The organism is Streptomyces resistomycificus (assembly GCF_001514265.1).
In the GTDB taxonomy this organism is placed as follows: domain Bacteria; phylum Actinomycetota; class Actinomycetes; order Streptomycetales; family Streptomycetaceae; genus Streptomyces; species Streptomyces resistomycificus.
In genome coordinates this window covers 1-111106 of record NZ_KQ948996.1, presented here as the reverse complement: position 1 = coordinate 111106, position 111106 = coordinate 1, and the positions used below count along the sequence as shown (strand labels likewise).

109 protein-coding genes and 6 pseudogenes (1 of these 115 cut by a window edge) are annotated in these 111106 nt (G+C 70.8%); 57 read left to right on the top strand and 58 right to left on the bottom strand.

Features of this window, described 5'->3' with window-relative positions; all coding sequences use genetic code 11:
* A protein-coding gene (locus AQJ84_RS26570) for an ABC transporter ATP-binding protein (RefSeq protein WP_030040704.1) crosses the window boundary here: on the bottom strand, positions 1-121 show its start. Its footprint begins 752 nt before the window's first position; 121 of the gene's 873 nt are visible here — the first part of the coding sequence; it begins with the start codon at positions 119-121; the stop codon falls past the left edge of the window.
* A 74-nt stretch (positions 122-195) separates the two neighbouring features.
* Between AQJ84_RS26570 and AQJ84_RS26565 the strand changes: the two genes are divergently transcribed.
* On the top strand, positions 196-1014 hold the full coding sequence (locus AQJ84_RS26565; protein WP_030040705.1) for a siderophore-interacting protein: 819 nt from the start codon (positions 196-198) through the stop codon (positions 1012-1014).
* 736 nt (positions 1015-1750) lie between these two features.
* Positions 1751-2395 carry a GAP family protein gene (locus tag AQJ84_RS26560; protein WP_053192667.1) on the top strand — a complete coding sequence of 215 codons (645 nt, stop codon included), beginning with the start codon at positions 1751-1753 and terminating at the stop codon, positions 2393-2395.
* A gap of 73 nt (positions 2396-2468) precedes the next feature.
* Here AQJ84_RS26560 and AQJ84_RS26555 read toward each other — a convergent pair whose 3' ends face one another.
* Complete coding sequence (locus tag AQJ84_RS26555; protein WP_030040708.1) at positions 2469-3833, bottom strand: glutamate decarboxylase; 1365 nt, start codon at positions 3831-3833, stop codon at positions 2469-2471.
* Between the two features lie 145 nt (positions 3834-3978).
* On the opposite strand from AQJ84_RS26555, the gene AQJ84_RS26550 reads away from it, so the two are divergent.
* The 3 genes and pseudogenes from AQJ84_RS26550 to AQJ84_RS44345 form a co-directional block, all read left to right on the top strand.
* Positions 3979-4821 (top strand): hypothetical protein, encoded by an 843-nt coding sequence (locus tag AQJ84_RS26550; RefSeq protein WP_030040709.1) that lies wholly within the window; start codon positions 3979-3981, stop codon positions 4819-4821.
* Between the two features lie 197 nt (positions 4822-5018).
* Positions 5019-6425, top strand: a complete 1407-nt coding sequence (locus AQJ84_RS26545) for a cytochrome P450 (protein WP_051869947.1) — start codon at positions 5019-5021, stop codon at positions 6423-6425.
* Positions 6426-6802: 377 nt separating this feature from the next.
* Positions 6803-7024, top strand: a pseudogene (locus AQJ84_RS44345) (chlorophyllase); the annotation flags it as partial.
* A gap of 662 nt (positions 7025-7686) precedes the next feature.
* On the opposite strand, the gene AQJ84_RS43175 reads toward AQJ84_RS44345, so the two are convergent.
* Positions 7687-7860, bottom strand: a complete 174-nt coding sequence (locus AQJ84_RS43175) for a hypothetical protein (protein ID WP_157875011.1) — start codon at positions 7858-7860, stop codon at positions 7687-7689.
* Positions 7861-8104: 244 nt separating this feature from the next.
* Between AQJ84_RS43175 and AQJ84_RS26535 the strand changes: the two genes are divergently transcribed.
* From AQJ84_RS26535 to AQJ84_RS26530, 3 genes are all read left to right on the top strand, one after another.
* Positions 8105-8584, top strand: a complete 480-nt coding sequence (locus AQJ84_RS26535) for a hypothetical protein (protein ID WP_030040712.1) — start codon at positions 8105-8107, stop codon at positions 8582-8584.
* Positions 8585-8638: 54 nt separating this feature from the next.
* Positions 8639-9572, top strand: a protein-coding gene (locus AQJ84_RS41310; RefSeq protein WP_445585623.1) for an IS5 family transposase whose coding sequence is annotated in 2 segments (ribosomal slippage) — positions 8639-8889 and positions 8888-9572 — 936 coding nt in all. Because the reading frame shifts where the segments join, the coding sequence is not laid out codon by codon here.
* An 86-nt stretch (positions 9573-9658) separates the two neighbouring features.
* Positions 9659-10273, top strand: coding sequence for a hypothetical protein (locus AQJ84_RS26530; protein WP_030040713.1), 615 nt, complete (start codon positions 9659-9661; stop codon positions 10271-10273).
* Between the two features lie 226 nt (positions 10274-10499).
* Here the strand turns inward: AQJ84_RS26530 and AQJ84_RS26525 are convergent.
* A pseudogene (locus AQJ84_RS26525) lies at positions 10500-11872 on the bottom strand (IS1380 family transposase).
* Here AQJ84_RS26525 and AQJ84_RS26520 point away from each other — a divergent pair.
* Positions 11756-12613, top strand: a complete 858-nt coding sequence (locus AQJ84_RS26520; RefSeq protein ID WP_128092278.1) for an SMI1/KNR4 family protein — start codon at positions 11756-11758, stop codon at positions 12611-12613. The pseudogene AQJ84_RS26525 and the gene AQJ84_RS26520 sit on opposite strands and share 117 nt — an antisense overlap.
* Before the next feature lie 178 nt (positions 12614-12791).
* On the opposite strand, the gene AQJ84_RS45255 is transcribed toward AQJ84_RS26520, so the two are convergent.
* Positions 12792-13625 carry a transposase gene (locus AQJ84_RS45255; RefSeq protein ID WP_225877264.1) on the bottom strand — a complete coding sequence of 278 codons (834 nt, stop codon included), beginning with the start codon at positions 13623-13625 and terminating at the stop codon, positions 12792-12794.
* Positions 13626-13791: 166 nt separating this feature from the next.
* Between AQJ84_RS45255 and AQJ84_RS26510 the strand changes: the two genes are divergently transcribed.
* The gene (locus tag AQJ84_RS26510; RefSeq protein ID WP_030040716.1) at positions 13792-14196 is read left to right on the top strand and encodes an mRNA interferase PemK; all 405 of its coding nucleotides are present in this window, start codon (positions 13792-13794) and stop codon (positions 14194-14196) included.
* A 366-nt stretch (positions 14197-14562) separates the two neighbouring features.
* Here AQJ84_RS26510 and AQJ84_RS26505 read toward each other — a convergent pair whose 3' ends face one another.
* A complete protein-coding gene (locus AQJ84_RS26505; RefSeq protein ID WP_225877261.1) occupies positions 14563-16164 on the bottom strand; it encodes an alpha/beta hydrolase in 1602 nt (533 codons plus the stop codon).
* Positions 16165-16250: 86 nt separating this feature from the next.
* Complete coding sequence (locus AQJ84_RS43165; RefSeq protein WP_157875012.1) at positions 16251-16547, bottom strand: hypothetical protein; 297 nt, start codon at positions 16545-16547, stop codon at positions 16251-16253.
* Between the two features lie 407 nt (positions 16548-16954).
* On the opposite strand from AQJ84_RS43165, the gene AQJ84_RS26495 reads away from it, so the two are divergent.
* Positions 16955-18439, top strand: a complete 1485-nt coding sequence (locus AQJ84_RS26495; protein ID WP_030040718.1) for a HEAT repeat domain-containing protein — start codon at positions 16955-16957, stop codon at positions 18437-18439.
* A 178-nt stretch (positions 18440-18617) separates the two neighbouring features.
* On the opposite strand, the gene AQJ84_RS26490 is transcribed toward AQJ84_RS26495, so the two are convergent.
* The 7 genes from AQJ84_RS26490 to AQJ84_RS26460 form a co-directional block, all read right to left on the bottom strand.
* Complete coding sequence (locus tag AQJ84_RS26490) at positions 18618-19046, bottom strand: DUF7144 family membrane protein (protein WP_030040719.1); 429 nt, start codon at positions 19044-19046, stop codon at positions 18618-18620.
* A gap of 33 nt (positions 19047-19079) precedes the next feature.
* Entirely contained in the window at positions 19080-19547 is a 468-nt protein-coding gene (locus tag AQJ84_RS26485; RefSeq protein WP_030040720.1) for an SHOCT domain-containing protein, read from the bottom strand.
* Positions 19548-19703: 156 nt separating this feature from the next.
* On the bottom strand, positions 19704-20357 hold the full coding sequence (locus tag AQJ84_RS26480) for an HdeD family acid-resistance protein (RefSeq protein ID WP_030040721.1): 654 nt from the start codon (positions 20355-20357) through the stop codon (positions 19704-19706).
* 275 nt (positions 20358-20632) lie between these two features.
* Positions 20633-20830 (bottom strand): hypothetical protein, encoded by a 198-nt coding sequence (locus AQJ84_RS26475; protein WP_030040722.1) that lies wholly within the window; start codon positions 20828-20830, stop codon positions 20633-20635.
* Positions 20831-21082: 252 nt separating this feature from the next.
* Positions 21083-22711 (bottom strand): MFS transporter, encoded by a 1629-nt coding sequence (locus AQJ84_RS26470; RefSeq protein ID WP_037802970.1) that lies wholly within the window; start codon positions 22709-22711, stop codon positions 21083-21085.
* Positions 22712-23262: 551 nt separating this feature from the next.
* The gene (locus tag AQJ84_RS26465) at positions 23263-25332 is read right to left on the bottom strand and encodes an NAD(+) synthase (protein ID WP_198536387.1); all 2070 of its coding nucleotides are present in this window, start codon (positions 25330-25332) and stop codon (positions 23263-23265) included.
* Between the two features lie 39 nt (positions 25333-25371).
* A complete protein-coding gene (locus AQJ84_RS26460; RefSeq protein ID WP_030040725.1) occupies positions 25372-25809 on the bottom strand; it encodes an Lrp/AsnC family transcriptional regulator in 438 nt (145 codons plus the stop codon).
* A gap of 98 nt (positions 25810-25907) precedes the next feature.
* Between AQJ84_RS26460 and AQJ84_RS26455 the strand changes: the two genes are divergently transcribed.
* A complete protein-coding gene (locus AQJ84_RS26455; protein ID WP_030040726.1) occupies positions 25908-26825 on the top strand; it encodes an SMP-30/gluconolactonase/LRE family protein in 918 nt (305 codons plus the stop codon).
* A 94-nt stretch (positions 26826-26919) separates the two neighbouring features.
* On the opposite strand, the gene AQJ84_RS26450 is transcribed toward AQJ84_RS26455, so the two are convergent.
* A complete protein-coding gene (locus tag AQJ84_RS26450; RefSeq protein WP_053192671.1) occupies positions 26920-27750 on the bottom strand; it encodes a chitosanase in 831 nt (276 codons plus the stop codon).
* A 115-nt stretch (positions 27751-27865) separates the two neighbouring features.
* Positions 27866-28828: a helix-turn-helix domain-containing protein gene (locus AQJ84_RS26445; protein WP_030040729.1), complete on the bottom strand. Its 963-nt coding sequence runs from the start codon at positions 28826-28828 to the stop codon at positions 27866-27868.
* A gap of 99 nt (positions 28829-28927) precedes the next feature.
* Between AQJ84_RS26445 and AQJ84_RS26440 the strand changes: the two genes are divergently transcribed.
* Positions 28928-29959: a saccharopine dehydrogenase family protein gene (locus AQJ84_RS26440; protein WP_030040730.1), complete on the top strand. Its 1032-nt coding sequence runs from the start codon at positions 28928-28930 to the stop codon at positions 29957-29959.
* Between the two features lie 5 nt (positions 29960-29964).
* On the opposite strand, the gene AQJ84_RS26435 is transcribed toward AQJ84_RS26440, so the two are convergent.
* The 3 genes from AQJ84_RS26435 to AQJ84_RS26425 all read right to left on the bottom strand — a co-directional run bounded on the left by AQJ84_RS26435 (position 29965) and on the right by AQJ84_RS26425 (position 33916).
* Positions 29965-31140, bottom strand: a complete 1176-nt coding sequence (locus tag AQJ84_RS26435; protein ID WP_030040731.1) for an FAD-dependent monooxygenase — start codon at positions 31138-31140, stop codon at positions 29965-29967.
* 76 nt (positions 31141-31216) lie between these two features.
* The gene (locus AQJ84_RS26430; protein ID WP_030040732.1) at positions 31217-31828 is read right to left on the bottom strand and encodes a TetR/AcrR family transcriptional regulator; all 612 of its coding nucleotides are present in this window, start codon (positions 31826-31828) and stop codon (positions 31217-31219) included.
* 33 nt (positions 31829-31861) lie between these two features.
* Positions 31862-33916, bottom strand: a complete 2055-nt coding sequence (locus AQJ84_RS26425) for a galactose-binding domain-containing protein (RefSeq protein ID WP_030040733.1) — start codon at positions 33914-33916, stop codon at positions 31862-31864.
* Positions 33917-34250: 334 nt separating this feature from the next.
* Between AQJ84_RS26425 and AQJ84_RS26420 the strand changes: the two genes are divergently transcribed.
* Both AQJ84_RS26420 and AQJ84_RS26415 read left to right on the top strand, forming a co-directional pair.
* Positions 34251-35255, top strand: coding sequence for a DMT family transporter (locus tag AQJ84_RS26420; RefSeq protein ID WP_051869953.1), 1005 nt, complete (start codon positions 34251-34253; stop codon positions 35253-35255).
* Positions 35256-35271: 16 nt separating this feature from the next.
* The gene (locus AQJ84_RS26415) at positions 35272-35916 is read left to right on the top strand and encodes a hypothetical protein (RefSeq protein ID WP_053192673.1); all 645 of its coding nucleotides are present in this window, start codon (positions 35272-35274) and stop codon (positions 35914-35916) included.
* A gap of 31 nt (positions 35917-35947) precedes the next feature.
* On the opposite strand, the gene AQJ84_RS26410 is transcribed toward AQJ84_RS26415, so the two are convergent.
* The gene (locus AQJ84_RS26410; RefSeq protein WP_037804859.1) at positions 35948-37081 is read right to left on the bottom strand and encodes a sulfite oxidase; all 1134 of its coding nucleotides are present in this window, start codon (positions 37079-37081) and stop codon (positions 35948-35950) included.
* Positions 37082-37514: 433 nt separating this feature from the next.
* Here AQJ84_RS26410 and AQJ84_RS26405 point away from each other — a divergent pair, with 433 nt between their 5' ends.
* Entirely contained in the window at positions 37515-37940 is a 426-nt protein-coding gene (locus AQJ84_RS26405; RefSeq protein ID WP_030045446.1) for an ATP-binding protein, read from the top strand.
* Positions 37941-37965: 25 nt separating this feature from the next.
* Here AQJ84_RS26405 and AQJ84_RS26400 read toward each other — a convergent pair whose 3' ends face one another.
* Both AQJ84_RS26400 and AQJ84_RS26395 read right to left on the bottom strand, forming a co-directional pair.
* Positions 37966-38979 (bottom strand): MASE1 domain-containing protein, encoded by a 1014-nt coding sequence (locus AQJ84_RS26400; protein ID WP_198536388.1) that lies wholly within the window; start codon positions 38977-38979, stop codon positions 37966-37968.
* 49 nt (positions 38980-39028) lie between these two features.
* A complete protein-coding gene (locus AQJ84_RS26395) occupies positions 39029-39859 on the bottom strand; it encodes a PP2C family protein-serine/threonine phosphatase (RefSeq protein ID WP_030045444.1) in 831 nt (276 codons plus the stop codon).
* Positions 39860-40039: 180 nt separating this feature from the next.
* Here AQJ84_RS26395 and AQJ84_RS43560 point away from each other — a divergent pair.
* Positions 40040-40577: pseudogene (locus AQJ84_RS43560) on the top strand (DUF2269 domain-containing protein).
* A 182-nt stretch (positions 40578-40759) separates the two neighbouring features.
* Positions 40760-42154 (top strand): hypothetical protein, encoded by a 1395-nt coding sequence (locus AQJ84_RS26385; RefSeq protein ID WP_030045442.1) that lies wholly within the window; start codon positions 40760-40762, stop codon positions 42152-42154.
* 78 nt (positions 42155-42232) lie between these two features.
* On the opposite strand, the gene AQJ84_RS26380 is transcribed toward AQJ84_RS26385, so the two are convergent.
* Complete coding sequence (locus AQJ84_RS26380; RefSeq protein ID WP_030045441.1) at positions 42233-42793, bottom strand: isochorismatase family protein; 561 nt, start codon at positions 42791-42793, stop codon at positions 42233-42235.
* 216 nt (positions 42794-43009) lie between these two features.
* Between AQJ84_RS26380 and AQJ84_RS26375 the strand changes: the two genes are divergently transcribed.
* The gene (locus AQJ84_RS26375; protein ID WP_374935430.1) at positions 43010-44155 is read left to right on the top strand and encodes an acyltransferase family protein; all 1146 of its coding nucleotides are present in this window, start codon (positions 43010-43012) and stop codon (positions 44153-44155) included.
* 181 nt (positions 44156-44336) lie between these two features.
* Here the strand turns inward: AQJ84_RS26375 and AQJ84_RS26370 are convergent, their stop codons facing one another.
* Complete coding sequence (locus AQJ84_RS26370; protein ID WP_030045439.1) at positions 44337-45161, bottom strand: hypothetical protein; 825 nt, start codon at positions 45159-45161, stop codon at positions 44337-44339.
* A complete protein-coding gene (locus AQJ84_RS26365) occupies positions 45158-46423 on the bottom strand; it encodes a glycosyltransferase family 4 protein (RefSeq protein WP_030045438.1) in 1266 nt (421 codons plus the stop codon). Before AQJ84_RS26365 ends, AQJ84_RS26370 begins: the two co-directional genes overlap by 4 nt.
* A 258-nt stretch (positions 46424-46681) precedes the next feature.
* On the opposite strand from AQJ84_RS26365, the gene AQJ84_RS26360 reads away from it, so the two are divergent.
* The gene (locus AQJ84_RS26360) at positions 46682-47221 is read left to right on the top strand and encodes a GNAT family N-acetyltransferase (protein WP_053192675.1); all 540 of its coding nucleotides are present in this window, start codon (positions 46682-46684) and stop codon (positions 47219-47221) included.
* A gap of 111 nt (positions 47222-47332) precedes the next feature.
* On the opposite strand, the gene AQJ84_RS43160 is transcribed toward AQJ84_RS26360, so the two are convergent.
* A complete protein-coding gene (locus AQJ84_RS43160) occupies positions 47333-47494 on the bottom strand; it encodes a hypothetical protein (RefSeq protein ID WP_157875013.1) in 162 nt (53 codons plus the stop codon).
* Positions 47495-47536: 42 nt separating this feature from the next.
* Between AQJ84_RS43160 and AQJ84_RS26355 the strand changes: the two genes are divergently transcribed.
* Positions 47537-48310, top strand: a complete 774-nt coding sequence (locus AQJ84_RS26355) for a maleylpyruvate isomerase N-terminal domain-containing protein (RefSeq protein WP_053192676.1) — start codon at positions 47537-47539, stop codon at positions 48308-48310.
* 196 nt (positions 48311-48506) lie between these two features.
* On the opposite strand, the pseudogene AQJ84_RS41300 reads toward AQJ84_RS26355, so the two are convergent.
* Positions 48507-48807: pseudogene (locus AQJ84_RS41300) on the bottom strand (transposase); the annotation flags it as partial.
* Positions 48808-49310: 503 nt separating this feature from the next.
* On the opposite strand from AQJ84_RS41300, the gene AQJ84_RS26345 reads away from it, so the two are divergent.
* A complete protein-coding gene (locus tag AQJ84_RS26345) occupies positions 49311-50609 on the top strand; it encodes an SNG1 family protein (protein WP_030045434.1) in 1299 nt (432 codons plus the stop codon).
* A gap of 233 nt (positions 50610-50842) precedes the next feature.
* Positions 50843-51412, top strand: coding sequence for a TetR/AcrR family transcriptional regulator (locus AQJ84_RS26340; RefSeq protein ID WP_053192679.1), 570 nt, complete (start codon positions 50843-50845; stop codon positions 51410-51412).
* Positions 51413-51867: 455 nt separating this feature from the next.
* Here AQJ84_RS26340 and AQJ84_RS45000 read toward each other — a convergent pair.
* Positions 51868-52128, bottom strand: a pseudogene (locus tag AQJ84_RS45000) (helix-turn-helix domain-containing protein); the annotation flags it as partial.
* 206 nt (positions 52129-52334) lie between these two features.
* Between AQJ84_RS45000 and AQJ84_RS26335 the strand changes: the two are divergent.
* The 4 genes from AQJ84_RS26335 (at position 52335) to AQJ84_RS26325 (ending at position 56248) form a co-directional block, all read left to right on the top strand.
* The gene (locus tag AQJ84_RS26335) at positions 52335-53150 is read left to right on the top strand and encodes an oxidoreductase (RefSeq protein ID WP_169807751.1); all 816 of its coding nucleotides are present in this window, start codon (positions 52335-52337) and stop codon (positions 53148-53150) included.
* A gap of 68 nt (positions 53151-53218) precedes the next feature.
* Positions 53219-54925: a CocE/NonD family hydrolase gene (locus AQJ84_RS26330; RefSeq protein WP_053192682.1), complete on the top strand. Its 1707-nt coding sequence runs from the start codon at positions 53219-53221 to the stop codon at positions 54923-54925.
* A 268-nt stretch (positions 54926-55193) separates the two neighbouring features.
* Positions 55194-55346, top strand: a complete 153-nt coding sequence (locus tag AQJ84_RS43155) for a hypothetical protein (protein WP_157875014.1) — start codon at positions 55194-55196, stop codon at positions 55344-55346.
* Positions 55347-55546: 200 nt separating this feature from the next.
* The gene (locus tag AQJ84_RS26325) at positions 55547-56248 is read left to right on the top strand and encodes an SDR family oxidoreductase (RefSeq protein WP_030045430.1); all 702 of its coding nucleotides are present in this window, start codon (positions 55547-55549) and stop codon (positions 56246-56248) included.
* Between the two features lie 324 nt (positions 56249-56572).
* On the opposite strand, the gene AQJ84_RS26320 is transcribed toward AQJ84_RS26325, so the two are convergent.
* Positions 56573-56815, bottom strand: coding sequence for a hypothetical protein (locus AQJ84_RS26320; protein ID WP_198536389.1), 243 nt, complete (start codon positions 56813-56815; stop codon positions 56573-56575).
* A gap of 191 nt (positions 56816-57006) precedes the next feature.
* On the opposite strand from AQJ84_RS26320, the gene AQJ84_RS26315 reads away from it, so the two are divergent.
* A complete protein-coding gene (locus AQJ84_RS26315; protein WP_030045428.1) occupies positions 57007-57411 on the top strand; it encodes a hypothetical protein in 405 nt (134 codons plus the stop codon).
* Positions 57412-57553: 142 nt separating this feature from the next.
* On the opposite strand, the gene AQJ84_RS26310 is transcribed toward AQJ84_RS26315, so the two are convergent.
* The 5 genes from AQJ84_RS26310 to AQJ84_RS26290 all read right to left on the bottom strand — a co-directional run bounded on the left by AQJ84_RS26310 (position 57554) and on the right by AQJ84_RS26290 (position 62362).
* Positions 57554-58999 carry a glyceraldehyde-3-phosphate dehydrogenase gene (locus AQJ84_RS26310; protein WP_053192684.1) on the bottom strand — a complete coding sequence of 482 codons (1446 nt, stop codon included), beginning with the start codon at positions 58997-58999 and terminating at the stop codon, positions 57554-57556.
* A gap of 157 nt (positions 59000-59156) precedes the next feature.
* Entirely contained in the window at positions 59157-59444 is a 288-nt protein-coding gene (locus AQJ84_RS26305) for a cytochrome P450 (protein WP_053192686.1), read from the bottom strand.
* Between the two features lie 65 nt (positions 59445-59509).
* On the bottom strand, positions 59510-61021 hold the full coding sequence (gene pdxR / locus AQJ84_RS26300; RefSeq protein ID WP_053192688.1) for a MocR-like pyridoxine biosynthesis transcription factor PdxR: 1512 nt from the start codon (positions 61019-61021) through the stop codon (positions 59510-59512).
* 4 nt (positions 61022-61025) lie between these two features.
* Positions 61026-61754 (bottom strand): B3/B4 domain-containing protein, encoded by a 729-nt coding sequence (locus AQJ84_RS26295; protein ID WP_030045426.1) that lies wholly within the window; start codon positions 61752-61754, stop codon positions 61026-61028.
* A 2-nt stretch (positions 61755-61756) separates the two neighbouring features.
* Positions 61757-62362 (bottom strand): LysE family translocator, encoded by a 606-nt coding sequence (locus AQJ84_RS26290; protein WP_030045425.1) that lies wholly within the window; start codon positions 62360-62362, stop codon positions 61757-61759.
* Between the two features lie 257 nt (positions 62363-62619).
* On the opposite strand from AQJ84_RS26290, the gene AQJ84_RS26285 reads away from it, so the two are divergent.
* A complete protein-coding gene (locus AQJ84_RS26285; RefSeq protein WP_030045424.1) occupies positions 62620-63090 on the top strand; it encodes a hypothetical protein in 471 nt (156 codons plus the stop codon).
* 108 nt (positions 63091-63198) lie between these two features.
* On the opposite strand, the gene AQJ84_RS26280 is transcribed toward AQJ84_RS26285, so the two are convergent.
* Positions 63199-64062, bottom strand: a complete 864-nt coding sequence (locus tag AQJ84_RS26280; protein ID WP_053192690.1) for an NAD(P)-dependent oxidoreductase — start codon at positions 64060-64062, stop codon at positions 63199-63201.
* Positions 64063-64200: 138 nt separating this feature from the next.
* On the opposite strand from AQJ84_RS26280, the gene AQJ84_RS26275 reads away from it, so the two are divergent.
* Complete coding sequence (locus tag AQJ84_RS26275; protein ID WP_053192692.1) at positions 64201-64695, top strand: lamin tail domain-containing protein; 495 nt, start codon at positions 64201-64203, stop codon at positions 64693-64695.
* Between the two features lie 27 nt (positions 64696-64722).
* Here AQJ84_RS26275 and AQJ84_RS43555 read toward each other — a convergent pair whose 3' ends face one another.
* Positions 64723-64869 carry a hypothetical protein gene (locus AQJ84_RS43555; protein WP_169807750.1) on the bottom strand — a complete coding sequence of 49 codons (147 nt, stop codon included), beginning with the start codon at positions 64867-64869 and terminating at the stop codon, positions 64723-64725.
* A 192-nt stretch (positions 64870-65061) separates the two neighbouring features.
* On the opposite strand from AQJ84_RS43555, the gene AQJ84_RS26270 reads away from it, so the two are divergent.
* The 4 genes from AQJ84_RS26270 to AQJ84_RS26255 all read left to right on the top strand — a co-directional run bounded on the left by AQJ84_RS26270 (position 65062) and on the right by AQJ84_RS26255 (position 67168).
* A complete protein-coding gene (locus AQJ84_RS26270; protein WP_030045420.1) occupies positions 65062-65832 on the top strand; it encodes an FHA domain-containing protein in 771 nt (256 codons plus the stop codon).
* A gap of 104 nt (positions 65833-65936) precedes the next feature.
* On the top strand, positions 65937-66311 hold the full coding sequence (locus AQJ84_RS26265) for a hypothetical protein (protein ID WP_030045419.1): 375 nt from the start codon (positions 65937-65939) through the stop codon (positions 66309-66311).
* A 33-nt stretch (positions 66312-66344) separates the two neighbouring features.
* The gene (locus AQJ84_RS26260; RefSeq protein WP_030045418.1) at positions 66345-66731 is read left to right on the top strand and encodes a hypothetical protein; all 387 of its coding nucleotides are present in this window, start codon (positions 66345-66347) and stop codon (positions 66729-66731) included.
* Between the two features lie 59 nt (positions 66732-66790).
* Entirely contained in the window at positions 66791-67168 is a 378-nt protein-coding gene (locus AQJ84_RS26255; protein WP_030045417.1) for a hypothetical protein, read from the top strand.
* A gap of 68 nt (positions 67169-67236) precedes the next feature.
* On the opposite strand, the gene AQJ84_RS26250 is transcribed toward AQJ84_RS26255, so the two are convergent.
* The 3 genes from AQJ84_RS26250 to AQJ84_RS26240 all read right to left on the bottom strand — a co-directional run bounded on the left by AQJ84_RS26250 (position 67237) and on the right by AQJ84_RS26240 (position 69897).
* Complete coding sequence (locus AQJ84_RS26250; RefSeq protein WP_053192694.1) at positions 67237-68424, bottom strand: serine hydrolase domain-containing protein; 1188 nt, start codon at positions 68422-68424, stop codon at positions 67237-67239.
* Positions 68425-68550: 126 nt separating this feature from the next.
* Complete coding sequence (locus tag AQJ84_RS26245) at positions 68551-68979, bottom strand: hypothetical protein (RefSeq protein WP_053192695.1); 429 nt, start codon at positions 68977-68979, stop codon at positions 68551-68553.
* A gap of 138 nt (positions 68980-69117) precedes the next feature.
* Positions 69118-69897: an alpha/beta fold hydrolase gene (locus AQJ84_RS26240; RefSeq protein WP_030045416.1), complete on the bottom strand. Its 780-nt coding sequence runs from the start codon at positions 69895-69897 to the stop codon at positions 69118-69120.
* Positions 69898-70247: 350 nt separating this feature from the next.
* Here AQJ84_RS26240 and AQJ84_RS26235 point away from each other — a divergent pair, with 350 nt between their 5' ends.
* Genes AQJ84_RS26235 through AQJ84_RS26210 form a run of 6 tightly spaced genes read left to right on the top strand, consistent with a single transcriptional unit; the run spans position 70248 to position 75543 of the window.
* A complete protein-coding gene (locus AQJ84_RS26235) occupies positions 70248-71720 on the top strand; it encodes an ATP-binding protein (protein WP_053192697.1) in 1473 nt (490 codons plus the stop codon).
* Entirely contained in the window at positions 71717-72139 is a 423-nt protein-coding gene (locus tag AQJ84_RS26230; protein WP_030045412.1) for a roadblock/LC7 domain-containing protein, read from the top strand. The genes AQJ84_RS26235 and AQJ84_RS26230 overlap by 4 nt, the downstream gene beginning before the upstream one ends.
* Positions 72136-72510 carry a DUF742 domain-containing protein gene (locus AQJ84_RS26225; RefSeq protein WP_053192699.1) on the top strand — a complete coding sequence of 125 codons (375 nt, stop codon included), beginning with the start codon at positions 72136-72138 and terminating at the stop codon, positions 72508-72510. Before AQJ84_RS26230 ends, AQJ84_RS26225 begins: the two co-directional genes overlap by 4 nt.
* Positions 72482-73090: a GTP-binding protein gene (locus AQJ84_RS26220; protein WP_030045411.1), complete on the top strand. Its 609-nt coding sequence runs from the start codon at positions 72482-72484 to the stop codon at positions 73088-73090. Before AQJ84_RS26225 ends, AQJ84_RS26220 begins: the two co-directional genes overlap by 29 nt.
* Positions 73091-73129: 39 nt before the next feature.
* Positions 73130-74320, top strand: coding sequence for a cytochrome P450 (locus AQJ84_RS26215; RefSeq protein ID WP_225889153.1), 1191 nt, complete (start codon positions 73130-73132; stop codon positions 74318-74320).
* Complete coding sequence (locus AQJ84_RS26210; protein WP_030045409.1) at positions 74317-75543, top strand: cytochrome P450 family protein; 1227 nt, start codon at positions 74317-74319, stop codon at positions 75541-75543. Before AQJ84_RS26215 ends, AQJ84_RS26210 begins: the two co-directional genes overlap by 4 nt.
* 147 nt (positions 75544-75690) lie before the next feature.
* Here AQJ84_RS26210 and AQJ84_RS26205 read toward each other — a convergent pair whose 3' ends face one another.
* Positions 75691-77241, bottom strand: coding sequence for a helix-turn-helix domain-containing protein (locus AQJ84_RS26205; protein ID WP_030045408.1), 1551 nt, complete (start codon positions 77239-77241; stop codon positions 75691-75693).
* Between the two features lie 299 nt (positions 77242-77540).
* On the opposite strand from AQJ84_RS26205, the gene AQJ84_RS26200 reads away from it, so the two are divergent.
* The 5 genes from AQJ84_RS26200 (at position 77541) to AQJ84_RS26180 (ending at position 82944) form a co-directional block, all read left to right on the top strand.
* Entirely contained in the window at positions 77541-78161 is a 621-nt protein-coding gene (locus tag AQJ84_RS26200; RefSeq protein ID WP_053192701.1) for an L-threonylcarbamoyladenylate synthase, read from the top strand.
* 148 nt (positions 78162-78309) lie between these two features.
* Positions 78310-79065, top strand: coding sequence for a dienelactone hydrolase family protein (locus AQJ84_RS26195; protein ID WP_030045407.1), 756 nt, complete (start codon positions 78310-78312; stop codon positions 79063-79065).
* 215 nt (positions 79066-79280) lie between these two features.
* A complete protein-coding gene (locus AQJ84_RS26190; protein ID WP_030045406.1) occupies positions 79281-80153 on the top strand; it encodes an MHYT domain-containing protein in 873 nt (290 codons plus the stop codon).
* A 47-nt stretch (positions 80154-80200) separates the two neighbouring features.
* Positions 80201-81715 (top strand): metallophosphoesterase family protein, encoded by a 1515-nt coding sequence (locus tag AQJ84_RS26185; RefSeq protein ID WP_053192702.1) that lies wholly within the window; start codon positions 80201-80203, stop codon positions 81713-81715.
* A 173-nt stretch (positions 81716-81888) separates the two neighbouring features.
* Entirely contained in the window at positions 81889-82944 is a 1056-nt protein-coding gene (locus tag AQJ84_RS26180) for an LLM class flavin-dependent oxidoreductase (protein ID WP_053192704.1), read from the top strand.
* A 22-nt stretch (positions 82945-82966) separates the two neighbouring features.
* Here the strand turns inward: AQJ84_RS26180 and AQJ84_RS26175 are convergent, their stop codons facing one another.
* Positions 82967-83977, bottom strand: coding sequence for a TauD/TfdA dioxygenase family protein (locus AQJ84_RS26175; protein WP_053192706.1), 1011 nt, complete (start codon positions 83975-83977; stop codon positions 82967-82969).
* Positions 83978-84482: 505 nt separating this feature from the next.
* Here AQJ84_RS26175 and AQJ84_RS26170 point away from each other — a divergent pair.
* On the top strand, positions 84483-85313 hold the full coding sequence (locus AQJ84_RS26170; protein ID WP_030044191.1) for an aldo/keto reductase: 831 nt from the start codon (positions 84483-84485) through the stop codon (positions 85311-85313).
* A 150-nt stretch (positions 85314-85463) separates the two neighbouring features.
* A complete protein-coding gene (locus AQJ84_RS26165; RefSeq protein ID WP_030044190.1) occupies positions 85464-85898 on the top strand; it encodes a cupin domain-containing protein in 435 nt (144 codons plus the stop codon).
* Here the strand turns inward: AQJ84_RS26165 and AQJ84_RS26160 are convergent, their stop codons facing one another.
* The 9 genes from AQJ84_RS26160 to AQJ84_RS26120 form a co-directional block, all read right to left on the bottom strand.
* The gene (locus AQJ84_RS26160) at positions 85899-88244 is read right to left on the bottom strand and encodes a SpoIIE family protein phosphatase (protein WP_053192709.1); all 2346 of its coding nucleotides are present in this window, start codon (positions 88242-88244) and stop codon (positions 85899-85901) included. It abuts the gene before it with no gap.
* A gap of 64 nt (positions 88245-88308) precedes the next feature.
* A complete protein-coding gene (locus AQJ84_RS26155; protein WP_030044187.1) occupies positions 88309-88776 on the bottom strand; it encodes a peroxiredoxin in 468 nt (155 codons plus the stop codon).
* Positions 88773-89153 carry a DoxX family protein gene (locus tag AQJ84_RS26150; RefSeq protein ID WP_053192710.1) on the bottom strand — a complete coding sequence of 127 codons (381 nt, stop codon included), beginning with the start codon at positions 89151-89153 and terminating at the stop codon, positions 88773-88775. Before AQJ84_RS26150 ends, AQJ84_RS26155 begins: the two co-directional genes overlap by 4 nt.
* A 545-nt stretch (positions 89154-89698) precedes the next feature.
* Entirely contained in the window at positions 89699-90220 is a 522-nt protein-coding gene (locus AQJ84_RS26145; RefSeq protein ID WP_030044185.1) for a MarR family winged helix-turn-helix transcriptional regulator, read from the bottom strand.
* Positions 90221-90312: 92 nt separating this feature from the next.
* On the bottom strand, positions 90313-91497 hold the full coding sequence (locus AQJ84_RS26140) for an NAD(P)/FAD-dependent oxidoreductase (RefSeq protein ID WP_053192712.1): 1185 nt from the start codon (positions 91495-91497) through the stop codon (positions 90313-90315).
* Positions 91494-91688: a ferredoxin gene (locus AQJ84_RS26135; protein ID WP_030044183.1), complete on the bottom strand. Its 195-nt coding sequence runs from the start codon at positions 91686-91688 to the stop codon at positions 91494-91496. The genes AQJ84_RS26140 and AQJ84_RS26135 overlap by 4 nt, the downstream gene beginning before the upstream one ends.
* Before the next feature lie 53 nt (positions 91689-91741).
* Positions 91742-92974, bottom strand: coding sequence for a cytochrome P450 (locus tag AQJ84_RS26130; protein ID WP_030044182.1), 1233 nt, complete (start codon positions 92972-92974; stop codon positions 91742-91744).
* A 216-nt stretch (positions 92975-93190) separates the two neighbouring features.
* Positions 93191-93913, bottom strand: a complete 723-nt coding sequence (locus AQJ84_RS26125) for a response regulator transcription factor (protein WP_053192714.1) — start codon at positions 93911-93913, stop codon at positions 93191-93193.
* 31 nt (positions 93914-93944) lie between these two features.
* Positions 93945-94604, bottom strand: a complete 660-nt coding sequence (locus AQJ84_RS26120; RefSeq protein WP_030044180.1) for a TetR/AcrR family transcriptional regulator — start codon at positions 94602-94604, stop codon at positions 93945-93947.
* Positions 94605-94798: 194 nt separating this feature from the next.
* Here AQJ84_RS26120 and AQJ84_RS26115 point away from each other — a divergent pair, with 194 nt between their 5' ends.
* A complete protein-coding gene (locus AQJ84_RS26115; protein WP_030044179.1) occupies positions 94799-96280 on the top strand; it encodes an MFS transporter in 1482 nt (493 codons plus the stop codon).
* A 214-nt stretch (positions 96281-96494) separates the two neighbouring features.
* A pseudogene (locus AQJ84_RS26110) lies at positions 96495-97089 on the top strand (LuxR C-terminal-related transcriptional regulator); the annotation flags it as partial.
* Positions 97090-97092: 3 nt separating this feature from the next.
* Here the strand turns inward: AQJ84_RS26110 and AQJ84_RS26105 are convergent.
* Complete coding sequence (locus AQJ84_RS26105; RefSeq protein WP_030044177.1) at positions 97093-97782, bottom strand: TetR/AcrR family transcriptional regulator; 690 nt, start codon at positions 97780-97782, stop codon at positions 97093-97095.
* A 114-nt stretch (positions 97783-97896) separates the two neighbouring features.
* Between AQJ84_RS26105 and AQJ84_RS26100 the strand changes: the two genes are divergently transcribed.
* The 4 genes from AQJ84_RS26100 (at position 97897) to hemC (ending at position 101768) form a co-directional block, all read left to right on the top strand.
* Complete coding sequence (locus AQJ84_RS26100) at positions 97897-98646, top strand: SDR family oxidoreductase (protein WP_030044176.1); 750 nt, start codon at positions 97897-97899, stop codon at positions 98644-98646.
* A gap of 132 nt (positions 98647-98778) precedes the next feature.
* The gene (locus AQJ84_RS26095) at positions 98779-99759 is read left to right on the top strand and encodes an ATP-dependent DNA ligase (protein WP_030044175.1); all 981 of its coding nucleotides are present in this window, start codon (positions 98779-98781) and stop codon (positions 99757-99759) included.
* 143 nt (positions 99760-99902) lie between these two features.
* A complete protein-coding gene (locus AQJ84_RS26090) occupies positions 99903-100679 on the top strand; it encodes an NPP1 family protein (protein ID WP_053192716.1) in 777 nt (258 codons plus the stop codon).
* A gap of 153 nt (positions 100680-100832) precedes the next feature.
* Positions 100833-101768, top strand: a complete 936-nt coding sequence (gene hemC, locus AQJ84_RS26085) for a hydroxymethylbilane synthase (protein WP_030044173.1) — start codon at positions 100833-100835, stop codon at positions 101766-101768.
* 12 nt (positions 101769-101780) lie between these two features.
* Here hemC and AQJ84_RS26080 read toward each other — a convergent pair whose 3' ends face one another.
* The 4 genes from AQJ84_RS26080 to AQJ84_RS26065 all read right to left on the bottom strand — a co-directional run bounded on the left by AQJ84_RS26080 (position 101781) and on the right by AQJ84_RS26065 (position 104599).
* Positions 101781-102296 (bottom strand): hypothetical protein, encoded by a 516-nt coding sequence (locus tag AQJ84_RS26080; RefSeq protein ID WP_030044172.1) that lies wholly within the window; start codon positions 102294-102296, stop codon positions 101781-101783.
* Between the two features lie 191 nt (positions 102297-102487).
* The gene (locus tag AQJ84_RS26075) at positions 102488-103348 is read right to left on the bottom strand and encodes an ABC transporter permease (RefSeq protein ID WP_030044171.1); all 861 of its coding nucleotides are present in this window, start codon (positions 103346-103348) and stop codon (positions 102488-102490) included.
* On the bottom strand, positions 103308-104147 hold the full coding sequence (locus AQJ84_RS26070; RefSeq protein ID WP_030044170.1) for an ATP-binding cassette domain-containing protein: 840 nt from the start codon (positions 104145-104147) through the stop codon (positions 103308-103310). The genes AQJ84_RS26075 and AQJ84_RS26070 overlap by 41 nt, the downstream gene beginning before the upstream one ends.
* Positions 104144-104599: a MarR family winged helix-turn-helix transcriptional regulator gene (locus tag AQJ84_RS26065; protein WP_030044169.1), complete on the bottom strand. Its 456-nt coding sequence runs from the start codon at positions 104597-104599 to the stop codon at positions 104144-104146. The genes AQJ84_RS26070 and AQJ84_RS26065 overlap by 4 nt, the downstream gene beginning before the upstream one ends.
* A gap of 276 nt (positions 104600-104875) precedes the next feature.
* Here AQJ84_RS26065 and AQJ84_RS26060 point away from each other — a divergent pair, with 276 nt between their 5' ends.
* On the top strand, positions 104876-105691 hold the full coding sequence (locus tag AQJ84_RS26060; RefSeq protein ID WP_030044168.1) for an RNA polymerase sigma factor SigF: 816 nt from the start codon (positions 104876-104878) through the stop codon (positions 105689-105691).
* 27 nt (positions 105692-105718) lie between these two features.
* Here AQJ84_RS26060 and AQJ84_RS26055 read toward each other — a convergent pair whose 3' ends face one another.
* Positions 105719-106051, bottom strand: coding sequence for an ANTAR domain-containing protein (locus AQJ84_RS26055; RefSeq protein WP_030044167.1), 333 nt, complete (start codon positions 106049-106051; stop codon positions 105719-105721).
* Between the two features lie 167 nt (positions 106052-106218).
* Here AQJ84_RS26055 and AQJ84_RS26050 point away from each other — a divergent pair, with 167 nt between their 5' ends.
* Positions 106219-107022, top strand: coding sequence for a VOC family protein (locus tag AQJ84_RS26050; protein WP_030044166.1), 804 nt, complete (start codon positions 106219-106221; stop codon positions 107020-107022).
* Between the two features lie 195 nt (positions 107023-107217).
* Here AQJ84_RS26050 and glgX read toward each other — a convergent pair whose 3' ends face one another.
* Entirely contained in the window at positions 107218-109410 is a 2193-nt protein-coding gene (gene glgX, locus AQJ84_RS26045) for a glycogen debranching protein GlgX (protein WP_030044165.1), read from the bottom strand.
* Entirely contained in the window at positions 109407-109919 is a 513-nt protein-coding gene (locus AQJ84_RS26040; protein ID WP_030044164.1) for a hypothetical protein, read from the bottom strand. Before AQJ84_RS26040 ends, glgX begins: the two co-directional genes overlap by 4 nt.
* A 320-nt stretch (positions 109920-110239) precedes the next feature.
* Here AQJ84_RS26040 and AQJ84_RS26035 point away from each other — a divergent pair, with 320 nt between their 5' ends.
* A complete protein-coding gene (locus AQJ84_RS26035) occupies positions 110240-110539 on the top strand; it encodes a DUF5133 domain-containing protein (protein ID WP_030044163.1) in 300 nt (99 codons plus the stop codon).
* 72 nt (positions 110540-110611) lie between these two features.
* A partial coding sequence (locus AQJ84_RS26030; protein WP_159042798.1) for a maltotransferase domain-containing protein occupies positions 110612-111106 on the top strand: 495 nt, incomplete at its 3' end.

The window sequence follows — 111106 nt, the reverse complement described above, 5'->3', positions numbered from 1 at the left end:
GGAGCGTGATCGCGGCATCGTGCACGACGTCCGTTCCGTCGTACGCCACCGTCACGCCGCGGGCGGTCAGCTCGTGACCGGGCCGGCCGGAGGGCTCGGTTGACTCTTCACCAGAACTCACGACCGGAAGGTTAGCCTAACCTTATCGACGTAACCCCATGGAGGGGCGTACTAAACTTAGGCTAACCTTCCTTCATGGCGAAGATCCACAGGCTGATGCCGCAGCACCCCCGGATGTTCCGCGCCGAGGTCGTGCGCAGCGAGCGCCTCTCCCCCTCCGTCCACCGCGTGACCGTCACGGGCACGGATCTCTCCGAGTTCCCCTGGCAGGGCTACGACCACTGGTTCCGCCTCTTCCTGCAACTTCCCCACCAACAGTGCCTGCGGCTGCCCGAGTTCACCGGCTCGCGGTGGTGGCAGCCCTACCTGGCCATCCCGGAGCGGGAGCGGCCGCACTGCGCGAACTACACCGTGGCGGACTTCCGTCCCGCGGCGGCGGAACTGGACATCGACTTCATCGTGCACCGCGGCCCCACGGGCGAGCTCGAGGGCCAAGCAGCCGTCTGGGCCTGCCACGCCCGCCCCGGCGACGCGCTCGCCATGCTGGACCAGGGGCTCTTGTTCGACTGCCCGCCCGACGCCTCGGAGGTCCTGGTCGTGGCCGACGAGACCGGGCTGCCCGCCGCCACGAACATCCTGCGCTCCCTGCCGCGCGACACCGTGGGCCGGCTCATCCAGGAAGTGCCCACCGCCGCCGACCGGCGCGCCCTCGACGCTCCGGCCGGCGTGCGTGTCACCTGGGTCGTCCGCGACGACAGCTCGTCCGTGCCCGGCACGGGTGCGCTCGGCGAACTTCTCCGGCACACCTCCGTCGACGCGGCCGGTTACGCCTTCGTGGTCGGCGAGTCGACCCTGGCCACCGAGGGACGCAGGCATCTGCACCACGCGGGCCTGCCCAAGAACCGCATCTTCTTCTCCGGCTTCTGGAAGCACGAGGTCCACCAGGCGGCCTGACCGAAGGCTCCGGCCAACCGGGACGTGGACGAGCTCGGGACTGCGCGCTCGGACCGAAGCCCCGGTCAGCCGAGTCGTCGCATGCGCGTCGGACCAGCCGCACGCCGTTCGCCGTACTGCCGTCGGTGCTCGGGCACTTGCCGCTCGGCCGGCCGGCGAAGTGGCGCCGCCCCTCCAGCTCCGCGCCGACGGCCGGACGCCTTCCGGATCGTCAGCCACCGCCGGTTGCCGCCGCCGTACGACCGCGGCCGCGCCTTGTCTGCGGTGGGCACGCCGGTGACGTCGATGGCCTGGCTCGGATCACCGCGGCTAGCGATCCGGACGAGACAACGGCGGGCTCGGTCGACGAGCTGTCTGCGGGACACCGGTGCACCGATCCTCACACCCGGCGCGTCTACCCGAGGCCGACCACCCGCTGCGCGGTGACGCCCCTACCTCAGACCTGCGCGCCGCCCTCCCGCCAGGAAGCAGGAGCAAGCGACCGACCGCATGACGCCGGGTCTCTTCTTCCCCCTGACGGCGTACACCCGGTAGTCGCGGCAATCCGCGCGGGCGAGAGTGGCACTGGCCGCGCGTGTCGTGCCGACAGCCTGCGCGTACCGCCTGCGAGGGAGATGCCGATGCCTGGGACCGCGGAACTGCCGACCGGGCGTCCGGCAGCATCGGCTCACTCCGCCGACCCGTCCGCCCGTCCACCGGTGGCAGACGGCCCTCACACCCAGGAGGAACTGATCCTATGGTTCTCGACCTGGTTGTGATCGGTACGGCCGTCACCCTGGGGCCTTTGCACAACAGCGCCTTCATCCTGCTGCTTTCCTCGCGGCACGGCGTTCGCCAGGGCCTGGCCTTCCTCCTGTCGTGGCTGGCCAACCTGATCGTGGTGATCGCCTGCGTGATTCTGCTGACCGGCGGCCAGCCGCCGGCCCGTCACACCGCGCCCTCAACCGCCGCTATCGACGCGAAACTCGTCATCGGCCTGGCACTGGTGCTCTACAGCGCACACCGGTACCGCCGGCCACCCCGCCCGCACGGCCCGCCACGCTGGACCGCCCGGATCGACGACGCCTCCCCGGCCGCGGCAGCCGGTCTGGCATGGCTGCTTCAGCCCTGGGCGCTGGTCGGCGCCGGCGCGGCGACCGCCGTGGATGCCAACCTCTCCACCCTCGGCGACTGGCTCGCACTGACCGGCTACTGTCTGCTGGCCACACTCACCCTCATCGTCATGGAGATGTACGTGGTCTGGGCGCCCACGTCCGCCCACGCCCGGCTGAACGCCCTGCGGAGCTGGCTGGAGGGGCACCAGGAGCAGCTGGTCGTCACGCTCTCCCTCCTCTTCGGCCTGTGGCTGACGGCCCGGAGCATCGCCGAGCTGGTCGCCTGACCCGGCGCCCCGTTACACGCGCCGCACTGGCCGGTACCCGGCGGGCCCGAAGCCGCTGTTCCGTCGCAGTGCGTCAGTAGCCGGTGCCACGCTTGATCTGATTGCGCTCGATCCCGTGCGCCGCGCCCTTGTCGTCCAACGTGCGGCACGCGTCGGCGATGTCCTGGCTCAGGCGATCGATCTGCTCGCGGCTCAGAGTCTCCTTGACCAGGGCGCGCAGGATCTTCACCCGCTCCGCGTTGGGCGGGAGCGTGTACGCGGGCACCATCCAGCCCCGCTCGGCCGCGAGCTGCCAGGCGATGTCCGACTCGTCGTAAGCGTGCTCGCCGGCGAGACGGAAAGCGACCAGCGGAAGCTGCTCGAGGTCGCTCCCGATCACTTCGAAGCGGCCGCTGTCCCGCAGTTTGCCCGCCAACGCGCGGGCGTTCTCCTGCATCATCTTCATGACGTAGGTGTAGCCCTGGCGACCGAGCCTGACGAAGTTGTAGTACTGGGCGAACACCATCGACGCACCGGTGGAGAAGTTCAGCGTGAACGTCGCGTCCGTCTTGCCCAGGTAGTTCTCGTAGAACACCAGGTCTTCCGCCAGGTCTGACTCCTCGCGGAAGACCAGCCATCCGATGCCGGGGTAGACCAAGCCGTACTTGTGTCCCGAGACGTTGATCGAACGGACCTGCTCAAGCCGGAAGTCCCATTCCGAGTCCGGGTAGAGGAACGGCCACACGAAGCCGCCGCTGGCGGCGTCGACGTGGATCGGGATGTCGAGGTCCCGCCTTCTGCGAACGTCCCGCAGGAGCTCGTCGATCCCGACGACATCGTCCTTGTGCCCGGTGAACGTGGTGCCGAGGACGGCGACGACGCCGATCGTGTTCTCGTCGAGGTGAGGCTCCACGTCCTCGGGGCCGATCGTGTACTTGCCCTCGGCAAGCGGCACGATCCGCGGCTCGACGTCGAAGTAGCGGCAGAACTTCTCCCACACGACGTGGACGTCTCCGCCGAAAACCAGGTTGGGCCGGTCGATCGACAGGGCGGCTGCCTGGCGGCGCTCGCGCCACTTCCACTTCAGCGACAGCGCGCCGAGCATGATCGCCTCGGATGAGCCCTGGGTCCGACATCCGGTCGTCTTGCCCGGCGCGTGGAAGAGGTCGGCGAGCATGCGCACGCAACGCTGCTCGATCTCGGCGGAAATCGGGTACTCCGCATGGTCGATGAAATTGCGGTGGAGGTTCTCGGTGATCAGCCGTTGCGCCTCCGGCTCCATCCAGGTGGTGACGAAGGTGGCGAGGTTGCGCTGCGGGTCGCCCTCCATGGCGAGATCCACGTCCACGAGCCTCATCGCGTCCGTCGCGGCCATGCCTTCCTCGGGGAAGGTCTGCGAGGGAGCGGGCACGGTCAGGAACCGATTACCGAAAAGAGCCGCATCGTCACGCTTGGTCATGCGGCGATTCAACCAGCGCCGGGACCTGACGCGGGCCAGGGACACACCCGAGAGGCCGGGCCGGTGACGCCGGGAGCTTTGCCGCAGGTGATCACACCGTGGAAGCGAGAATGCGTCGGTGAAGCGGTCATCCTAGGCTCGGGCCGTGGGACAACCCGAGCAGCGCGCCGAGGGCGCGGGACCGTTCACCACCCGGCTCACCTGGAACCTTCCCGAAGGTGGCACCGCCGTGTGGGAGTCCCGGCTCGCGCGGCGGCGTGGTGTGCTCGCCGTCCGTCCCCTCAGTGCCGCGAGCACTCGTCACATCCGTGCGGACGCCGTTTCCCTCGCGCGGCTGAGACGGCTCAACGTCATCGCCGCGACCGCCTTCGTCATCGGCGGGGCCCTGTTCGCGGCCGGCGCGGCTGCCGCCCAGTTCGGCTCCGCCGACGCCGCCGAGGGTGCCTCGATCTACTTCGCGGGTGGCCTCTTCTTCACCGTCGGGGGGTACGTTTCGCTGCTCCAGGTGGTCAACGCACCCCGCCACGTCGCCGGCGGCGAAGGACGGTTGGTCACTCGCCGCTGGCGATGGTGGAGCTACGAGCCGACGCGGGTGGACTGGCTGAGCACGTTCGTCCTCTTCGCGGGCACGCTCGTCTTCACCGTCGACCTGCTGGACTCCTTCCTGCGGGGCCTGAACGTCCAGCAGGTCAACCGGCTGATCTGGGCGCCCGACGTGGTCGGCTGCGCCCTCTTCCTGCTCTCCGGCCACCTGGCCTTCGTCGAGATCTGCCACGGCCGGCTCTGCGTCCGGCCGCACGACCTCGGCTGGTGGATCGTCGCCGTCAACCAGCTCGGGTCCCTCTTGTTCATGGTCTCGGCGCTCGCCGCCTACACCCGCCCCTCGTCCGGCAGCCTGGTCAACGCCGACATCGCCAACTGGGGCACTCTCGCCGGCGCCCTGTGCTTCGCCCTGGCAGGTGTCCTCCAACTCGGCGAACACTCATAGGCCCCGGAGAGGTGACGCCTACTACCGTGGCGGCGGACCGTGTGCCGGCCGAGAGCCGGCGAGCGGCAGTCGTGCGCCGAGCAGTGCGCCGCGCCGCCTCACGGGTAGCTCACGCGAGACTGAAGGCGGCATTCTGCCGGGCGATGTTGGGCAGATAACTCGGCCGTATCAACCCTGACATGAGGAGCGTCAAGGCCGTGACAGCCTCACCCACCACACTTGCCCCTGTCCCGACCGCGCCTGGAGGGCTCCCGCTGATCGGGCATGCCCATCATCTGATCCGAACCCCGCTGCCGTTCATCACCTCACTGCGCGACCACGGCAGCGTCGTCCGCATACGTCTGGGGCCGACCCCCGCGTACGTGGTCACCGACCCTGTGCTCACCCGCACCGTACTGGTCACCGAGGCAGCGCACTTCGCCAAGGGCGGAAAGATCTTCGACGTCCTGCGGGGCGTCTTCGGTGACGGTCTGGCCACGGTCTCCGACGGCGACACCCATTTGCGCAACCGCCGCCTGATGCAGCCCATGTTCAACAAGGCCCATATCGCCACGCGCCGCACCGCCATGATCGACCAGGCCAGGTCCATGGTCGGCGCATGGGAGGAGGATCAACCCCTCGACGTGTTCTCGAACATGAACGACGTCACCCTCGCCGCCTTCCTCGTCGCTCTCTTCGGCACGGATTTCCCAGCGAACCTGCAAGGGGAGTTCACCACCCTCATGCCCCCGCTCATGAAGGAGGCGATCCGGCAGGCAGTCCTGCCATCGTGGGTGACCCGGCTCCCGCTGCCCGCGAACCGAGCCCACAACCGCCGGATCGCCCGTCTGCGCGCCGTCATCGACCAGGCCATCGACCACCGCTCCAGCCGGTCGGCGAGCGCACCCCCCGCCAACGTCCACCACCCGGCCGAAGCAGCGGGATGCCCCCACCAGGCCGCCGCGGAGCATGAACAGGCCGGGCTGTTCGAAACCCTGATGGCGGCCGAGGACCAGTTCACCCGCCAACAGCTCCAGGACGAAGCCATCACCTTGATGAACGCGGCGATCGAGACCACCGCCACCGCCCTCGCCTGGACCTTGTACGAGCTCACCCGACACCCCGATATCGAACAGCGTCTGCGTGCCGAACTCGCTGCCGTCTGCGACGGCCGGCCCTTGTGTCAGGAAGACCTCGACCAGTTCCCCTACGCCCGGCAGGTCCTCCAGGAAGCCGTCCGCAAATACGGGCCAGCCTGGATGGTGACCCGAAAGACCACCCGGGACATCGACCTCGGCGGACACCGTATCCCCCGGGGCGCCGACATTGTGTGGAGCCCCTACCTCCACCAGAACGACCCCGCCCACTTCCCCGAACCGGCCACCTTCGACCCCGACCGCTGGGCCTCCGGTCGCGCACCCTCGACCCGCGATTCCTTCTTCGCCTTCGGCGACGGCCGCCGCAAGTGCATCGGGGAGAACTTCGCCTGGGTCGAAATGCACATCATCCTCGCAACCCTGCTGGAGGCCTGGCCCCGTCTCCGCCTCGTCTCCCGCCCGCCCCGTGCGGAGACAGCCATCACCGTCAAGCCAGACAAACTGGCCATTGCCTTCGGAACGTCTTGATCGCCCGACAGTTCGTGATTGCCGACAGCGACGGCGATCACGACCACTACGTGCAGGTCCACTGCGAGCCTCGATACAGACCCGCACCAGCCCTGCAGGCCGGCTGTCGATGCGATCCCGTTCCGCCGTAGGCCGGTCGATCAGCTCTGGCGTGGCCTCACCGTTCACGACACACGGCAGCAGATCCGCGATCGACTTGCTCGGCAGCCCGGCGGCGTACAACTGCTGTGAGGCGGACACCACTTCTCGCCTCTGACGTCGGCGTCACGTTCTGGCGTATCTCGCGACGGCTCACCCCCTCCACGAAGGCGAAGGACGCGACCGTGACCAGCTCGTTCGACAGCTTCCCCATCGGAAATGCGAAGAAAGATCTGCCCATGACCGCATCAGACGCAGCGGCCACGGACGTGGCCATCACCGCCCCCTCCCCCATCGTCTCGGTGAAGCCGGTAGTGCTGGAAGCACCGGGCCGCAGTGAGGGCCTGCGGGTGAGAATTTCCGCGCCGACAACCGGGAGCGAACTGCCGATCATCGTCTTCTCGCACGGCTTCGGGTCGTCGTTGAACGGCTACGGTCCTCTGGCTGACTTCTGGGCTGCTCACACGACGGACGAGAACCCCGAGCGCGTGGCCCTGGTCCAACGGGTCACCTGGGCCTACCTTCGCCACGCACTCGGCATCGAGGACACCAACTGGACGGCAGACCAGAAGGCTTTGTCGGCGAGCGTCGCCCCCATGGGGCGGATCGAATCCAAGTGAAGCTCTGAGAAGCGAACCACCCCCGGGGGTCGTAGCCCTTGACACGGCATCAGCCGTCCGAGCACGGCGTCGCGCACACGGGTGAACGAGCTCGGCGATACTCGGGGCCCGCAAGTTTGACCGCAGCAAGGTCGAGGCGGGTGTCCATGTCGAGGTTGACCTCCCCGTACGGCCGCACGTGGGACCAGAACAGCTCAGCAGGATGTTCACGTAGACGACCGGACAAGTCCTAGCTGATCGGTGCTGGTGGCGCCGTGAACGCGGTCTGTCGCGGAACGGGTTGGGATCTTTAGGCTGGGCTGTTATCGGCAGTGCCGGGCACGCTCTAACGATCTCGAAGCCCGTTGAGACGCCTGCGCACACGAGGTGGCGGCAGCGGGTACGTATCCCACCGCGATCAGGAAGGAAGATCCGTCCTGACACGGCCCGCGAAGCCAGTCCCCTGGCGGAGGTCACCTGGGGACTGGCGGCGTGCGACCGCAGCGGAGAGCCGGTGTTGCGGGTCAACGGTGAACGACGGCCCGCTCGAGGTCGCGATGGACGAGCTTCACGACCAGGCCCCTGTCGGCGAACGCCTTCGCCTCGTCGGCGAGCCGGGACGCGGCGGGCATCCTCGACGTCGCCGGAGACGACGGTGTGCAGATCTGCAGCGCGGTCGCCGCGAGGAGCTCGCGCACGTCCGGGGTCGCCCATCACGGTGTCGCGCACGACCTGGTCGTTCGAGGTCAGCTCGCGCAGGTCGGCGCTGACGTGGGGGTCCTTGAAGTGTTCTCCACCGGAAACCAGCGGGTTCGCGGATTCTGAAGGTTCATGTGGCAGGAATTCGCTGGTGGGGTGTGGGTTCTGGGGTGGGGAGACACGTGGGTTCATGCGCGATGTGTGAGGCAGGATGAGGCTCCAATCGGTTGGGGAGGGCTCGGGGTGGGTTACGAATTGCAGGCGGTCATCGCGGGTGACGAGGTGCTGCGCGTCGCGTCGCGGGAGGTTCCCGGATCCCACGTGGTGCCTCTTAGCCAGGGCATGTCGCTGATGCCGATGACCGATGAGGTCTTCGATGCCGTCACGGACGGCAGCGAGGTAGGGGACCTGGGGTTCTGGCGGCTGCCAGGGGGCTTCGAGTCGCTGCTGGCTCAGTGGTCCGTGGCAGGGCCGATCGCCTATGTGGAGGCCGAATACTTCGGCGGAGTCGGCGAGCAACGAGCCGCCGTCTGGGCTGACGGAGCACTGGAACTGGGGCCGCTGGATGAGCCGACAAAGAAGCGGTTCTCGCGAGCAGTCAGCCCCATCTCCCAGGCCCTGCGGCGGCTAGGCGCACAAAGGAGCCTGGGCGAGGACGAGTTCGAAGCCGTGGGGCTGGACCGCCACCGCAGCAACGAGGACTGGATCTCCAGCGCCTGCTAGGTACTGTCCGATGGATTGCGTGACCAGTGCCGGGCACGCATCGTTTCGGCTGATGTGGGGCGGGTTGATCTGTCTGACACGGAGTGGGGTCTGCTGGAGCCGCACCTTCCGAAGAACGTGGGCCGAGGCGGACGTTGGAAGAACCACCGCACCGTCATCAACGGCATTCTCTTCCGCCACCGGACCGGCATACCGTGGCGAGACTTACCCGCGCGGATCGGGAAGTGGAAGACCCTTCATGATCGCCACCGGCGATGGTCGGCGGACGGCACCTGGGACAGGATCGTGCGGGCCGTCCAGGCGGGCCGACGTGAGGGGCCGGATCGACTGGAGTGTGGTGAGCGTCGACTCCACCGTGTGCCGTGCCCACCAGCACGCGGCCGGGGCCCCTAACCGGCCAGCACGGATACCAGGGCGACGCAGTCGACCCGTCCAGCATCGGTCCGATGAGGCGGTGGGCCGCTCACGCGACGGTTTCTCCACCAAGATTCATCTGACAAGTGACAGCGGCTGCCTCCCGCTGAGTATCTTGATCACGCCGGGGCAGTGGGGAGACGCACTCCAGCTGATCCCGGTCGTCACCCGCATCCGAGTCCCACGCCGGGCAGGCGGGCATCCACGGACCCGTCCTGACCATCTGTGTGGCGACAAAGCGTACAGTTCCCGCCGGAACCGCCGTTATCTGCGGCGGCGTCAGATCCGGCACACCATTCCCGTGCGCAGAGACCAGCGGGCTAACCGCCAGCGGCGTGGCAGCCACGGTGGCCGGCCCGCAGGTTTCGACCGGCCGCGGTATGCCCGCAGGAACGAAGTTGAACGGACGATCAACAAGCTCAAGGTGTTCCGCGCGGTAGCGACCCGGGCTCCGGCCGTAACACGCCGGATAGTCCTGAGGGCTGACTCTCGCTGGCTGGGCCTTCGGCGAGGGCCCAGCGACACGGTCGGCCGGATGCTCTCCTTCCTCCCGGATGTTCGGCCAGGCGAGTGAAGGAGCGCGATGGAGCGGCAATAAGCTCTCGGACCCTTCCACCCTGAGCCGACGATGAAGCCATCCGACGCCGGTTAGGAAGCGGAATGTCCGAACAGCAGCATGACCCCGCCCTGTCATCGCAATTCACGGATGAACAGATCGTCAATTGGTTGATCGATGAATGCCGGGATGTGGGCAACCAAATTTCGACCCTGACGACATCCGGCGATCGCATCCTTGCCGCTGGCAGCACCGTGATCGCACTGGCCGCAACCGTCGCGATCGGCGGCGGGAAAGGCTACCTCCTCATGTGGCTACCGCTCGGCATCTCAGTCGTCGTCGTCCATGCGCTATATCTCAACTACGTCGCCTTGGGGATGATCGGGTATAAAAAGGGCTTGGAAAACGAGATCCTGAGGCGTACAGGTCTGCCGCTGATTGCCTTGCAGTCCCGCATCCTTCACGGAGGCTCTGGTCGCCGCCTCAAGGGCATGCTTTTCATCGGCGCTGCTGTGTATGCGGGAGCTATGGGGCTGGGCCTCGCTCAGGCGTTTCACGCACTGTCGCCGGGGGCCTGGGGCCACGAAAGGGCATGGCTCTACATCACGCTGACAATCGCCAGCGTAGCGGTCGGTCTTGGCGTCAACGGCTACTTCCTGTGGACACAGCGCGGTGCGGCTAGGATTGCCGAAGGGAAGGTCGCGCACATGTTCGGCTAATCGCTAGGGCCTACTGGTGAAGAGTTGTCCACTGCTGGTGTAGACGCCTTAGCCTCGATCTTGCATGAGGGTCCGTCAGCTTGCTGACGGACCCTTTGTGGCGAGTGTTGGTGGGGTATTCCGGAGTCTGGGCAGGTGGAGTGGTGCCCGGCTGTCGCGTCGGGTGTGCGCCGGGTTCCACGGCTGCGGTGGGCTGGTGCTGCTCGCAGGGGCGGGAAGGTACTGGTCACCCGGGGTTCGGTAGGGGCCTGGAGCCGGTCCAGGGCATCGGTGATCACGTCAGTCCAGGGCCAGTGCCCGGCGAGGCGGAGGATACGGCGGCGGCCGGTGGTGGCGAGTTGGGCGGCAGTGGAGAACAACCGAAGCCGCAGGCGGCGGGGCTCCCAGAGCCGGGCCTTTCCGGTCAGGGCGAACAACGGCATCCAGGCGAGCAGATCGAGGGCGATCTGGACGATCTCCAGCCAGGTCTGGTTCTGCGCGGCCTGGTGGAGGGGGAGGTTGCGCAGGCCGGTGGCGCGGGCGGCACGGATGCGGTCCTCGGCCCGGGCCCGCTGGCGGTGGCGCAGTTCCAGCTTGCGATGGGTGTGCCGGTGGTGTTGGTGGCAAAGCAGGTCAGCCGCATGCCGTCGGCGTCGGTGAAGCGCAACTGGGCGCCGGGATGCGGCCGTTCCTTGCGGACGATCAGCCGCAGCCCCTTCGGCCAGTCGTTCAGGCAGTCGCCGGCGAGTTCGGCCACCCAGGCGCCGTCGCGGATTTCGCCGTCGGGTTCGACGGCCGGGGTCCAGGCCGAGGCTGGGACCGCGAGGACGGCTTGGTGGATGGCGTCGGTGATGGTCATGCCGACCGAGTACGACAGCCACCGCCCGCGCTTGGCGAGCCAGGAGACGAACTCGTGCGTGCCGCCGCCGGAATTACGGATCAGCGTCTGCCGTCCCCGCCAAAACCGCTTCGGCAACTGGGCCAGGGCCAGCTTCGTGGCCTCGATGTGGTCCGCGGCGGTGTGGGAGCCAGCGTTGCCGGGCCGCAGCAGGCCCACGACCGGCTCGCCGGCCCCACTGGGGCCATGGTCGACGAAGCCCATCAGCGGGTGGTGCCGGAAGGTCTTCTTCCACATCGCGGCAGCGTCCTGCTTCTCGGAGTGCGCCAGGACAAGGACGCCGTCGATGTCCACGATCACCTGCCCGCCCGCGTCCGGCGCCGCATCCCCGGCCAACCGCCAGACATGTTCGCGTACTTCAGCACGGGCGGTGCGCAACGCGGCCAGGACCCGCTGCCCGCCCGACGCCAACTGGTCGACGAGCCGGGAGACCGTCGGGTCGGAGGCCACCGGCCCGAACACGGTCGGCTCGGCCCGCAGCAGACCTACATCTGCCAGGCAGTCCCCGCCCAGTGCGACCGCGAGCGCCACATCAGCAGGATCTAGCCCGGGTCGTGCACCGCCCGGGCCTTGCGCCATGGCGCAAGCGCCGCCGATATCGCCCCATGCAGGCCCGCCTTGCGGACCGTCTCGACCAGCAACACCGCTCCGGCCTGCGAGACGATCCCGCGGCCACCGCCCTCGACATGGGCATGCGGGTAGGACCCGATACGCTTCTTCACCTGGAAAATGCCTTCGACGGGTGCGGGAACAAGGACCTCAGCAATCCTCATTCTCGCTGGTCAGAGGCGCTTTCTGCTTACGTGATCGCTCATCGGACACCGCACTTCGTGAAACCCGAGGCTGGAAGTAGTTTCATGTCTTACGCAGACGATGTCACCTCATCGTGGACCAGGATCGTCCGGTGGCTGGAGAACAACGCCCCCGCCAGCGCACAAGCACTCAACCCACCGGCCACAGACGCCGACATCCAACACCTGAACGACTCCCTGGGATTCCGCATACCCGAGCCTCTGGAAACGTGGCTGCGCCTGAACAACGGCAGCACCGCCAAGGACGCCATAATCCCGATTCCCGGAGGCTTCCAGCTCATCCCCCACCTGGACTCCAAGCTCTTCCCCGGCGGTGAGGTCTTCCTCGACTGCCAAAGCACCATCAACCAGCATCAGGACTGTCTCCGCATCGCCCACGACATCGGCGACGAGGACTGGTGGAAGCCCTCGTGGGTTCCTGTGCTGGCCGAGGCGGATGCCCACTACGGGATGATCCTGGACGCCGGGCAGACCGACGGGAGCATCCCTGTGCTGGCCTACCGTGAGACCGAGTACGCCAAGGCTTACGCCTCATCGCTGGGAGAACTGCTGACCGGCGTGGCGGACATGCTGGAGGACCACCGGGGAAACAGTGCACTCACGCGTGGGTATCAGGCATCCGTCCAGGACGGGCGAGTGGTGTGGTACTGACTGACTCCGTACGCGCCAGCGGGGCCCGGTGATGGTTCACCGGGCTTCACCTGAACCGCTGGGAGACCAACGAACGACCGCCGCCCTCGATGCGGACACGCGGGTACGACCCGATTCGCTTCTTCACCTGGGAAGTGCCTCTATACCTCGCAGCCAACAGGACCCTCAGTAAGTCTTATCATTGAAGGAGCGGTCCACGATTCGATGTGCGTGGTCCATCGTCAGCGCCCTGGGCAGATGCGTCCAGGACAGCTGGCCGGGTATCTGCGGGGACAGGCTCGCGGATCGTCACGGACGGTCGGTGAGCTTGCTTCAGGTGACCAGGGGCGCCAGCGAGGAACCGGCAGCTCGGGGCCGAACCGGAAGACCACCTGACGCCAATGCATGCGGTCTGCCACTCAGTTGGGCGGAAGCCCGCGCAGGCCGCGGCCGTTGCCCGGGACGGGACGGACCGCGGCGCCGTGATCGGGCCGGCGCCGGCCACCCTGCGTTCGTTGTGCTCGCGGGAGGCGAGATACGACTCTGGCTCGGCCTGCATGAGGTCAGCGACGGTGCAGTCCAATGCCGCGCAGATCTTGTCCAGGTCCTCCAACCGGACCGTGACCGGCTTGCCGCTCCAGAGTGCCGCGACCGCACTCCCTCGCGGGGGCGAGTAGGCGAGGTAATCGGCTACCTGGCTGTTCTCGACGCGTCCGGCGGTGCCGGTGTACTGGTGCTGGACACCGACAGTGTCGGTGCCTTTCTTCACGTCGTCGGTCTCGTCGACCACCAGCACCGCCTCGTCGGCGTGCGGGTGCTCCACCACGTAGTCACCCACGTCGTCGCGGACCTGGTCGGCGTCACACTTGGCCCGCCCGAGCAGGTGCTGCATGCCGTCCGGGGTCCTGTCCCCGGCCCACTCGGCGATGGTCCAGCAGTTGTTGAGCGGCGGGTCCGACAGCAGGCCGAGCATTAACTTCCGGGCTCGGCGCCGGGATTCGACCCGCGTGAACCGTCCCGCTATCCGGCTCATCAGGCCCTCGAACGCCTCCTGCCAGTGGGCAGGGTTTACGCTGTGACCTGCGGCCACCGCGTGATCTTCAGTCTTCGCACACCGATGAGCAACGGTGGCCGCACCCGTCTCCACAGCGCGTCAGGCTCGCGCAGCGTCTGTCCGCCGTCCTGTGTCTGGAGGACTTGTGCAACGTGGCGAAGTCTGGTGGGTCCAGTTCGACGAGCGGAGGTTGGTCGTACTGCTGTCGGGAGACGACGCGTCCGGGATCCGGGTGATGCAGGTCGTCGCTCCGGCGGGCGTCGACATGAGCGGTCTGGGCATCGAAGTGATGGTGGGCGCCGATGAAGGAGTGCCGTTCGAAGGCGTGCTGCGGCTCGCGTTCCCGCGTCCAGGCTTCACCCCTTGCACGTGGCTGACCACAGTGTCACGGGACGACCTGATAGAGCGGGCGGCCGTCCTGTCCTCGGCGAAGCTCAGCGAGATTGACGATGCCCTCCGACTCGCTGAACAAGCGCAGGAGCAGACCCCGGCGACGACCGCGAAGCTCAGTGAGATGAGGGACGCCCTCCGTCTCGGTGAACTCGAGTAGAGGGAGAAGGAGCCGACGGCGTGGGCGGTCTCGGCCAGATGGTCGTCGCTGTCCGACTGTCGCCTCGGCGCCCCTCACCATCGAGATCACGATCTACGGCTGGAGTATGAGGGACGGTGGCCTGACCTCTCGTCAGCGTCTCCGACGGCGCCTCCCGGGCCCTGCTGCCCCCAAATCATCCGTTCCTCATCCGTTCGCCAAGGGGCAACAGTCATGCCGGTGCCGGAGGCCAGCAGACCTTCCGGAGCTGGGCCCCGCCAGGCTCGACCTCCGGCCGTCGCTCCCGGCCCCGCTCACGGGGCGCGGCCCGGCAGGAAGACGGTCGGGCCGCGCCCGTCGCTCAGGACCGGATCGGATCAGGCCGCGTCACGCGGTTGACCGGTACGGCCCCGGCAGGTCGGGCAGCGGGTCGACGAGACCGCCGCTCGGCGACTGCCGCTGGACGGAGGGCCCGGTCGGCCAGACCGCGGGGCAGTGGGTGCCCTTGCGGGGGGCCTTCAGGGTGAGGAGGTAGGTGTTGATGGCGTCCCGCGCGCACGGGCTTCGCCAGTAGGTACCGTGGCCGACACCGTCGTACGTGAGGAGCACCGCCTCGCGGCCGATCTGACGGGCCGCGTTGGAGGCCCAGTCGTGCGGGGTCGCCGGGTCGAAACGGCTGTTGGTCATGAGGATCTTCGGGGTCCCGTCGACGTGGAGCCTGCGCGGCGGGTTGGTCACCTCGGTCGGCCAGTCCTGGCAGCCGGTCTGGACCGTCCAGCCGAGGGGGCTGACGCGGGTGACGGGGGCGCGGCGGACGAGTTCGCGTTCGAAGCGCGCGAGGGTGGCGTACGAGGGCACGTCGAAGTCGTAGTCCTGGCACACCACCGAGAAGAACGGGAACTCCGTCGGCTCGCCGAACTTCCGGAGCGACCGTGCCGCCCCCGCGGCTGTGGCGTCCAGGTCGGCGAGATCCTGAGCCAACTGGAACCAGGTGGTCGGCCTGTACAGGGGGCCCACGATGAGGTTCTGGACCTCCTGGGGGGTGACCGTGTGGGGCTGGTCCCCCGGCAGTACCAGTTCACCGGCCTCCGCGCGTTTGTAGAGCGAGTCGAACAGGGCGCGGGCGTCCTGGTCGTGGAGCACGCAGGACGGCGTACGGGCGCACCAGTCGGCGAACTGGCCGTACGCCTCCTCCACCGCCCTGGTCTCGGTCTTCTGGAAGTCCCACATGCCCAGGCTGTGGTCCATGTTGGAGTCGAGGGTCATCGCGCGGACGCGGTGCGGGTAGCGCTCGGCGTACTGCTGACCGATCAAGGTGCCATAGGAGACGCCGTAGTAGCTGATCCGCTGCTCGCCCAGGCCGGCGCGGATCGCGTCCATGTCGCGGACGACACTGCCGGTGTCCATGTGGTCGACGAGCGGCCCGGTGAGGTCGCGACAGCTCTCGCCGAGCGCGCGGTTCGCCTCGCGGAGGGTGGCGAAGGAGGAGTCGCTGTCCGGGTAGAGCAACTCCCCCTGGGCCGTCAGCAGGTCCATGTCGCACATCACCGGGTTGCTGCGGCCGATGCCGCGTGGGTCGAAGCCCACGATGTCGAACCGCTCCAGCAGTTCGGGCGAGAAGGCTTCGGGAGCATCGAGCGCGAAGTCCACACCGGAGCCGCCCGGGCCGCCGGGGTTGATCAGCAGCGAGCCGATCCGGCGCTGGGGGTCGGTGGCCAGGTGGCGGGCCAGCGCCAGGTCGATGGTGGCGCCCCGTGGCCGCTTCCAGTCCACGGGCACCTTGAGAGTGGCGCACTCGAAGGTGCCTTGGCCGGAGGGCGATTCACAGGGTTCCCAGGCTATGCGCCCGGGCGACGGGGTGGTGGTGGCCGAGGGGGCGGCGACGGCGGTCCCGGTGAGCAACTGGCCGAACATCGCGGTGACCAGGGCGCCGACAGCCAGTCGTCTGCGCCCTTTCGAGCGCGGGGTCAGTGGGGGGTTGGATGACACAGACGTTCCTCCATGAATCAAGAGTTCACAGACGGAGCAAAGCTTGGTCCCAAGTTACTTGAGAAATCAAGTAACATGATGATCAATCAGATAGTGGCCGACTCAAACCCTGGGCGACGGGCCCGGAATGTGGCGTCCGGGCGGCCGGGACCGACCCAGCGCGACGGCGCGGACGGCAGCGAAACGTCGGAGTCGTCGCCCGCTCCGGATCCCGTCTGCCGTCCGACCTCACCGATCTCGCCGATGTCACTGGCCTCACCGGCGCGTTCGCAGACGCCACCGCGCAGGCTGCGATCGTGTGGCAACGGGCACTGTCCCGTGGGGAGGCGGTAAATCTGGCGGTGATGCTCGCCGGCGATGGCGAGCCGATGACCCTGCGTCATGACGCCGACCTTGCCGGCCAGGAGGCGCTGTCAGAGGGGGACGACATCATGACAGCCGCCACCGGAAAGCAAAGCACCGAGCCCCATCGGCTCACGCCCATCGCGCCGGACCACTCGGGTCGCACGCGGCTTCGGCTGCGCCGTACGGCCGCCGCCGTTCTTCTGCGCCGCCACCTTGGCGGCGCGGGCTGGGCACGAGCGCGGTAACGAGCCCTGGCGGACGCTTAGTTCAGTACGTGATTTAAGAAGTGAAGGATGAGCAGGTCATGACTTTGGTATGGACCAGATGCCAAACCATCGGCGGCCGCGACCGCGGGACGGAGCCGCGAGGCGGGTGGTGGTGACGTACACACGAGGGACTGTCACGCTGAGGCTCATGACCGACCGTCAGGGTCTTCGGAGGATGCATGAACAGGACGTTCCTGTCGTACGTCGGTGAGAACCGCACGACCGTCGTACGTCTCGCCCGGACACTCCGCGCCTTCGAGGTCGACGTCTGGCTGGACCGCGACCGTCTGGCGCCCGGCGTCCGGTGGGCGACCGCCATCCGGGAGGCCATCGCGCGCGGAGACTTCTTCATCGCCTGCTTCTCCCGGGAGTACCACGAGCGCAGCCGGTCCTACATGAACGAGGAGTTGGTGCTGGCCATCGACGAACTCCGGTGCCGCACGACGTCACGTGCGTGGTTCATCCCGGTCCTGCTCAACGAGTGCGAGGTCCCGGACCGCGATATCGGCGCCGGGGAGACACTGCGTTCCCTGCAGTGGGTCAACCTGTACGAGGACTGGGACCGCGGCATCGACCGCATCCTGGCGGTCGTGGCCCCCGCCCACGCGAAGCTCCACGCGGCGCAGCGTCAACTGGCGAGCGGATCAGCCCGTGAGCGCATCCGCGCGGCGGACGATCTGGCGGCCATGGGAAGCCTCGCGCGGCCTGCGGTGCCCGCCCTCACGGACGTCCTGAGCGACTCGAACGAGACGGTGCGAGCGGCGGCCGCGGATGCGCTGGGCAACATCGGTGCCGCGCTCGACGAGACCATCGCGCAGTTGCTGCGCGTCATGCGACGTGGGGACTACTACGACAGCAGGCACGCCGCGGGGGCGCTCGCCAAACTCGGGAGCCCGGCCCTGTCCGCGCTCCGGGAGGCGGCCACCTACCCGGGCTACGGAGTGGCGCACTCCGCCAGGGAGGCGTTGGCGGGCGTGCGCGACCCGGCGGCCGTGCCCGTCCTCCTCCAGGAGGCGCGCGACGGGTCCCTTCCCGCGGTGGACGGTCTGGGAGGCATCGGAGGCCCCGCCGCAGCGGCTGTCCCGTTCCTGGTCGAGATGGCCCGGCACCCTGATGCGGTCCGGCAGTGGCACGCGATCGAGGCACTCGGCAAGATCGGCGACGCGGCCGCCGTGCCGGCGCTTGCCGAGCGATTGAGCGCCCCGAACGCGCGCACCCGATGGGAGGCCGTCGCAGCGCTGGGGCGCATCGGTGCCCCGTCCACCCCGGCACTCGTCGCGCCGGCCCTTGCCGACCCCGACGGCACGGTGCGCAGCACCGCGGTCCAGACGCTCGACTGGACCCGGTTTCCCGGGGACACGCTCGCCACGCTGGCGCGACTGCTCCACGACACGGATCTCGTCGTACGGATGTACAGCGCGCAGGCGCTCGGCACCCTGGCTGACGTCCGGGCCGTGTCGCTCCTGGTCGACGCCCTCGACGACGACCCCAACGTCGTCCGGGCAGCCGCGCTGTCGTTGGGCTCACTGAAGGCGGACGCGGCCGTTTCCGCGCTGGTGCGGGTCTTGAGGCACGAGAGGGAATGGGTGCGCGACGCCGTGTCCGAGGCGCTCCTGCAGATCGGTTCGCCGGAAGCCGTTCGTGCCGTCCGGTCCCGTCGGTGATCCCGCCAGGGAGGCCGTGGCGGCCACCGCCATCAACCCGGACACCATGCCCGCCTGGAGCGGTACGGCCTCGACCGCCGCCGCAGACCGTGGGCCGTCCGTTCCGCTCCTGCCCTGATCCCGCGGGCGCGAGACACCGCGGCCGGCGGGTCTCACGCCGTCACAGGTCGCGCGGTGCTCAGTCGAGCCGGCCGGCGGTCCGGTCGGACTTGACCACGCACAGGGCCCAGATGATGAACGCCGAGAAGGCGATCATCACGATCGACCAGACCGGGTAGTACGGCAGGGAAAGGAAGTTGGCGACGATGATGAGCCCGGCGATGGCCACGCCGGCGACCCGGGCCCACAGCGAGGCCTGGAACAGTCCGAGTGCGATGATCACGGCGAGGGCGCCCAGGATGAGGTGGATCCAGCCCCAGCCGGTGAGATCGAACTCGAACACGTAGTTGCGGGTCGTGACGAAGACCTCGTCGTCGGCGATGGCCATGATGCCCCGGCAGATGTCGAGCACCCCTGCGATCATGAGCATGACGGCTGCGAAGACCGTGAGGCCTTCGGCCAGGGGCCGACCGGTCGTGTGCGCGTGCCCGGTGTGTGTCGCGGTCATCCTGTTGCCTCGTTTCGCTCTCGTTCGGTGTGCTCAGCGACCGGCGGCGGGCGTGTGGGCTCCAGCGCCCTCCGACGGACCCGCGCCGCTCAGGACCAGTTCCTTCGCTCTCCGGAACTCCTCGTCGGAGATGTCGCCACGGGCACGGATCTCCGACAGCCTGGCGAGCTCGTCGACACTGCTGGGGCGTCCGCCGCCCTGGGCCGTCTCCCTGATGTAGGAGTCGAAGGCCTTCTGCTGCTCACGCGCCTGTGCCACCTCCCGTTGGCCCATGTTCCTGCCGCGGGCGATCACGTAGACGAACACGCCCAGGAAGGGCAGGACCATGACGAACACCAGCCAGCCGGCCTTGGCCCAGCCACTCAGTCGGTCGTCGCGGAAGATGTCGACGACGATCCGGAAGAGCAGCACGAACCACATGATCCACAGGAAGAACAGCAGCATGGACCAGAAGACGCTCAGCAGCGGATAGTCGTACGCGAGGTACACCTGTCCACTCATTTCTCTCCTCCGTCCCGGGCGTCCGCCCAGCAACCGATCCGTGACGTTCTCAGCGTGCGCACGGCAAGGCGTGGCGGGCCTCACCCCCGGAGGGTGAGACTGACACCGGCCACGGCGCGTGACTCACGGCGACGGCGTGTGCGCCCATGCCACGTCTCAGCCCGGCCCGGTGCCGCCGGGCGACCGCTGTCCCGCCCTGCCGAGTGCGGACCGCCACGCGAAGGCGAGCGCCACCTCGACCAGACCGAGCACCACGAGCCACAGCCCGAGCAGTCGCGTCAGTACCCGGGCCGACTCGGCCGGCAGGGCCAGCACCACGATGCCCGCGACGATGCCGATCAGCGCGGCACCCAGGACGAACGTGCGATGGGGCAGGTCCTTGGCGGCGAGCGCCGTGTACAGGGTGAGGATGCCGGACACCAGCCAGACGACCCCGACGATCAGTGACAGCACGGCGATCGTCTGGAACGGGTTCCTCAGGCACAGCACCCCGGCCAGGACGTAGAGCACCGCGAGGAGCAGCCCGGGAAGCCGTTCGCCCAGGTCTGCGCGCGCGAAGGCCGCGACGAACCGGAACGCCCCGGTCACGAGCAGGTACAGGCCGACGAGGACCGCCACGACGTGCAGCGTCCCCTCCGGCCAGACCAGCACCAGGATGCCGGGCACGAGCGTGGCGACGGCCGAGCCGAGGATCCACGTCCAGGACCGCCCGAGTTTCGCCAGCACCTCCGCGGGGTCCGCCGGTGCGTAACCCGTCTCGGGTGAGTTGTCCGGTCCGGCCTGCGGTGCCGGACCACGCGACACGGTCATGGCTCCTCCTCGCGAGGTCGAAGGGGGCGCTACCGGACCACGGGCGGCAACGGCGTGCGGGACCTCGCCGGGCCAGCGTCCCGCCCGTCGCCGACCTCCGGATCACCCCTGACGGGTGATCCGTGCGGTACGCGTACGCCGCGGCGACGGACAGGCAGGCAGGCGACGTACCGCCGTGGCCACGAAGCACCCCGGCCACCCGCTCGTCGAGGCGCTCGGCGCTGTCGCCCGCTCCGGCGGGGTCTGCGCCGAAAGCCTTCCGCCGTCCCCTCGGATCACCGCGGCGGCTGGCGCATCTCCAGGACCCTAAGTCCCAGCGACCGACAGCGGGCGAGCAGCCCGTACAGATGCGCCTCGTCGACGACCGGCCCGAACAGGACGGTCTGACCGGACATGATCACGTGGTCAAGTTCCGGGAAGGCGGCCGCAAGTGTCTCCGACATCTGGCCCTCGACGCGGATCTCGTAGCGCATCAGCTGCTCTCCCCCGGGGTGGCGTGGGCAGGCGGGCTGTGCCTCTCGGCTCGATCCTCCGTCCCGGCACGCCGTCGGGCCTCACCCTGCGGAGGTGATACCGCGTTCGGCACACGTGCGGCACGACGACCCGCGAGCACGTTGCGTGGACACCACCGGTGCGGTCGGCACGCCACCGGCGCTCGGCACTGCGGGGCTCCGGGTGTCCGGTTGGCCGGGCCGGGGCGCGGGCCCTGAGGCCGCCTCGCGGGTTCAGTGGTTCGGGCCGGGCGCGTCGGCGGGGGCGGCGGTGTCGGCCTGCCCCTTTCGGGCTGTCCGTCCGGTCGGCAGGTGCGGGGTGACGACGAAGGCGGCCAGCGTGATGCCCCCGGCGGCGAGGATCGCCGCCTTCAACCCGTCCAGCTGCGCCGACGCGTAGGAGTCGACCAGGGCGTCGACCTCGGACGGTGGGAGTCCCGCGCGCTCGGCCGCCGCACGTACCTGGTCGGTGGGGACGAAGCTGATCCCGGCTTCGAGGGCGACACTCGTCTGCCGGCGGGCTTCCTCCGACAGCCGCGCGTCGTCCTCCACCTGCGTGGTGAAGGCGTGGGCCAGGGAACCGATGAGCAGCGATCCGATGAGCGCGGTGCCCAGGGCGGAGCCGAGGTTCTGCGCCGTGAACTGGAGCCCGCCGACCTCGCTGCGCTCCGCCTCGCCCACGCTCGACTGCACGACGTTGCCGAGCTGCGAGGCGAGCAGGCCCATGCCCACCCCGAGCAGGGCCATGGCTCCGGCGAACTGCCCGTCGTCGATGACCGGGTCGATGGTGGCCAGCAGCCACACGATGGCCGCGGCCAGGGTCAGCAGACCGATGCGGACCACCCGGCGCGGCCCCGCGACCCGCGCCAGCGGTGCGGCACACATGGAGGCCGCGAGCATGGTGACGGACACGGGGAGCAGACGCAGCCCCGTCTGGAAGGCGTCGAATCCCTGAACCACCTGCAGGTACAGCGGGATGGTGAAGAACAGGCCGAGCAGGATGAGGTTCTGGCAGAGCAACGCCAGCAGGCCGGAGCGCAGGGTGGGCTTGCGCAGCAGGGGCAGGTGGACGAGGGGATCGGTGCCGCGCGCCTCCCGGTGGTGTTCCCAGCGCACGAAGACGGCCAGTACGGCGATTCCCGCGCCGATGACGAACAGCGTCGGCGCGAACCCGAAGACGGTGAAGGGCGGGTTGCGGGGCTGCACCCACCCCCAGGTGCTGCTCTGCAGCACTCCGAGGACGCCCAGCGCCAGACCGCCCGCCGAGAGCGCGGCGCCTACACCGTCGAGCTGAGGGCGGGGACCGGTCCGGGGGGTCTCCGTGATCACCCGGCGGAAGAGCAGAACGACCAGGACGACCACGACCTCACCGGCGAAGACCAGCCGCCAGGTCAGGTACGTGGTGACCCAGCCGCCCAGCAGCGGGCCCACCGCGATCCCCGCCCCGGCCAGTCCGCCGATGACTCCGTAGGCGACGGCCCGGTCCCGCCCCCGGTAGGACTCGGCGACGAGGGCCGCCATCGCCGGCAGCACCATCGCGGCCCCGAGTCCCTCGATGACCGACCAGCCCAGTGCGAGCACCCACAGTGTGGGAGCCATTGCGGTCAGGGCCGACCCGATGGCGTAGACGCCGAGCCCGAGCAGGAAGAGGCGCCTTCGTCCCAGTACGTCGCCGAACCGGCCCCCGATGATCATGAAGGCCGCCATGACCAGCGCGTACAGGGTGATGACGGCCTGGATGGCGGTGACCTCGGTGTCGAAGTCCTCGACGAGCTGGCTGATGGAGACGTTCATGACGGACGTGTCCAGGACCATCAGGAACTGGGCCGTGCCCAGGACGATCAGAGCCCGCCAATGAGTCATGGTGTCCACCTCGCCGAGTCGACCCGGGCCGTCGGCGGGCGCGGCCGGCAGCGGCCGGTCCGCTTGCGTCCGCCACTCCCAGTGCATCCCGGAAGCGTCGTCTGCGCCTCACCCGCCAGGGGCGAGTCACAACGGCCGGAGCTCGCGCGCGGTGCACCGCGTCGCCTCGCCGGTTCGCCGCCGGCTTCCGGTGGAGGCACTTGAGGTGGGTCTGACCATGGTGCGCGGCCGCCCGGGGCTCGAGCCGGCCCGCCGCCGGCTCCCGCAGCGGCGCCGCCCACGGAGACGCTCGCGCGGATCGATCGCCGCGTCGCCCTCGCCCGCGGCGAGCCGGGCCCGCGCGGCTACGGCGGCACACGCCACCTGTTCCTCGGACACTCAGGTCACGTGCTACGACGGCACACGCCACCTGTTGCTCGGACACTCAGGGGCAGCTCCCCGTCTCGGCGTCCCCGTGTTCCGGCCCGTCCGCCTACCGCACCGCACTCGACACCGCGGTGGTGTGGCCGCACCGCACCTGGTCGGACGGGCCGGACGGGCCGGAGCACCGGCTACTCTCCGGCGCGCGGCACGTCCCAGCGGGCCAGGTCGCGCAGCCAGGTGTCCGCCGTGCTGTCGGACGGTGCGCGCCAGTCGCCACGGGGCGAGAGGGAGCCGCCGGCGAGCACCTTCGGCCCGTTAGGCATGGCGGAGCGCTTGAACTGCGCGAACCCGAAGAAACGGCGGCAGAAGTACTCCAGCCAGTGCCAGATCTCCGGCAGTTCGTACGCAGTCCGCTCGGCCTCGGGGAATCCGGGCGGCCATGCGCCGGCGTCCTTCTCGCGCCAGGCGTGCCAGGCCAGGAAGCCGATCTTGGACGGCCGGAAGCCGTACCGCAGGATGTGGAAGAGCGTGAAGTCGTGCAGCGCGTAGGGCCCGATCTTGGACTCGGTGGACTGCAGTTCCTCGCCCGGCACGAGCTCCGGACTGATCTCCGTGTCGAGGATCGCGGCCAGTGTCTCGTCGGTCTCCTCGTCGAACTGGTTGCTGCTGATGACCCATCGGATGAGGTGCTGGATGAGGGTCTTGGGCACGCCGGAGTTGACGTTGTAGTGGCTCATCTGGTCGCCGACGCCGTACGTGCACCAGCCGAGGGCCAGTTCGGACAGGTCACCGGTGCCGAGCACGATGCCGCCGCGCTGGTTGGCCAGCCGGAACAGGTAGTCGGTGCGCAGTCCGGCCTGCACGTTCTCGAAGGTCACGTCGTACACCGGCTCACCGGAGGAGAAGGGGTGACCGATCTCCTGGAGCATGAGCCGCGCGGTCGGGGTGATGTCGAGTTCGGTCGCGGTGACGCCGAGGGAACGCATCAGCTTGTGGGCGTTGCCCTTGGTGTGCTCGCCGGTGGCGAAGCCGGGCAGCGTGAAGGCCAGGATGTCGCTGCGCGGGCGGCCCGCGCGGTCCATGGCCTTGGCGGCGACGATCAGCGCGTGCGTGGAGTCGAGGCCGCCCGACACCCCGATGACGACCTTCGGGCCGCCGATCGCGGACAGGCGCCGCTGCAGACCCGCGACCTGGATGTTGTAGGCCTCGTAGCAGTCCTGGGCCAGGCGCGCGGGGTCGGCCGGCACGAACGGGAAGCGCTCGACGCGGCGACGCAGTCCGAGGTCGGTCGTGGGCGCGTCGAGCCGGAACGACACGCGCCGGAAGTCACCGGTGCGCGCGGCGTGGGTCCGGCGGTTCTCGTCGAACGTGCCCATCCGCTGCCGCTCCTGCCGCAGCAGGTCGAGGTCGACGTCGGCCACCGCGTACTGGTCGTCCTGCGGGAAGCGCTCGGTCTCCGCCAGCAGGACGCCGTTCTCGTAGATCATGGTCTGGCCGTCCCAGGACAGGTCGGTGGTCGACTCGCCCAGACCGGCCGCCGCGTAGACGTACGCGGCGAGGCAGCGTGAGGACGCCGAGCGGCACAGCAGCCGCCGGTCGTCGGCCCGGCCGACGGTGATCGGGCTGCCCGAGAGGTTGGCCAGGACGGTCGCCCCGGCCAGCGCCGCCTCGGCGCTCGGAGGCACCGGCACCCACATGTCCTCACAGATCTCCACGTGCAGCACCAGGCTGGGCACGTCGTCCGCGGTGAAGAGCAGGTCGGTGCCGAACGGCACGTCGGTGCCGCCGACCCGGATCGTCCCGCCGCGCTCGTCGTCGCCCGCGGTGAGCTGGCGCCGCTCGTAGAACTCGCGGTAGTTCGGCAGGTAGGACTTGGGGGCGACGCCGAGGATCCGTCCGCGGTGCACGATCACCGCGCAGTTGTAGACGCCCTGGCGGTGGCGCAGCGGGGCGCCGACGACGAGCACCGGCAGCAGGTCCGCCGATCCGGACACCACGGTCTGGAGCGCCGTCTCGACCTCGTCGAGCACGGCGTCCTGCAGCAGCAGGTCCTCGATCGAGTAGCCGGTAAGGCAGAGTTCGGGGAAGACGGCGACGGCGACCCCCTCCTGCGCGCATCGGCGCCCCTGCCGCAGCACGGCCTCCGCGTTGGCCGACGGATCGGCGATGGCCGCGTGACCGGTGCACGCGGCGACCCGTGCGAAGCCGTGCTGGTAGATGGACGAGAAGTTCACGATGCGAAGTGCCCCTTTCGGCATGCCGTTTCACGATGGGGTGCGTCCCGGCACCCGGCGGCGTCAGTCGGTGCTGACCGGCCGCTCGAAGAAGGTGTCCAGCACGATCGTCGCCTGTGTCCCGCTCACGCCCTCGATCGCGTAGAGCCGCCGCAGGACGTCCTGCAACTGCTCCGTGGTGGCCGTGCGGACCTTGACGAGGACCGCGGCGGCGCCCGCGATGACGTGGGCTTCCTGAATCTCCGGAATGGCGGCGAAGGAGGCGCTCGCCTCCCCCATCCAGGCCGACGAGTCGACCATGACGAAGGCGAGTACGCCCCGCCCGAGGGCGGCGGGGTCGACATCCACGGTGGTGTGGCGGATGACGCCGCGTTCGCGGAGCTTGCGGACGCGGTCGTGGGCCGCCGCGGCCGACAGACCGACGGCCTTGCCCAGCACCGCGTAGGCCTGTGTGGCGTCACGCTGGAGCTGGGCGATCAGCGCCCTGTCGACGTCGTCCACCGTCCCATTGACCATCCCCATGTTCCCCACCCTAACCGGTTCGGGCACACTATGATCATACCGAACGTCATTCGACTGAACCTGATGAGGGGTTGTCCATGTCCGGCAAGCTGCTCAACAATCTGTACGAGGTTCTGGACGAGCGCTTCCGCACCGGAAGGTGCGCCAACGGCGACGCACGGCTCGAGCGCCTGCATGACGACTGCCGTTGGGCCGAGGGGCCGCTCTATCTGCCCGCCTGGCGTCAGTTGATCTGGAGCGACATTCCCAACGACCGCCTGCTGCGGTGGGACGAGATGACCGGCACGACCGGGGTCTTCCGCTCGCCGGCGGGGCACGTCAACGGCAACACCCTGGACCGCGAGGGCCGGCTGGTGAGCTGTGAGCAGGGCAATCGCCGGGTCACCCGCACCGAACCGGACGGCCGGGTGACCGTGCTCGCCGACCGCTTCGAGGGCAAACGCTTCAACAGCCCGAACGACGCGGTCGTACGCTCCGACGGCTCGGTCTGGTTCACGGACCCGGACTTCGGGATCACCAGCGACTACGAGGGGCACCGCGCGGAGAGCGAGATCGGCAGCTGTGACGTCTACCGGATCGACCCGGTGACCGGCGGGGTGCGGCGGGTCGCGGACGGTTTCGGCGGGCCCAACGGGCTGGTGTTCTCGCCGGACGAACGCCGGTTGTACGTGGCCGACACGCGGGCCGGCCAGATCCGCGTCTTCGACGTGCGCGAGGACGGCGGCCTTTCGGGCGGCAAGGTCTTCGCCGAGTGCACCGGCGGCGACTACGACAACATCCGCTTCGACGACGAAGGCCGGCTGTGGGTCGCCGCGCTCGACGACGGCGTGCACTGCTACCACCCCGACGGCACGCTCATCGGGAGGCTGCACGTGCCCGAGCCGGTCTCCAACATCGCCTTCGGCGGCCCGAAGAACAACCGCCTGTTCATCACGGCGACGACCTCGCTGTACTCCCTGATGATGTCCGTGACGGGCCTGCCCCGGGTGCGGTGAGGACGACCCCGCCCCACGGAGGGGTCCCGGTGACGGTGCCGCCGGGACCCCTCCGGCCGTATCTGCGGGCCGGCTAGCGCGTGTGCCCTGCGGATCAGCCGATGTGGAAGCTGTCCCCGTACACCTTCCAGTCCAGCGGCGGATTCAGGTCGAGGTTGCCCTGGCGCAGGAAGACGCGCTGCGCGGTGTCGACCCGGCTGGTGTCGCTGTGCGCCTCCTCCTGCTTCATCGCCCACACGCGGGCGTCGAGGAAGGCGTGGAGGTACGCCGTCTCGTTGCCGCCCTGCGCCGGCGGCCTGGCCGTGCGCAGGGCACGCCTGCGGATGTTGCCGAAACTGGCGGAGTCGCCGCCGTCGCCGTGCATGACGATGGCGTCGTAGTAGGCGAACTGCCCCAGGACCCGCAGGCCGTCCGCCTTGCCCTGCCTGACGGCGGGGTTGAAGTAGACGCGGTCGCGCTCGTCGTTCTGCGCCTGCTGGAACACCGCGTCCTGGGCGGCCCTGCGCCAGTCCCTGGTGAAGTAGGGGTCGAGCCCGTCGTGCGAGTCGGTGCCGTCGACCCGGCGCAGCGCCGGCAGGTACGTGGCGAGTACGTTGCCGGGCCTGCGGTCGGCGTAGAGCTCCACCAGGTCGAGCATGTCGCCGGTGCCGGAGCAGAAGCCGATGATGCCGGCGGTGTAGCCGCGGCCGTCGCCGATGTCCTCGATGTACTGGTACTGGGCCTTCCAGTCGAGCGTGGAGTTCTCCGCGCTCGACACCAGCTTCATGGCGATCTCCTTCTTCGCCGGGTCGTCGAGGCCTGGTCCGGCCGCGGAGGCCGCCGCGACATGCGGGACGCCTATGGCGGCGGCGGAGGTCAGCGCGCCGAGCGCGGCGAGGACGCCGCGACGGGAGGGGTGAGGGTGAGCTGTTGTCTCGGGGTCCACGGAAACTCCAAGTGGGGGTGGGGGGTGGGGAGTTGGTCCAGACCTGATTCGTTAGGAAGGTTTCCTATCAGCTCACGCGCCTGACCGTAACCCGCCCCGCGACAACTTCGTAGGATCAGATGAAGAAACGTCGCCCGAGGGGTCGCGTTCGGAAGGTGCGGCGGTAGGTGTCCGGGGGCACGCCGACCGTGCGGTTGAAGTGCCGACGCAGTGTGGTGGCGGTACCCATGCCGGTGGCGGCCGCGATGGCGTCGATGCTGCCGTCGGTGGTCTCCAACAGCTCCTGGGCGCGGCGGATGCGTTGGGTCAGCAGCCACTGCAGCGGGGTGGTGCCGGTGGCGGCCCTGAAGTGGCGGCCCAGATGGCGCGAGCTCAGCCGCGCCTGGCGGGCGAGGTCCTCCACGGTCAGCGGCTCGTCGAGGCGTTCGATCACCCAGGGCAGCAGGGCCTCGAGCGGATGGTTGTCCCGCACGGGCACCGGGGCGGTGACGAACTGGGCCTGGCCTCCGGCCCGGTGCGGCGGGACGACCAGGCGGCGGGCGACCGCGTTGGCGACCGACGAGCCGTGGTCGAGACGGACGAGGTGCAGGCACAGGTCCAGGGCCGCGGCCTTGCCGGCGGAGGTGAGCACGCTGCCGTTGTCCACGTAGAGGACGTCCGGATCGACCTCCACCCGGGGGTAACGAGCGGCCAGGACGTCGGTGTGCGCCCAGTGCGTGGTGGCGCGTCTGCCGTCCAGCAGGCCGGCGGCGGCCAGCACGAACGCGCCGGTGCAGAGGGAGGCCACCCGCGCGCCCGCCTCGTGGGCGGCCCGCACTGCGGCGACCAGGTCGGCGGGCGGCTCCACGTCGATGTCCGCCCAGCCGGGGACGATCACGGTGTCGGCGTGCCGGAGCCGGTCGAGCGCGTGATCGGGCTCCAACTGGAACCGGCCGACCCGCACGGCGTCCGTACCGCAGACCTCCAGGTCGTACCAGGGGACGGTCACACCGTCCGGAGCGGCGTCGAACACCTCGTAGGCCACGGACAGTTCGAAGTGGAGCATTCCCTCGGTGACGGCCAGCGCGACAGAGCCCATGTCTGGAATTGTACGGGGCATGGCGTTCCAGACTCTCGTCGTGGTGCGCCGCACAGGACAGGATGTTCTCAGTGGATCACTCGAGTACGGGGAGAACTCATGGGAACGGCACAAGCGGTAGCGGTGTACGGCGCGTACGGGCACACCGGCCGGTTCGTGGTGGCGCAGCTGCGGGAGCGCGGGTTCGTCCCGGTGCTCTCCGGTCGTGACAGCGGCAAGCTGGAGGCGTTCGCGGCGTCCCTTCCGGGCCTCGATGTTCGGCCGGCGTCGGTAGACGACCCCGCCGCGCTCGACCGCGCCCTGGCCGGTACGGCGGCTGTGATCAACTGCGCCGGGCCGTTCGCCACGACAGCAGCGCCCCTGATCGAGGCGGCGTTGCGGGCCGGCATCCCGTATGTGGACGTGGCGGCCGAGATCGAGGCCAACCTCGACACGTTCGCGCACTTCGCCGATCGCGCCCGGGCCGCGGGAGCGGTGATCGTCCCCGCGATGGCCTTCTACGGCGGTCTCGGCGACCTGTTGGCCACCGCCGCGATGGGTGAGTGGACCACGGCAGACGAGGCGCACATCGCGTACGGGCTGAGCGGCTGGCACCCCACCGCCGGGACACGCGCCGCGGGCACGGTCTCCCAGGAGCGGCGGGGCGGGCTGCGTCTCCGCTACACGAAGGGGCAGTTGGAGCACCACAAGGACGACCTGCCCGTCGTCCAGTGGCCCTTCCCCGAGCCCATGGGCAGCCGGGCGGTCGTCGGCGAGTTCACCATGGCCGACGTCGTCACCATCCCCAGCCACCTGTCCGTCCCCGAGGTGCGCACGTACATGGCGGTCGAGGCGGCCCAGGAGCTGTCGGCCCCCGACACGCCGGCGCCGGCCGCGGTCGACGAGGACGGGCGGTCGGAGCAGACCTTCCTCGTGGACGTCGTCGTACGGTCCGGCGGGCAGGAGCGTAGGGCTGTGGCGCGAGGCCAGGACATCTACGCCGTCAGCGCGCCGCTCGCGGTGGAAGCGGTCCACCGCATCCTCACCGGGCGGACCCGGACCGTCGGTGTCGCCTCCGCCGGCGAGATCTTCGACGCCGCCGATCTCCTGCGCTCGCTGTCCGCGCACATCTCCTTCGAACTACGCCGGTAGGCAGTTCACGACGTCGGCTCGTCGAGGACGTCGACCGTCCACCCGGACGCCTGCGGACCGAACGCGTTCTCGGCGGCGAAGGCCGCCATGCGGGCGTCGCGCGCCCTGGCCTCGGGCCCGTCCGGCAGGTGGAAGTCCTCGCCCGCCCGGGCGGAACCGGCCTGCACGCCGGTGGCGGTCGGCAGGCGCCGGCGCACGTACCGGTGGAGTGCTTCGGGCACGTCCGCCGGTACCGCGCCCGTCAGGGTGTCGCCGAGCACGGCCGCGTCGAGAAGGGCCTGTGCCGCGCCCTGGGCCTGGAACGGCACCATCGCGTGGGCGCTGTCGCCCAGCAGGGTCACGCGCCCGACGTTCCACCGTGTCAGCGGGGCGCGGGTGTGGAGGCCGTAGCGGTACATCCGCCCCGCGCGTTCGAGGACGCCGAGCACGCGGGGGTCCCAGCCGTCGAACTGGCGCAGTTGCTCGCCGGGTTCGGCGCGGGCGGTCCACGACTCCGGTGCGGCCTCGGCCCGGACCACGGCCACGACGTTGAGCAGTTCCCCGCGGCGTACCCGGTAGTTGACGAAGTGGCGGTCCGGTCCGAGCCAGACGCCGTAGTCCGGCAGGTCCAGGTCCGACACCTGGTCGGACGGCAGCAGCGCCCGGTAGGCGGCGGTGTTCGAGAACAGCGCCTCGTCGGCGCCGAAGAGCCACCGCCGGGCCGCGGACCTCACCCCGTCCGCGGCCACGACCAGGTCCGCGTCCAGGCGCTCGCCGGTCGCCGTCGTCACCCAGGCGGACTCGTCGTCCTGGTCGATCCCCACCACGGCGGTGTCCAGGCGCACCGAGGACGGCGGGACCACAGCGGCCAGCGCCCGGTGCAGATCGGCCCGGTGGACCTGCAGGTAGGGCGCCCCGAACGCGTCCTCGGCCTCGCGCCCCAGCCGGTGACGGCAGATCTCGGCGCCGTCGGACCACGTGTGGAAACTCAAGTGGCCGGGTCGGACGGCGAGTTCGGCTACCGCGTCCAGAACTCCCAGTTGTCGCAGCACCCGGGTGGCGTTGGGCGCGAGCTGGATCCCGGCACCGACCTCGGCGAACTTCGACGCCTGCTCGACGAGGGTGACCTCGCATCCGGCACGCCGCAGACTCAGCGTGGCCGCCAGTCCCCCGATGCCCGCCCCCACGACGACCGCTCTCATGTCCCCCGCCTCACTTCGGGAGCCCCACGCACCACCCGCCTCGTGCGGCGCGCAGCCGGTGCCGGTGCCGCCACCGTCACCCGCGTTCTCCCGTGCCGCCCTCGACGAGGCCGCCGATGTGGGCGGTGACGGTGTCGAGGATGTCGTTCCAGACGGCTTCGTCGCCGAGTACCAGGTAGTTGAGGGTCAGGCCGTCGGTCATGGCGGCCAGGTAGTGGGCCAGCACGGGGACGGGAACGCGCAGTCGCAGCGCCATGGTCCGGCACAGGTGGTCGATGAGGTCGGCGTAGGTGTCGGCGTAGAGCTCGTACTGACGTCGGGCCAGGTGCTCGAACCCCGGTCTTCGCAGGGCGTACTGGGTGAGTTCGTAGGTGAGCATGTGCTCGTCGGGGTGGGCGCGGACGTGGTCCCAGTACGCCTGGAAGCCGGCCCGGACGGTCTCCTCGAGCGTGGCCCTGGGACGGATGGCACCCCGCACCAGACTCACCGAGTGGTCGGTGATCGTGGTGATGACGGATTCGATCAGGGCCTGCTTGGAGTCGAAGCAGTAGTGGAAGACGCTGAGGGACACGCCCGCCTCGGCGGCGATGGAACGGGTCGTCGTCTTGGCGACGCCGTCCCGGGCCATCGCCCTGATCGCCGCTTCGGTCAACTGGCGGCGCCGTTCGGCCGACGGCATCCGTGCCATGTGCGTGTCCCTCGTGCTCGTGGAGGCCTTCCGTCAGCTGCTGTGGACCCCGACCTCGTACAGCGAGTATCCCCAGTCGGTGCCGCGGTCCAGGCCGTGGACGCGGACGTAGCGGGCGGGCGTACCGGTGAACGTGGCGGTGTCCAGGCCGCCGTCGCCGGAGGTGGTGGACCATGCGGTCTGCCAGGTCGCGCCGTCCGTGGAGAGCTCCACCCGGTACGACCTGCCGTACGCGCGCTCCCAGTCGAGGGTGACCTTCCCGACCAGGTTGGTGGAGCCCAGGTCGATCCGCAGCCACTGGTCGTCGCTCCAGTCGCTGGCCCAGCGGGTGCCGTCGTCGCCGTCCACGGCCCGGCCGGGTGCGTAGCTGGTGAACGGGTTCGACTCCGACGAACTGGCGGCGGCCGGAGCGTTCTTGGCGAGGTTGACGCCTGCCCGGTGCCGCTCGGAGGCGCCCCAGGTGTCGAGGTAGGACTCGGCGCCGCGGAAGAGGTCGTCGACGACGTCCTGGCCGCCCACCAGCCGGATGTCCTCGATCCAGTCCGGGACCAGCCCGTAGTGCGCCGCCCCGTCGGTGTTGAGGTCCCAGGTGCGTTCACCCGTGGTCTGCCGGTCGATGACGGAGCCGCCGTCGACGCTGCGGTAGGGGTAGGTGACGGGGTTGGCGGTGTCCGCGCCGCGCGGGGCCGGCCAGCCGCCGACGCCGTTCATGTCCGTGCCGTAGCCGTAGCCGACGTCGTACTTGTCGCGCAGGGCGTCGGTACGCTTCGCCTCCGCGGAGAAGCCCTCGGAGCCGTGCATGTACTGGGCGACGAAGCCGCCGAGGCCGTAGACCCGCTCGGTCCAGTTGAGGTCCATCCAGCTGTGCGAGGACAGCACGCCGGGATACGAGGCGGCCTCGAAGATGTCGAGCACCCGGCCGGTGGCCTTGACGCTCATGTGGTCGATCTCCAGCATCATCTTGCGCTTCATCATGCCGCGCACCGCGTACTCACCGAGATCGGTCAGCCCGCGCACGTTGCACTGGGCGTTCTCGTCGTACGAGGGGACCTCCACGCCGCTCGGGAGGTCCTTCTCCGCCGCGGACGCCGCGCCGCCGATGGGGTTGTCGTGCTGGGGGCCCGTGCACTTCTCCGTCTTCCAGAAGGTGCCGGTCGACAGGAACTGCCCGACGTTGATGGCCGTTCCGAGTCCCTCCTCGTCGAAGCGGACACCGCACAGCGCGTTGTCGAACTTGTGGCACAGGAACATGCTGCGCACGCCCAGCCCGTACAGCTCGTCCAGTCCGGCGTCGATGTCGGCCTTGCTGCACTGGGCGATGTCCAGAACCTGCTTGCAGCCGAACGGCTCCGACGTCTCCACACCCAGGATGACCGCCAGCTTGCCCTGCTCGATCACCTGGCGGGCCTGCTCGCTGTCGAGGACGATCCGGAACCAGCCCTTGCCGGGACCGCCGTACATCTTGTCGATGTGGGCCTGCAGGTCGTACGTCAGCTTCGCCTGCAGCCTGATCGACGTCATCTCGTCGCAGCTGCGGTCCTTGAAGGGGTACACCGAGCAGATCACGCCGTTGGTGACGAGGTCGTTGACCAGCACCCGCTGGCCGCCGCGCCAGGCCCGCTCCACCCAGGCGTAGTAGTTCTGCTGGTGGGTCAGGGAGTCGTGCGCGGGCCAGTCCTCGAAGGTGGGCCAGCCGTCCGGATCGTGCTTGCCGTCACCGCCGTTGGTGATGTAGTCGAAGATCGCGAGTGAACCGTCCGGGTAGTGCTCGGGACAGTCCTTGAGCGCGTCCGCGATGCCCGCCTCGGAGAAGGTTTTGCCGCAGATCAGCCGTCCGCCGAAGGCCTCGTTGGCCATCAGGTGGTTGTGCGCGTCGACGAAGCCGCGTACCTCGCCCGCCGCGTTGGTGCCCTTGAACGGCTCACCGGTGACGTTGATCTGGGAGTCCGGCGCCGGGCGCGCGGTCGGCACCCACCAGTCGGTGCCGGCGGCCGAACTCGGCGTGGGGCCGAGGGCCATCGCCAGCACGAGGAGGAGCAGCGACACCACGGTCACGTCTTTGCGTCTGCGGTACGGGCGTCCGGCCATGGTCACTACCCACGTCCCTCGATCGGCGGGTCGGCGCGGTCGAGGAACCGGCCGTCGGGAAATTCCGAGGCGGGATTGTCATGACCGGCGCAAGATATGCGATGAGGATCGCGACTGACGGATTCCGAGTCAAGAGTCCGGGACAACTGACCTGATGGCGGCCCCGACGCGGGGAGCCGGACATCCGGCCCATCCCAGGCCTCTCGTTTAAAGAAACGCTTGCGTTTCGATCGGGCCCCCCGTAGCGTACGAGTACGAAACCGTTTCGTATTGATGGGAGTCGGCTCGTGTCCAGCCGCCGCAGCAGCACCCCGACCGCCGCGCGGACCGCCTGATGGCGGCCTCGCCGGTGGTCGTGGCCGTCGCGCTCTCCCTGGTCTCCGCGATCAGCTACGCCACGGCCGCGGTGGTCCAGGAACGGACCGCCGCGGACACCGGAAGCGTGCGCGGCGCGCTGGCCCGCGGCTCGTGGTGGTGGTCCGTGCTCCTCAACGCCACGGGCGCCCTGCTGCACGTGGTCGCCCTGCGGTACGGGCCGCTCACCCTGGTACAGCCGCTCGGCGCGCTGAGTCTCGTGGTCGCGGTCCCGCTGGGCTCGCTGGTCGCCCGCCGTCGGACGTCTGGCACCCAGTGGCACGGCGTGGCCCTCACCCTCGCCGGGCTGACCGCGCTGCTGACCGTCACCGCCTCGGGCAGCGCGCCGGACGACACCCTGGCCACCACCGAGATCCTCGCGGTCGCACTCGCCGCCGCCGGGCTCGTCACGGTTCTGGTCCGTTTCGCCTCGCACCGCTCCGACCTGGGCGGCCTCGCCCTCGCGGCGGCCTCCGGCGTCACCTCCGGGCTCGGTTCCACGCTGGCTCAGAAACTCGCGATCGGGCCGGCACTCTCCTGGAGTGTGGCCCTGGTGGCCGCCCTGACCGTGACGTTCGCCGTGGCCGGGCTGCTGCTCTCCCAGAAGGCGTACCGCAGCGGGCTGGGCGGCCCCCTCGCCCTGCTCACCCTCCTCAACCCCGTCACCGCGTCCGCCATCGGCATCGGCCTGCTCGGCGAGGGTTTCCGGTACGGCGGTACGGGCACCCTGCTCGCGCTCGCCGGTGCCGCGGCGGCCGTCCGCGGCGTGGTCCTGCTCAGCCGCCCCCAGCACGAGCAGAACCGTCCGCCGGTTCCCGGCCGTCGGGACCGGCGGCGCGTAGGGCACCACCAGCCGCGCGTCCTGACCGTGCCGGGCGCCGTGCCGGGCATGCGCCCCGCCCAGCTCCTGCGGTCCGGTCCGCCGCCCACCGGACCACCGCACCCCCTCACCGTCGACGTCACCGGCACACGCCGGGCCGTGTGAAAGGCAGAACACCGACATGACGCTTCTTCAGCTGACCCCGGAGGCCGTGGTGCGCGCGGCGGAACTGGTGGACGTACCCGCGGTGGTGCGCCTGTTCGCTCCGACCCCGGTCTCCTCCCGGCCGCCGGTCCCGGGCCTGGAGGACGTGGCGGCGGACTGGGAGCAGACGCAGCGAGCCATGCGGCTGATGCTGGCCCACCACGCCCTCGAAGAGGGCCAGGTGTGGGTGGCCGAGCGCCGGGACGGCACGCTCCTGGCGGCCGCCGTCTGGCTGCCGCCCGGCACCGGCTCGGGCCCGCCCGACATCCGCCTCACCACCCTCCTCTCCCGCGAGCTCGACACCGGCCTCCCGGGACACCCGGTGCTGCCGGCGGCTCTGCGGGCAGCCGGGAGGCCCGACGAGCCGCACTGGACGGTCGTGGCGACGTGCGCGTCGGACGACCCGGACGCCTGGGACCACACCGTGGTCGGCGACCTGCTGGCTCCGGGGCTGCGTGTCGTCGACGCCGAGCACGCCGCCGCCGTCGCGATCACGGTCAGCGCCCGTCACATGGACCAGCTGCGCCCTCTCGGCTTCCGCCGACCACGCGAAGCCGTCCTCGCACCGGGCGCGAGCCTGTGGCTGACGACCCGACAGCCGACGAGCCGGCCGGCCGGCTGACGCCGACTCGGCTCGTCGGCCCGGCCCGTGGCTACAGGCAGACCACCGGGACGCGCTGAACCAGGTTGTTGCCGAAACCACCGCGGTTCCACGGCTGGGCGAGTGGCTGAGAGGCGCCTTCTGCGTCCGTCGCGCGGGCCGTCAGGGTGTGCGGGCCGGGGGTCGCCGTCCAGGTCACGTGCCAGTGCCGCCACGACCACACACCGCCGTCCGGCGGGGAGAGCTCCGCGCCCGCCCAGGAGTCGCCGTCGTCCGTACTGACCTCCACCCCGGTGACCGGTGCGCGGCCCGACCAGGCCCTGCCCTCCAGCCGCAGCGGTCCCGGCCGTACGACCCGGGTGCGGGACATGAAGTCGGGAAAGCCCGGCGGGATCATCAGGGCTCGCGGCGCGATCCGGGTGACCGGGGCGCCCGGGTCGTCCGCAGACTGGCGGTAGCGGTACGCCACCGTCTGCTGGAACCCGGTGAACGGGGTGGCGGTCAGCGTGATGTCACGCAGCCACTTCACGTGTGCCATGCCGTACCAGCCGGGGGCCACCAGGCGGAGCGGGTGTCCGTGCTGCGGAGGCAGCGGGGCGCCGTTCATCGCGTACGCCACCAGGACCTCGGGAGCCTCGGCCGTGGCGTCCGCGAGCGGCAGTGCTCGTTGGTAGTCCTGCTCCACGCCGCGTTCCACGCCGTGGTCGGCGCCCGTGAAGACCGTGTCGACGGCGTCCGGCTCCACCCCGGCCTCGGCGAGGAGCGTCCGCAGGGGAACGCCTGTCCAGTCCGCCGTGCCGACCGCCTCGACCAACCAGGGCTGGCTCACGGGGCGTGGGGTGAGCCGGGCCCGGCCGTTGCCCGCGCACTCCATGGTCACGCGGTGGGTGACGGAGGGGAGGGAGCGCAAGGCGGCCAGGTCGAGGGTGAGTGGCGTACGGACGCGGCCGCCGACCGTGAGGGTCCAGGTGTCGGCATCGGTGAGCGGGATGTCGTAGTGGACCAGCACGTAGTGGAGGCCCGGTGGGGTCACGTCGTAGCGCAGGGCTTCCAGTGGCAGGCCGTGGTTGCGGGCGGCGAGGGCGAGTTCCTCGTGGCTGATGCCCTCCTCGGGGCCGGCCACGCGCCCCGGTGCGCTGACGTCGGCCAGTGAACGCGCCTCTCCCACCGGGCTGCGACTGTCCATGACTCCATGGTGCTCCGCCCGTCCGGCCCCGGCACCCCCGCCGCCGTCTGTCCTTCCGGTCGCCGGTCCTTCCCGCCGTCCGTGCTTCCGGCCGTCCGTGCTTCCCGCCGTCCGTGCTTCCCGCCGTCCGTGCTTCCGGCCGTCCGTGTTTCCCGCCGCCGGCCCCCGCCGTCGGCCCTTCCCGCGGTCGGTCTCCACCGTCGGTCTCCGCCGTCGGTCCATCCCGTCGGCGGTCCATCCCGTCGGCGGTCCATCCGGTCGGCGGTCCTTCCGGTCGGTGGTCCCTCCGGTCGCCGGGAGCCGTGGCGTCGGCGAGCCGCGGCAGTCGGGGGAGCCGCCGCCCGTGCGGAGACATCACCCGCGCCGGTGACCCGCCGCGTCAACACCCGGAGCGCGGGTACCTGTGCCGGAAGCGATCGGCAGGGAGGCACAGGTGAGTGATTCTTCGCTTCGGGCGGTGGGGTGGGCGCGTTCGCTGCCACTGGACAGCAGCATCAAGTCCGCGCGTGACTGGGTGCGTGACCATCTCGCGTCGCTGGGCTGGACGGAGTCGGCGCCGGATACGGTGGACGCCGTCCTGTTGACCGTCTCCGAGCTCGTCACCAACGCCCACAAGCACGCCCACAGCGGCGCGCAGGTCGTACTGACCTGGGACCAGAGGTGCCTGCACGTGAGTGTTCACGACACCTCTTCCCGGATGCCGACTCCGCGCTCGCCGAGCACCGAGCAGGTCGGGGGGCGGGGGATGCTGCTCGTCGACGCGCTGGCCGACACCTGGCAGGTCCGCCCCTGCCCGCACGGCAAGATCGTCTATGCCTGCTTCGAGTCGCACGGGTCGGCTTCGCGCGGCGATCACTGACCGGGCGCCTCCACGGGCGGCGGGGTCACTCCCCCGCCGGCGGGTGACGCACCCCCTCCGCGCCCTTCGACGGCCGGCCGCGCGGGGTGTCACCCGCGGTGAGGTGCTCCAGGACCTCGGCCAGGTCCTGGCACGCCTGTTCCACCGAGCGTCTGGTGTTGCGCTGCTCGGTGATGACGGCCGACAGCAGCAGCGCCGTCAGCGCCATGGAACCGTTGAAGGCCTGGAGCTTGATCATCACCTCCACCTGGGTCAGCCGCGCGAACGGACCGGTCTCGTCCGTCGCCGCGACGGTGGCCGCGGTGGAGGCGAAGAGAGCGCACAGGATGCTGCCCGCCAGCTGGAACCGCAGGGCGGCCAGGATCAGCAGCGGATAGACCAGGAACAGCAGGCTGATGCTGCTGTAGGCGGCCAGCGGTACGAGAGCGCAGGCGATGAGGGCCAGGCCCGACGCCTCCGTCCACCGGGACAGGTTCTCGGGGCGCCGTGCCGTCCGCAGCAGGAGCAGGATGGGGGTGACGATCAGGACGCCCATCGCGTCGCCCACCCACCAGGCCAGCCAGACGGGCCAGAAGCTGGACGCGTCGATCTTGTCCAGCAGGACCAGGAGACCGACGCCGGCGGTCGCGCTGATCAGCATGCTGGTCAGGGCCGCGAGGAACACCAGCGCGACGCCGTCCCGCAATCGGCTGAGGTCCGTCCTGAACCCCACCCTGCGCAGCATGAGATACGCGCAGACGGGAGCCGCGGTGTTGCCGACCAGTGTGCCGATCACGGCGGGCTGGAGCGTGGTGATCGACATGACCACGAGGAGCACGCCGAGGGTGATGCCGAGCAGGGAGCGCATCCCGAAGATCAACAGGCTCGCGACCGCGACGCCCGTGGGCGGCCAAATGGGTGTGACCACGGCGCCCTGGACCACGAGCTGCCGCATGAGACCCAGCCGCCCCGCCGCGAAGTAGCACGCGGCGACCGCCAGCGTCTGGAGGGCGAGGAGGCCCGGTCGACGCAGATCCTGGATACCCACCACAGCAGCCATCAGATACCGCTGCCGCCGGTACGGCGAGCCGAGAGCCGGGGCGCGCCTCCTACCGTCGTACGTCGGGGGCGTCGTGCCCGACGACCAGTACGGCCGCGTCGTCCTCGTGTCCGACCCGCTCGGCACCCTTGATCACGGAGGCGGCGAGCGCGCCGGCGTCCAGGCCCGCGACGGCGGCGACCCCGGCAAGCTTCACGACCTGCTCGAGTCCCTCGTCCACGCTCAGTGACGGCCCCTCCACCACACCGTCGGTCAGCAGGACGAACACGCCGCCCGTGCTGAGCCGGTAGCGGGTCACCGGGTACTCCTGGCCCTGCTGGACCCCCAGCGGCGGACCCCCTTCGTCCTCGGCGATCCCGGACCTCCCGTCCGCGGTGGCCCAGACGCAGGGGATGTGGCCCGCCCGGGCGCTCTCCAGGACCCCGGTGGACGGGTCGAGCCGCATGAAGGTGCAGGTCGCGAACAGATCGGTGCCGAGGGACAGGAGCAGCTCGTTCGTCCGGGACAGCAGCTCGCCCGGCTCGCTCGTGACGGAGGCCAGCGCGCGCAGCCCGACCCGGACCTGCCCCATGAAGGCGGCGGCCTCGATGTTGTGCCCCTGTACGTCGCCGATGGACAGGCCGATGCACCCGTCGGGCATCCGGAAGGCGTCGTACCAGTCGCCTCCCACGTTGAGCCCGTGGAAGGCGGGTGCGTACTGGACGGCCAGGTGGAATCCGGGGGCGGTGGGCATGTCTCCGGGCAGCATGCCGCGCTGCAGGGCGACGGCCAGCTCGACGAGGGACCGCTGGAGCTCGGCTCGCTCACGCGCCTGCGCGGTCAGCGTCCCGAGCCTGGCCAGCAGTTCGTCACCGTCATCCGTTGCGCGCTTGTGGGGCATCGACCACTCCGTCAGGTTTGTGTCTATTTGAGTATAAGAACCTATTTGATCCATTAGGGTGAGGATGGTCGGCGGCGAACGCCGATGAGACGCGCTCGCGCCGAGTACGCCCAACCGAGTACGCAGGGTCACTCCCGCCGCCGGACGCCCGCGCCGCTCCCACCCGGCACCGTGGTGCGGGTGAAACTCAGCCGCCCCGCACGCCGGGCCCCACTCGTCGTCCATGTCGCCGCCTCGGCCGGATGGCTCGGGCTCACCCTCGGGCTGCTCGCGCTCGGAGCCACCGCGGCCACCACCGGGTCCGCCGTGACCGTGGAGGCCTCGGTGAGAGCCATGAAGCCCTTCGCCGACTGGCTGCTGCCACCTCTCGCGTTCCTCACCCTGCTCGGCGGCCTGTTGCCGGCCCTGGGCACCCCGTGGGGGCCGGCGAGGCACCGATGGGTCCACACGAAGTTCTGGCTCACCCTGGCCACCACCGCGGCGACCGTGTTCGCACTGCGCCCCGGCGTGAACTCCGCGGTCTCGGCCGTCGCCGCGGGGGAGGCACTGCCGGACGCCGGTGACGTCCTGTTCGAGGCCGGCCGTCCCTCTGTCCGCCTACCTCTTCATGACGGTGATCCCGGCCTTCGAACCCTGGGGCCCGACCCGGCGGGGCCGGAACCCGCGCGCGTCCAGCGGCCCGGCGCGGGACTTCAGGCGCGCCCGGCAGTCCGCCTGACCTGTCGGGCGTCCAGCGCCCCTCCTCTTCGTCCCCAATTTCGTCCCCAATTGGCGTGCATGACAGAGGCGTTGACCGGACTCACGCGTAACAGCACAATGAGCGCACTCGCTTGAGAGCGCTCTCAAGACGAGCCGCGCCTCCATGTCCCCCGCATCGTGTTCACACCTTCGAGGAGTCCAATGACCGGCAGCCAAGGCCCGGGATTCAGCCGCCGTGCGCTCATCGGGACGGGCCTCGGTGTCGGCGCCGCCGTCCTCACCTCGGCCGGTACCGGCCCGGCCCTGGCGGCGGATCGCCCGTCCGGCGGCGGGTCGGCCACCGCCCAGCGCAGGGCGCGCGCCTTCCTCGCCGCCGCCATGGACGCCTATCCGGAGCATGGCAGCATCCGCCTGACGCAGAGCTACACCGACCAGGCCGGCCTGTTCAGCACGGCGTTCACCTACGACAACGCCCTCGCCGTCCTGGCCCACCTCTCCTCCCGCACCGACGACGGCCGCGCCAGAGCCGTGACCCTCGGAGACGCGCTGCTCTACGCCCAGGCCCACGACCCCGCGTACGACGACGGGAGGCTGCGCCAGGCCTACAACGTGGGGCCGTACACCTTCTACGACGGTTCGCCGCAGCCGGACGGCTTCGTGCGGGCGGACGGATCGGCCAACGTGGGCACGCAGTTCGGGTTCACCGGCACGGCCGTCGGGGACATGGCCTGGGCCGGCATCGCCCTCGCCGCGCTCGCCCGCCGGACCGGAAAGCGCCGCTTCCTCGCCGGCGCCGTACGGATCGGTGAGTGGATCGAGCGCGTCGGCCGTACCGACGAGCCCCTGGGCGGTTACAAGTTCGGGGTCGACGGAGCCGACGAGAAGCTGCCCTTCACCTCCACCGAGCACAACACCGACCTGATCGCCCTCTTCGGGCAGCTCGCCCGGCTCACCGGAAACCGGGGCTGGCTGGAGCGGCGCGCGCGAGCCGGGGCCTTCGTCAGGAGGATGTGGGAGCCCGACGGCGGCTTCTTCTACACCGGCACCAACGACGGTGTGACGGTCAACAGGTCACCGATTCCCGAGGACACCCAGACCTGGACCCAGCTCGCCCTCTCCTCCCCCGCCCATTCCCGCTCCCTCGACTGGGCCACGAGCGAACTGGCCGTCCTGGACACGGCCGAGCGACGCAACAGCACGGTGCCCGCGGGCCAGTCCTACGAGGGCGTCACCTTCAGCTCCGCCAGCCTCCTGGCGAACGAGGACGCCCCGATCGCCGACGGCCAGCCCAAGCCCGACCGCAACGGCGTCTGGTTCGAGGGGACGGCCCACCTGGCGCTCGCCCTGCGCGACCGCAGCACCCGCGGCGACCAGGCACACGCACGGCGGCTGATCGCCTCCATCGAGCGGGCGCAGGACCTCCTCGGCGGCGGTCAGACCGTCGGAGGCGAGGCGATCGCCCCGAACAGCGGAATCGTCTCCGCCAGCAGTCCGATCGACACCGGCTTCGGGTTCGGCTACTACCCCTACCGGCACACCGGCGCCACCGCCTGGTACCTGATGGCGGCGGCACGGGCCAACCCGCTGCGGGCCTGACCGGACGGCGGCGCCGCTGCCGAAGTCCCGGCAGCGGCGCCGGCTCCGTGCACCCGGCGGTGTACGGAGCCGGTGGCTTCAGAGAGTGCGGCCGAAGTCGACGTGCGCGGCGTCCACCGTCCCGGCCGTCCGTCCCGGTGCCGTCTGGTAGGTCCAGTACAGGTTCGTGTGCGCGATGACCTGGGCCGGGGGCGGCGCTCCCCAGGCCGTCTGGTCCCCGGTCGTGTGGGCGTCACCGACCAGCGTGGCGTCGTACCCCCTGACGAACGCGCCGTGCAGCGTCGAGCGGATGCACGCGTCACTCTCGGCGCCCACGATGACGAGTCGCCCGACCCCCAGGCCCGACAGCACGGTCTCGAGAATGGTGTCCTCGAAGGAGTCGCCGTAGTTCTTCTCGATGACCGGCTCGCCGATGCCCGGGGTGAGTTCGGGGACTATCTCCCACTCCTCGCTCCCCTTCACGAGCTGCGCGTCGGAATGCCGCACCCAGACGACGGGGATCCGATCTCTGCGCGCCTTGTCGACCAGGCCCGCGATGTTCGCCACGACCGCGTCGCGCTCGTGGGCCTCTTCGACGACGCCTTGCTGCACGTCGACGACGAGGAGCGCGGTGTTCGGCCGGTTGTCGAGTGTGGTCATGGTCCGCCCCTGCTCGGTCAGTCGGTTCTGTCTGCCGACACGCTAGCCCGGCCCACCGACATCGCCGGCCGCCGCACAGACCGTCGCAAGAGACAGGTTTACGTCCGCCGGAAGTGGTCAGGCGGCTGGAATGCCGCTCTCCCCCACCACAGCCGCAACTTTCGTAAGACGCGTATACCTCCGTACGCGTTCCCCCCAGGATGCGTGGGGGCTCTGGTGAGCGAAACCACGCAGGCCGTGCACGACCAGGTGACGGCGCAACCCCCGCGTGGCACGACCGCCGACGGCCCGGTGGTGCTCGGGACGGCGGCTGCGGCACGCTCGGTGCCGGGACGGGCGAAGCAGCGCGACTCCTTCTTCGACAACGCCAAGTACCTGGCGATCGTGCTGGTGGCGATGGGTCACGCCTGGGAGCCCCTGCGCTCCGACAGCCGTACCGTCACCACGCTCTACACGATCGTCTACGCCTTCCACATGCCGGCGTTCATCATCATCTCGGGGTACTTCTCGCGCGGCTTCGACGCGAGCCCGGAGAAGATCAAACGGCTGGTCACCGGCGTCGTCGTCCCGTATGTCGTCTTCGAGACGGCGTACACCGTGTTCACGCGGTGGACCGACAACGTCCCGGACCGCCCGGTCAGCCTGTTGGACCCCCTGTATCTGACCTGGTTCCTGGCGGCGCTGTTCATCTGGCGGCTGACCACCCCCCTGTGGAAGAGCGTGCGCCATCCGCTGCCCCTGGCCCTGGGCGTCGCGGCGCTGGCGACGCTGTCGCCGTCCATCGGCAAGGACCTCGACCTGCAGCGGGCCCTGCAGTTCCTGCCCTACTTCGTGCTCGGTCTGTGCCTGAAGCCGGAGCACTTCCGGCTGGTGCGGCGCCGCGAGGCACGTGTCCTGTCCGTGCCGGTCCTCGCCTGCGCTCTCCTCGTGGCGTACTGGTCGGTCCCGCGCACGGGCTACGCCTGGTTCTTCCACCGGGCCGCCGCGGAGGACCTCGGCGTACCCGCCTGGTACGGGCCCCTCATGACGCTGGCCGTCTTCGGGTGTTCGCTGACGCTGGTCGCCTGTTTCCTCGCCTGGGTGCCGGGGCGGCGGACGTGGTTCACCTCGCTGGGCGCGGGCACGCTCTACGGCTATCTGTTGCACGGCTTCGTCATCCAGGCCGCCAACCACTGGCACTGGTCCCACCTCGACTGGACTCGCGAGCCGCTCGGCAAGATCGCCGTCACCCTCGTCGCCGGTGCGATGGTGACCGTGCTGTGCACGGGGCCCGTGCGGCGGGTCTTCCGGGGCGTGATGGAGCCGACGATGGCATGGGCCTTCCGTCCGGTCAGCGACCGGAGGGCCCGGGCAGGCGCGTGATCCCGCCTGGCAGGCCCGGAGGCGGCGGGAACCGAAGAGGGCCAGGATCGTCTCCCCCGGCTCCACCGTCACGTGACCTCCCGCACACCGGTGATCACCCCCGCGGTGGGGGTGATCACCGGTGAGGTGATCCCCGGTGAGGGTGATCCCCGGTGGGGGTGATCCGCGTTCGTCCGGTCCCTCAGCCGCTCTTCTCGGCCTTCACGGAGAGGTCGTTGTCGACGGTGTAGTAGGGACTCATGACGACGCCGCCGACCGTGACGCCGGGGTAGACGAACACTTCCTTGCGGTCCGCCACATCGTCCAGAAGGCGGCCGACCCTGATGGCGGACGCCTGCGCCGCCGGCTGGACGAAGACGTCCCAGACCCCGCTCGCCGCCCCCGTCCCGGCGGCCAGCTCCGCGTAGTCGACCGTGAAGGAGAGACCGCGGCCGTCGTCGGCGGGCCGAGGCTCCACGGTGTGTTCGGTGCCGCTGCCGCCGCGCGGGCGCAGCCGTACGACGGCTCCCTCCTGGAGGGACGCGCCGTGCAGGCGTGCGCCGACCGTCATCGACCGGTCCGTGAGGTCGACGGTGTGGGCCTCCGCGTGCGCGGGCCGCAGCCATGCCCGTACCGCGAGGTAGCCGTCCTTGGTGGCGTAGGGGATGCGGACGGCTAGAGGTGACTGCCGGTCGCGGAGGTGTCCGTCGACCAGGGCCCGGGTGTCGCGCGGCCCCGGCCGCAGTCGCTGCCGCTCGGACCCCGGCCCGTCGAGGAGGTACACGTCCCAGCGGCCTTCGGCGAGGACGGTCCGCGGGCCGAGGACGGCGCGTCGGTACCCGTCGTCCGCGGGCTCCGGATCGAGGAGGTGGAGGGTCTGCTCGGGCTGTCCCTTCTTGGGGCGCAGCCGCAGCAGCACCTGCTGCCGTCCTTCGGCCGGGTCCGGCGGGAGGTCGAAGGTGATCCGGCCGTCCGCGTCGACCACGCAGCCGACGCGTGGGGGTGCACCGTGTTGCTCCGTGCTCACCGCTGTCCCTTCCGTACGATGCGCAGCGCCCCGCTGGCCGCGGTGAACGCGGCGTCGCGGGCGGCGAAGCCCTGGCTGACCAGGGCGCGGCGGGCGCGGGCGCGTTCCTGTGCGGCCGGCCGGCCGGCCGTTCTCACCGAGACCGCCTCGCCGAGAAGCCGTTCGGCCTGTTCGAGCACGGGGCCGGGGGCGAACCGCCGCGCGTTCTGAAGGGCCTTGCGGCCCATACGACGGCGGCGCTCGTCGTCTCGGACCAGTTCCAGCAGCGCCGCGCCCAGCGCGTCGCGGTCTCCCACGGGCACGAGGCGGCCGTCGACCCCGTCGTCGATGATCTCGCCCGGCCCGTAGGGGCAGTCGGTGCTCACCACCGGCAGGCCGCAGCGCATCGCCTCCACGATCGTCATGCCGAACGGCTCGAAGTTGGAGGCGGCCGCACCGATGGATCCCTTGACCCACTCCGCCTCCATGGGGGCCGCGGCGCCCATCAGGAAGACGTTGTTCCACAGCCCGAGTTCGTCGACGAGCCTCCGCAGCCGATCGTGTTCCTCGCCCTTGCCGTAGATCCTCAGCTGCCAGTCGGGGTGCTCGGCGGCGACCGCGGCGAAGGCGGATATGAGCAGGTCGTAGCGTTTCACCGGCACGAGTCGGCCCGCCGCGACGATCACCTTCGCGGTGCTGTCCGCGGCCGGGAGCACGGGGTCGGGCACGCTGTTCGGGAGCGCCTCCACGCGGACGCCGGGAAGCGTCATCTTGCGTCGGTAGGCGGCGGCGTCCGCCTCGGTCACCGTGGTGATCACGTCGAGGCGGCGGTACGCCCGGCGCAGCGTGTTGCGCAGCCGTGGCGGGTGGTTGTCCAGAGTCAGGTGCTCCTGACCGATGCGTCCGACGTGTGCCGGGGCCTGGAGCGCGAGGTGCACGTTGAGCCCGGGGCGGGTGCCGATCACCACGTCGGCGTCGATCGTGGCGAGGCACTCACCGATCCGCTGGTCCGTCAGCTCGCTGTACTGCTGGTAGCGGTACTCGGCTCGGGGGAACACCTTCGCCGGGCGCAGGTGTAAGGGATGCTCCTTCTCCTGCCTGAGGTCCACCAGTGGTCGCAGCCGCACCCTCGGATCCAAGGTGAAGTTCGGGTGCTCCCGGTGCCGCAGCACGGACACGATCTCCACGTCGTGCCGCTCGGCCAGTGCCTGCGCCAGGTTGAAGGTGGTGGTGATCGTGCCTCCGATCCCGTAGGCGTTGTGCAGCAGGAAAGAGATCTTCATGGCTGACTAGACCATGCCAACTCCCCTTTCGGTTGCCGCCTGTTACCAGTTCGTAGTGTTGATCGTGGCCGCACGGAAAAGGAGTTGCCTCGGCCGCGGGGGCGTGGATAGCGTCGCACCGCGCGAGAAGCGTGTGATCACCGTGTGGGCAAGGGGGTTGATGAATATGGCTGCCGTGGGCCGTGTTCCGCATGCCCTTGTCCGGTCCGCGCCTCGCTGACGCGTGGTCCGGGTCGTATCGACGACCAGGAGTCCCACATGTCTTCGCTTCCCCCGTCCCCGCACGCAGACCTTCCCCCGTCCCCGCACGCAGACCTGCTGACCGATCGCCTCGTCCTGCGGACGTGGTCCACCGCCGAGATCGAGGCCGTCGCGCACGGGACGCGGCTCGGCCACTGGGCCGAGGACTTTCCCGCGGAGGGCGACCAGGCCATCGCCGGCCTGCTCGCCGGGCACCCCCAGTGGCTCGGCGAGTACGGCCACCGCCTGATCATCGAGCGTGAAAGCGGCCTGGCCGTCGGCTCGATCGGCCTGTTCTGGCCGCCCGCCGACGGCCGGCTCGAGCTCGGCTACGGCGTCGTGGCCACCCGCCGCGGACGCGGATACGCCGCCGAGGCCACCCGGGCCCTGACCGCGTTCGCCCTCGCCGCGCCGGGCGTCCACACCGTCTGTGCCGACATCGAACCCTCCAACCCGGCCTCGGCCCGAGTGCTGGAGAAGGCCGGCTTCCGACGGGTGGGTTCCGACGACGGGCTGGTCCGGTTCCGGGCCGACAGGGCGGAGGGGGCGCTGCGGTAGTCCCCGTCCCACCGGGGCCGGGAGGCGGCGTTTCCCTCCACCGGGCCGCACACACTACTCAGGCCGCTGACATCGACCTTCGGTGCGGATTGCTGGGAGTGACTACGTAGGTCAAGCAGCGAGTTGGGAGTGGGCCTGGTGGTTGCGCTGGTGCTCTGGGGCCAGTTGGCAGGTCCAGGAGCGGTCGAAGTCGCTGTAGGCGAGCAGTGAGCGGATTTTCAGGACGGCTTCGGCGCCGGCGCTGCGCCCGGCGTCGAAGCGTTCGTCCGACAAATTCGCTACCCGGCGGTCGGAGCGCCGTGATACACAACCGCCGTGCAAAACATCTTGGAGTTCCCCGAGGTCCTGCGGCTGATCGAAGACCGCTCGGCCGCGTTCCGCGCTGCGATCGCGTCCGCCCCCGACCTCGACGTCCAGGTCCCGACCTGCCCGGACTGGACGCTGCGTGAACTGGCGCAACACCTCGGTGACGGCCGCCGCCGTCAGGCCGCCATCGTCGCGGCGGGCCCGGGCGCTGAGCCCCCGGCGAGGACGGACCCGAAGGGCGCCCCGACCGCGCCCCGCGACCACGAAGCCCTGGACGCCTGGCTCGCCGAGTCGACCGAGCTCATGCTCGACGCGATGCGCGAGGCCGGCCCGGACCGCGGCTGCTGGACCTGGTGGGGCCGCTCGCAGGCCCCAGAGACCAGCGGAGCCGTGGCCCGGCACCAGATCCAGGAGATCGCCGTCCACACCTACGACGCCCAGCTCATCCAGGGCGCCGCACAGCCGCTGCCGACGGACGTCGCGGTCGAGGGCGTCGACGAGTTCCTGACGACCGTCTCGGCGACGACCGTCCCCTGGCCGTACAAACCAGCAACCATCGACCTGCACACGACCGAGGGCCGCTCCTGGCGCCTGACCCTCAACGCCGACGGCGTCCGATGCGACGACCTCGCCGCCGACGCGGAGCCGGGCGACATGGCGATCCGAGGCGCAGCGAGCGAACTGGTCCTCTACTTCTACGCGCGCGTCCCGCTCGACGGCCTGGAGATCACCGGCGACACCGAGCCGATGGAGCAGCTCGCGGACTGGGACCCGAACGCGTAAATCGCGCACTTGTGATGCATCTGTCGGTGGTGCGCGCGCTCCTGCGGGCGCCACTGGGCCCGGGGTTGCCGACATCGCGCTGCGGACATCGCGCGGCTGCGGGCACGCTGCGGGCCTGCTGTTCAAAGGGCGAAAGGCGCACCTGCGGGCGGCTGCCGCTGCGCGGGGACACTGCGCTGCGCCGGTGCCGCCGGGGGTGTTCCACCCGGGCTCGTGCCCGGCGTTGGACGGCATTCCCTGCCTCCTGCTGCGGGCTGAGCTGTAGCTGACCTCGTCGTCTTGCGATGTGGGATGAGCAGACCGGTGCCCTGGTATCCGCCGTCGGCAATGGTCGGCGTGCCGCGGCAGACCCGGTCGATGTCGGACTCGGCGAATGCCCGGCAGTCGTCACGGCTGCCGGGCAACGGCAGGCCGATCGCCACCACCAGGCGGCTGTTGGCGTCGATCACGACTTGCAGGTTCGTCGAGTACCGGCAGTTCTTAGCCGACGCCGTGACAGCCGAGCCGGCGCCAACGCGCACACCCTCCTGAGGCGGGGCAGGCGCTTGCGCTGTGGCCGACGCTGAGTTTCGAGGCCATCATCTGAAGCCGGCAGGTCACCGGGAGCCGCTAAGGCGACTGCCGGGCGGGGCGGCCCCGACGGCCGCGTTCGGCGCGACGGACCTGGACCGCTCGCGCGACCTGAAGCGCTCGCTCGACCTGGACCGCTCCACTCGCGACTCGAAGCGACCCGACGACAGAGGTGGCGCCGGCAAGCGGCTTCCTGGCGCTACTGGGATATGAGCCGGCGCCTCGACTTGGAATCTGTAAACTGATCGGTTTACCATGAGCTTGAAACCGGCCGGTTTCACCAGTCGGAGTCCAGGCGGGGTGTTGCGTCCCCGGTTCCGCGTCGACGGCCGTGGGTGCCGAGGTGGAACGTTCCGAGGGTCACCGGACCGCAATGAAGCTGTCCGCCCTCCTCCGGATATAAGTGTGTTGTCCGAGACCGGAGTAAGTCATGAGTGGGATTCACCCGTTCCGCGTCCTGCGCGCCAAACCCCTGTGGATCGCCAACGGCGTCATCACGGGCGTCCTCGCGCTGCTGTTCACAGTGTTCTACGTCGGGGCCAACGTCGATCCCGTCGATCACATGAAGAATCTGCCCGTCGGCCTGGTCAACGCCGACAAGGGGGCCACTGTCGGCGGCGAGCAGGTCAACCTGGGGGCTCGGATCACCGAGTCGATCAAGAAGTCCACCGCGGGCGGGGACAAGATCGACTGGAAGGTGATGGACGAGAAGGAGATGAAGGCGGAACTCGGCAAGGGCAAGCTGTACGGCGCGCTCGTCGTCCCCGCCGACTTCACCTCCGCCACCACCGCACTCACCGGCGCCGCGACCGCCGGGACCCCGACCCGTCCGACGCTTACGGTGCTGACCAACCAGTCCGCCGGCAGTGTGGGCTCCAGTCTGGCCCGGGCGGTGACGACGCAGGCGGCCGAGAGCGCCTCGCTCCAGGTGGGCAAGGAACTGACCGCCCAGAGCGGGACCAGGCAGGCGGAACTGCCCGCCGCGGCACGCATCCTCCTGGTCGACCCGGCTGCCGTCACCGTCGAGGACGGCCATCCCCTCGACTCGCACAGCGGCTTGGGCCTGACGGCGTTCTACTACGCCCTGGTCCTCGTGGTCTGCGGCATGCTCTCCGCCAACGTCATCAGCGGCCAGGTGGACCACGCCCTCGGCTACACCCACAACGACATGGGTCCGCTGCGCCTGCACCGCCCACTGATCCGGGCGACGCGGGTGCAGACCCTCGCCGTCAGCAGCACCCTCATGGCCGGGCTGTCGCTGCTGATGGGGAGCCTGGTGATGGTGGGCGCGGTCGGCCTCATGGGGATGCACGCCGCCCATCTGCCCCTGCTGTGGCTGTTCTCGGTGTGCGCCATCGCGGTCTCCGGGATCGGTGCGCTCAGCCTGCTCGCCGTCTTCGGCACGCCCGGCATGTTGGTGGTCACGCTGGTCTTCATCGGGATGGCGGTGCCGACGGCCAACGCCACCACGCCGATCCAGGCGCTGCCCGGCTTCTACCGCTTCCTGGCGGAGTTCGAACCGCTGCGGCAGATCACCGGCGGCATCCGCTCGATCCTCTACTACGACGCCCAGGCCGACGCCGGCCTGAGCCGGGGCTGGGTCATGATGGCCGTCGGTCTCGCGGCAGCCGCCCTCTTCGGTTTCGGCATGACCGGCTGGTACGACCGCAAGGGGCTGCACCGCATCCCCGCCGGGACGGAGCCCGAGAAGACCGCTGCCCCGGCGTAGCGGAAGGCAGCTCACCCGAGGCCGGGCCATAACTCGGAGTGACCCCGGTGTACGTCGCCCCCGTGGGGACGAGAGGCGCGTGCACCATCAGGGCTCGGCGACGGCCTCTTCCCCAAGACCGTCGCCGAGCCTCTGGACGGCCTGCAGGTGTCCGCCCGGCGGCGGGCGCCTCCTCGACACCCCATGGAAACCGATCGGTTTCAATTTCGTCCTATTCGAGTTAACCTCGCGGTATGACCACCGAAATGAAGCCAAGTTCCCGGGAGCGGCTGCTGGAGGCAGCAGCCACGCTCACCTACCAAGACGGCGTCAGCATCGGCGTCGAGGCGCTGTGCAAGGCGGCGGGAGTGTCGAAGCGCTCCATGTACCAGCTGTTCGAGAGCAAGGACGAACTCCTGGCAGTGAGCCTGAAGGAGCGCGCCTCCGCCTTCGCGGCCGGGCTCCTGCCGGCGGCGGACGACGGCCGGTCACCCCGCGAGCGGATCCTGCACGTCTTCGAGCGGGTGGAGTCGCAGGCAGGGGCGCCCGACTTCCAGGGCTGCCGGTATCTGGCTGTGCAGATCGAGCTCAAGGATCAGGCCCACCCCGCGAGCCGGGTGGCCCACCAGATCAAAGCAAACCTGACGGCCTTTTTCCGTTCCGAGGCCGAACGGGGTGGGGCGAGCAACCCCGACCTGCTTGCCCGGCAGCTCATCCTGGTCTTCGACGGTGCCAGCGCCCGCGCGGGGATCGGTGCCGACAATCTGACCGGGCTCATCGCGCCCACTGTGACCACCCTGCTCGATTCGGCAGACATGCACTGATCCGCTCCGTCTTCGAGCAGGATCGGCGACCGATGCGCTCTTTCGGGTTGATGCGCGACTCCGGCAGCCGAAGCAGCGCCCATGGCCTCACGCCCCCGCTCCCCGCAATCGGAGGGAAACCCGACGGCCGTAAGAGTGTTGCCGAGCATGCCGCGAGCAAAGAACCTCGTGGTCGCGTGAGCATCGGCACCCAGCGACAGGTGCACGGTTTCGCACAGTCGCATCCAGCCGGCCCGGACGAGCCCGCCCGTCCCGTCATCGCCCTCTGCCGCAGCGGCCGCGACGACGGCGTATCCCTGCATCTGCATCAGGGGCGCTTCGGGGCGCGTCGAGATCAGCCGCGCGTACGCCCCCGCCATGGCGCGCCCAGGGCCTGCCCTCTGTCGCATCCCCTCGGTCGCCTGCTCGAAAGCCAGGCGGGTGCGCTCCAGGCTCCAGACCAAGGCGGCGACGAAGATCGCCTTTTTGCCCGGGAAGAGCCGGAAGAGGTACGGCTGCGTGACGCCGACGCGTTTGGCGATCGCCTCGGCGGAGGTGCCGTAGTAGCCCTTGAGTGCGAACCCGGCGGCCGCTGCGCGGACGACGCTTTGACGTCTCTCCTGCGCACTGATCCTGGCGATGCCGTCATTGCGGCAGGCGCCGGTCGGTGCGCTTCCGCCGGCAAGGCGCCTGACCGGGCGATGGTCCGCAGGGCCCTTGTGGCGGCCGACCGCCATGCGCCGGGCTCCTGTCTGCCACGCGTCACCAACAGCGCTCCGCCCCACCTTGGGCGCGACGCCGCAGTCGCCGCGCAGCCCGATCGGCCGCAGCGTGCAGACGGTGGCGCGGCCCGGATCGAGTTGGCGTTTGAGCTTGCACATGGAAACCGATCGGTTTACTGTGGTAAGAAACTGATCAGTTTCCGACGAGTAGGGCATTCATGATGACGACAGATCGGCCGGTGGCACTCGTAACGGGTGCGTCCTCCGGCATAGGCAGGGAAACCGCGCTCGCACTGGTCGCAGCGGGTCTCGACGTGGTCGGAACAGGCCGCGACACCTCACGCGTCACCCCGCTCGGCGGTGTGACGTTCCTCGACCTCGACGTGGTCAGCGAAACCTCGGTCACCGCGGTGGTCCAGGAGGTGAGTGAGCGGTTCGGGCGGATCGACGTCCTGGTCAACAACGCCGGCGTCGGCTCGATGGGTGCGGCAGAGGAAACCTCCCTCGCGCGGGCCCAGGGCATGTTCGACACCAATGTCTTCGGGGTCATGCGCATGGTGAACGAGGTCCTGCCGCACATGCGCGCCCAGCGACGCGGGCGCATCATCAACATCTCGTCCGTACTCGGGTTCCTGCCCCAGCCCTACATGGCCGCCTACGCCGCCTCCAAGCACGCGATCGAGGGCTACACCGAATCCCTGGACCACGAGGTCCGCGACCACGGCATACGGGCGCTCCTCGTCGAACCCGCCTACACCAGGACGGGATTCGAGGCCAACAGCACGAAGCCCGACACCCCCCTGCACGCCTACGCGAAGCAGCGACTCACCGTCGACCGCGTGATGGCGGAGGCCGTCAGGGGCGGCGACGCCCCCACCGCCGTCGCCCAGGCGATCGTCGCGGCAGCGACCGCCCCGAAGCCGAAGCTCCGCTACACCGCCGGGCCCCTGGCCGGACGCGCGCGCATACTGCGCCGCTTCGCTCCCGCCCAGGTTTTCGACAAGCAGATCCGCAAGATGAACCAGCTGGCCGGCTGACGCCTGCCCGCACTCATGCACCCCGCAAGCAAAAAGACATGCAGACGTAAGACGTAATGGAGCGGCACATGGCGGAGATCCAGATCGAGTTCGACGTTCCGGTAGAGATGCGTGACGGCACGGTGCTGTGCGCGGATGTCTACCGGCCCGGCGGTACGGGACCGTGGCCGGTGCTGCTGAGCCGGCTGCCGTACGGCAAGCAGACGCCCATGATGGGCGTCGTACTCGATCCTCTGGCGGCGGCCAGGCACGGCTTCATGGTGGTCCTACAGGACACTCGTGGCCGGTTCGCCTCCGAGGGCGAGTGGGAGCCGTTCACGTATGAGGAGAGCGACGGTTACGACACCGTACGGTGGGCCGCCGCCCTCCCCGGCTCGAACGGCTCCGTCGGCATGATCGGCGGCAGCTACTTCGGCAACACCCAGTGGATGGCGGCGCTGTCGAAGCCACCGGAGCTGAAGGCCATCGCGCCGATGATCACCTGGTCCGACCCGGACGACGGGCTGTGGACACGTGGCGGTGCGATCGAGCTCGGCCTCAGCGTGCCCTGGTCGCTCCTGCAGGGGGCCGACACCCTGATGCGCCGTCACTCCACCGACCTCGACGGGCTCGTGAACAGCATCACCGGGCTCGTGCAGGATTTCGACGGCCTGGCTAGCGGCGGTTACGGTGAACTGCCCGCCGGGCGGTTTCCCGCGTTCGCCCGTCACGACCTGCCCGAGCTGGGCTACGAGCGTTCCCGGCGCGAGCCCGAGTGGGCGGCGTCCTGCACTGTCGCGGGCCGGCACGGCGAGGTCGATCTGCCCACCTTCCAGGTCGGCGGCTGGTTCGACGTCTTCGGCCAGGGCACGCTCGACAACTTCACCGCCATGCGTCGCGCCGGCCGGTCCGCCACGCTGGTCATGGGCCCGTGGACCCACACCAACTGGCGGCACGTGGTCGGGGACGTCAACTTCGGGTTCGGCGCGCACTCCGACTACATGGGCATGCGCGGACGCCTGCACGACATGCAGTTCGACTGGTTCCGGCGCACCCTTGGCGACGGCGGTGGCGACAGTGAAGCTGTGGAACCGGACACGGGCACGGTGCTGCTGTTCGTCATGGGTATCAACCAGTGGCGCGAGGAGACGGAGTGGCCGCTGTCGCGGACGGTGGACACGGACTTCCACCTGCGCGCGGACGGACGCCTGACCCTGGAGCCACCGTCCGCCGCCGAGCAGGCCGAGGAGTTCACCTACGACCCCATGGACCCGGTGCCGACCACCGGCGGCGCGATTCTCATGGGCGGCGGGCTCCTGAACACCGACGAGTTCCGTCCCGGGCCGCTCGACCAGGCGGCCGTCGAGGCGCGCGAGGATGTCCTGGTCTTCACCACCGAACCGCTCACCGAGGACGTCGAGGTGACCGGCCGGGTCCGGGCGGTGCTCTTCGCCGCCACGGACGGACCCTCGACCGACTGGGTGGCGCGCCTGTGCGATGTCGATGAGAACGGTGTCTCCCGCAATGTGGCCGACGGCATCGTGCGGGTGCGTGCGGCGACCCCGGGCGTGGTGGCCGAGCACGTGGTGGACCTGTGGTCGACCAGCATCGTCTTCCGGGCGGGGCACCGGATACGGGTCCAGGTCACATCCAGCAACTTCCCCCGCTGGGACCGCAATCTCAACACGGGCGAGCCCGAGGAGAGCGCGACCACGGCCCGAGTGGCCCGCCAGCGCGTCCTCCACGACCCCACCCGACCCTCCCGCATCGTCCTGCCGGTGGTTCCGGTCCCATAAGAAGCACCTGAGATCCACACGGCGGCCGGCCTCATCCGTTTCCCTCCCAACGCATCAGCGACCGGGGCGCGTTTGCCTGCGGCGTCGAGGCGCTCGGCGACCGGCGCGGTGTCGCCGCGGCGACAGGCGACACAAGGAAGGCCGGATCGGGGCCGGATCATCCCGCGACTCTGGTATGTGGGCTCACGCAGGGTGCGTGACCCGTCCGTACGGGGCCGCGCCGGCCCCCGCGGACTGAGCTCTCGTCGCTACAAAGGTCGTCGGGCCTGTGTTCCTTGTCGTCGCGCGCCTCGCCGACCCGCCCGCCGTACTTGAGCCGCCCCTGGTCGCCGGCCCCAGGCCGGCCCGCAAGGGCCCGCCCGCCGAGCACGTCGGCGACACCGAGCCGTACGACACGCCACTCCTCAAGTCACTCCGCTGATCTCCGCCTGAGGTCCGCCAGGCCACGTCGATCACTGTCGGCGGACTCGCGGCTTTCACCGCCCTGCGCCCGGCGAGTACGGACTTCGTCGATGGACAGGAGGCCAACTCCCGAAGCCTGAGTTCCGCCTGACTTGCATGACAAAACCGATCGGTTTACTGTGGTGAAACCGAACGGTTTTCCTTTTCGTGGAGGTAGTCATGACAGCAATCAAGGGCGCCAGCGTCTTCGTCACCGGAGGCAGCCGTGGCATCGGCAAGATGCTGGTCGAGGAGCTCTATGCGCGCGGGGCCGGCAAGGTCTACGCCACAGCCCGTGACCCGCGCACGGTGACCCACCCCGATGCCGTTCCGCTGGCGCTCGAGGCCACTGACCCGGCATCTGTGGCAGCCGCCGCCGAGCAGGCCCAGGACGTCACCATCCTGATCAACAACGCCGGCGCGTCCGCTGGCGCCTCCTACCTCAACTCCGCGATGGAGGACGTGCGCCGGGATCTGGAGACCAACTTCTACGGGCCGCTGCTGGTCACCCGGGCCTTTGTGCCGGTCATCGAGCGCAACGGCGGGGGCCACATCCTCAATGCCCACTCCGCCCTGTCCTGGCTGGCCGACGGCACGCCCTACGGTGCCTCCAAGGCCGCTTTGTGGTCGCAGACCAACTCCCTGCGCCTGGAGTTGCAGCCGCGCGGCATCGCGGTGACCGGGCTTCACATGGCCTACGTGGACACCGACATGACGTCGGGTGTCGACGCGCCCAAGGCCGACCCCCGCGACATCGCCGTGGCCGCACTCGACGGCATCGAGGCGGGAGCGCACGAGGTGCTGGCCGACGACACCACCCGCTGGGTCAAGTCCCAGCTGTCCTCCGACCTGGAAGCCATGTACGCCCAGCTGAAGAAGTGACACCACCCGCCAGGCCCCGTGTGGACAGCTCGCCCACCTACCGCTTCGCCGATGTGATTCGGCGTACGCGGAGGACTTCGTCCTAGACGGCGAGCGGGCGTTCACTGGAAACCCTGCTCGGACGCCCGCCGAAGACCGTGCGGTGGGCGCTTCAGAACCACCCGCGCATCCGCAGGCCGGCGTCTGCCTGAACCGCCAGCGATCCGGCCCACCTCTCCAACTCGTCGGATCCCGCCCTCATACTCCAGCTGTAGATCGTGACCTTGGTCGTGAATGAAAGCGCTGCGAGCGGCCCGCATACGCTGAGGTGGCCGTCCCGGCTGATCACTTGCCGGGGCGGGTGATGGTGATGTCGATGGCGTCGGCGTCCGGCCCCGGCGAGTTCACTGCGACACGCACGTCGTACTCGCCGCGGTCGCCCACTCGATGCACGAAGCGGGTCAGTTGCTCGACATCGCCGACTGCGATGCGGCCGTCAGGCAGCAAGAGGGAGCCGTCGAAGACTGTGGTGAAATCCGGGTTGGGCCCTTCGGCCTCCGGAACTTGGGGCTGTGTGAAGATACGCACCTTGATGAGTGCCCTCTGCGGGGCCAACCGGCCGTCTACGCGCCCCATGAGGGCCTCGAACGCCTACTGGCGGTCGTGCCGTCCCGAACCATGCGATCGTTGGTCCGGTCGTGCCGTTGACCGAGGACTCCTAACGGAATGAATTCGGGGTCGGCTCCTCGTCGTGCGGTGCCGTCGGGCAGCATGGGGCGATGGACTTCGATCAACCGCTGCCTCGCGAGCTGAAGGCTGTTGACTCCGCCTCGCTGTTCAGGCTGGAGGAGCGGGCGTGTGACCTCGGCCTGAGCCAGCGGTTGGACCCGGCCTGGGTGCAAGCGAATGCGGCGCCCGACGGCACCCACTACTTGTGGCCGGCCTTGTGGCACAGCCTGTCCCACCGCCCGGACGTTCCTCGTCAGCTGCGGTGCGAGCTGTTGATCACTCTGCGTGCGGGAGACCGCGTGATGAGCCTGCTGGACGTGCTTCCCGACGACTTCACCCCGCTGTCGCGGGTGACCTCACGCGAGGAAGGCATGCAGGTCGGTCAGCTCTTTGGCCATGCTCCCTCGGTCAGGGAATGGCTACTGCGAGAGGGCGAGGGACCGGGGCGGCTGTGACAGGCGTCGCCAGCAGATGAGCGCGCTCCCGGACCAGCCAATTACGGACCGGAGTCAGTGCGCACCAGGTTCCGGAATGGCGCATCTAGTGCGCATCTCGCACCTGCATCGCGCACTGACCCACGGGTCCTACACCGGGGAATCAGGCCTGCGGGGCCGGGTAGGTCGGGTACTCCACTCCGGAGACGTGCTGGACCACTCGGATGACCTGGCAGGAGTAGCCGAACTCGTTGTCGTACCAGAGGTAGAGGATCGCGTTGTCGCCGTCCACCTTGGTGGCGCCGGCGTCGACGATCGAGGCGTGGCGGGAGCCGATGAAGTCGCTGGAGACCGCGTCGGGGGCGGTGGTGAAGTCGATCTGGCGCTTGAGCGGCGAGGTCAGCGACACGTCACGGAGGTGGTCGAGGACCTCCTCGCGGGTGGTCTCGCGGCCGAGCCGCAGGCTGAGGATCGCGATCGAGACGTCCGGCACCGGGACACGGATCGAGCTGCCGGTGATCGGCGCCTTGAGGTCGGGCAGCGCCTTGGCGACGGCGGAGGCCGCGCCGGTCTCGGTGATGACCATGTTGAGCGGCGCGGAACGGCCCCGGCGATCGGCCTTGTGGTAGTTGTCCAGCAGGTTCTGGTCGTTGGTGAACGAGTGGACGGTCTCCACGTGGCCGCGCAGCACGCCGTACTCGTCGGCCATCGCCTTCAGCGGCGGGACGATCGCGTTGGTGGTGCACGAGGCGCAGGAGATGACCTGCTCGTTCGGCTTGATGGTGTCGTGGTTGACGCCGTGCACGATGTTGGGGACGTCGCCCTTGCCCGGCGCGGTCAGGACGACCTTGTCGATCCCGGGGCGCAGGTGCTGCGACAGACCCTCGCGGTCGCGCCACTTTCCGGTGTTGTCGATGAGGATGGCGTCCTTGATGCCGTACGCCGTGTAGTCGACCTCTGAGGGGTCGTTGGCGTAGATCACCTTGATCTCGTTGCCGTTGGCGACGATCGTGCTGTTCGCCTCGTCAACGGTGATCGTGCCCTGGAACTGGCCGTGGATGGAGTCGCGGCGCAGCAGCGAGGCGCGCTTGACGATGTCCTGGTCGCCGCCGCCGCGGACCACGATGGCGCGCAGCCGCAGGCCGTTGCCGGAGCCCGACTTCTCGATGAGCAGGCGGGCGACGAGGCGGCCGATCCGGCCGAATCCGTAGAGGACGACGTCGCGTCCCTCACGGCGCTCGATCTTGTTGGCGCCCGAGGCACCGGCGACGGCCTCGGCGGTGAAGGCCTCCACCGACAGACCGCGGTCGTCGGTCCGGTACGTCGCGGCGAGCATGCCTATGTCGATCTGGGACGGACCGAGATCGAGCGTGGTCAGGGCCTGCAGGAACGGCAGCGTCTCGGTGACCGAGAGTTCCTCACCGGCGATCTGCCGGGCGAACCGGTGGGTCTTGAGAATGCTGACCACTGACTTGTTCACCAGGGAACGGCTGTGGAGCAGCACGGTGACATCCCGCTCCCGGTGCAGCCTCCCGATGATCGGGATCATCGATTCCGCGATCTCCTCGCGGTTCTTCCAGTTGGTGAACGAGTCCTCGTTGACAGTCACAAGTGTTCTCTTTCGAGCTAGGTGGCGCTCATATGCTAATGCCTCCTGTTTTCGGTCATGCGGCCGGGTTCCGCTGGTAGCTCATGGCCATGGTGCCGGGCCTGACCGTGACCACGGCCTGGGGGCGCGGAGGCCGGGAGACGAGCTTCGGAACAGGTCAGGTTCGCAGCCCCGTGGCCAGGGTGATCTGGAGCTCGGCCCCGGCGAAGTTCTCGCCGATGCACTCGCGCCGACCGTCGCCGAACGCGAGGAAGGAGCCCCGGGTGCCCGCCGCCCGGCCCGGCTCCCAGTGGTCCGGGTCGAAGGTGAGGGGGTCGGGGAAGGGGCCGGGGTCGTGCTGGTGCGGGTAGGGGCTCCAGGACGAGGAGGGACAGGTGAAGGGACGCTCGGCATCGGGTGACGCCCAGACCTTCGCCTGCGCCCCCGCAGCAGCGCGAGGACGCACAACACGTCGTCAGCTGTCATCACCCGACGCAGGCCAGGGGCCCCGCCTCACCGGGCCAGTGCGCGTCACGACAGGTCGCGCAGCGCCTGGCCGATCGCCGCCACTCCGTCGGCGATCGCGCCGGGCGGGGTGGCCGCGTAGCCGAGGACCAGGCCGGGGCGGCCGGGGAGCTGGCGATGCCAGGAGAGGGGCTGGCACTTCACGCCCCGGCCGAGCGCGGCGGCGGCGAGGTCGGTGTCGGACACCTGCGGCGCGTACGTGACGGTCAGATGGAGGCCGGCCGCGGCGCCATGCACGGTCGCGCCCGGCAGGTGTGCGCCGATGGCCTCGATCATCGCGTCGCGACGGCGTCGGTGGCGCCCGCGCAGCAGGCGCAGGTGGCGTTCCAGGTCGCCGGAGTCCATGAGCCGGGCGAGCACCAGTTGCGGCAGGACCGCGTTGCCGAGGTCCGTGAAGCGTTTCGCCTCGGTCAGCGCGGCCCGGTGACGGGGCGGAGGCACCAGCCAGCCGATCCGCAGGGCGGGGGCGAGGAGTTTGGACACGCTGCCCGCATAGCAGACGTGGTCGGCGAGCAGCGCGCGCAGTGCGGGGACGGGCGGCCGGTCGTAGCGGTGTTCCGCGTCGTAGTCGTCCTCCACGATCAGGCCGCCGTCCTCGGCCCACCGCAGCAGTTCGCGCCGGCGTTCGCCGCTCATGACCACGCCGGTGGGGAACTGGTGGGCGGGCGTGAGCAGCGCGGCGCGGGCACCGGTGGCGCGCAGGGCGTCCACGCGGACACCGTCGTCGTCGACCGGTACCGGTGGTGTGGCCAGGGCGCCGTGCAGCAGGTGCTGGCGGGTGCCGAGCGAGCCCGGGTCCTCCACCGCGACGGAGTCGATGCCCTCCGCCCGCAGCACCGGGTGCAGCAGGGTGAGGGCCTGCGCGGTGCCGGCGACGATCAGGACCTCGTCCGGCTCCACCCGGATGCCCCGGCTGCGCGCCAGCCAGCCGGCGACCGCGGCGCGCAGTTGCGGGGCGCCGCGGGGGTCGCCGTAGCCGAGGTGTTCGGCGGACAGCTCGGTGAGTACGGCCCGTTCCGCGCGCAGCCAGGCCGTACGGGGGAACGCGGCGAGGTCGGGCTGGCCGGGGGTGAAGTCGACGCGGGCGCGGACGGCACGCAGCGCGTCGAAGATCTCGGCGCCGGGCACGCCGTCGAAGAGCGTGCCCGGTTCGGTGTCGGCGACGGTGCGGGCGTGGTCCGCCGGGGAAGGGGGCGGGGACGCGGGCGGTGCCACGGCGGGGGCGGCGACCACCACCGTGCCACCGCGGCGACGTCCCTCGACGTGGCCGTCTTCCGTCAGCCTCCGATACGCCTCGGTGACCACCCCGCGCGAGACGCGCAGCTCGGCGGCGAGCACCCGGGTGGGCGGCAGCCTGCTGCCCACCGCCAGCCTGCCGTCGGCTATCGCCTGCCGCAGCCGCAGCGCCAGCCAGTCGGCCTTGCCGGCGCCGGAGGCGTCACCGGCGTCGAGCTGGAGGAAGTCGGAGCCGTAGGGCGGCGCGTCCGGTGTCCGGTCCCCCTCGTTCACCCGGCCCATGGTGTCATGTGCCGTTCCGCGCCTCGGCGCCCTCCTCGCCGAAGGTGAACTCCGGTGCGGAGCGAGTGAGGACGGCCGAGGCGATGGTGGTCGACCAGTGCGCGGTCAGCTCCTCGGCGACGGTCTTCAGCAGTTCCGCCACGGTCTGCGGGCCGTCGTCGTGCATGGCCTCGGTCACCACGAGGATCCGGCCGGTGTGCTCTTCGACGGCGGAGTGGCCGCTCTGCCGGTTGGTCCACCGGCGGGCGTGTGCCCGGCCCTCGGAGTCGACGAAGGTCACCTCGCCCGGGGCCGGGTGCTCGGTACCGCCGCCGAAGGACGTGTAGTGCTCGTCGCTGTGGGCCCGGCGCACCTCGAGCAGGGGACCGGAGACGCGGTCCACGTCGAGGACGGCGACCGGGACTCCGTAGGCGACCGAGAGCGCGTTGCACAGGTCGACCACCGGGTGGATACGGGGCAGCTCGCCCTCCTTCCGCAGCCGCCGCAACAGCGACTCCGAGGCGCACCGGTACTGGGTCGGCTTGAGCCCCATCCGGGAGAAGGCCCGCCGCCAGGCCAGGACTTCGGGAAACGTGCTCTCGGGCGCGCCGGCGAGGCGGGCCGTGGCGCGGCCGGAGTACTCGGCGACGCGCGGGCCGACGTCGACGGCGGCGTCGACGCCGGTGGCGTACAGGGCGCCCGCGCAGAGCTCGGGGTAGTCGGCCCAGAGGGCGTCCGCGTGCCGGAAGCGCATGCTCACGCCACCGCCAGTCGGGCACTCAGGCCCACGAAGCAGACGGCGAACACGCGGCGGAGGCCGGTCAGGACCTGGGGCCGGGCCAGCACGCGGTGGCGTACGGCGGCGGCGCACATGCCGTACGCGGCGAAGACGACGAAGGTGAGGGCCATGAAGACGGCGCTGAGCTCGAGCATCGCGCCGAGGGAGCCGGACTCGCCGACGGGGACGAACTGCGGGAGGAACGCGACGAAGAACATCGTCAGCTTGGGGTTGAGCAGGTTGAGCAGGACCCCCGAGGCGATCACGCGGGTGGCCGGTCGTGGCGCGGAGTCCGTCTCGACCGTGAGCGCGTCCTTGTCGCGCAGCGTCGCCCAGGCCATGTACAGGAGGTAGGCGACGCCGAGGTACTTCACCGTCTCGTAGGCGACGGCGCTGGTGTGCAGCAGCGCGGCGAGGCCGGTGATCGTCGCGATCAGGTGCGGCACCGTGCCGAGGGTGCAGGCGAACGCGGCGACGACGCTCGCGCGGCGGCCGTGGGAGAGGCCGGCGGCGAGGGTGTAGACCACGCCGGTGCCCGGGGTGACCACCACCACGAGGCTGGTCAGCAGGAACGCGATGCTCAAGGAGGGCCTCCGCAGGGTTCGGTGTGCTCTCACCCTGTCGCGGTCATGGCCCGGCCGACAGAGCCAAAGACGGCCCGGTCGAGCGGTCCATAAATTGCCCGGACGACGCTCAGTGGGGCCCTGGCGCGGGTCGGGCGGGGCCACTGAACGGGTGCCTCCGGGCCTCCGAACCCCGGCGTTGCGCCGTTCGAGTGGTGCGCCGGCGGACCCGGTCGTAGCGTCTGCAGAGGGACCTGTGCGAACGGCGGGGAGCTGACATGCGGAGACTCGCGATGACCAAGGCGGCGGCCCTCTGTGCCGCGGTGGCGTTCGCGGCGGCCATGGGGCCGGCCTCCGCCGCCCCGGCCGGGGCACCGGCCACGCCAGCACGGGCCGTGGCGCAGCCGCCCCGGGACACCGTGCTCGTCGACTGCTTCGCGAAGCCGCAGGTGCGTCCCGCCGACTTCGTCCTGGCCTGCGGCGACGGCAACAGCCGTCTCGCCGCGCTGCGCTGGACGCACTGGGACACCACGTCCGCGCGGGCGAAGGGTGTCAACTGGCTCAACGACTGCGAGCCGTACTGTGCGGCGGGGACGTTCCGCTCGTATCCGGTCGTCGTCCGCCTCGACCAGACGCAGTCCTGGAAGGGGCATCCCCCGCAGCAGCGCTACGACCGGATGACGCTCACCTACACCGGCGACCGGCCGGAGCGGTCGGCCCGCACGGTGACCTACGCCCTGTGGGACTGACCTACGCCCTGTGGGACTGACCTACGCCCTGTGGGACTGGTCTACGCCCTGTGGGACTGAGCGGCGCCCCACCGGCCGCCGCTCCCACCGACCAGGCCGCCCGTCGTGTCACCCGGCCTCGTCCGGCTCCCGCCCGCCGAGGTCGGCCAGGAGCTGCTCGCTCGTCACCGTCACGTCGTCCTTGTGCGCCCGCCAGCGGTCGAAGGTCTCGGCGGCGGCGTCGGCGAACGCACCCGACTGCCCCCTCCCCCGCCAGGCTTCGGCGATCTCCCTCATCTCCGGCTCCCAGCGCCAGGCCTTGGGGCCCGCGCCCGCCAGCTGCTGCGGCCGGGCCAGCGGGGTGTCCGGCAGCATGTGCCGGGCGACATCGAGGAGATCCGCGAGCACGCCGTGCCCCTCGGCGAGAGCGCAGGCCTCGGCGGCGAGCGCGTAGGAGATCTTGTTGTAGGCGGCGAACGCCAGCTTGAGCGCGGAGGCACGGCCGACCGGCCCGGCCACCGTGACCGGGGTCAGCAGCGTTTCGTCGAACAGGGCGGCGACCTCCGCCACGACGTTGTCGTCGCCCGAGAGGTACAGCCGGGTCGTCACGGGCTCACGGGGAGGCGGTCCGATGATGCCGCCGTCGACGAGCCTGGCCCCGCCGCCTCCCAGCACCTCGGCGATCTGGGCCATGCGGTCGGGACCGATCGCGTTGGCTTCGACGTAGACGCCGTCGAAACCCGCCGTCGCCACCTGGCGGGCGACGTCGAGGGCTGCCGCCGGAGGGCACACGCTCAGCAGCACGGCGCACTCGGCGGTCAGCTCCGCCATGCTTGTGGCGGGCCGTAGCCCCAGCTCCTCGGCCCGTTGCCGGGTCGCGGCCGACCGCCCGCGCGCCAACCACCAGACCTCGTTGCCCGCGGCCACGGCCTGGGCCGCCACCTCGGCGCCCATGGCACCCGGGTGCAGGATCCCCACGTCGGTACGAACCATGCCGGGACCCTATCGCCGTCGTCGGAGACCACCCCACCCAGCATGCGCTTCACATTTTCCCCACACTGCCGCCACATCGTGTTCATGGACGCGATACGCTCCTCGCGCTCCAGTCGCACCACCGAGGGGGGATTCCTCATGCGTATACGCCTTGCCCTGGCGATGGTCACCGCCGCCGGCTCGATAGCCGCCGTCTCGGCCGCACCGGCGCACGCCGCCGAATACACGTCCGCGCTGAAGGTGAAGGGCGTTCAGTACGACGCGCCCGGCTCGGACTCCAACAACTGCCGTACCGGCAACACCAAGGACGAGTATCTGACGATCAAGAACTACTCGGCCTCGAAGACCGTCAACCTCAAGGGCTACGTCGTCGAGGACACCGTCGGCAACTTCTTCGACTTCACCGCGAACCACTATCTCCAGCCGGGCGACTACGTGAAGCTGCGCGGCGGCAACGGCACCGACTCGGACGCGAAGAACGTCGTCTACCGCCAGAACTGCAACTTCATCTGGAACAACGACAAGGACACGATCTACCTGTACAAGCCGTCAGGCAGCCGGGCGGACGTGCACTCGTACACCCAGAGCGGCTCCGACCGCGACCGCAACGGCTACATCACCTTCCACAGCTGACAGGCCGTCACGGCCGCGTCGGGCCGGTCACCGGCGGCTGCGCCACTTGCTCAGCAGCCGCTGCGCCTGGGCGCGGCGACGCGGGTCGGACGCGGTACGACGCGCGTGGTCCATGGTGCGGCGCCCCTGCGGGCTCCTCGTGAACTGCTTGATGCGCTGAATGACGCTCGGCATGGTCGTCTCTCCTCCGGTCGGCGGTTTCGCTCCCTCACCGCCGCGACTACCCGGTCGCGGACGGTTCAGACGCCGAATCCGCCGACCGTCGGGAGCACTGTGCGGAAAGCGGGGTGACTGACTTGTTCCGGCACTCCGGAAAGGCCCGTCTTCCCTCTAGAATTCCGGTGACCGACACGGGGGAAGAGTGTCATGGACACCGTTATCGTGCAGTTGCCCGACGAAACCAACTCCCACTCCGGGGAAATTCGCCGAAAACCGCGGCTCCTGCACATGGGACCGGGTGAGACCAAGGACTTCGGGCGGGGAGCTCCGGGCAGATCGCCGGCCATCGTGCTGCCGGACCCCGGCGTGTCACGGCATGCGGGGCGTATCGAGGCCGCGGGGGACTTCTGGCGACTGTCGAACTTCAGCGCGACGGCGACGTATGTCGTGGAAAACCTCGAGGGCGCGGGCGAATACCTCAAGGTCGCGCCGGGGCGTCTCGGCGCTCCGGTTCCGTTCGAATTCTCCCGTGTCGTGCTGCCCGCGCTGGACAGCACGGCGAGTTTCAAGGTGTTCGCACCTCAGCACGCCTACGCGCAGGACGGGACGGGGCCCGACCACGGGGAGCGCACCATCAGCCCGTTCTCCCTGGACCCGACCTCCAAGTACTTCCTGGTCCTCGTCGCGCTGTGCGAGCCCCGGCTGCGCACCGCGGCCCGGGTGGCCCTGCCCGGCGCCGGGGAGATCGTGGAACGGCTGCGGCCCCTTGAGTCGTGCCGGGACCTGACCCGTTCCGCGGTGAACTACCACATCGACTACCTGACGTCCGCCAAGCTCCGGCTGCGCGACGGCAGCGAGGACGACGCGCGGGTGGGTGCCAAGCGGGAGGACCTCGTCACGCTCGCGCTGCGGTTCGACCTCGTACGCGAGGAACACCTGGCGCTGCTGCCCCACCGGCTCTCGGGACACGCGCCCTGACCCCTGACATCTGTCAGGGACCATGCCACCACCCCTCTCCCTAGAGTGCTGAGTGCCGGCCAGAGGCCGCGCAGCGACACATCAGTACAGGGGGAAAACACACCATGCCCATTCGCAGCTTCGCCAGGGCCGCGCTCGTCGGCGCCGGCACGCTCGCCCTGCTGGGACCGCTCACCGCCGCGACCGCCGTCGCCGCCTCCGACGCCGGCCAGGGCTCCGCCCGCATCAAGGCGGCGCCGTACGGGGTGGAGCCGTACGAGGCGGTCAACGTCCGCAAGGGACCGGCCAGTTGGACCGAGAAGGTCGGCAAGGTCGAGGCGGGCCAGACGCGCGGCGCCTACTGCTGGGTCCGCGGCGAGACCATCCGTGACAACGGCTACACCAACGACGTCTGGGTCCAGCTCCTCGAGGGCTACGTCAGCGCCGTCTACCTCAAGGGCAACGAGTACGGCGGCCTGCCCGCCTCAGCGACCTGCTGACGCGGAACGATCACTGGCAAGGAGGCAGAAGCGATGCGTAAGAGGATCGGACTGCTCGCCGCCGCCGGGGCCCTCGCCCTGGTGGGCGCCACGGCTCCCACCGCCGCCGCGGACGGCCACGGAAAGGGCTACTACGGCGTGTGGGCGAGCAACGTCAACGTCCGCGAGGTCTACCCCGACGCCTGCTGGAACTACCCGTCACCGACCAACTGCCCGGGCATCCTCGGCCAGGTCAGCGCGCCGACCCAGGTCTTCGTGAGGTGCCAGTTCGCCGGCCAGCCGGTCGGCGGAAACCCGTACTGGGTGGTCGTCGAGGTACCGGGCTGGACCCACTACGGGGTGATGGCCAGCTACTACATCGACAACCGGACGAACTGGATCGACGGCGTGCCCACCGAATGCGTCTGGGCGGGCGGCTGACCGAACCGCCACCGCCACCACAACTCGTCAGCACACGAACGCACATGGGGGAACCACACATGCAGAAGCTGATGCACCGCTCCGTCGTGGCGCTGGCCGCCGCGGCCGCGCTCACCGTCGGCGCCCTCGCCACCACGGGCGAGGCCGCGCCGGCCCGCGCGGACGCCGGCGACCCGACGCTCACCGACGTCTACATCTGGGCGACCGACGTCAACCTCCGCTCGCAGCCGACCAGTGAGTCGCCCCGGCGGGCGGTCCGCTCGCAGTACTGGCTCGACGCCATCTGCCAGACGCAGGGCCAGACCGTCACCGACCCCGCCGTCGGCACCAACAACTGGTGGACCGCCGTACAGGAGTTCGCCGGCAGCGACGTCGCCTTTGTCAGCAACCTGTACATCCGGGGCGGCGTGAAGATCGCGGGCGTCCCGGACTGCTGAGGTCCGTCGCAGCAGGACGTTCGTGGGGTGTACCCGGGTGACCGGGTACACCCCGTCGGTCGTGAGCCTCAGTGTCCGCCGCGCAGCAGCGCGCAGACGAAGTTCTCCTGGATGTCCCGCAGTTGGCGCAGCTTCTCGGGCGCCAGGGTGCGGTTGATCTGGGTGGTGACGGAGAAGGTCAGCGAGCGGCTGCCGTCCGGGGTGGCGGCGATCAGCTGGGTGTAGCCGGGGAAGTTGCCGGTGTGCCCCAGCACGACACCGCACCGGGTCGCGTAGCGGAAGATGGCCAGCCCCGCGGTGTTGCGTCCCGGACCGGCGGGCTCGGACGCGCCGGCGATCCAGCGGCGCTGTTCCCGGACGACCGCCTTGCCGTAGAGCGCGCCGGACGCGTAGCCGCGGATGAAGCGGGTCATGTCGGCGGGGGTGGAGACGATGCCTCCGGACGCCCACACGCCGGAGGCGCTGAGGACCTCGCTGACGTCCTCCGGGGGCCCCGGCGGCGTCACGTCGTAACCGTGCAGATAGGGCTCGGGCATCTGGTAGCCGCTCGGCAGGCTGGTGTCGCGCAGCCGCAGCGGCTCGTAGACCAGCTCGCGCAGCAGTCGTTCGTACCGGGTGCCGGTGACGGCTTCCGCCATCAGGGCTACGGCGATGTTGTCCGAGTTGGAGTAGAGGTACCGCGTGCCCGGCCGGAACCGCAGGGGTTCGTCGGCCACGTAGTCGAGCAGGCGGCGCGAGTCGAAACGGTGACGGGGGTCGGCGAGGAGTTCCTCGACGAACGCGGGGCTCTCCGTGTAGTCGGGCAGGCCGCTGGTGTGGTTCAACAGCTGGCGGAGGGTGACGGAGCCCCAGGCGTCGGGAAGGTTCGGCAGCCGCCGGCGCAGGGTGTCGTCCAGCCGCAGGGCACCGCGGTCGACCAGGGACAGGGCCACCGCCCCGCTGAAGGCCTTCGCCGTGCTCGCGATGCGCATGTGGTCGTCCGGGCGGGGTGGCCGACCGGTGGCGAGGTCGGCGACCCCGGCGCGCACGATCTGCTGGTCGTGGCCGCGCCGCAGCACGGCGATGGCGCCGGGCGGGCCGCCCGGGCTGCGCACGAACCGGTCGAGCTGCTGTCGCAGCTCGCTGTCGCCGGGCGACGGCGGGCCGGCGTCGGCGGCGGTGCTGACGGCGGCCGGGGCCAGGGCGGCCAGGCAGACCGCGAGGACGGACACCGCCCGTAGCCGTGGGCGGCGGGACGGTGCGGGGCGCAGGGACATGGCGGCTCCTGAGGGTGAGGCTGGGTCGCGGAACCCAGCCTCACCGGAGACGTGTGCCGACTGCCCCTCGTGCTGCTGCATACGGCCCATTCGTGGCGCCGCGCGTGCCCCGGCGGGCGGGTGGCGTCAGTCGGTGACGGGCAGGCAGTGCACGTTGTCCGCCCCGCCGCTCTGGCTGCCGATCCGCCCCCAGTAGCTCACGCAGTGGCCGGGGTGGCCGATGTACACCGGACCGGCGTAGGTGGTGTAGTTCCCGCTGTCGAACTCGGCGTCCACGTCCACGGCGTCCGTGACCGCCGCCAGCATGTCCACGGCGCTGCCGGCTCGCGCGCGCACGGTGACCACGCAGTCCCGTCCGGTCGACGGGTTGTACGTGAGGAACACCGTTCCCGCCGTGCCGACCGGTGCCGAGTCGACGACCGCGTAGCCGGTCCCGCAGACCCCGTTGTACTTGGCGACGGTCGCCGCGCCCGCCTGCGGTGCGACGAGCGCCGTGCCACCGACCACCGCGGCGGTGACGGCTCCCACGGTCGCGGCACGCTGAATGACGTTCATGTTCTCCCCCGTTTCCCGACGGCTCCTGCAGCTGTCGAGTCACAGGGTTCGACCCACGTCCCCCGGGCCCGGTTGTAGGCCGGCGAGGTGCGTTACGGAACGCGGACGCGGAGTGGACGACTCCGTCGAAGTGGCTGGTCAGTCACCGGAGTTGAGGAATCGATCGAGGACGGAGGTGAGTTCGGCGGGCTTCTCCACGGGGAGTTCGTGACCGGCGTCCAGGATGCGGACGACCGCGTCCGGGTAGGCCTTCGCCATCCGCAGCATCTGGGCGACGGGCAGTTGGACGTCGTGGTAGCCGTGCACCAGCAGGGTGGGGGCGGCGATCTCGGGCACGCGGTCCAGGACGTCGAAGGCCCGCATGGCCCCGTAGAGCGTCATGACGACCTCGCGCGGGGTGGCCGCCGAGGCGCCGATGTAGGACCGGATCTCCTCGCGGGGGTGGCCGGGGGCGAAGGCGCGCTGGATGTTGGCGGCGACGAACAGCTTGAACGGGACCAGGGTGGAGGCCGCCATCAGCAGGCCCCTGCCCCGGCTGTAGGTCATCTTGCTGATGGAGTTCACCAGCACCATGCGTTCGACCCGCTCGGGGTGGGCGAGGGCGATGGTCTGCGCGATCATGCCGCCCATGGAGTGGCCGACGGGTACGAACCGGTCGACCTTCAGGTGGTCGAGGAGGGTCAGGACGTCCGTGGCCAGGTCGTCGATGGTGCGGGCGCCGGATCCGCGGCTCTCGCCGTGGCCGCGCAGGTCGAGTCGGATCACGCGCCGTCGCGGGGCGAAGTGGGCCATCTGGTGGTCCCAGCGGTGGCGGTCGGCCGTCCAGCCGTGGAGGAAGACCAGCGGGATGGCCTCGCTCTCGCGGGGACCCTCGTCGTCGTACGTCAGCGTGGCGGCGTCGAGGGCGAGCTGGGGCATGGCGCCTGGCCTCCTGCGGTGTCGAGGGAGTTACTGCCGAGTACGGTAGCGGGCGCAGGGGCGGCAGTCATCGTGTCGCACGACACCGAAAGGCCCTGTCGCCGTCCTCCAGGGCACCCGCCCAGGAGAACGGCGACAGGGCACACCACCCAGCAATTCCGACAGTTGCCACAGAAGCGAACAGAGCTCGGACACTTTCGGAACGATGTGCCCATCGACCGTGCGAGACCGGTCGATGACGGTGTGTACTGTGCTGCGAGCGCCACGTGTGGAGGCTTCGTGCTTCGTGCTGCCCGACTTCTCCACGCCTCCCCCGGACCTCTCCCCGACTTCCCCTTGGAACCGATTCGATGATCGAATTACCGGACCTGGTGACCGGTGGTCTCGCGGCCGGCACGCTGTCCGCGCTCGCCCTCGGCGGCGGGCTCATACGGTCGCGACGCCAACGGGCCGCGCAGCGCACGGAGATCACCGCCCTGCGCAGCCAACTTGACGGCCTGGCGCGGGTGTTCACGGTCGAAGTGGAGCATCTGGCGGCGCAGCGCCTGCCCGCCGCCGCCCGCCGTCTGGCCCACCCGCACGTGGCCGTCCCCGGCCCCCTCCGACCACAGACCACCGGAACACCGCTGGGCCTCGCCCTGGAGAACGTGCTGCGGGCCTCGCGGGCCGAGCTGGCCGCGCAGCGCACCCGCGTCGACGCGGCCGCGCAGGCCGGTATGCGCGGGGCCACCCGTGAGATCCAGGCGGCCCTGTACCGGCTCCAGGACGCGTTGCACGAACTCCAACAGCGCTACGACGAACCGGAGTTGGCGCAGACACTGTTCCGTCTCGACCACGAGAACGAGCAGTCGCTGCGCCGGGCGCAGGTGGCCGCGGTGGTGTGCGGGGCCTGGGTCGGGCTGGCCCGCGAGGAGTCACATCTGGTGGACGCGGTGACCGGCGGACAGGCCCGGCTCGCGGGGTACCAGCGGGTGCGGGTCCACAACCATCTCGAAGCGGGCACCGCGCTGGTCTCGCACGCCGTCGAACCGGTCGCGATCATCGTCGCGGAGCTCCTCGACAACGCGCTGCGGCACTCCGCGCCGGACACCGACGTCGTGGTGAACCTGGAACACGTGCATCACGGCGTGTGCGTCACCGTCGACGACGCCGGTGTGGGCATGACGCAGGACGAACGGGCCCGCGCGCAACGGCTGGTGGCCGGTGCCCAGCCGATCCTGCTCACCGACCTCGGTGATCCGCCCCGTATGGGACTCGCCGCGATCGGACAGCTGACCCGGCAGTTCGACCTGGGCGTGGACCTGTCCTCGCCGTCACCGTACGGCGGTGTGCGTGCGGTGCTGCGGGTGGAGAGCCACCTCCTGAGCCGCATCGACCCCGTCGAGCAGCCGCCCGCGGCGAGCGCCCCGCGCTCGACCCGCGACGCACGGGAGACCACCGGCGCGCCGTCCCACGCGTACGGTACCGAGCAGAGCCACGCCTACGGGCCCGAGCGGAGCAGCGAAGCCTCCGCCTCCGAACCGGGACATCGCACTCCGGCGCCGGACGGGGGCGGTCTGCCGCAGCGGCGGCGCCGCGCCCGGGCCTCCGCGCCGGCCTCCTCCGCCCCGGCCCCCTCTGTCCCCGTCGCACCCGCCGCGGAGCGTTCGACGCGTCGCCCGGAGGACGCCGCGGCCGCGCTCGGCGCGCTGCAGTCCGGCACCGCCGCGGCCCGCGCGGACACCGGCGGCGCCCACGGAGCCCCGCGGGAGGAGCCCTCCGTAAGAGAACACAGCGCGTACGACAGCGAACACACCGACCACGAAGGAGGGGCGGCTCGATGACCAGCCGCGATGCGGGCGACTCGGCATGGGTGCTCGAACCGATCCTGCAGGTACCGCACGTCGTCGCCGCCGTGCTGCTGACCCGGGACGGACTGGTGACGGGGTACACGGAGGCGCTCTCGCAGGCCTCGGCCGAGCGGGTCGCCGCCATCACGAGCACCGTGCAGGGGGCGTGCCGTACGGCCGCCGCCGCGTTCGCCGACGCCGACCGGGCCGAGGTACGGCAGGTGGTCGTCGAGTCGGACCACGGCTACGTCCTGATCGTGCCCACGGACCACGGCACCTGCGTGGCCGCCTACGGGGACGGCGAGGTGCGTCTGGACCTGCTCGCGCACCGGGTGCACTCGCAGGTGGCGCGGCTGGGCGAGAAGGCGATGGCCGCGGCGGCCCGAGGGGCCGACGGCGGCGCGCCGGCATGACCGGCCGCCGGGCCGGCCGTCCTCTGGTTCCCGCCTACCTGTCGACCGGTGGCGTGACCCGCTCCAGCCGTCCGCAGCTGGAGCGGCTGTCGGTCCTCACCGGCAGCCGTCTGCCGGTGCCCGCGGGCCCGTCCGCCGGGCTGCCGGCCGCCGCCCTCTCCCTGCTGGACGCCCTGGACGGCGGATCGCTGACGGTGGTGGAAGCCGCGGCCCTGCTGCGGCTGCCGGTGTCCGCGGTACGCGTCCTGGCCGCCGACCTGATCGACCGTGACCTCGCGTCGGCCCGTGCGCCCATCCCGCCCGCCCGACGCTTCGACCCCGACCTGCTGAAGAGAGTGGCCGATGGCCTCCGCGCCCTCAAGCACCACTGACGGCATCCACCTGCCCGACACCGCCCGCGACCTGGTGAAGATCCTCGTCGCGGGCCCCTTCGGGGTGGGCAAGACCACGCTCATCGACTCGGTGTCGGAGATCCGCCCACTGCACACCGAGGAACTCCTCAGCGAGGCGTCCGCGCAGGTGGACGATCTCGACGGGGTCAGGGAGAAGTCGACCACCACGGTCGCCATCGACTTCGGGCGGATCAGCCTGCCGGGCGGGATCGTGCTCTACCTGTTCGGCACCCCAGGACAGGAGCGGTTCCGCTCGCTGTGGGAGGACATCGCCTACGGGGCGCTCGGCGCCCTCGTCCTGGTCGACAGCCGCCGGATCGACGCGTCGTTCGACGTGCTCGGGCTGGTGGAGGAGACCGGGCTGCCGTACGCGGTGGCCTTCAACGCCTTCCCCGACGCGCCCGACCACCACACCGACGCGCAGCTGCGAGCGGCCCTGGACCTGGAGCCGGGCACGCCCATGGTGACGTGCGACGCCCGGGACGCGAACGCCTCGATCGACGCGCTGCTGGCGCTGGTCCACCACCTGATCGACCGCCACCCTCCGGAGCACCGTTGACCACCTACCCCCCTGGCCGGCATCTCCCGCTCCGCGCCCGTGCGGCTGTGGGAGGACGGCTTCGCCCTGGACCCGTACCGCTACTACGCCGACCTGCGCGCCCAAGGCCCGGTCGGCTGGGCGGAGTTGGCGCCCGGTGTGCCGGCGTACGTCGTCACGGACCGGCGGGCCGCGCTGAACCTGCTGCACGACACGGAGACGTTCTCGCACGACCCGCGGCCCTGGGAGTCGACGGTCGCCGACGACACGCCGGTGCTGGGCATGATGCGCTGGCGGCCCAACTCCCTGTTCGCGGACGGGACCGCCCACGTCCGCTACCGCCGCTCGCTGATCGACACCTTCGAGCGGATCGAGCCGCACGACCTGCGGGCACGGGTGCACGGGGCGGTGCGGGTGCTGGTCGGCCGGATCGGGCCACGAGGCCGGGCCGATCTGGTGGGCGAGTTCGCCCGACCGCTGATGGCGCTGGTGTTCAACAGCCTCTTCGGGCTGCCGGACAGCCAGAGCGACCGGCTCGAATCGGCGCTCGGCAAGATGATGGAGGGCGGCTCCCAAGCGGCTGAAGGCGAGGCCGAGTTCGGCGGCTACGTCCTCGGTCTCATCGCCGCCAAGGCGGAGCGGCGCGGCGACGACCTGCCGAGCTGGCTCCTGGACCACCCCGCCGGGCTGACCCCGGAGGAGGTCACCTGGCAGGTGTTCCTCACCCTCGGCGCCGGGCACGAGCCGACCGCGAACCTGGTGTCCAACGCGCTGTCCCGGATCCTCGGCAACCCGCTGTACTACTCCACCCTCACCAGCGGTGCCCGACCCGTGATGGACGCCGTGGTCGAGGTGCTCCACCACGAGACGCCGCTGGCGAACTACGGCATCCACTACGCCCGCAGGCCCGTGACGTTCCACGGTACGTGGATCAGGGCAGCGGTCCCGGTCGTGATCTCCTACGGCGCCCTCGCGCACACCGCCGAGCAGGAGGTCACCGACGGCCGCCACCCCAAGGACGCCTCGCACCTGTCGTGGTCGGCGGGCCCGCACGCCTGCCCGGTCAGACAGCACACGCTGCTCATCGCCACCGAGGCGATCGAGCGGCTCACCCAGTGGCTGCCCGACCTGGAACCGGTCCTGCCCCGCGAACGGCTCAGCTGGCGGCCCGGCCCCTTCCACCGCTCACTGACCTCACTGCCCGTCCGCTTCAGCCCCCGTTCACCCGACCAGCCAGGAGATCCGTCGTGACCGTGACCGACCGCATCGCCCTCGACCCGTTCGGCGCCGACATCGCCGGCGAGAGCGCCCGGCTGCGCGCCCTCGGCCCGATCGTGCCCGTCGAACTGCCCGGCGGCATCCCCGCCTGGGCGCCCACCGGGTACGACACCCTCAAAAGCCTCATACTCGACCCGAGGGTCAGCAGGGACCCGCGCAAACACTGGCGGCTGTGGCCGGAGGTCGGCGAACACCCCTCCTGGGGCTGGGTGCTGGGCTGGGTGGGCGTGGTCAACATGCTCTCCACGTACGGTGCCGACCACGCGCGGCTGCGCCAGCTGGTCGCGCCGAGTTTCACGCACCGGCGCACCGAGGCGATGCGGCCACGGGTGGAGGCCATCACCGCGGAACTGCTGGACGCGTTGAAGGGCTCCGACGCCGAGGTCGTCGACCTCAAGGCGGCGCTGGCCCACCCGCTGCCGATGCAGATCATCTGCGAGCTGTTCGGCGTGCCCGAGGAGCTGCGGGCGGACACCGGGCGGCTGATCGCGGCGATCATGGACACCTCGGACCCGAGTCCGGAGCACGCCGCGTTCGTGCAGCAGCAGATCGGCACCGTGCTGCCCGCGCTCATCGCCCACCGCAGTGAGCACCCCGGTGACGACCTCACCACGGAGCTGATCCGGGTCCGGGACGAGGACGGCGACCGGCTCAGCGACGAGGAGCTGCTGTACACGCTGCTGCTGGTCATCGGCGCCGGTTTCGAGACCACCGTCAACCTCATCGGCAACGCGGTCGTGGCCCTGCTGCGGCATCCCGAACAGCTGGCCGCCGTACGGTCCGGGGAGATCGGCTGGGACGCCGTCGTCGACGAGACGCTGCGGGTCCATCCCTCCATCGCCTCGCTGCCGCTGCGGTTCGCCGTCACCGACCTCACTGTCGGAGACGTGACCGTGCCGGCCGGGGACGCCATCATCACCACGTACGCCGCGGCCGGACTGGATCCCGCGCACTACGGCCCTGACGCGGACGCCTTCGACGTGGCCCGGGGTGCCGACGACCACCTGTCGTTCGGGATCGGAGTGCACCGGTGCATCGGTGCGCCGCTGGCCCGTACCGAGGCGCTGACGGCGCTGCCGGCGCTGTTCGAGCGGTTCCCGGACCTGCGGCTCGCCGTCGACGCGGACGAGTTGCGGCAGGTTCCGTCGTTCATCGCGTTCGGCTGGCAGGAGATCCCGGTACGCCTGGACGGCTGACCGGACGTGCGTCCGGCTCAGCGAGAACAGAGGCGCGGGAGCGCGACCGGTCCCCCGTTCCGGTCGTGCCCCCGCAGTGCCTAGAACCTACGTGTGAAACGGAACCGTTGTGAATCGCGGCGATGCCCGCTGTGCGGGGCACATGGCTCACCCGTGCACAGGTGAGTCCGGATGGCCCGGATTCGCCCGGTCGAGGAGTGGCGGTTGGAGGTCGCCGATGACCAGATGGGCCAGGACGACCTCGTAGAGATCGCTGCCGGCGGCCAGGAGCTGTCGTTCGAGCACGGGCTCCGCGCCCCGTACGTGTTCGCGCACGGTCTGCGCGTGCATGCCCAGCGTCTGGGCGGCCCGTTCGGAGTTGCCGCCCGCGGCGATCCAGGTGCGCAGGGTCCGGCGCAGGTCCCGGCCGTCCGTGTCCAGTCGGCCCAGCAGGTCCTGTGCCCAGGCCCGGACGGCGGGTCCGGCGAGCAGGTCGGCGAGCCGGGTGGGGGCCGGTTCGGCGGCGCCCCGCACGGCCGGTATCTCCGCGAGGCCGACCTGGGTGTTGAGGGCCAGGTGGGCGACGGCACGGACCGTCAGGTCGGAGAAGTCCGTGCCCAGCAGGCCCTCGACGCGCTCCATGCGGGCGCGGACGGTGTTGCGGCTCACGCCGAGGACCTTGGCCGCGCTCACGGCGGTGAACTCGAGGCCGAGGCGGGTGGTGGCGAGGAGTTCGGCGCGGGTGTGGTGCGGCAGGGTGTCGAGCGGGTGCAGCACGTGGACGGTCCAGTCGCAGAGGGCGACGGGGTCCATCAGGCGCTCGGGGTGGGAGCGTTCGGCGTAGACGGCCGTCTTGCCGGGCCTGAAGTGCGCGACGGCCAGGGCGCTGACGGCCTGTCCGTAGGCGGTGGCCGTGCGGGCCAGGCTCTGGCGGGCGCTGCCGCCGAGGAAGGAACCGGGCGTGCGGTCGACGAGCGACCGCAGGGCCGCGACCGCGGCCTCGCCGGGGCTGACGACGATCACGTGCTCGTCCACGGCGGGGCAGCGCACCACGAGGGCCTGCTCCTCGGTCACGTGGACGCATTCCTCGGCGATGCGGTCACGTTGCTCGGCCTTGGCCTCGAGGACGTAGACCCAGGCCGCGTCCGTGTCTAGGAGTCCGGGCCACAGTCCCGCGGCGACCCGGCGCGCGGACACGGTGTCCTCCACCATGAGCAGTTGCAGGATCGCCAGCCTCAGGTCGGACGTCGCCTGTCGGAGCCGGCGTCCGGCGGCGGCCGTCTCACGTGCCCGCAGCAGTACCTCGACGACCTGCGCGGTGTGCGTCACGATGTCGGACGCCCGCCGGTCGAAGGGGGCGCTGCGGGCCACGGCGAGCACTCCGGCCGAGGCCGGGGCGGGCCGGTCCACCCTGACCAGCCGCAGGTACCGGCCCTCCCCCTCCCACGCGGCGGAGGCGATGCGCCCCGCGACGATGTCGGCGACCAGGTCCGCGACCGCCGGTACCCGGGAGCCGGCGAGGAGTGCGCCGGTCTCGTCATGCAGCGAGGCCTCGCCCCGCACGGTGTCGGCGAGCCACGCGACGACCCGGCGCACATCGCGTCCGGTCGGCCGCAGATGGTCCAGCAACTCCTGGGCCCACGCCACGTCCTGAGTGCCCCGCACCTCCGTACGACGAGGCTCGTCCGTAGGACGGAATCCGTCTCCTGGGCCTGCCACGTCGACGTTCTCCTCGCCCCTCGTATCGTCCGGTATTCCGGTCGGGGACGTTACCTCACGTCCGCCAGAGGGTCGCCCTGCGATCATGCCCCCTCCGCACCGGGCCCGAACGCGCCGGCGGCCGCGGCCCTCGGCGGAGCCGGTCCTGAAGGGCGGGCGGAGCCGAGCCCGGTAGGACAGGCGGACCACGCCCGTCCTGAGGTGGCGGAGCCCGTCGCCGCGTTCACGCCGCCGCCCTGGCGGACGCACCGTGCCGGGCCTGCGCGGCTCTCCGTCCCCCCAAGGCATAAGCTCGACGGATGGCCAAGTACTTCGACGTGCACCCCGACAACCCGCAACCGCGCACCATCTCCCAGGTCGCCGAGAGCGTCCGCTCGGGCGCGCTCATCGCGTATCCGACGGACTCCTGCTACGCACTGGGCTGCCGGCTCGGCAGCCGTGACGGCATCGACCGGATCAGGACGATCCGCCGGCTGGACGACCGGCACCACTTCACCCTCGTCTGCCAGGACTTCGCACAGCTCGGCCAGTTCGTACGGGTCGACAACGACGTCTTCCGCGCGATCAAGGCGTCCACGCCCGGCAGTTACACCTTCATCCTCCCGGCGACGAAGGAGGTGCCGCGCATGCTCCAGCATCCGAAGAAGAAGACGGTCGGTGTGCGCATCCCCGACCACGTCGTCACCCAGGCCCTGCTGACCGAGCTGGGCGAGCCGCTGCTGTCCAGCACGCTCCTGCTGCCGGACGAGGAGGAGCCGATGACGCAGGGCTGGGAGATCAAGGACCGGCTGGACCACGTCCTGGACGCGGTGGTCGACTCCGGGGACTGCGGCACCGAGCCGACGACGGTCATCGACTTCTCCGGCGGCGAGGCGGAGATCATCCGCAAGGGCGCGGGCGACACGTCCCGGTTCGAGTAACGGGCGCACCAAGGGGCCTTCATGACCAGGTCAGGAGGCCAGGGGCGCGCGGGGTGCCCCTGACCGGTCATGCCACGATGGCCACGGTCCGCCCGGGTGTCCGGGTGGGTCCGCAGGCCGACAGCCACGCAGAAGGGCAGCCCCAGCCATGAGCGCCGTACAGGGAACCGCAGTCGACATCCCCACCGCCGACGGCACCGCCGACGCGTATCTGGCGCATCCCGGTGACGGCGGCCCGCATCCGACGGTACTGCTCTACATGGACGCCTTCGGGCTGCGACCGCAGCTGACGTCCATGGCGGACCGGCTGGCCGAGGCCGGTTACACGGTCCTGGTGCCGAACGTGTTCTACCGCCACGGGCGTGCGCCGGTGGCCGAGCTGCCGGAGTTCATCGACCCGGGGGCGCGGCCGGAGATCTTCGAGCGGCTCGGCCCGATCATGCAGACGCTGACTCCGGAGCTGTCGATGCGGGACGCGGGAGCGTATCTGCGCTGGCTGGCCGAGTCTCCCGTGGCCGCGGACGGCCCGGTCGCCATCACGGGCTACTGCCTGGGCGCACGGCTGGCTCTCCTGACGGCCGGCACCTACCCGGAGCGGGTCGCGGCAGCGGCGGGGTTCCACGGCGGGCGGCTGGCCACCGACGCCCCGGACAGCCCGCACCTGGTCGCCGGCAAGGTCACCGCCGAGCTGTACTTCGGGCACGCCGACCAGGATCCCTCACTGCCCGTCGAGCAGATGGAGCGGCTGGAGGAGGCGCTCACCGCGGCCGGTGTCCGCCACACCTGCGAGGTCTACGCCGGCGCCCACCACGGCTTCACGCAGGCCGACACCGCGGCCTACGACAAGGCGGGCGACGAGCGCCACTGGACTGCTCTGCTCGACCTCCTGAAGCGCACGTTCTGACCGACGGCGTCGCCACGCCGGGCAACGGGCCTGGCGAGGGTTTCACGGTGTACGTCCCGGCGGGCGCCGATGGCTGGAACTCGCCTCTGTATGACCGGAGTCGGACCTCGTCGACCGGCAGTTAAAAGCGGACCCCCGGTAACCGCTTGCCATTTGCCGCGCTCACCCGTAACTCTTCCCCCACAACCAGCCGTGACTCTGGGGGGAGTTGGCACATGGAAGGCACGGTTGACGGGTTCCGCTATGGCTTGGTGACACCTGTCGCTGCATTTGTGATGGCGTGTCTGGGAGGGGCTCTGGGGCTGCGCTGCACGGTCCGGACCCTGCTCGACCCACAGTCGTGGAAGGTCGGCTGGCTCGCGCTCGGCGCGGCCTCGATCGGCTGCGGCATCTGGACTATGCACTTCATCGCGATGATCGGTTTCCAGGTCGAGGAGACCCGGATCCGCTACGACGCGGGTCTGACGGTGCTCAGTCTCGCGGTGGCGATCGTCGTGGTCGGCATCGGTGTGTTCATCGTGGGTCACCGCGGCACCAGCACCGCCACGCTGTCCGTCGCGGGAGTGATCACCGGTCTCGGAGTGGCCGCGATGCACTACCTGGGCATGGCCGCGATGCACGTGAACGGGGAGGTGCGCTACGACCCGCTCGTCGTCGTGCTCTCGGTACTGATCGCGATCGTCGCCGCCACCGCGGCACTGTGGGCGGCCGTCACCATCCGCGGCTTCCTGACGAGCCTGGGGGCCAGCCTGATCATGGGCGTGGCCGTGTCCGGGATGCACTACACGGCGATGGCCGCCGTCAGCGTCCATGTGCACGGCACCGGGGGCGGCACCTGGGCCGGCGACTCCCCCACCTCGCTGCTGCTGCCGATGCTGGTGGGGCCGGTCATCTTCCTCGTCCTCGCGGGGGTGGTCGTGATGTTCGACCCGCTGCTGGTCCTGGGCGACGGCGACCGGGGCCGGTCCGCGCCGGTCGAGCGGCCCGCTCCCGCCGATCCGCCCCGGCCGCACGTCGGGGCGACCACGAGCGCCGTTCCGCGGCCGCGGGCACCGCACGACACCGTGCAGCGCGCCCGCCGTCGCTGAACCGCCCCAACTCCGGTCCGGTTCGAGATCGTTGTTACGGTGCGACGGTGTCTGAATCCTCACGTGATACCGCCGAAGGCGCCGGCTGGGGCTCCACCGAACGCGGCGCGTACCGGCAACTCCTGCCGCAGCGGGTCGAGAAGAGCTCCTGGCTGAACCCGAGGACGCTGTGGGCCGCCCGCAACGGCGTCGTGGCGTCCTGGTTCGGCGACCCCACGGGCCGCACCCGCAGCCGGTGGGTGGCGCAGCGGGCGGCCGCGGGCCAGCCCGCCGACAAGGTGATCCGCCGTGACGACCCGGACCGCTTCTCCTTCATGGTCATCGGCGACACGGGCGAGGGCGACGACCCCCAGTACGCCGTCGTGCCCGGCTTTCTGAAGACGGGTCAGGACACCCGCTTCGCGATCGTGGCCAGTGACGTGATCTACCCGGTGGGCAGCGCGGACGACTACGGCACGAAGTTCTTCCGCCCGTACCAGGACTACCGCGCCCCGATCTACGCGATACCCGGCAACCACGACTGGTACGAGGACCTCGGCGCCTTCATGCGCGTCTTCTGCGACGACGCCCCGCCCCTCGAACCGGAACCCGCGCCCCGCCCCCTCACCCGGGCCTGGCTGCGGTCCCTGCTGTGGCACCGCCCGAGCGCGCACGACGGTGAACGTCTCGACCAGGCCCGGGCGTTGCGGCCCGCACCGGCCCAGCAGGCCGTCCAGCCGGGCCCCTACTGGGCCGTGGACGCCGGGCCGGTGCGGATCATCGGTATCGACACGGGGCTGCTGGGCACCGTCGACGCCGAACAGGGCGCCTGGCTCCGTGAGGTCTCCCGGGGCCCCCGCCCGAAGATCCTGATCACCGGGTCGCCGCTGTACGTGGACGGCGAGCACCACCCCTGCGCTATCGACGGCGGCGGCACGGTCGACGACATCGTCCGCGACCCCGACCACCACTACGTGGCGGCGATCGGCGGGGACATCCACAACTACCAGCGCTATCCGGTGCGGGTGGACGACCGCACGATCCAGTACGTCGTCTCCGGCGGCGGCGGAGCGTTCATGCACGCCACCCACACCATCCCGCACATCGCGGTCGCGGGCGTGACCGAGAAGGACTTCCGCTGCTACCCGCTGCGCGGCGACTCCCTCGCCTTCTACAGCCGGCTGTACGGCCGCCGGCTGCGGATGCCGCGCTTCTTCACGCTCACCGAGGCCGAGGCGACGGCCGTGATCGCCGAGCGGCTCGGCATCCCGCCGACCCGCAGCCCGGGCGAGCCCCCTCGGGTCACCCTGCGCACGCGGCTGGTGGCGAGCCTGCTGGGCGCCGGCGGCCGCCCCGACCGCACCTCACGGTTCCGCCTCCCGGTCCGCAAGATCTACACGCAGCTGTTCTCGCCGAGCTCGGCCACCTACAGCCCACCGTTCTTCAAGTGCTTCCTGCGCCTGGACGTCACCCCGGAGACGATTCGGCTGCGCTGCTACGCGGCCACCGGCAACCGCGCCCAGGAGCTCGATCCCCCCGTCGAGGACGAGGTGACCATCCCGCTGCCCGCTCCAGGGGCCTGACAACGGGGTGCGATCAGGTGCCGACTGCTGCCACGATCACGGGCCCAGGTCACGGGCCCAGGTCACGGGCCCAGGTCGCGAGCCCTGGTCACGAGCCCTGGTCACGGTCGTACGGCCGGCGCCTGCGACAATCCAGCCGCAACCGTCGTACGACACCACCGCCGGAGGAGCCCGTGCCGCCCGCCTCTCGACCGCTGCGCAAGCTGGGCTTCCTGACCATCGGGCTGTTCGACGAGGCGGATCCGGTCCGGGGTCACGAGTCCACACTGGAGATCATCGAGCTCGGTGAGCGGCTGGGCTTCGACAGCGCGTGGCTGCGCCACCGCCACCTCCAGTACGGCATATCCTCCCCGGTCGCCGTCCTGGCGGCGGCCTCGCAGCGCACCCGGCGCATCGAACTCGGCACCGCGGTCATCCCGCTGGGCTGGGAGAACCCCCTGCGGCTGGCCGAGGACCTGGCGACCGTCGACCTGTTGTCGGGTGGCCGGGTCAACCCGGGTGTCAGCGTGGGGCCTCCGATGCACTTCGACCAGGTCAAGGGCGCGCTGTACCCGGACACCGCCGACGCCGAGGACTTCGGGTACGGGCGGGTGCGGCGGCTGCTGGACTTCGTACGCGGCAGGCCGGCCACCGACTTCAGCGGGGTCGAGGGGTTCGAGGCCACGCGGCGGGAGCCGCAGTTCGAATACAGCTCCGACCGGGTGCAGCCGCACTCGCCGGGCCTGGGCCGTCGCCTGTGGTACGGCGGCGGCAGCCTCGGCTCGGCCCGCTGGGCCGGCGAGCACGCCATGAACTTCCTGACCAGCAGCGTCGTCAAGGCCGAGGGCGACGAGGAGTCGCCTGACTTCGCCGAGGTCCAGCTGTCGCACATCCGCGCCTTCCGGGCCGCCCACCCGGACGGGGAGGCCGCCCGCGTCTCCCAGGGCCTCGTCGTCGTCCCCACCGACTCCGCCTCGCCCGAGCAGCGCGCCAAGTACGAGAAGTACGCGGCGAAGCGCACCCCGCGTACCGGCTCGCCGCAGGGCCCGGCCCGTCTGATGTTCGCGCCCGACATCGTCGGCACCTCGGACGAGATCGCCCAGCGGCTGCGGGCGCACGCCGCGTTCCGTGAGGTCGACGAGGTCGCGTTCGCGCTGCCGTTCACCTTCGAGCACGAGGACTACGTGCAGATCCTCACCGACATGGCGACGCGGCTGGGCCCGGCGCTCGGGTGGCGGCCCGGCGTCTGAGGCGCGCACCGCCCGAGGGCGGTCACCAGCGGCCCGGCTCGGTCCCGGTGACCGCCTCCGACGGCCGGCCGTCCACCCCGACCGGTACGTCGCCGGTGAGCATCACCCGGTGCATGGTCCGGGGGAAGCCGAGTTGGGCGTTGTCGCCGGGCGCCAGGTGGATGGTGGCCCGGTTGTCCCAGAAGGCCACGCTGCCCGGCTCCCAGCGGAACCGGACCGTGTACTCGGGCCGGGTCGCCTGTTCGAGCAGCATCTGCAGCATCGCGCCGCTCTCGGCCCGGGAGAGGCCGGCGATCTGCTCGACGTAGTAGCCGTTGACGTACAGGATCCGCTCCCCCGTCTCCGGGTGCTGCCGTACCAGCGGGTGCAGCGAGGCGACCTGGTGGTCCAGCAGGTGCCGGAGGTACGCGTCGTCGCCGGGCCTCGGCTGGTAGCCGACGCCGAGCCGGTGCTCGGCCCGCAGGCCGTCGACGAACTCCCGCACCGGGCCGGACAGTCCGGCATAGGCGGCGGCCAGGTTGGACCAGGTGGTGTCGCCGCCGTACGGCGGGACAGTCTCGGCCCGCAGGATCGTGGCGGCCGGCGGGTCGATGCGGGCACCGTGGTCGCAGTGCCAGCCCCGCAACAGGGTGTGCCGGCGCCGCTGGAGCCATTCTTCGTGTTCCATGCCGAACCTGCCGCCCAGCTCCAGCCGGTCGGCGGTGGTCTCGATCTCCGGGAAGTCCTGCGGGGACGCGCTGCCACGCCTACGCGGCACCACCGGTTCGCCGAACCGCCGCGCGAACGCGATGTGCCCTGCGTGGTCGAGGCGTTGTTCCCTGAAGAACACCACCTTCCAGCGCAGGACCGCCGCCCGGATCGCGGCGACCTGGGCGTCGTCGAGTCCGTCGGCCAGGTCGACGCCGGTGATCTCGGCGCCGATGTGTCCGGCGACCGGACGCACCTCGATCCCCGAGCTTCCCGAACTCCCCGACCTCCCCGAACTCCCCGAGGCTTCGTCCGAGCGGTTGGCGGTGGCCCTGTCCGTCGTCATGCGCGCTCCGATGGTCCGTCCCTGCCGGGCCCGGTGCGGTCCGGCTCCAGGAAGATCGTGACAGCGTTCTCCGTGCCTGGCGACAGGGCCCCGACGGGGTGTCACCTCCGTGCCGTGCAGGCGGGTCCGGGCGCGGTCCGCCGGTGGGCGGGGCCGCCGGGGGCCGCCTTCTTTCGCACGGCAGGTGAGGGGGCGGCGTCGACGTGCACCCACGGGGCGACGCGACGCGTTCGACCGCGTGGGCCCTGACGTGCGGGTTCGGACCGTCGTGCAGGGCGCGCACGGCACGGGCAGGAGCACGAGCCGGTCGCGGCGGCGGGCGTCGGAGTCCGGTTCGCGGCGTGCGCGGGACGGGGTGTGCAGGGCGGCGATCCGCACCCGGGCGTCGGTGTCGTCGAACCGGGCGACGCCTGCCGGGTCGTACCCCGCCCGGCCCGTCCGGTTGATCACCGCTCACCCCGTACGTGACGCTGGGTTCACGACACAGTCAAGGGAAGGTCCCGCAGTGATCAGCATCCCCACCCGCACGCTCAACGACGGTTCGACCATCCCCGCCCTCGGCCTCGGTACCTGGCCGATGGACGACGCCCAGGCGGAGCAGGCGGTCCGCACCGCCCTGGAGACCGGCTACCGCCTGATCGACACGGCGACGAACTACCGAAACGAGACAGGCGTCGGCCGCGGCGTGGCCGGCGGCGGTGTCCCCCGCGAGGACATCGTGGTGACCACCAAACTTCCCGGCCGGCACCACGGCTACGAGGAGACCCTCGCCTCCTTCGAGGAGTCCCGCGCCCGGCTCGGCCTGGACCATGTGGACCTGTACCTGATCCACTGGCCGCTCCCCCGCGTGGACAAGTACGTGGACTCCTGGAAGGCCATGATCAAGCTGCGCGAGGAGGGCCTCGTGCGCTCGATCGGCGTCTCCAACTTCACGGCCGGACACATCGAACGGCTGGAGAAGGAGACCGGCGTCCTGCCCGCCGTCAACCAGATCGAGCTGCACCCCTTCTTCCCGCAGGACGAGCTGCGCGCCTTCCACGCCGACAAGGGCATCCTCACCGAGAGCTGGAGCCCGCTGGGCCGGGGCACGACCCTGCTGGACGACCTCGCCGTCGCCACCGTCGCCGAGGCCCACGGGGTGACCCCCGGACAGGTGGTCCTGCGCTGGCACGTCCAGCTCGGCGCGATTCCCATCCCCAAGTCCGCGGACCCCCAGCGCCAGCGTCTGAACCTCGACGTCTCCGGCTTCGAGCTGGACCCCGCCCAGATGGCGACGATCGCCGACCGCGCCCACCGGCGGATCGGCGGGGACCCCGAAGTGCACGAGGAGTTCTGACCCGTACGACACGGCGCGACGCCGTGCGGGGAGCCGGTCCGTCGGTGGCTCACCGTACGGTCGTCGCAGGGGTACCAACCTGCCTTCTCTGCCTCTAGGTTCGCAGCGGTACGACCTTCCGCGCGCCCACCGAGCCAGGAGGCCCTGCGCATGCGTATCCCGTTCCGCACCACGCTCACCGGCGCGGTCGCCGCCGCCACGCTACTCGTCGGCGGCACCGCTCACGCCACCCCGCCCGGACCGGGCGTCTCCGCCCGGCTGATCGGGCAGAAGACCGTCGGAGACACGGACTACGTCCTCAGAGAGATCACCATTCCCCCCGGCCAGGCCACCGGCTGGCACTACCACGACGGCCCCCTCTACGCCGTCGTGCAGCAAGGCACCCTGAGCCACTTCGACGCCACATGCGCCTCCGACGGCGTGTACCCGAAAGGCAGCGTCATCGAGGAGCCCGCCGGGCCGGGCAACGTCCACATCGGCCGCAACCTGGGGGCGAGCGCCGTCGTCCTCGACGTGCTCTACGTGCTGCCGCACGGCGCGCCGTTCTCGCAGGACGCCGCCAATCCCGGCTGCCCCTTCGAGTGATCAGAACGACAGCGGTTCCAGCGACTGTTCGGCCCAGATCGTCTTGCCGCTGCCGGTCTGCCGGCTGCCCCAGCGCTGGGTGAGCTGGGCGACCAGCAGCAGTCCGCGGCCTCCTTCGTCGAAGGCGTGGGCGCGGCGCAGGTGCGGGGAGGTGGAACTGGCGTCGGAGACCTCGCAGATGAGGGTGCGGTCGCGGATCAGCCGCAACTGGATGGGTGGTTCGCCGTAGCGGATCGCGTTGGTGACCAGCTCACTGACGACGAGCTCGGTGACGAACGCGGCCTCGTCCAGTCCCCACGCGGTGAGTTGCTCGGTGGCGGCCTGCCGGGTCTCCGCCACGTGGGCGGGGTCGGGTACGACGTCCCAGGTGGCGACGCGGTCCGCGCCGAGCGCCCGGGTACGGGCCAGCAGCAGGGCCACGTCGTCGCTGGGCTCCTCCGGCAGTACCGCCTTCAGCACGGTGTCGCACAGTTCGTCGAGGGTGTCGGTGCGGACGGTCAGCGCGCGGCACAACTCGGCGGTGGCGTGGTCGACGTCGCGGTCCCGGCCCTCGATGAGGCCGTCGGTGTAGAGGGCGACGACGGCTCCCTCGGGCAGTTCCATCTCGCTGGCCTCGAAGGGCAGTCCGCCGACGCCGAGCGGGGGGCCCGTGGCGAGGGGGACGAGGGTCGTGGTGCCGTCGGGCAGGACGACGGCGGGCGGGGGGTGGCCGGCGGCGGCCATGGTGAGGCGGCGGGAGACGGGGTCGTAGACGGCGTAGAGGCAGGTGGCACCGAGTTCCGCGGCCTGCTCGTCGGAGTCGTCCGCCGCCAGGTGGGTGACCAGGTCGTCGAGGTGGGTGAGGAGTTCGTCCGGCGGGAGGTCGACGTCGGCGAGGGTGCGGACGGCCGTACAGAGACGCCCCATGGTCGCCGACGAGGGGATGCCGTGGCCGACCACGTCGCCGACGACCAGGGCGACCCGGCTGCCGGAGAGCGGGATCACGTCGAACCAGTCACCGCCGATGCCGGCCAACGACCCCGACGGCAGGTAGCGGTGGGCCACCTCGACCACCGCCTGACCGGGCAGACCCCGGGGCAGCAGGCTGTGCTGGAGGGCAAGCGCGGTGGTGCGTTCGCGGGCGAAGCGGCGGGCGTTGTCGATGCAGACGGCGGCGCGGCTGGCGAGTTCCTCGGCGAGGACGACGTCGTCGTCGCCGTAGTCGTCCGGGTGGGCGATGCGGATGGCCACCGCGACGCCGAGCGTGGTGCCGCGGGCCCTGAGCGGCACCGCCAGCATCGAGTGGACACCCCTGCGGTGCGGGCGGCCCTCGGGGGCTCGTGCGTTGCGCTCGGCCACCCAGCGCATGAAGTCCGGCTCGCCGGCCTGACCGACCACCGCCCGCCCCTGCCGCAGCGCCTTCGCGGGCGGCGAGTACGCGGGATAGACGTCGGCCTCGCCCAGGCGCACGGCGGCCTCCGGGGTGCCCTCGGTGCCGGAGCCGTGGGCCACCCGGCGCAGGACGACCTCGCCGTCGAGGGCGATGGGGGACTCCTCCGCGCCGAGGACCCATTCGAGCAGGTCGACGCTGACGAAGTCGGCGTATTTCGGGACCAGCAGTTCGACGAGTTCCTCGGCGGTGCGGACCACGTCCAGGGTGGTGCCGATGCCGGCCGCCGCCTCGTTCAGCAGTACGAGGCGCTGCCGGGCCCAGTACTGTTCGGTGCTGTCGATCGCTGCCAGGGCGACGCCGGTCACCTTGCCGGAGGAGTCCCGCACGGGCCACATCTCGGTGTTCCAGGCGTGCTCCCGGTTGAGGGAGGGGGCACCGGTGTAGCTCTCGTAGTGGACCGGGCGGCCCGTCTCGGCCACCTGGCGCAGGTTGTTGTTGAAGCCGCGGCTGTGGACGGCGTCCTCCACGGTCTCCAGGAAGTACCGGCCCAGCAACGTCTCCTCCGGCACACCCATCACCCGGCAGGCCGTGTCGTTGAGGCGCAGGTAGTGCTGGCGGGTGTCGAAGACCGACATCGACATGGACGCCTGCTGGAAGGCCTGCCCGGCGAGCGTCGTCTCGCCGTCGCCGGGCACCGCCGCGGTGATCATGTAGCCGTTCGGGACACCGTCGCCTCCGAGGACGGGGTGTGCGGTGAGGGTGAGCGGGACGGCGGAACCGTCCCGGTGCCGCAGCACGACGGTGCCCGCCAGCGCCTCCACGGCACCGTCCGGCGGGGGCTCGGCGAGCAGCTCCCCCGCCGCCCGGCCCACGACCTCCTGGGCCGGGTGGCCCGTCAGCCGGTGAGCAGCGTCGCTCCACCCCGTGACGATGCCCCGTGCATCGGTGATCGCCGCAGCGGCGGCATGCTCCATATCATCAGGATGGTCCCTTTGTGGCATCGCATCAACCGCGATGCCCCCTTTGAGGCCCTGCCCTTCAGGCGCGGTGGGCGCGCAGCGCGTCCAGAGCCCGGTCGGCGTGGGTGTTCATCCGTAGTTCGCTGCGGACGACCTCCAGGACCGTCCGGTCCTCGGCTATGACGAAGGTGATCCGCCTGGTGGGCGCGAGGGAGAAGCCCCGCTTCACACCGAACAGCTCCCGGATCCTCCCGTCGGCGTCCGACAGCAGCGGCATCCCGAGGCCGTGCTGCCCGGCGAACTCCTGCTGCCGTTCGACGGCGTCGCCGCTGATGCCGACGGGCCGGGCGCCGACGGCGGCGAACTCGGCGGCCAGGTCCCGGAAGTGGCAGGCCTCCGCGGTGCAGCCGGGAGTGAGGGCGGCCGGGTAGAAGAACAGCACGACAGGTCCGTCGGCGAGCAGCCCGGTCAGGCTGCGGAGCGTGCCGGTCTCGTCCGGCAGCGTGAAGTCCTCGATCGTGTCGCCGATCTCCGGGCGCCCGCTCACGACCGGCCCTCCGCGCTCCGCGCGACGCTGCGGGCCCACAGGACCAGGGGCACCTGGAGCGGCAGCCTGCCGACGGCGGCGGCCCGCTGAGGGGCGGGACGGTGCCGCCAGTCCACGGCCATCTTGACGTTGGCGGGGAACACGCCGACGAAGAACGCGGCGCTGGCCAGGGCGGCGACCCGCCGGGTACGCGGTGCGGCGAGGCCCGCGGCCAATGCCAGTTCGGCCACCCCGCTGGCGTACGTCCAGGCCCTGGGCGTGCCCGGGAGGCTGCGCGGGACGGTCGCGTCGAACTGGCGTGGCGTGGCGAAGTGGGCGACACCCGCGGTGGCCAGCAGGCCGGCGAGCAGCAGGGGCGAGCGTTCGGACCGGGACACGGTTCCTCCTCTGATGACCTGCCGCGCGATATTACTGGACGGTAGAAGCCGGTTGGCTCGCAGGGTCCTCGCCCTCCGTTCGAGGCCGGCACCGGTGCATGCCCGGGGCGTAGCCGACGGCGCGGTGGAAGACGTCGAAGACGTCGATGAAGGCACCGGTGCGTGCCCAGGGGTGTAGTCAGGGCGCGGTGGACGACATCGACGAAGGCGCTCACGCAGGACCGGCACGGGCGGCGGCGCGGTGGCCGGACGGCTGCCCCGGACCGGCACGGGCGGCGGCGTGGTGCGAGCACCCGGCTGCCCCGGCGCGTGGGCACCGCGAGTGGTGTGACGCCGGGCCTGGCCGTGAGCGCCGGCGGGCTCGCGGCACCGGCGCCGGAGCCCTGGCCGTCGCCGCGGATGACCCTCGTCCCGTTGGTGGCCCTGACGGCGCTGAGGCGCTGGAGCGGCCCACTCCTACCGTGCGGTCTGCGCGAGCCCGCCCCGCCCGGGGAGGCGGCACCGGTCCGCCGCCTGCGCGCGGCGTCGGCGTGAGGACGGCGGGATCAGGCGGTGCCGGACGGCTCCGGGGGCTGCTGATCGGCGTCGTCGTCGATGGCGTGCGCGAGGAAGTCGTCGACCATGCGATGGAAGAGCGTGGCCAGTCGACGCAGCTCGTCGGGTGACCACTCGGCCAGCGCCAACTGCATGCCGCGGGCGCCGGCATCGCGGATCCGGTCGATGGCCTGCCGACCTGTCTCGGTGAGCTCGATGCGCTGGGCGCGGCGGTCGCGGGGGTCGGGAACGCGGGTGACGTACCCGGACTTCTGCAGCTGCTGCACGGTGCGCGTGACATGGGAGGCCTCCACACCCAGCCGGTTGGCCAGTTCCCCGGGCCGCAGCGGCTCGGAGTCCGCGATCTGCCGCAGCAGCGCCACCGCGGCACGATCCAGCGGGACCTCGGCGAGGGCCATCAGGCGGTCGTGCTGCCGGGCGCGGGTACTCAGATAGGTGATGCGGGTGAGCGCGCGCTCGATGTCGATGACTTCCGGGGACGCGGGGACGTCGGGGAGCGGTGGTGTGGACATGGAGCCACTTTACCATATTGTTGCGTAACTCAAGTAACTTACTGCCCGCGGGTGAGCGGTGCCGGACGGGAGTGTCCGTCCGGCACCAGAACTCACGCCCCGTTGGCCGGGATCGCCGTGCGCACGGCCTCGCTCCAGGCCACGCCACCGGCGATCGCCTGGCGCCACAGCCGGATCGTCTTGGGCGGCACACCGACGGCGAGGGCGCCGCTCACCCGGTCGCCGGTGCGGTACAGGGCGACGAACCGGCGCTCGGCGAGGCTCCCTTCCACCACGGCGACCTCGTCGTGCCCTCGCAGGAAGCCGTACGCCTGGACCTTCACGTCGTACTGGTCGGACCAGAAGTACGGCACCGGCGCGAACGGCTTGCGGGCCTGCGGGCGCAGGAGGTTGCGGGCCGCGGCCATGCCCTGTTCGGCGGCGTTGGTGCGGTGCTCGATCCGCATCGACGTGCCGAACAGCGGGTTGTACCAGCGGGCGACGTCCCCGGCCGCGTACACGCCCGGCGCGGCCTCGCAGAACTCGTCGCAGACCACGCCGTCACGCAGGGTCAGTCCGCTGCCGTCCAGCCACTCGGTGTTCGGCAGCGATCCGACGGCGACGAGCACCTCGTCGGCGTCGATCGCCTCACCGTCCGCGAGCCGCACGCCGTCCTCGGTCACCTCGGTGACCGTGACGCCGCAGCGCAGGTCCACGCCCCGCTCCGTATGGGCCCGCGACAGCACCTCACCGACCCTCGTGCCGACGGCGTGCGCCAGCGGCACGGGGGCGGGCTCGAGGAGGGTGACCCGGGCACCGAGCCGCCAGGCCACGGCGGCGGCCTCCGCGCCGAGGAACCCGGCCCCCACCACGACCAGACGCCGCCCCGGCGTGAGACGGTCCCGCAGGGTCAGGGCGTCGTCGAGGGTGCGCAGCACATGCGCGCCCTCGCCGGGCAGCCGGCGCGGACGGACGCCGGTGGCCACCACCAGTCCGTCGTAGGGCACTTCCTCGCCGTTGGCCAACTCCACCAGACGGTCGCCGAGTTGGAGGCCGGTCGCGGCGACGCCGAGCCGCAGGTCGAGACCCAGGGCGGCCAGGTCGTCCGGTGTACGCAGGGCCAGCCGGTCCGACTCCCACTCCCCCGTCAACAGTTGCTTGGACAGCGGGGGCCGGTCGTAGGGAGGAGCGAGCTCGTCGCCGACCAGGGTGAGCGTGCCGTCGTAACCCTCGCGGCGGAGCGTCTCGGCCGCCGCGAGTCCGGCGGCCGAGGCGCCGACGACGACGATTCGCCTCACTGGTCGACCAGTCGGATCGCCGCGGCCGGGCAGACCGCGACGGCCTCCCGGACGTCGTCGAGGAGTTCGGCCGCCGGCCGGTCCGCCAGCAGGATGGCGATCCCGTCGTCGTCCTGGTCGAACACGTCCGTCGCGGCGAGCACGCACTGCCCCGAGGCGACGCACTTGTCGGCTTCCAGCTCCACCTTCATGGAAATCCCCTTCATCACGTGTGGTTCTTGTCGGTTCGCGGGACGGGGAGCCGTCACCAGGTGACGGGCAGTTCGTGCACGCCGTAGATGAACGCGTCGTTCTTGAACCGGACGTCCTCCAGGGCGCAGGCGAGTTCCAGCGTGGGGATGCGCCTGTAGAGGGTGCCGTAGACGACCTGGAGCTCCATCCGGGCCAGTGGCTGGCCCAGGCACTGGTGGACGCCGAAGCCGAACGCGATGTGCCGGCGGGCGTCGCGGGTGATGTCGAGCCGGTCGGGATCGGGGAAGACGTCGGGGTCGCGGTTGGCGACCTCGTTGACCATGATGACCCCCTCGCCGGCCTTGATGACCTGGCCGCCGATCTCGATGTCCTCGGTGACCGCGCGGCGCCGTCCCAGGTGGGTGATGTGCAGGTAGCGCAGCAGTTCCTCGACGGCGGAGGCGACGAGTCTCGGGTCGTCACTCTCGCGCAGCAGGGCGAGTTGGCCGGGGTTCTGCAGGAGCGCGAGGGTGCCGAGGGCGATCATGTTCGCGGTGGTCTCGTGGCCTGCGATGAGCAGGAGGAGCGCCATCTCCGTCGCCTGCCCGTGGTCGAGCTCACCGGCCGTGACGCGCCCGGCGATGGCGGAGAGCAGGTCGTCCTTCGGTTCGGCGAGCCGCTTGCCGATGAGGCCGGCGAGATACCCGGCCACCTCGCGGCTGGCCTGGCCCCGCTGTTCGGGTGTGGCGTCCCGGTGGACCATGGTCTTGGTGTTGTCCTGGAAGAAGGCATGGTCGTCGTAGGGCACGCCGAGCAGTTCGCAGATCACCAGTGAGGGGATCGGCAGCGCGAAGGCCTCCACCAGGTCCACCGGCCGAGGTCCGGCGAGCATGTCGTCGATCAGACCGTCCACGATCTGCTGCACGGCGGGCCGTAGCGCCTCCACCCGTTTGATGGCGAACGGTGCCGTCACCATCCGGCGCAGGCGGGCGTGTTCGGGGTCGTCCATCATGATGAAGCTGAGCTTGCCCTCGCCGGCGTCGGGCGAGGCCTTGGTCGGATAGCCGGGCCGGTCGGTGTCCGCGCTGACCCGGGGGTCGCCCAGCAGGGCCCGCTGATCGGCGTATCGGGTCACGAGCCACGGCTCGCTGCCGTCCCAGAGCCGCACCCTGGTGAGGGGCGCCTGTTCCTGCAGCTCTTTGAGGGCGGGAGGCGGGTCGAAGGGGCAGCGTGCCGCCCGGGACATCGGGAACTCGGGTGCCTCGTCCGGGACTTCGGGCACGGGTTGGACCAGGGTGTCGGCCATGGTTCTCCTCGGGGTGGGGGGCTCCGCTCTGCGGGCGGAGCGCCGGGGTGAAGTGGTCGAGGCCTCGATGAGCACATGCAAACAGAGGGGGCTGACGCCTTCCCGTCAGTTTCCTGACAGAAGCCTGACGTGACCCAGATCACAGCACGTTGGAGGCATGTAAATGCCTTGCTTTGTAAGGGAGTTGTACGGGCAGAGGCTTCTCGGCGCGGCGCCTCAGGCGGCGGTCTCGGCACTCCCCAGCCAGTAGCCGAAACCACGGCGGGTGTGAATCAGCACAGGCTCCTCGCGGTCCACCTTGCGCCGCAGCCGGGAGACCAACTGCTCGATGGCGTTGTCGCCGCGGAAGTCGCCCCAGACGTACCGGCCGATCTGCTCCTTGGACAACACCCGGTGCGCGTTGACCAGGAGGTGACGCAGCAGCCGGTATTCGGCGGGCGTGAGGTCGAGTGTCCGTGCGCCGCGGCGCGCCTCGCACCGGGTGTCGTCCAGGACCAGGTCGCGGTAGCCGAGCGCGGCGTCCCGCGGCCGGCCGGGGCTCGCGCCGCGCAGCAGGACCTGGACGCGGGCCAGGAGCTCGGCCATCCGGTAGGGCTTGGTGACGTAGTCCCGTTCACCGAGGCCCAGTTCGGGGACGAGCCGGTCCAGGGAGTCGTAGTCGGTCAGTAGCAACACCGAAGGCCGGTGAGCGAGGACCGGCCCTTCCCGGACGAGGCTTTCCATGTCCGGCAGTGCGGCGTCGAGGACCACGAGGTCGAAGCGCCGCTCGGCAAGCCGTGCGAGCGCCTCGGCTCCGGTGCCGGCCACGCCGGTCCGGTAGCCCGCCAGCTCCAGGGTGGTGGAGAGCAGCTCCTCGGCGTCCGGCTCACCGACGACGACCAGGAGGTGCTGACCGGCCCCGCGGACGGGCGCCGGTTTCTCACGGGTGCTGCCGTACATGCGACCCACCCTACCGCGCTGCTTGCCTAACTCAAGTAATTCGGCTTCCTCGGGTGACCGGTGCCAGCCACATGCCGACCACCGCGTCCACCAGCCCGGTGGCGGCGTCGTCCCAGTTGGCGCGGGGGGTGGGGGTGTTCTCGGCGAGGGCGCGCTCCCGCTCCGCGGACACGTGCACCACGAGATGGCGGACCATGTCACCGCGCTCGGCCTTGACCTCGGCGGGCAGCTCGGGCAGACAGCGTCGCACCCCCTCGACGATCTGCCGCATGGAGGGCGAGGCGAGAGACTCCTCCGCCATGATCTGCCGCAGCGCCGGATCGGTCATCACCTGCGCGCAGAACCGCGCGTACCAGGTGGGGCTGCCCAGCGCCGCGAGGTGTTCGGGGACCGGGCGCACCAGGCAGTCCACCCAGTCGCGTACGTCGGTGGAGTCGCCGATGCCGGCCAGCAGCCGGGCGCGGATCTCCTCGATCAGCGCCGCGTGCTTGCGGATGATCGCCCGCACCAGGTCGGCCTTGGTACCGAAGTGGTAGCCCACCGCGGCGTTGTTGCCCTGCCCGGCGGCCTCGCTGACCTGACGGTTGGACACCGCGTACACGCCGTGCTCGGCGAACAGCCGCTCCGCCGTGGCCAGGATCAGCTCCCGCGTCGCGCTGACCTGTTCGGCCCGTACCGTCCTGCCCGCCATGACCACCCATCACCACCGCACCGGGACCTCTGACACCCGCGGGACGGCCGGCCCTTCGAGCCGCCCCCGGCCTGCCGCCCGAGCGGCGGCACCGGTACCGAAGCCTACGCAAGCGGACGGAGCGTCTAAGGTAAGTCAGTCAGTTGATTTAATTCTTCCCGAGTTCCCTGTCCGCGCGCCTCCGGAGGCTTTGCATGTCCGACGCCCTTGCCACACCGACCGACACAGGGAGCGGCACGCCGCCGGGTTCCGGCGCCGTCGTGGCGGTACTGGCCTTTTCCGGGATCGTCGTCGCGCTGATGCAGACCCTGGTCATCCCGATCGTCCCCGAGCTGCCCAGACTCCTGGACGCCCCGGCCTCGGACACCGCCTGGGCCGTCACCGCCACCCTGCTCGCCGCGGCCGTCGCCACCCCGGTCGTCGGCCGGCTCGGCGACATGTTCGGCAAACGTCGCATGCTCCTGGTCAGCGTCGTGATGCTGGTGGCCGGGTCGGTGGTCTGCGCGCTCAGCGACTCCCTGGTGCCGATGATCATGGGCCGGGCGATGCAGGGGCTGGCCTCGGGGGTCATCCCGCTGGGCATCAGCATCATGCGGGACGAGCTGCCCGCCGAACGGCTGGCCGGCTCGACGGCCCTGATGAGCGCCTCCCTCGGCGTGGGCGGCGCCCTGGGCCTGCCCACGGCCGCGCTGATCGCCGACAACTTCGACTGGCACGTGCTGTTCTGGGCCTCCGCCGCGATGGGTGTGATCGCCTTCGCGCTCGTCGTGTCGCTGGTCCCGGAGTCGAAGGTGCGTGCCGGCGGCCGCTTCGACCTGGTCGGCGCCCTCGGTATGGCGACGGGGCTGATCTGTCTGCTGCTGGCCATCTCCAAGGGCGCCGACTGGGGCTGGACCAGCGGCACCACGCTCGGCCTGTTCGCCACGGCCGTGCTCGTCCTGCTCGCCTGGGGCGTCTTCGAGCTGCGCACCCCCCAGCCGCTGGTGGACCTGCGCACCACCGCCCGCCGTCAGGTGCTGGTGACCAACCTGGCGTCGATCGCGATCGGTTTCTCCATGTTCGCGATGTCCCTGGTGCTTCCGCAGCTCCTCCAGCTGCCCGAGCAGACCGGTTACGGTCTCGGCAGGTCCCTGCTGACCGCGGGTCTGGTGATGGCCCCGTCCGGCCTGGTGATGATGGCGACCGCCCCGGTCTCCGCCGCCGTCTCCAAGGCCAGGGGGCCGAAGGTGACGCTGATGATCGGTGCGGTGATCGTGGCCTGCGGGTACGGCCTGAACATCGTGCTGATGTCCGAGGTGTGGCACCTGGTCCTGGTCTCCTGTGTGATCGGCGCCGGCATCGGCTTCACGTACGGCTCGATGCCCGCCCTGATCATGGGCGCGGTGCCCGCGAGCGAGACGGCCGCGGCCAACAGCCTCAACACCCTGATGCGCTCCATCGGCACCTCGGTCGCCAGCGCCATCGCGGGCGTCGTCCTCTCCCAGATGACCATCAGCCTCGGCGGCTACGCCCTGCCGTCGGAGAGCGGGTTCAAGACGGTGATGGCCATCGGCGCGGGCGCCGCCCTTCTCGCCTTCGTGATCGCCTCGTTCATCCCCGGCCGACGGCCCGAGGCCACGGCCGGCGTCGCGCCGGCGACCGTGGAGCCGACGGCGGGCGCGCCCTCGGCGAAGTGAGGGCGCGCGGCTGATCCCGGCCGGACGGACTTCCCACGGGCCGGTGGTGCGGCTGCCGCACCACCGGCCCGTGCCGTACTGCCCGCGAAGGAGGCGCGCCTCGCCCCGTACTGCGTTTCGAGTAGCGCGGAACGCCGACCGGCGCACGACGACGTGGCGGCCTGCTCCCAGGGAGGCTTGGGGTGCGGCCGGGACCCGGTGGGAAGACCTCCGCGCCATGGCCACCGACGGCGCCGAGGCGGTCGACCTGGCCCGGCTCCACCGCCCCGACGTCGTCCTGATGGACATCCGCATGCCCGGCACCATCGGGCTGACCACCACGTCCGTGATCTGCGCGGACCCCGAGCTGTCCGGTACGCGGGTGCTGATCCTCGCCACGTTCGAGATCGACGAGTACGTGGCTCAGGCCCTGCGGGCCGGCGCGAGCGGCTTCCTCGGCAAGGACGTCACCGCCAAGGCGCTCCTCGCCGGCGTCCGCACCGTGGCCGCCGGCGACGCCCTCCTCACCCCCCGGCGCCACCCGCACCGTCATCACCCGGTTCCTGGCCGCACCGGGGCTCGGGACCCGGCTGGTGGCGTCGAAGGACCTCGCCGTGCTCACCACCCGCGAGCGCGAGGTGATGGCCTGGGTCGCGGAGGGGCACTCCAGCGACGAGATCGCCGAGAAGCTCCACGTCAGCCCGCTGACCGTACGTACCCACGTGCATCGCGCGATGACGAAGCTTGGCGCCCGGGACCGGGCCCAACTGGTGGTCATGGCCTACCAGTCGGGCCTCGTGCAGGCGCTGGCGCCGACCACGGACCGCTGAGGCTCAGCTCTCGGTGAGTTTCCCCAGCCACTGCTGCAACAGGGCTGATTCCGCGGGCGTGAAGGCCGGCGGGACGTCGGCGCGTAGCCGGGCGGCCAGGGTGGCGGCCGCGACGGGCACCGGGTTCTCCGGCACCGGCGCGGCCCCCTCGGCGGGCCGGGTCAGCGAATCGAGCACCGCGTCGCGCAGCCGGTCGGAGAACTGCGCGTCGGGGTACTGCTCCGGTCTGGTGAGCATCGACAGCGCCGCTCCGACGTTGGCCGACATGACGATTCGGGTGGCGAGTACGGGCGGCACGGTCAGCCGCCCGGCGGCCGCGCACCGTTCGAGGATGCCGTGCAGCAGGTCGTGCGCCTCACGGGCCGCAGCGGGCGGCGCGGTCAGTTCGGGCGAGTACATCAGGCGGTAGTGGTTGGGGTGCTCCAGCGCGAAGCGCATGTGGTTGTCCCAGCCGCTTTTGAGGTCCGCCACCGGGTCGTCACCGGGGCGGGCCGCACGCTTGGAGGCGAGATACCGCTCGAAGCCCCGGTCGACGACGGCTGCCAGCAACCCGGCCTTGTCGCCGAAGAGCCGGTAGAGCATCGGCGCGCCCACACCGGCCGCCTCGCACACGGCACGCGTGGAGACATCGGCGACCGGTGCCTCGGCCAGCAGCTCCGCGGCCGCTTCCAGGATCTTTTCCCTCGCGTCCATGCCCTCACGGTACGCCATCCGTAGCGGCGATACGAGAGAGGACTTACCACCGCTACGCCCTCGTGTTACTGTCGATACGAGAACACCGTAACGTCGCTAACAAGGGATGCGGTCATGACCACTCACTCCGACACGGACCGGCGCGTCGCCCTCGTGACCGGCGGGTCGCGCGGCATCGGCCGACAGATCGCCCAGCGGCTCGCCGCCGACGGATTCGCGGTCGTCGTCGGATACGCGGGCGACAAGGACGCGGCGACCGACGCCGTGCGCACCATCGAGGCAGCCGGCGGCAGGGCCATCGCCGCCCGCGCGGACGTCGCCGACGAGACCGAGGTCTCGGCCCTCTTCGACCTGGCGGAAACCACCTACGGCGGAGTCGACACGGTGGTGCACTCCGCGGGCCGGATGCTCCTGTCTCCCGTGGTAGACCTCGATCTCGCGGAGCTCGACGCCCTGTACCGCACCAACATCCGCGGCACCTTCGTCGTCGACCAGCAGGCCGCGCGCCGACTGCGCCCGGGCGGAGCCCTCGTCAACCTCTCCAGCTCGGTCGTCGCACTGGCCTTCCCGGGCTACGGCGCCTACGCCGCGAGCAAGGGCGCGACCGAGGCGCTGACGTTGGTCCTCGCCCGTGAGCTGCGCGGCCGTGACGTGACCGTCAACGCCGTGGCGCCCGGCCCCACCGCCACCGACCTGTTCCTCGACGGCAAGGACGAGGAGACCGTCGCCCGCCTCGCCGCGCAACCCCCGCTGGAGCGCCTGGGCACGCCGGAGGACATCGCCAACGTCGTGTCCTTCCTGGTGAGCCCGGCGGGCCACTGGATCAACGGGCAGGTGCTGCGAGCCAACGGCGGCATCATCTGACCCGGACGCCCCGCCTGGAGGGCGCACGCGAGTCCGGGCCCGGCCCGTGGACAGCACCCGTGGACAGCGCCGTTCAGGGGAAACCGGCGGGGAGGGCGCGTGGCGGCGGGCGGCCCGGTCGACAACTGACCCGTGAGCCTCCCGCTGATCGCTCCCATGCTCGCCACCCCCGGCACCCTGCCGCCCGCCGCCCAGGACGCGCGGTGGGCGTACGAGACCAAGCAGGACGGCCAGCGGGTGGTGGTCTACCTGGCCGGGGACGGCACCGTCGTGCTGCGCGCCCGGTCCGGGGAGGTCGTCACCGTCGCCTACCCCGAGCTGCTGCCCCTCGGCCACGCGCTCGGCGCCACGCCGGCCGTGCTGGACGGGGAGGTCATGGCGCTGGACGAACAGGGCCGCGCCGACTTCCAGTTGCTCCAGTCCAGGATGGGACTCGTGCAGGCGCCCGGCAGGGCGGCCCGCCGGGCGGCGGAGGTCCCCGTCCACCTCGTGCTGTTCGACGTGATGCATCTGGGCCGGCGCCCCCTCGTCGCCCTCCCCTACACGCGTCGGCGGACCGCGCTGGAGGAGCTGGGCCTGACCGGCCCCTACTGGTCCACTCCGGGCGCGCTCGTCGGCCACGGCGAACAGGCCCTCCGGGCCACCCGCGAGCACGGCCTGGAGGGTCTGGTCTGCAAGCGGCTGGACTCGGTGTACGAGCCGGGGGTGCGTTCGCGCGCCTGGATCAAGATCCGGAACATGCGCAGCGAGGATGTCGTCGTGGGCGGCTGGCTGCCCGGCAAGGGGCGGCTCACGGGGCTGCCGGGAGCCGTGCTCGTCGGCCAGCGGGCCGGCGGACGACTGCGGTACGTCGGCGGTGTCGGCACCGGCTGGAGCGAGACGGAGCGCGAACAGCTCGCCGCCCTGCTGCGCGCCGCGGAGACGGACCGGTGCCCCTTCGATCCCGCACCCCGGGTTCCGGGCGCCCGCTGGGTGCTCCCCCGGCTGGTCGGCGAGGTCCGCTACAGCACCCGCACCCGCGCCGGGCTGCTGCGCCAGCCCTCCTGGCTGCGACTGCGGCCGGACCTCGCACCCGAGGAGTCGGCGGCCGACCTGCCGGACGACCTCGTCTGACACCTCGTCGAGATCCAACTGTTGGGACGACCGTAACCGGAGTGACGCTCCCACCCCCTTGGCGTGGACATGAAAACCAGGGAAGCTGAACCTCCCTTTCCGCAACAGCCGTTGGGCTGCGCCCGCACCAGGAGGAGGACGCAGTGTCGTCTACGTCGTTCAAGGCACACCGCAGGCGATGGGTCACCGGACTGGTCGGGGCCGCCACGCTCGTCGTGGCCTTCCCCGGCGCCGCCTTCGCGGCCCCGCCCACCGCGTTGCCCGCCAACGCCGAAGCCGCCGAGAACACCTATCTGCCGGCCTTCGACTACGACACGGACGGCTGCTACTCCACGCCGGCCATCGGCCCCGACGGCACGGTCAACGGCGGCCTCAACCCGACCGGCGCCCTCAACGGGCAGTGCCGCGACGCCTCGGACCTCGACAACACCAACAGCTACTCGCGCTCCAAGTGCAACAACGGCTGGTGCGCCTACATGTACGGCCTGTATTTCGAGAAGGACCAAGCCGTAGCGGGCAGCAGCATCGGCGGGCACCGCCACGACTGGGAGCACGCCGTCGTCTGGGTCCAGAACGGCCAGGTGCAGTACGTCTCGACGTCCAACCACGGCTCGTTCACCGTCACCGCGGCCTCCGGGGTCCGCTTCGACGGCACCCACGCCAAGATCGTCTACCACAAGGACGGCGTCAGCACGCACTGCTTCCGCCTGGCGAACTCGAGCGACGAGCCGCCGGAGAACCACAAGGGCACCTGGCAGTACCCGCCGCTGGTCGGCTGGAACGGCTACCCGTCGGGCCTGCGCGACAAGCTGAGCGCGTACGACTTCGGCAGCGCCAACTTCGGTCTCAAGGACGGCAACTTCAACGCCCACCTGAGCTCCGCCAAGCCCTCCGGGATCGCCTTCGACCCGAACGCCTGAACGGACCCCGGTCCGAGCGCGGCACGTGGGCACCACCGCTCACGTGCCGCGCCGCACGTACGCCCGGGAGGCCGGGGTGCCGTGCGGCACACAGATGCGCAGCGAGGGGCGATACGGCACGAGAGCACCGCCGGGAGGGTCTATCGTGGCCGCATGTCCGTGCCCGAACTGATCCGTATCGTCTCCCGCGACTCGCCCATGGCGCTCGCCCAAGTGGAGCGAGTCCGCGCCGAGTTGACAGCCCTCCACCCCGGTGTGCGCACCGAGGTCGTGCCGGTGAAGACGACCGGCGACAAGTGGATGGGAGATCTGTCCCAGGTCGAGGGAAAGGGGGCGTTCACCAAGGAGGTGGACGCCGCGCTGCTGGCCGGCGAGGCGGATCTCGCGGTGCACTGTGTCAAGGACGTGCCCGCCGACCGGCCGCTCCCGGCCGGCACCACGTTCGCCGCGTTCCTGAAGCGGGACGACATCCGGGACGCCCTCGTGCACCCCGGCGGCCTCACCCTGGACGAGCTCCCGGCGGGCACCCGGATCGGCACCTCCTCGGTGCGCCGGGTCGCGCAGCTGGCCGCCACCCACCCGGAGCTGGAGTGCGTGCCGTTCCGCGGCAACGCCAACCGGCGGCTGGCGAAGCTCGCGGCCGGTGAGGCGGACGCGCTGCTGCTCGCGGTGTCCGGCCTTGAGCGGATCGAACGGCAGGACGTGATCAGCGAGATCCTCTCCCCCGAGACGATGATGCCGCCGATCGGCGCGGGCATCCTCGCCCTGCAGTGCCGCCAGGACGACAGCGAGCTCATCGACGCGGTCAGCGGGCTCGGCGATCCGGACACCCACCGGGAGGCGACCGCCGAGCGCATGTTCCTGCACGTCCTGCAGGGCCACTGCAACAGCCCCATCGCCGGGTACGCACGTGTGGACCGCAGCGGGGAACTGTCCCTGCGGGCCTGTGTGTTCACCCCGGACGGCAAGGTCCGGCTGAATGCCCACGAGTGGGCGGGCCGTCTCGACCCTGCCACCCTCGGCACCTCGGTCGCCGTGGCCCTGCTGCGTCAGGGCGCCCGCGAGATCATCGACGGCATTCCGCACTGACGCCGTCGGCCGTCAGGCGGTGCCTTCCTCGGCCTGGTCCCGCAGGAAGTTGCTCACCTGGCAGGCGAGGCCGTCGCGCACCGGCCCGGTGCCGACGGCCCCCTCGTGCAGTCCGATGCCGCCCGCCCACAGCCGTCGGTCGGCCCACTCGTCGTCGACGCGCAGCTGGATCTGGACGTCCACCAGGCTCAGGGATGCCTCCGGGCCCGCCGCGTACAGCAGGGCGGTCGCCCGGCGCAGCGGATAGACGTCGAAGCCCTCGATGAACTGCGAGTTGCGCCAGTCGATGAAGGCGCTCTCCCCGTCGGGGCCGATCCGCACGTCGATCTGGCCGTCCTCCAGGTGGATGGTGGAGTGGCGGCTGCCTCGGTTCTCGACGGTCACACGGAGCCGGAAGTACCTCAGCCCCTCGGCTGCGTCGTCCCGTCCGCGGGGCGGCTCTGCCGCCTCCAGGCGATGGACGCGGACACGCAGACCGGCATGCTCGTCGTACTCCTGCCAGTCCCCGACCACGTTCGGCTCGTACACAATCCACCTCTCGACCCTCAGAGAGCTGCTTCCTATCTGTGTGCTCAGCGCACTGTCAAATGAGCGGAATGCGCTGTGGCCAGCCGATTCATCCCCTTGATCGGTGATCAAGCCGTGCGCAGGAAGAATCCGCCAACCGGTCGGACGGCCGGATTCGCCCGCGTGCCGCACATCACTTTCCGGCCGCGTGTTCAGCGAGCCAGTCGCCCCAGGAGGGAGGAGGCCGCGGTGATGCCGAGAGCGGCGGCGACGATCAGTACCGCGAAGTCGAGCGCGAGGTGCGCGGGCGTACCCAGAAGGAGGCCGCGCAGGGCGTCCACTTGGTAGCTCAGCGGGTTGACCTTGCTGACCGTCCGGAGCCAGCCCGGCATGACGGACAGCGGGTAGAGGGCGTTGGAACCGAAGAACAGCGGCATGGTGATCGCCTGCCCGATACCCATCAGCCGGTCGCGGCTGAGGACGATGCCGGCGATGGTCATCGACAGACAGGAGAAGAAGACGGACCCGAGGACCACCGCCGCCGCCACACCCAGGAGTTCGAGCGGGTTCCAGGTCAGGGACACGCCGAGCAGCGCGGCGATGACGACGACCACGACGGCCTGGATCAGCGACTTCACGCCGGCCGCGAAGGCCTTGCCGGTGACCAGTGCCGAGCGCGGGGTCGGGGTGACGAGCAGCTTGTTCAGAATCCCGGCGTCCCGCTCCCAGATGATCTGGATGCCGTAGAAGATGGCGATGAACATCGCCGACTGGGCGATGATGCCGGGGGCGAGGTAGTCGACGTAGGGGATGCCGTCGGTGGGGATCGCCTTGATGCGGGTGAAGGTCTGGCCGAAGATCAGCAGCCACAGGGCCGGCTGGATGGCCCGGGTGTACAGCTCGGTGCGGTCGTGGCGCAGTTTCTGCAGTTCGACGGCGCACATCGCCACCACGCGGGTGGGCAGCAGCCGCCAGCCCGCACGGGGCTCGGGCGGGCTCAGCAGCAGGCCGATGCCCTTCTCACGGGCGCGGTCAGCCGACGCGACGGGCGGTGCGACGGGTGCTTCGGACATCGCGGAACTCTCCTGACTGGTCGTCGAGACCGCTGCCGGCGACGTCCCGGAAGACGTCCTCGAGGGTGGGCAGCGGGTCCGTTGCCTTCGCGCCCCGGCGCTCACCGAGTCCCTGCCGCAGTTCGCTGGGGGTGCCGAGGGCCCGGACCCGGCCGCGGTGCATCAGACCGACCCGGTCGCAGTACTGGTCGGCCTCGTCCATGTAGTGGGTGGTCACGAGCACGGTCATGCCGGTGGCCGCGCGCACGGCGTTGATGTGCTCCCACACGCCGGTCCGGGCGATCGGGTCGAGGCCGATGGTCGGCTCGTCGAGGATCAGCAGACGCGGGGCGCTGACCAGCGCCTGTGCGAGTTCGAGGCGGCGGATCATGCCGCCGGAGTAGGTGCCGGCCAGCCGGTCGGCGGCCTCGGACAGGTCGACCGCGGCCAGGGCCTGTGCGACGCGTTCGGCGCGCTCGCTTCGGTGCACGTCGAAGACGCGGGCGAAGAGGGCGACGTTCTCGCGGCCGGTGAGGCCCGCGTCGGCGGACAGCTGCTGCGGCACATAGCCGAGCAGACGGCGTACGGCCATCGCCTCCCTGGCGGCGTCGCGGCCGAAGACGTGGACCATCCGGGCCGGGACCGGCAGCAGGGTGGTGATGCAGCGGATGGCGGTGGTCTTCCCGGCACCGTTGGGCCCCAGCAGCCCGAAGACCTCGCCCCGCACCACGGTGAGGTCGAGCCCGTCGACCGCGTTGGTCTCACCGAAGGAGTAGGTGAGCCCGGTACAGGCGACGGCCTCGTCAGCGTCCCGTGTCATGACTCCTCGGCCTCCTCGCGCACGTTGACGGCGAGCTCGCGCAGCGCCGGGAGCGCGGCCCGCAGCGCCTCCCGGTCGGCCGCGTCCAGCCGGGCCACCTGGCGTCGTACGAGATCGGCGCGGCGCTCGCGCCACTCGTTCAGCCGAGCCCCCGCCGCCGGGGTGGGCATCAGTCGGGCGGCCCGCCGGTCGGCCGGGTCGGCCTCGCGCACCAGGTAGCCCTGCCGGGACAACTGGTTGACCAGCGTCGAGACCGAGTTGCCGGCCAGGCACAGATGCCTGGCGGCGTCGGAGATCCCGATACCGGGGCGGTCCACGACGAGGCGCAGCAGCTCCACCCCGGCGCCGCGCAGCGGAGGGCCGGACATGTCAGGGCGCAGGCGCCGCCGGATCAGCCGCTGGACACCGACGAGCGCGTCGGCCAGTTCCTCGGGAAAGGTCTCTGGTTCCACGCCGAGGAGATTATCTCTTTAGCAGAGGTAACTACCCCAACGACGGGTCAAGGCCCGGCCATCACTCGGCGATACGCCTTCCGTCGCATTCCGTCACCATATGGGGTGAATTGTTTCGATCTCGCCCGTGGCGGGAATTGGCTCATCAGTGCTTCGGACAGGAGGCACGTCCGAGGGAGCCGCCCTACCCGGCCCCGGGTGTCCTGCCGTCAGGGTCCGAACCCGCGCCTCCCCCGGTGTCTGTCCATCCAGCACCTGCTGAGGGAGGCGCGCAGTATGCCTGTCACTGGCAGAACGAAGCCGCACCCGCACGAAGACGCCCCCGACACCGCCGCCGACTTCGCCCGGCTCGCGGATCTGCCCGACGGCCCGGTCCGCAAGGCGCTCCGGGACGAGCTGATCGAGCTCTGGCTGCCCATGGCCGAGCGGATCGCCGTCCGCTTCCGGGGGCGCGGCGAGTCCCTCGATGACCTCTACCAGGTGGCCGCCCTCGGACTCGTCAAGTCCGTCGACCACTACGACCCGGAGCGGGGCTGCGCCTTCGAGGCCTACGCCGTGCCGACGATCACCGGCGAGATCAAGCGCCACTTCCGGGATCACATGTGGACACTGCATGTGCCCCGCCGCGTCCAGGACCTCCGCAACCGGGTGCGCCAGGCAGCACGGGAACTGTCCCAGACCACCCCGGGCCGGGCGCCGACCCTGGCCGAGGTCGCCGAGTTCGCGCACATGAGCGAGGACGAGGCCCGCACCGGGATGGAGGCCCTGGAGTGCTTCACCGCACTGTCGCTGGAGGCCGAGATGCCCGGCACCGACGGGTACGCCCTAAGCGACGCACTCGGCGGCCCGGACCCCGCCTTCGACACCATCGTCGACCGGGTGGCCGTCCGCCCCTGCCTGGAGGCACTGCCCGAACGCGAGCGGACCATCCTCTACCTGCGCTTCTTCCGCGGCATGACCCAGAGCCGGATCGCGGAGCAGCTCGGCATCTCGCAGATGCACGTCTCCCGGCTGCTCAGCAGCTGCTTCGACCAGCTGCGCGACGAGATCCTCGCCGAGACGGAGGTCAAGGCCGAGGCCGAGACCGGGTGAGCCCGCGGGACGCCCTCCGTTGCGCCGTCACTCCTGCGGCGCCCCCGGAATCTGCGTGGGTCCGTAGCGGTCGAGGGCGTCCTCCAGCTCGGCGCGGATCTCCGGGGGCATCTCCCCGGCCCGCCCCCACAGAAGGATCATGTCGGCGACGTTCCGCAGCTTGATGTTGGTGTGCTGGGAGACCTCCTTCAGCACCTGCCAGCCCTCGTCGGGCGTGACCCTGCCGAGCACCACCACCATGCCGATCGCCTGGTCCACGACGGCGTGCGAGGCGACCGCCTCCTTGAGCTGGTCGATCTCCTCCTGCAGCGCGAAGACGCGGTCCGACTCGTCGGCGGGTTCGTTCGGGGCTCCTGGCACCGTTCCATCCTGTCATCGAGCGCACCCCGCGCCACCTGGGCGGGCGCGCGAATCGCGTCGTTTCGCCGCCGCCACCGGGGTACTCGGCAGGCGCCCCGGGCGGTTCCGGTCGGACACTGGAGGAAGGACCCGTGGCCCCCGGCCGACGCGAGCAGGACAGGACTGTCATGAACCACGACGTGCGACCAACCAGCGCCACCAAGGACGTCCTGTCCACGCACTCCGTGTTCGGCGCGCCCTGCTGGGTGAGTCTGACCAGCCGTGACCAGAAGGCCACGGAGGAGTTCTACACGGCCGTGCTGGGCTGGGAGTGGCAGTCGGCCAAACTCGGCGACCGTTTCCGGGTCGCGCTCGCGGACGGCACTCCGGTGGCCGGGATCGCCGCGGTCGCCTCCATGTGGCAGATGGCGGTGGCCTGGACGCCGTACTTCGCGGTCCCCAGCGCCGACGAGGCGGTGGCGCGGGCACAGGAGCGCGGCGGTACGACGGCGGTGGGACCGCTGTCCTTCCCGCCCGGGCGGGCGGCGCTGCTCGCCGACCGGGACGGCGCGACCTTCGGCATCTGGGAGGGCGAACTCGTCGCCGACTGGGAGAGCTGGCGCGAGGCGCAGCCGGCCTTCATCCGGCTCCACACGCGTGACGCCTTCGACGCCGCCATCTTCTACGGCGAGGTCTTCGAGTGGGCGTCGGATCGGCCCGGCTGCTGCGAGGTCCGCTACGAGGGCGGCGAGGTCGTCCTGCGCAGCCGGGGCGACGTGGTGGCGCGCATCGAGTCGGGCGCGCTCGGCTCGGCACCCGACCCCTCCATCCGGCCGCACTGGCAGGTCCACTTCGCGGTCGCGGACGTGGCGGCCTGCGCGCGGGCCGCCGAGGTGCACGGCGGCAGCGTCCTGTCGAAGGGCCTCGAGGAGGCCGTGCTGCGCGACCCTGACGGCGCGCAGTTCACGGTGACCTCGCGGCGCGAGCGGTGACCGCCGGGCGCTGAGCGCTCCCTCCAGCGGGCGTTCGTCCCTCACCCCGTCCGCTTCACACGCCGCCGAGCGCCCGCACCACCAGGCCTGGCAGCCGCCCGGGCGCCCGCATCCGGCTCCGTCCCGCGCATCGACGCCTCGGTCATCACACGTGCCCCCGAGCGGCTTCCGCTCGGGGGCACGTGGTCGGTGGGGTCAGTCCGCCGCTCGGGGCGCTCGCCGCCCTCGGGAACGAGGAGAAGTCGGGGTGGCGACCGTCGGTGGTCTCGACAGCAGGACCAGGCTGCGGGCCTCGACCGTCATCACCGTGCCGGCCTTGTGCTCGGACTCGTCGGCGCCCTGGGGTTCGGCGGTGTCGACCAGGGTCGTCCACCGTTCGCCGTAGGTGGCGTCGGGCAGGCGGAAGTCCACCGGTTCCCAGTACCCGTTGAGCAGGAGCAGGAAGGAGTCGTCGACCACGGGGTTGCCGCACGGGTCGGGCTCGGCGATGGCGTCGCCGTTGAGGAAGACGCCGACCGAGTGCGCGTCGGAGCGCTGCCAGTCCTCCTCGGTCATCTCGCGTGCGTCCGGCAGCAGCCACACCAGGTCGGGCAGCGGCTGGCCGGCGTGGGTCGGGGTCTCGCCGCGGAAGAAGCGGCGCCGGCGCAGCACCGGGTGCTCGGTGCGCAGCCGGATGACGTGCCGGGTGAAGTCGTTGAGCGCGCTCTGTTCCCCGCTCAGCCGCCAGTCGATCCAGGAGATCTCGTTGTCCTGGCAGTAGGCGTTGTTGTTGCCGCCCTGGGTGCGGCCCAGTTCGTCGCCGTGGCAGAGCATCGGGATGCCCTGCGACAGCAGCAGCGTGGCGAGGAAGTTGCGCTGCTGGCGGGCGCGCAGTTCGAGCACGGCGGGGTCGCCGGTGTCGCCCTCGGCGCCGCAGTTCCAGGACCGGTTGGTGCTCTCGCCGTCCGCGTTGTCCTCGCCGTTGGCCTCGTTGCGCTTGTCGTTGTACGAGACGAGGTCGCGCAGCGTGAACCCGTCGTGCGCGGTGACGAAGTTGACGCTGGCGCGCGGTCGGCGACGGCTGTGCTGGTACAGGTCGGAGGATCCGGTCAGCCGGGAGGCGAACTCGCCGAGCGTGTGCGGTTCGCCGCGCCAGAAGTCGCGTACGGCGTCCCGGTACATGCCGTTCCACTCCGACCACAGGGGCGGGAAGTTGCCCACCTGGTAGCCGCCCTCGCCGACGTCCCACGGCTCGGCGATGAGCTTGACGCGGCTGATCACCGGGTCCTGCTGGATGAGGTCGAAGAACGCCGACAGGCGGTCCACCTCGTGGAACTGCCGGGCCAGGGTGGCCGCGAGGTCGAAGCGGAACCCGTCGACGTGCATGTCGGTGACCCAGTACCGCAGCGAGTCCATGATCAGCTGAAGGACGTAGGGGTGCCGCATCAGCAGGCTGTTGCCGGTGCCGGTGGTGTCGTAGTAGTGCCCCCAGTCGCCGTCCACCAGACGGTAGTAGGAGGCGTTGTCGATGCCGCGGAAGGACAGCGTGGGGCCCTTCTCGTTGCCCTCGGCGGTGTGGTTGTAGACGACGTCGAGGATCACCTCGAGGCCCGCCTCGTGCAGCGCCTTCACCATCGACTTGAACTCGGTCACCTGCTGGCCGCGGGTGCCGTGGGCGGCGTAGGCGTTGTGCGGGGCGAAGAACCCGATGGTGTTGTAGCCCCAGTAGTTGGACAGGCCTCGGTCCATGAGGACGCCGTCCTGCACGAACTGGTGCACCGGCATCAGCTCGACGGCGGTCACCCCGAGCGTGGTCAGGTGCTCGACGACCGCCGGGTGTGCGAGACCGGCGTAGGTGCCACGGAGCTCGGGCGGGACGTCGGGGTGGGTTCGGGTGAGGCCCCGGACGTGGGCCTCGTAGATCACACTGTCGGCGTAAGGCCGCCGCAGGGGCCGGTCGTCGCCCCAGTCGAAGGCCGGGTCGGTGACCACGCCGAGCATGGTGTGCCCGGCGCTGTCGCCCGGGGACGGCCCGCCGGGGGTCCGCTCGAAGAGCGAGGCGTGGTTGTCGACCTGCCCGTCGACCGCCCTGGCGTACGGGTCGAGAAGGAGCTTGGCCGGGTTGCAGCGGTGCCCGAGGGACGGCTGCCAGGGGCCGTGCACCCGAAAACCGTAGCGCTGGCCGGGTCCCACGCCGGGCAGGTAGCAGTGCCACACGAAACCGTCGACCTCGGTCATCGGTACGTCGCGGTGCTTGCCGTCGTCGTCGACGAGAACCAGGTCGACCTGCTCGGCGACCTCGCTGAACACGGCGAAGTTGGTGCCGTTGCCGTCGTGGTCCGCGCCCAACGGGAAGGGGTGCCCGCTCCAGACGGGCACCCCTTCCCGGTGCGGTCGGCGCGCGGTCACCGCGCGTCCTCCAGCACGCCGTCCGGTGTGCTCGCGGGCCCGGCCAGGGCCGCCACGGGCACCTCGCGCGGCACCTGGAGCACCTCGCGCAGGCTGGGCGCAGGCGCCGTCGGCACGAGCGGGACCCGCTCGCCGGCACGGGCGCGCTGCGAGAACCAGATGACCTTGCTGCCGGTGTCGGTGGCGCAGCAGCCCCAGCCGTCGCTCATCGCGGCGATGCTCTCCAGGCAGCCGCGCAGGTCCTGGTCCGGGCGCAGGTCGCAGTCGTTCTCACCGATGGCGGTGATGAGGTGCTGGCCGTTCCACCACATCTCGATCGACGTGTTCTTGTCCGTGGCGTGCTCGTCGATGGCCCTGAGCAGCAGTTCGGCGCCGTGGCAGACGGGTGACACCAGGATCTCCAGGTCCCAGTACCGGAGGTGTGCGGCCAGGATGCGCGTGACCTGTCCGACACGTTCCGGACTCACCTCCACGTCGAGGTGGTAGTAGCAGGGCGATGCGGTCTTCATCGTCGTTGGCTCCTCACCGGCGAAGCTCTCGCTTCCCCTCGCCCCCTGCGGGGCCTTGGGCCCCGAACACGAAGCGTGAGCACTGATCGCTTCCGAGTCACCACAAGAGTGGGGGTGGTACGCCATTCGTGCAACACGAGCGAGTGGCGAGGTGACGGGAGCCCCTGTGCTGGTTGAAGCTCCAACAAGACGCTGAGTCGTTACCCGTGCACCATGTGTGAAGACCTCGATGCCCGTAACGGATCCGTGTGCGCCCGCGCGCGGCCGCCGCCCGACGGTCGGGAGACGCGCCATCGAGCCCTTGGAAGGTGAACGGCACCATGCTGCTGCCGGCCAAAGCCGAAGTGGCCCGCCAACTGCGGCGGTACCGGGCGTGGGAACGCATGATGCTCGCGTCCCCCTCCGACCGCAGGCTGCGGGCCACGTTCGAGGACTCGGGCTACACCCTCTGCGTGCTGATGGGCAAGCGCTGCGCGCGTGAGGCCGCGGACGCCGCCGAACGCTATCTGCGGAGCACTCTGGTCGCCTACCTCCAGGAGGAGGGTGAGCGGCCCCGTACCAGGGCCCTGGCGAGACGGGGCCCGCCGGTCGTGGACCGGCGTTCTCCAGCGGGGAGGTAGCCACCTTCCGGCGCAGCTTGGATCCCCGGCCGGGCCACGGGCCCGGCCTCGAGCACGGCGGAGGTGTATTTCATGAGTTCGACCCAGGCCGTCGGCCGCATTCCGGTACGTGACGTCCGGCCTGTCGTGGACAGCGGCAGGCGTCCGGCGAAGGCAGTCGTGGACGAGACGTTCGAGGTCACCGCGACCGTGTTCCGTGAAGGCCACGACGCGGTCGCCTGCAACGTGGTCCTGACCGACCCGGAAGGCGGCCACGGCCCGTGGACGCCGATGCGGGAACTGGCCCCCGGCTCCGACCGCTGGGGCGCGGAGGTGTCCGCCGGGGCTCCGGGCCGCTGGACGTACCGCGTCGAGGCGTGGGGCGATCCGCTGACCACCTGGCGCCGCGTCGCCGGCATAAAGGTCCCGGCCGGTATCGACACCGGGCTGGTCCTGGAGGAGGGCGCCGACCTGTACGAGCGGGCGGCGGCCGGGGTACCGCAGGGCCCGGAGCGCTTGGCGGTGCTGGCCGCCGTGGAGACGCTGCGCAACGACATCCTGCCGGTCGCGACGCGGCTGGCGGCGGCA

What these genes read in the sequence shown, in the direction of transcription:
- AQJ84_RS26565 (WP_030040705.1), top strand. Translation starts at nt 196, where the DNA reads ATGGCGAAGATCCACAGGCTGATGCCGCAGCACCCCCGGATGTTCCGC.
- AQJ84_RS26560 (WP_053192667.1), top strand. Translation starts at nt 1,751, where the DNA reads ATGGTTCTCGACCTGGTTGTGATCGGTACGGCCGTCACCCTGGGGCCT.
- AQJ84_RS26555 (WP_030040708.1), bottom strand. Translation starts at nt 3,833, where the DNA reads ATGACCAAGCGTGACGATGCGGCTCTTTTCGGTAATCGGTTCCTGACC.
- AQJ84_RS26530 (WP_030040713.1), top strand. Translation starts at nt 9,659, where the DNA reads ATGTCCGAACAGCAGCATGACCCCGCCCTGTCATCGCAATTCACGGAT.
- AQJ84_RS26520 (WP_128092278.1), top strand. Translation starts at nt 11,756, where the DNA reads ATGCAGGCCCGCCTTGCGGACCGTCTCGACCAGCAACACCGCTCCGGC.
- AQJ84_RS45255 (WP_225877264.1), bottom strand. Translation starts at nt 13,625, where the DNA reads ATGAGCCGGATAGCGGGACGGTTCACGCGGGTCGAATCCCGGCGCCGA.
- AQJ84_RS43165 (WP_157875012.1), bottom strand. Translation starts at nt 16,547, where the DNA reads ATGACGCAGGGTCATCGGCTCGCCATCGCCGGCGAGCATCACCGCCAG.
- AQJ84_RS26495 (WP_030040718.1), top strand. Translation starts at nt 16,955, where the DNA reads ATGAACAGGACGTTCCTGTCGTACGTCGGTGAGAACCGCACGACCGTC.
- AQJ84_RS26490 (WP_030040719.1), bottom strand. Translation starts at nt 19,046, where the DNA reads ATGACCGCGACACACACCGGGCACGCGCACACGACCGGTCGGCCCCTG.
- AQJ84_RS26485 (WP_030040720.1), bottom strand. Translation starts at nt 19,547, where the DNA reads ATGAGTGGACAGGTGTACCTCGCGTACGACTATCCGCTGCTGAGCGTC.
- AQJ84_RS26480 (WP_030040721.1), bottom strand. Translation starts at nt 20,357, where the DNA reads ATGACCGTGTCGCGTGGTCCGGCACCGCAGGCCGGACCGGACAACTCA.
- AQJ84_RS26475 (WP_030040722.1), bottom strand. Translation starts at nt 20,830, where the DNA reads ATGCGCTACGAGATCCGCGTCGAGGGCCAGATGTCGGAGACACTTGCG.
- AQJ84_RS26470 (WP_037802970.1), bottom strand. Translation starts at nt 22,711, where the DNA reads ATGACTCATTGGCGGGCTCTGATCGTCCTGGGCACGGCCCAGTTCCTG.
- AQJ84_RS26465 (WP_198536387.1), bottom strand. Translation starts at nt 25,332, where the DNA reads ATGCCGAAAGGGGCACTTCGCATCGTGAACTTCTCGTCCATCTACCAG.
- AQJ84_RS26455 (WP_030040726.1), top strand. Translation starts at nt 25,908, where the DNA reads ATGTCCGGCAAGCTGCTCAACAATCTGTACGAGGTTCTGGACGAGCGC.
- AQJ84_RS26445 (WP_030040729.1), bottom strand. Translation starts at nt 28,828, where the DNA reads ATGGGCTCTGTCGCGCTGGCCGTCACCGAGGGAATGCTCCACTTCGAA.
- AQJ84_RS26440 (WP_030040730.1), top strand. Translation starts at nt 28,928, where the DNA reads ATGGGAACGGCACAAGCGGTAGCGGTGTACGGCGCGTACGGGCACACC.
- AQJ84_RS26435 (WP_030040731.1), bottom strand. Translation starts at nt 31,140, where the DNA reads ATGAGAGCGGTCGTCGTGGGGGCGGGCATCGGGGGACTGGCGGCCACG.
- AQJ84_RS26430 (WP_030040732.1), bottom strand. Translation starts at nt 31,828, where the DNA reads ATGGCACGGATGCCGTCGGCCGAACGGCGCCGCCAGTTGACCGAAGCG.
- AQJ84_RS26425 (WP_030040733.1), bottom strand. Translation starts at nt 33,916, where the DNA reads ATGGCCGGACGCCCGTACCGCAGACGCAAAGACGTGACCGTGGTGTCG.
- AQJ84_RS26420 (WP_051869953.1), top strand. Translation starts at nt 34,251, where the DNA reads ATGGCGGCCTCGCCGGTGGTCGTGGCCGTCGCGCTCTCCCTGGTCTCC.
- AQJ84_RS26415 (WP_053192673.1), top strand. Translation starts at nt 35,272, where the DNA reads ATGACGCTTCTTCAGCTGACCCCGGAGGCCGTGGTGCGCGCGGCGGAA.
- AQJ84_RS26410 (WP_037804859.1), bottom strand. Translation starts at nt 37,081, where the DNA reads ATGGACAGTCGCAGCCCGGTGGGAGAGGCGCGTTCACTGGCCGACGTC.
- AQJ84_RS26400 (WP_198536388.1), bottom strand. Translation starts at nt 38,979, where the DNA reads ATGGCTGCTGTGGTGGGTATCCAGGATCTGCGTCGACCGGGCCTCCTC.
- AQJ84_RS26395 (WP_030045444.1), bottom strand. Translation starts at nt 39,859, where the DNA reads ATGCCCCACAAGCGCGCAACGGATGACGGTGACGAACTGCTGGCCAGG.
- AQJ84_RS26385 (WP_030045442.1), top strand. Translation starts at nt 40,760, where the DNA reads ATGACCGGCAGCCAAGGCCCGGGATTCAGCCGCCGTGCGCTCATCGGG.
- AQJ84_RS26380 (WP_030045441.1), bottom strand. Translation starts at nt 42,793, where the DNA reads ATGACCACACTCGACAACCGGCCGAACACCGCGCTCCTCGTCGTCGAC.
- AQJ84_RS26365 (WP_030045438.1), bottom strand. Translation starts at nt 46,423, where the DNA reads ATGAAGATCTCTTTCCTGCTGCACAACGCCTACGGGATCGGAGGCACG.
- AQJ84_RS26360 (WP_053192675.1), top strand. Translation starts at nt 46,682, where the DNA reads ATGTCTTCGCTTCCCCCGTCCCCGCACGCAGACCTTCCCCCGTCCCCG.
- AQJ84_RS26345 (WP_030045434.1), top strand. Translation starts at nt 49,311, where the DNA reads ATGAGTGGGATTCACCCGTTCCGCGTCCTGCGCGCCAAACCCCTGTGG.
- AQJ84_RS26340 (WP_053192679.1), top strand. Translation starts at nt 50,843, where the DNA reads ATGACCACCGAAATGAAGCCAAGTTCCCGGGAGCGGCTGCTGGAGGCA.
- AQJ84_RS26335 (WP_169807751.1), top strand. Translation starts at nt 52,335, where the DNA reads ATGACGACAGATCGGCCGGTGGCACTCGTAACGGGTGCGTCCTCCGGC.
- AQJ84_RS26330 (WP_053192682.1), top strand. Translation starts at nt 53,219, where the DNA reads ATGGCGGAGATCCAGATCGAGTTCGACGTTCCGGTAGAGATGCGTGAC.
- AQJ84_RS26325 (WP_030045430.1), top strand. Translation starts at nt 55,547, where the DNA reads ATGACAGCAATCAAGGGCGCCAGCGTCTTCGTCACCGGAGGCAGCCGT.
- AQJ84_RS26315 (WP_030045428.1), top strand. Translation starts at nt 57,007, where the DNA reads ATGGACTTCGATCAACCGCTGCCTCGCGAGCTGAAGGCTGTTGACTCC.
- pdxR (WP_053192688.1), bottom strand. Translation starts at nt 61,021, where the DNA reads ATGGGCCGGGTGAACGAGGGGGACCGGACACCGGACGCGCCGCCCTAC.
- AQJ84_RS26295 (WP_030045426.1), bottom strand. Translation starts at nt 61,754, where the DNA reads ATGCGCTTCCGGCACGCGGACGCCCTCTGGGCCGACTACCCCGAGCTC.
- AQJ84_RS26285 (WP_030045424.1), top strand. Translation starts at nt 62,620, where the DNA reads ATGCGGAGACTCGCGATGACCAAGGCGGCGGCCCTCTGTGCCGCGGTG.
- AQJ84_RS26280 (WP_053192690.1), bottom strand. Translation starts at nt 64,062, where the DNA reads ATGGTTCGTACCGACGTGGGGATCCTGCACCCGGGTGCCATGGGCGCC.
- AQJ84_RS26275 (WP_053192692.1), top strand. Translation starts at nt 64,201, where the DNA reads ATGCGTATACGCCTTGCCCTGGCGATGGTCACCGCCGCCGGCTCGATA.
- AQJ84_RS43555 (WP_169807750.1), bottom strand. Translation starts at nt 64,869, where the DNA reads ATGCCGAGCGTCATTCAGCGCATCAAGCAGTTCACGAGGAGCCCGCAG.
- AQJ84_RS26270 (WP_030045420.1), top strand. Translation starts at nt 65,062, where the DNA reads ATGGACACCGTTATCGTGCAGTTGCCCGACGAAACCAACTCCCACTCC.
- AQJ84_RS26265 (WP_030045419.1), top strand. Translation starts at nt 65,937, where the DNA reads ATGCCCATTCGCAGCTTCGCCAGGGCCGCGCTCGTCGGCGCCGGCACG.
- AQJ84_RS26260 (WP_030045418.1), top strand. Translation starts at nt 66,345, where the DNA reads ATGCGTAAGAGGATCGGACTGCTCGCCGCCGCCGGGGCCCTCGCCCTG.
- AQJ84_RS26255 (WP_030045417.1), top strand. Translation starts at nt 66,791, where the DNA reads ATGCAGAAGCTGATGCACCGCTCCGTCGTGGCGCTGGCCGCCGCGGCC.
- AQJ84_RS26250 (WP_053192694.1), bottom strand. Translation starts at nt 68,424, where the DNA reads ATGTCCCTGCGCCCCGCACCGTCCCGCCGCCCACGGCTACGGGCGGTG.
- AQJ84_RS26245 (WP_053192695.1), bottom strand. Translation starts at nt 68,979, where the DNA reads ATGAACGTCATTCAGCGTGCCGCGACCGTGGGAGCCGTCACCGCCGCG.
- AQJ84_RS26240 (WP_030045416.1), bottom strand. Translation starts at nt 69,897, where the DNA reads ATGCCCCAGCTCGCCCTCGACGCCGCCACGCTGACGTACGACGACGAG.
- AQJ84_RS26235 (WP_053192697.1), top strand. Translation starts at nt 70,248, where the DNA reads ATGATCGAATTACCGGACCTGGTGACCGGTGGTCTCGCGGCCGGCACG.
- AQJ84_RS26230 (WP_030045412.1), top strand. Translation starts at nt 71,717, where the DNA reads ATGACCAGCCGCGATGCGGGCGACTCGGCATGGGTGCTCGAACCGATC.
- AQJ84_RS26225 (WP_053192699.1), top strand. Translation starts at nt 72,136, where the DNA reads ATGACCGGCCGCCGGGCCGGCCGTCCTCTGGTTCCCGCCTACCTGTCG.
- AQJ84_RS26220 (WP_030045411.1), top strand. Translation starts at nt 72,482, where the DNA reads ATGGCCTCCGCGCCCTCAAGCACCACTGACGGCATCCACCTGCCCGAC.
- AQJ84_RS26200 (WP_053192701.1), top strand. Translation starts at nt 77,541, where the DNA reads ATGGCCAAGTACTTCGACGTGCACCCCGACAACCCGCAACCGCGCACC.
- AQJ84_RS26195 (WP_030045407.1), top strand. Translation starts at nt 78,310, where the DNA reads ATGAGCGCCGTACAGGGAACCGCAGTCGACATCCCCACCGCCGACGGC.
- AQJ84_RS26190 (WP_030045406.1), top strand. Translation starts at nt 79,281, where the DNA reads ATGGAAGGCACGGTTGACGGGTTCCGCTATGGCTTGGTGACACCTGTC.
- AQJ84_RS26175 (WP_053192706.1), bottom strand. Translation starts at nt 83,977, where the DNA reads ATGACGACGGACAGGGCCACCGCCAACCGCTCGGACGAAGCCTCGGGG.
- AQJ84_RS26165 (WP_030044190.1), top strand. Translation starts at nt 85,464, where the DNA reads ATGCGTATCCCGTTCCGCACCACGCTCACCGGCGCGGTCGCCGCCGCC.
- AQJ84_RS26160 (WP_053192709.1), bottom strand. Translation starts at nt 88,244, where the DNA reads ATGGAGCATGCCGCCGCTGCGGCGATCACCGATGCACGGGGCATCGTC.
- AQJ84_RS26145 (WP_030044185.1), bottom strand. Translation starts at nt 90,220, where the DNA reads ATGTCCACACCACCGCTCCCCGACGTCCCCGCGTCCCCGGAAGTCATC.
- AQJ84_RS26135 (WP_030044183.1), bottom strand. Translation starts at nt 91,688, where the DNA reads ATGAAGGTGGAGCTGGAAGCCGACAAGTGCGTCGCCTCGGGGCAGTGC.
- AQJ84_RS26130 (WP_030044182.1), bottom strand. Translation starts at nt 92,974, where the DNA reads ATGGCCGACACCCTGGTCCAACCCGTGCCCGAAGTCCCGGACGAGGCA.
- AQJ84_RS26125 (WP_053192714.1), bottom strand. Translation starts at nt 93,913, where the DNA reads ATGTACGGCAGCACCCGTGAGAAACCGGCGCCCGTCCGCGGGGCCGGT.
- AQJ84_RS26120 (WP_030044180.1), bottom strand. Translation starts at nt 94,604, where the DNA reads ATGGCGGGCAGGACGGTACGGGCCGAACAGGTCAGCGCGACGCGGGAG.
- AQJ84_RS26115 (WP_030044179.1), top strand. Translation starts at nt 94,799, where the DNA reads ATGTCCGACGCCCTTGCCACACCGACCGACACAGGGAGCGGCACGCCG.
- AQJ84_RS26105 (WP_030044177.1), bottom strand. Translation starts at nt 97,782, where the DNA reads ATGGACGCGAGGGAAAAGATCCTGGAAGCGGCCGCGGAGCTGCTGGCC.
- AQJ84_RS26100 (WP_030044176.1), top strand. Translation starts at nt 97,897, where the DNA reads ATGACCACTCACTCCGACACGGACCGGCGCGTCGCCCTCGTGACCGGC.
- hemC (WP_030044173.1), top strand. Translation starts at nt 100,833, where the DNA reads ATGTCCGTGCCCGAACTGATCCGTATCGTCTCCCGCGACTCGCCCATG.
- AQJ84_RS26075 (WP_030044171.1), bottom strand. Translation starts at nt 103,348, where the DNA reads ATGTCCGAAGCACCCGTCGCACCGCCCGTCGCGTCGGCTGACCGCGCC.
- AQJ84_RS26070 (WP_030044170.1), bottom strand. Translation starts at nt 104,147, where the DNA reads ATGACACGGGACGCTGACGAGGCCGTCGCCTGTACCGGGCTCACCTAC.
- AQJ84_RS26060 (WP_030044168.1), top strand. Translation starts at nt 104,876, where the DNA reads ATGCCTGTCACTGGCAGAACGAAGCCGCACCCGCACGAAGACGCCCCC.
- AQJ84_RS26050 (WP_030044166.1), top strand. Translation starts at nt 106,219, where the DNA reads ATGAACCACGACGTGCGACCAACCAGCGCCACCAAGGACGTCCTGTCC.
- AQJ84_RS26040 (WP_030044164.1), bottom strand. Translation starts at nt 109,919, where the DNA reads ATGAAGACCGCATCGCCCTGCTACTACCACCTCGACGTGGAGGTGAGT.
- AQJ84_RS26035 (WP_030044163.1), top strand. Translation starts at nt 110,240, where the DNA reads ATGCTGCTGCCGGCCAAAGCCGAAGTGGCCCGCCAACTGCGGCGGTAC.